90 protein-coding genes and 2 tRNA genes (2 of these 92 only partly in view) are annotated in these 115343 nt (G+C 50.5%); 48 read left to right on the plus strand and 44 right to left on the minus strand.

Annotation, left to right across the window (positions count from 1 at the left end; genetic code table 11):
* Both CRO74_RS14290 and CRO74_RS14295 read right to left on the minus strand, forming a co-directional pair.
* On the minus strand, positions 1-1116 hold the beginning of the coding sequence (locus tag CRO74_RS14290) for a SusC/RagA family TonB-linked outer membrane protein (protein WP_097126720.1). The gene continues 2055 nt to the left of window position 1, outside the view; the window shows 1116 of its 3171 coding nt (coding positions 1-1116); it begins with the start codon at positions 1114-1116; the stop codon falls past the left edge of the window.
* Between the two features lie 53 nt (positions 1117-1169).
* Entirely contained in the window at positions 1170-1772 is a 603-nt protein-coding gene (locus CRO74_RS14295) for a peptidylprolyl isomerase (protein ID WP_097126721.1), read from the minus strand.
* A gap of 671 nt (positions 1773-2443) precedes the next feature.
* On the opposite strand from CRO74_RS14295, the gene CRO74_RS14305 reads away from it, so the two are divergent.
* Genes CRO74_RS14305 through CRO74_RS14315 form a run of 3 tightly spaced genes read left to right on the plus strand, consistent with a single transcriptional unit; the run spans position 2444 to position 5588 of the window.
* Positions 2444-3958, plus strand: a complete 1515-nt coding sequence (locus CRO74_RS14305) for a glycoside hydrolase family 43 protein (protein ID WP_097126723.1) — start codon at positions 2444-2446, stop codon at positions 3956-3958.
* 6 nt (positions 3959-3964) lie between these two features.
* Positions 3965-4141: a Beta-galactosidase C-terminal domain gene (locus CRO74_RS14310; protein ID WP_097126724.1), complete on the plus strand. Its 177-nt coding sequence runs from the start codon at positions 3965-3967 to the stop codon at positions 4139-4141.
* Positions 4142-4166: 25 nt separating this feature from the next.
* Positions 4167-5588 (plus strand): DUF1593 domain-containing protein, encoded by a 1422-nt coding sequence (locus CRO74_RS14315; RefSeq protein WP_097126725.1) that lies wholly within the window; start codon positions 4167-4169, stop codon positions 5586-5588.
* A gap of 107 nt (positions 5589-5695) precedes the next feature.
* Here the strand turns inward: CRO74_RS14315 and CRO74_RS14320 are convergent, their stop codons facing one another.
* Positions 5696-6952, minus strand: coding sequence for a hypothetical protein (locus CRO74_RS14320; protein WP_097126726.1), 1257 nt, complete (start codon positions 6950-6952; stop codon positions 5696-5698).
* 250 nt (positions 6953-7202) lie between these two features.
* Here CRO74_RS14320 and CRO74_RS14325 point away from each other — a divergent pair, with 250 nt between their 5' ends.
* The 5 genes from CRO74_RS14325 (at position 7203) to CRO74_RS14345 (ending at position 12808) form a co-directional block, all read left to right on the plus strand.
* Positions 7203-8093: an alpha/beta hydrolase gene (locus CRO74_RS14325; RefSeq protein WP_097127104.1), complete on the plus strand. Its 891-nt coding sequence runs from the start codon at positions 7203-7205 to the stop codon at positions 8091-8093.
* Between the two features lie 70 nt (positions 8094-8163).
* Positions 8164-9789, plus strand: coding sequence for a carboxylesterase/lipase family protein (locus tag CRO74_RS14330; RefSeq protein WP_097126727.1), 1626 nt, complete (start codon positions 8164-8166; stop codon positions 9787-9789).
* A gap of 72 nt (positions 9790-9861) precedes the next feature.
* Positions 9862-11157, plus strand: coding sequence for a CitMHS family transporter (locus CRO74_RS14335; RefSeq protein WP_097126728.1), 1296 nt, complete (start codon positions 9862-9864; stop codon positions 11155-11157).
* Entirely contained in the window at positions 11154-12491 is a 1338-nt protein-coding gene (locus CRO74_RS14340; protein WP_097126729.1) for an acyclic terpene utilization AtuA family protein, read from the plus strand. The genes CRO74_RS14335 and CRO74_RS14340 overlap by 4 nt, the downstream gene beginning before the upstream one ends.
* Positions 12488-12808, plus strand: a complete 321-nt coding sequence (locus tag CRO74_RS14345; protein WP_097126730.1) for an AtuA-related protein — start codon at positions 12488-12490, stop codon at positions 12806-12808. The genes CRO74_RS14340 and CRO74_RS14345 overlap by 4 nt, the downstream gene beginning before the upstream one ends.
* A gap of 208 nt (positions 12809-13016) precedes the next feature.
* On the opposite strand, the gene CRO74_RS14350 is transcribed toward CRO74_RS14345, so the two are convergent.
* The 3 genes from CRO74_RS14350 to ubiE form a co-directional block, all read right to left on the minus strand.
* Positions 13017-13094, minus strand: a tRNA-Val gene (locus CRO74_RS14350).
* A 134-nt stretch (positions 13095-13228) separates the two neighbouring features.
* Entirely contained in the window at positions 13229-14038 is an 810-nt protein-coding gene (gene porT, locus CRO74_RS14355) for a type IX secretion/gliding motility protein PorT/SprT (protein ID WP_245877845.1), read from the minus strand.
* On the minus strand, positions 13984-14718 hold the full coding sequence (gene ubiE / locus CRO74_RS14360; RefSeq protein ID WP_097126732.1) for a bifunctional demethylmenaquinone methyltransferase/2-methoxy-6-polyprenyl-1,4-benzoquinol methylase UbiE: 735 nt from the start codon (positions 14716-14718) through the stop codon (positions 13984-13986). The genes porT and ubiE overlap by 55 nt, the downstream gene beginning before the upstream one ends.
* A 208-nt stretch (positions 14719-14926) precedes the next feature.
* On the opposite strand from ubiE, the gene CRO74_RS14365 reads away from it, so the two are divergent.
* Entirely contained in the window at positions 14927-16135 is a 1209-nt protein-coding gene (locus CRO74_RS14365; RefSeq protein ID WP_097126733.1) for a dipeptidase, read from the plus strand.
* A gap of 50 nt (positions 16136-16185) precedes the next feature.
* On the opposite strand, the gene CRO74_RS14370 is transcribed toward CRO74_RS14365, so the two are convergent.
* The gene (locus CRO74_RS14370; protein WP_097126734.1) at positions 16186-17247 is read right to left on the minus strand and encodes a glycosyltransferase; all 1062 of its coding nucleotides are present in this window, start codon (positions 17245-17247) and stop codon (positions 16186-16188) included.
* A gap of 520 nt (positions 17248-17767) precedes the next feature.
* On the opposite strand from CRO74_RS14370, the gene CRO74_RS14375 reads away from it, so the two are divergent.
* From CRO74_RS14375 to CRO74_RS14390, 4 genes are all read left to right on the plus strand, one after another.
* Positions 17768-18199, plus strand: coding sequence for an ABA4-like family protein (locus tag CRO74_RS14375; RefSeq protein WP_097126735.1), 432 nt, complete (start codon positions 17768-17770; stop codon positions 18197-18199).
* A gap of 23 nt (positions 18200-18222) precedes the next feature.
* Positions 18223-18999: a hypothetical protein gene (locus CRO74_RS14380; protein ID WP_097126736.1), complete on the plus strand. Its 777-nt coding sequence runs from the start codon at positions 18223-18225 to the stop codon at positions 18997-18999.
* 72 nt (positions 19000-19071) lie between these two features.
* Positions 19072-20379, plus strand: coding sequence for a Gfo/Idh/MocA family protein (locus CRO74_RS14385; protein ID WP_097126737.1), 1308 nt, complete (start codon positions 19072-19074; stop codon positions 20377-20379).
* A 169-nt stretch (positions 20380-20548) separates the two neighbouring features.
* Positions 20549-20848, plus strand: coding sequence for a hypothetical protein (locus CRO74_RS14390; RefSeq protein WP_097126738.1), 300 nt, complete (start codon positions 20549-20551; stop codon positions 20846-20848).
* A 128-nt stretch (positions 20849-20976) separates the two neighbouring features.
* Here the strand turns inward: CRO74_RS14390 and CRO74_RS14395 are convergent, their stop codons facing one another.
* Positions 20977-22020 carry a glycoside hydrolase family 53 protein gene (locus CRO74_RS14395; RefSeq protein ID WP_097126739.1) on the minus strand — a complete coding sequence of 348 codons (1044 nt, stop codon included), beginning with the start codon at positions 22018-22020 and terminating at the stop codon, positions 20977-20979.
* 67 nt (positions 22021-22087) lie between these two features.
* A complete protein-coding gene (locus CRO74_RS14400) occupies positions 22088-22747 on the minus strand; it encodes an NADPH-dependent FMN reductase (protein WP_218840217.1) in 660 nt (219 codons plus the stop codon).
* 206 nt (positions 22748-22953) lie between these two features.
* Between CRO74_RS14400 and CRO74_RS14405 the strand changes: the two genes are divergently transcribed.
* The 8 genes from CRO74_RS14405 (at position 22954) to CRO74_RS14440 (ending at position 37361) form a co-directional block, all read left to right on the plus strand.
* Complete coding sequence (locus tag CRO74_RS14405) at positions 22954-25947, plus strand: hybrid sensor histidine kinase/response regulator transcription factor (protein WP_179830197.1); 2994 nt, start codon at positions 22954-22956, stop codon at positions 25945-25947.
* A gap of 202 nt (positions 25948-26149) precedes the next feature.
* On the plus strand, positions 26150-26587 hold the full coding sequence (locus CRO74_RS14410; RefSeq protein ID WP_097126741.1) for a helix-turn-helix transcriptional regulator: 438 nt from the start codon (positions 26150-26152) through the stop codon (positions 26585-26587).
* A gap of 324 nt (positions 26588-26911) precedes the next feature.
* On the plus strand, positions 26912-27571 hold the full coding sequence (locus CRO74_RS31580) for a collagen-like triple helix repeat-containing protein (RefSeq protein ID WP_179830198.1): 660 nt from the start codon (positions 26912-26914) through the stop codon (positions 27569-27571).
* Positions 27572-28660: 1089 nt separating this feature from the next.
* Complete coding sequence (locus CRO74_RS14420) at positions 28661-29743, plus strand: peroxidase, FMP-type (protein ID WP_097126742.1); 1083 nt, start codon at positions 28661-28663, stop codon at positions 29741-29743.
* Positions 29744-30158: 415 nt separating this feature from the next.
* On the plus strand, positions 30159-32108 hold the full coding sequence (locus CRO74_RS14425; RefSeq protein ID WP_097126743.1) for a hypothetical protein: 1950 nt from the start codon (positions 30159-30161) through the stop codon (positions 32106-32108).
* A gap of 21 nt (positions 32109-32129) precedes the next feature.
* Complete coding sequence (locus tag CRO74_RS14430) at positions 32130-33185, plus strand: ferritin-like domain-containing protein (protein WP_097126744.1); 1056 nt, start codon at positions 32130-32132, stop codon at positions 33183-33185.
* 371 nt (positions 33186-33556) lie between these two features.
* Positions 33557-35539 carry an FAD-dependent oxidoreductase gene (locus CRO74_RS14435; RefSeq protein ID WP_097126745.1) on the plus strand — a complete coding sequence of 661 codons (1983 nt, stop codon included), beginning with the start codon at positions 33557-33559 and terminating at the stop codon, positions 35537-35539.
* A 22-nt stretch (positions 35540-35561) separates the two neighbouring features.
* Positions 35562-37361: an alpha-keto acid decarboxylase family protein gene (locus CRO74_RS14440; protein ID WP_097126746.1), complete on the plus strand. Its 1800-nt coding sequence runs from the start codon at positions 35562-35564 to the stop codon at positions 37359-37361.
* A gap of 47 nt (positions 37362-37408) precedes the next feature.
* Here the strand turns inward: CRO74_RS14440 and CRO74_RS14445 are convergent.
* Positions 37409-37482, minus strand: a tRNA-Ile gene (locus CRO74_RS14445).
* 125 nt (positions 37483-37607) lie between these two features.
* On the opposite strand from CRO74_RS14445, the gene CRO74_RS14450 reads away from it, so the two are divergent.
* The 5 genes from CRO74_RS14450 (at position 37608) to CRO74_RS14470 (ending at position 43113) form a co-directional block, all read left to right on the plus strand.
* On the plus strand, positions 37608-38870 hold the full coding sequence (locus CRO74_RS14450; RefSeq protein ID WP_097126747.1) for an HD domain-containing protein: 1263 nt from the start codon (positions 37608-37610) through the stop codon (positions 38868-38870).
* A 160-nt stretch (positions 38871-39030) separates the two neighbouring features.
* Positions 39031-40059 (plus strand): UDP-3-O-(3-hydroxymyristoyl)glucosamine N-acyltransferase, encoded by a 1029-nt coding sequence (gene lpxD, locus CRO74_RS14455; protein WP_097126748.1) that lies wholly within the window; start codon positions 39031-39033, stop codon positions 40057-40059.
* A gap of 111 nt (positions 40060-40170) precedes the next feature.
* Positions 40171-41565, plus strand: a complete 1395-nt coding sequence (locus CRO74_RS14460) for a bifunctional UDP-3-O-[3-hydroxymyristoyl] N-acetylglucosamine deacetylase/3-hydroxyacyl-ACP dehydratase (RefSeq protein WP_012930933.1) — start codon at positions 40171-40173, stop codon at positions 41563-41565.
* 50 nt (positions 41566-41615) lie between these two features.
* Complete coding sequence (gene lpxA, locus CRO74_RS14465; protein ID WP_097127106.1) at positions 41616-42413, plus strand: acyl-ACP--UDP-N-acetylglucosamine O-acyltransferase; 798 nt, start codon at positions 41616-41618, stop codon at positions 42411-42413.
* Positions 42414-42486: 73 nt separating this feature from the next.
* A complete protein-coding gene (locus CRO74_RS14470) occupies positions 42487-43113 on the plus strand; it encodes an ABC transporter ATP-binding protein (protein ID WP_097127107.1) in 627 nt (208 codons plus the stop codon).
* Positions 43114-43176: 63 nt separating this feature from the next.
* Here the strand turns inward: CRO74_RS14470 and CRO74_RS14475 are convergent, their stop codons facing one another.
* From CRO74_RS14475 to CRO74_RS14485, 3 genes are all read right to left on the minus strand, one after another.
* Entirely contained in the window at positions 43177-43863 is a 687-nt protein-coding gene (locus CRO74_RS14475; protein WP_097126749.1) for a thiopurine S-methyltransferase, read from the minus strand.
* 152 nt (positions 43864-44015) lie between these two features.
* Entirely contained in the window at positions 44016-46523 is a 2508-nt protein-coding gene (locus tag CRO74_RS14480) for an ABC transporter permease (RefSeq protein WP_097127108.1), read from the minus strand.
* An 81-nt stretch (positions 46524-46604) separates the two neighbouring features.
* Complete coding sequence (locus CRO74_RS14485) at positions 46605-47297, minus strand: ABC transporter ATP-binding protein (RefSeq protein WP_097126750.1); 693 nt, start codon at positions 47295-47297, stop codon at positions 46605-46607.
* A gap of 110 nt (positions 47298-47407) precedes the next feature.
* On the opposite strand from CRO74_RS14485, the gene CRO74_RS14490 reads away from it, so the two are divergent.
* Positions 47408-48121: an arylesterase gene (locus CRO74_RS14490; protein ID WP_097126751.1), complete on the plus strand. Its 714-nt coding sequence runs from the start codon at positions 47408-47410 to the stop codon at positions 48119-48121.
* A 104-nt stretch (positions 48122-48225) separates the two neighbouring features.
* Here CRO74_RS14490 and tamL read toward each other — a convergent pair whose 3' ends face one another.
* Both tamL and CRO74_RS14500 read right to left on the minus strand, forming a co-directional pair.
* A complete protein-coding gene (gene tamL / locus CRO74_RS14495; protein WP_097126752.1) occupies positions 48226-50652 on the minus strand; it encodes a translocation and assembly module lipoprotein TamL in 2427 nt (808 codons plus the stop codon).
* A 6-nt stretch (positions 50653-50658) separates the two neighbouring features.
* Complete coding sequence (locus tag CRO74_RS14500) at positions 50659-55737, minus strand: translocation/assembly module TamB domain-containing protein (RefSeq protein ID WP_097126753.1); 5079 nt, start codon at positions 55735-55737, stop codon at positions 50659-50661.
* 372 nt (positions 55738-56109) lie between these two features.
* Here CRO74_RS14500 and CRO74_RS14505 point away from each other — a divergent pair, with 372 nt between their 5' ends.
* Together CRO74_RS14505 and CRO74_RS14510 are read left to right on the plus strand one after the other, a co-directional pair.
* Complete coding sequence (locus CRO74_RS14505; protein ID WP_097127109.1) at positions 56110-56925, plus strand: TerC family protein; 816 nt, start codon at positions 56110-56112, stop codon at positions 56923-56925.
* A gap of 162 nt (positions 56926-57087) precedes the next feature.
* Complete coding sequence (locus CRO74_RS14510; protein ID WP_097126754.1) at positions 57088-58608, plus strand: NADH-quinone oxidoreductase subunit N; 1521 nt, start codon at positions 57088-57090, stop codon at positions 58606-58608.
* Positions 58609-58618: 10 nt separating this feature from the next.
* On the opposite strand, the gene CRO74_RS14515 is transcribed toward CRO74_RS14510, so the two are convergent.
* Positions 58619-62272 carry a M12 family metallo-peptidase gene (locus CRO74_RS14515; RefSeq protein WP_097126755.1) on the minus strand — a complete coding sequence of 1218 codons (3654 nt, stop codon included), beginning with the start codon at positions 62270-62272 and terminating at the stop codon, positions 58619-58621.
* 150 nt (positions 62273-62422) lie between these two features.
* On the opposite strand from CRO74_RS14515, the gene CRO74_RS14520 reads away from it, so the two are divergent.
* Positions 62423-63424 carry a bifunctional heptose 7-phosphate kinase/heptose 1-phosphate adenyltransferase gene (locus tag CRO74_RS14520; protein WP_097126756.1) on the plus strand — a complete coding sequence of 334 codons (1002 nt, stop codon included), beginning with the start codon at positions 62423-62425 and terminating at the stop codon, positions 63422-63424.
* A gap of 68 nt (positions 63425-63492) precedes the next feature.
* On the opposite strand, the gene hemE is transcribed toward CRO74_RS14520, so the two are convergent.
* Positions 63493-64527 carry a uroporphyrinogen decarboxylase gene (hemE, locus tag CRO74_RS14525; RefSeq protein WP_097126757.1) on the minus strand — a complete coding sequence of 345 codons (1035 nt, stop codon included), beginning with the start codon at positions 64525-64527 and terminating at the stop codon, positions 63493-63495.
* A gap of 129 nt (positions 64528-64656) precedes the next feature.
* Here hemE and CRO74_RS14530 point away from each other — a divergent pair, with 129 nt between their 5' ends.
* Complete coding sequence (locus CRO74_RS14530) at positions 64657-65760, plus strand: glycosyltransferase family 4 protein (RefSeq protein WP_097126758.1); 1104 nt, start codon at positions 64657-64659, stop codon at positions 65758-65760.
* 2 nt (positions 65761-65762) lie between these two features.
* On the opposite strand, the gene CRO74_RS14535 is transcribed toward CRO74_RS14530, so the two are convergent.
* From CRO74_RS14535 to CRO74_RS14570, 8 genes are read right to left on the minus strand one after another with little or no spacing between them, the layout of a single operon-like run.
* Positions 65763-66467 carry a hypothetical protein gene (locus CRO74_RS14535; protein WP_097126759.1) on the minus strand — a complete coding sequence of 235 codons (705 nt, stop codon included), beginning with the start codon at positions 66465-66467 and terminating at the stop codon, positions 65763-65765.
* A gap of 23 nt (positions 66468-66490) precedes the next feature.
* A complete protein-coding gene (locus CRO74_RS14540) occupies positions 66491-67198 on the minus strand; it encodes a hypothetical protein (protein ID WP_097126760.1) in 708 nt (235 codons plus the stop codon).
* Positions 67199-67208: 10 nt separating this feature from the next.
* Positions 67209-67910, minus strand: a complete 702-nt coding sequence (locus tag CRO74_RS14545; protein ID WP_097126761.1) for a hypothetical protein — start codon at positions 67908-67910, stop codon at positions 67209-67211.
* Entirely contained in the window at positions 67910-68605 is a 696-nt protein-coding gene (locus CRO74_RS14550; RefSeq protein ID WP_097126762.1) for a hypothetical protein, read from the minus strand. Before CRO74_RS14550 ends, CRO74_RS14545 begins: the two co-directional genes overlap by 1 nt.
* A 4-nt stretch (positions 68606-68609) precedes the next feature.
* Positions 68610-69281 (minus strand): hypothetical protein, encoded by a 672-nt coding sequence (locus tag CRO74_RS14555; protein WP_097126763.1) that lies wholly within the window; start codon positions 69279-69281, stop codon positions 68610-68612.
* A gap of 6 nt (positions 69282-69287) precedes the next feature.
* Entirely contained in the window at positions 69288-69953 is a 666-nt protein-coding gene (locus CRO74_RS14560; protein WP_097126764.1) for a hypothetical protein, read from the minus strand.
* Positions 69954-69959: 6 nt separating this feature from the next.
* Positions 69960-70631, minus strand: a complete 672-nt coding sequence (locus tag CRO74_RS14565; protein WP_097126765.1) for a hypothetical protein — start codon at positions 70629-70631, stop codon at positions 69960-69962.
* Between the two features lie 2 nt (positions 70632-70633).
* On the minus strand, positions 70634-70978 hold the full coding sequence (locus tag CRO74_RS14570) for a PadR family transcriptional regulator (RefSeq protein ID WP_097126766.1): 345 nt from the start codon (positions 70976-70978) through the stop codon (positions 70634-70636).
* A 175-nt stretch (positions 70979-71153) separates the two neighbouring features.
* Here CRO74_RS14570 and CRO74_RS14575 point away from each other — a divergent pair, with 175 nt between their 5' ends.
* Positions 71154-72986: an ABC transporter ATP-binding protein gene (locus CRO74_RS14575; RefSeq protein WP_097126767.1), complete on the plus strand. Its 1833-nt coding sequence runs from the start codon at positions 71154-71156 to the stop codon at positions 72984-72986.
* A 47-nt stretch (positions 72987-73033) separates the two neighbouring features.
* On the opposite strand, the gene CRO74_RS14580 is transcribed toward CRO74_RS14575, so the two are convergent.
* From CRO74_RS14580 to CRO74_RS14600, 5 genes are all read right to left on the minus strand, one after another.
* Positions 73034-73933 (minus strand): SAM hydrolase/SAM-dependent halogenase family protein, encoded by a 900-nt coding sequence (locus CRO74_RS14580; protein WP_245877846.1) that lies wholly within the window; start codon positions 73931-73933, stop codon positions 73034-73036.
* A gap of 53 nt (positions 73934-73986) precedes the next feature.
* Positions 73987-74763 carry a bacteriorhodopsin gene (locus CRO74_RS14585; protein WP_097126768.1) on the minus strand — a complete coding sequence of 259 codons (777 nt, stop codon included), beginning with the start codon at positions 74761-74763 and terminating at the stop codon, positions 73987-73989.
* A gap of 63 nt (positions 74764-74826) precedes the next feature.
* The gene (locus CRO74_RS14590; protein WP_097126769.1) at positions 74827-75483 is read right to left on the minus strand and encodes a DUF305 domain-containing protein; all 657 of its coding nucleotides are present in this window, start codon (positions 75481-75483) and stop codon (positions 74827-74829) included.
* 237 nt (positions 75484-75720) lie between these two features.
* Complete coding sequence (murA, locus tag CRO74_RS14595) at positions 75721-77028, minus strand: UDP-N-acetylglucosamine 1-carboxyvinyltransferase (RefSeq protein ID WP_097126770.1); 1308 nt, start codon at positions 77026-77028, stop codon at positions 75721-75723.
* 94 nt (positions 77029-77122) lie between these two features.
* Positions 77123-77938, minus strand: a complete 816-nt coding sequence (locus tag CRO74_RS14600; RefSeq protein ID WP_097127111.1) for a DUF4290 domain-containing protein — start codon at positions 77936-77938, stop codon at positions 77123-77125.
* A 210-nt stretch (positions 77939-78148) separates the two neighbouring features.
* Here CRO74_RS14600 and CRO74_RS14605 point away from each other — a divergent pair, with 210 nt between their 5' ends.
* Complete coding sequence (locus tag CRO74_RS14605) at positions 78149-79546, plus strand: MATE family efflux transporter (protein WP_097126771.1); 1398 nt, start codon at positions 78149-78151, stop codon at positions 79544-79546.
* A 4-nt stretch (positions 79547-79550) separates the two neighbouring features.
* Here CRO74_RS14605 and CRO74_RS14610 read toward each other — a convergent pair whose 3' ends face one another.
* The 3 genes from CRO74_RS14610 to CRO74_RS14620 all read right to left on the minus strand — a co-directional run bounded on the left by CRO74_RS14610 (position 79551) and on the right by CRO74_RS14620 (position 82881).
* A complete protein-coding gene (locus CRO74_RS14610; RefSeq protein WP_097126772.1) occupies positions 79551-79790 on the minus strand; it encodes a hypothetical protein in 240 nt (79 codons plus the stop codon).
* 91 nt (positions 79791-79881) lie between these two features.
* Complete coding sequence (locus tag CRO74_RS14615; protein ID WP_097126773.1) at positions 79882-82017, minus strand: carboxy terminal-processing peptidase; 2136 nt, start codon at positions 82015-82017, stop codon at positions 79882-79884.
* A gap of 99 nt (positions 82018-82116) precedes the next feature.
* Positions 82117-82881, minus strand: coding sequence for an FKBP-type peptidyl-prolyl cis-trans isomerase (locus tag CRO74_RS14620; RefSeq protein WP_245877847.1), 765 nt, complete (start codon positions 82879-82881; stop codon positions 82117-82119).
* Between the two features lie 373 nt (positions 82882-83254).
* Between CRO74_RS14620 and atpA the strand changes: the two genes are divergently transcribed.
* The 9 genes from atpA to CRO74_RS14665 all read left to right on the plus strand — a co-directional run bounded on the left by atpA (position 83255) and on the right by CRO74_RS14665 (position 97747).
* A complete protein-coding gene (gene atpA, locus CRO74_RS14625; protein WP_097127112.1) occupies positions 83255-84829 on the plus strand; it encodes a F0F1 ATP synthase subunit alpha in 1575 nt (524 codons plus the stop codon).
* A 96-nt stretch (positions 84830-84925) separates the two neighbouring features.
* Positions 84926-85816: an ATP synthase F1 subunit gamma gene (gene atpG / locus CRO74_RS14630; protein WP_097126775.1), complete on the plus strand. Its 891-nt coding sequence runs from the start codon at positions 84926-84928 to the stop codon at positions 85814-85816.
* A gap of 264 nt (positions 85817-86080) precedes the next feature.
* A complete protein-coding gene (locus CRO74_RS14635) occupies positions 86081-86650 on the plus strand; it encodes a DUF4136 domain-containing protein (protein WP_012930964.1) in 570 nt (189 codons plus the stop codon).
* Between the two features lie 344 nt (positions 86651-86994).
* A complete protein-coding gene (locus CRO74_RS14640; RefSeq protein WP_097126776.1) occupies positions 86995-87642 on the plus strand; it encodes a response regulator transcription factor in 648 nt (215 codons plus the stop codon).
* 27 nt (positions 87643-87669) lie between these two features.
* Complete coding sequence (locus tag CRO74_RS14645; protein WP_097126777.1) at positions 87670-89448, plus strand: ATP-binding protein; 1779 nt, start codon at positions 87670-87672, stop codon at positions 89446-89448.
* 85 nt (positions 89449-89533) lie between these two features.
* Positions 89534-92761 carry a SusC/RagA family TonB-linked outer membrane protein gene (locus CRO74_RS14650; RefSeq protein ID WP_097126778.1) on the plus strand — a complete coding sequence of 1076 codons (3228 nt, stop codon included), beginning with the start codon at positions 89534-89536 and terminating at the stop codon, positions 92759-92761.
* Between the two features lie 157 nt (positions 92762-92918).
* Positions 92919-94484: a RagB/SusD family nutrient uptake outer membrane protein gene (locus CRO74_RS14655; protein ID WP_097126779.1), complete on the plus strand. Its 1566-nt coding sequence runs from the start codon at positions 92919-92921 to the stop codon at positions 94482-94484.
* 296 nt (positions 94485-94780) lie between these two features.
* Positions 94781-95872 (plus strand): cell shape determination protein CcmA, encoded by a 1092-nt coding sequence (locus CRO74_RS14660; protein WP_097126780.1) that lies wholly within the window; start codon positions 94781-94783, stop codon positions 95870-95872.
* A gap of 123 nt (positions 95873-95995) precedes the next feature.
* A complete protein-coding gene (locus CRO74_RS14665) occupies positions 95996-97747 on the plus strand; it encodes a glycosyl hydrolase (RefSeq protein WP_097126781.1) in 1752 nt (583 codons plus the stop codon).
* A 275-nt stretch (positions 97748-98022) separates the two neighbouring features.
* Here the strand turns inward: CRO74_RS14665 and CRO74_RS14670 are convergent, their stop codons facing one another.
* Positions 98023-98391 (minus strand): hypothetical protein, encoded by a 369-nt coding sequence (locus tag CRO74_RS14670; protein ID WP_097126782.1) that lies wholly within the window; start codon positions 98389-98391, stop codon positions 98023-98025.
* Positions 98392-98404: 13 nt separating this feature from the next.
* On the opposite strand from CRO74_RS14670, the gene CRO74_RS14675 reads away from it, so the two are divergent.
* Positions 98405-99001 (plus strand): hypothetical protein, encoded by a 597-nt coding sequence (locus CRO74_RS14675; RefSeq protein WP_097126783.1) that lies wholly within the window; start codon positions 98405-98407, stop codon positions 98999-99001.
* Between the two features lie 213 nt (positions 99002-99214).
* Here CRO74_RS14675 and CRO74_RS14680 read toward each other — a convergent pair whose 3' ends face one another.
* The 5 genes from CRO74_RS14680 to CRO74_RS14700 all read right to left on the minus strand — a co-directional run bounded on the left by CRO74_RS14680 (position 99215) and on the right by CRO74_RS14700 (position 104740).
* Positions 99215-99682 carry a DinB family protein gene (locus CRO74_RS14680; protein WP_097126784.1) on the minus strand — a complete coding sequence of 156 codons (468 nt, stop codon included), beginning with the start codon at positions 99680-99682 and terminating at the stop codon, positions 99215-99217.
* A complete protein-coding gene (locus CRO74_RS14685) occupies positions 99682-102690 on the minus strand; it encodes a serine hydrolase domain-containing protein (RefSeq protein ID WP_097126785.1) in 3009 nt (1002 codons plus the stop codon). The genes CRO74_RS14680 and CRO74_RS14685 overlap by 1 nt, the downstream gene beginning before the upstream one ends.
* Positions 102691-102832: 142 nt before the next feature.
* Positions 102833-103513: a porin family protein gene (locus CRO74_RS14690; RefSeq protein WP_097126786.1), complete on the minus strand. Its 681-nt coding sequence runs from the start codon at positions 103511-103513 to the stop codon at positions 102833-102835.
* A gap of 156 nt (positions 103514-103669) precedes the next feature.
* Complete coding sequence (locus CRO74_RS14695; RefSeq protein ID WP_097126787.1) at positions 103670-104089, minus strand: hypothetical protein; 420 nt, start codon at positions 104087-104089, stop codon at positions 103670-103672.
* Between the two features lie 48 nt (positions 104090-104137).
* Positions 104138-104740, minus strand: a complete 603-nt coding sequence (locus CRO74_RS14700) for an RNA polymerase sigma factor (protein ID WP_097126788.1) — start codon at positions 104738-104740, stop codon at positions 104138-104140.
* A gap of 192 nt (positions 104741-104932) precedes the next feature.
* Between CRO74_RS14700 and CRO74_RS14705 the strand changes: the two genes are divergently transcribed.
* Positions 104933-105208: a hypothetical protein gene (locus CRO74_RS14705; RefSeq protein ID WP_097126789.1), complete on the plus strand. Its 276-nt coding sequence runs from the start codon at positions 104933-104935 to the stop codon at positions 105206-105208.
* Between the two features lie 45 nt (positions 105209-105253).
* Complete coding sequence (locus tag CRO74_RS14710; protein WP_097126790.1) at positions 105254-105586, plus strand: hypothetical protein; 333 nt, start codon at positions 105254-105256, stop codon at positions 105584-105586.
* A gap of 86 nt (positions 105587-105672) precedes the next feature.
* On the opposite strand, the gene CRO74_RS14715 is transcribed toward CRO74_RS14710, so the two are convergent.
* Positions 105673-106860 carry a DUF748 domain-containing protein gene (locus tag CRO74_RS14715; RefSeq protein WP_097126791.1) on the minus strand — a complete coding sequence of 396 codons (1188 nt, stop codon included), beginning with the start codon at positions 106858-106860 and terminating at the stop codon, positions 105673-105675.
* Positions 106861-106944: 84 nt separating this feature from the next.
* Positions 106945-107523, minus strand: a complete 579-nt coding sequence (locus tag CRO74_RS14720; protein ID WP_097126792.1) for a pentapeptide repeat-containing protein — start codon at positions 107521-107523, stop codon at positions 106945-106947.
* A gap of 453 nt (positions 107524-107976) precedes the next feature.
* Here CRO74_RS14720 and CRO74_RS14725 point away from each other — a divergent pair, with 453 nt between their 5' ends.
* Together CRO74_RS14725 and CRO74_RS14730 are read left to right on the plus strand one after the other, a co-directional pair.
* Positions 107977-111429, plus strand: coding sequence for a class I SAM-dependent DNA methyltransferase (locus CRO74_RS14725; protein ID WP_097127113.1), 3453 nt, complete (start codon positions 107977-107979; stop codon positions 111427-111429).
* Positions 111430-111976: 547 nt separating this feature from the next.
* Positions 111977-112660, plus strand: a complete 684-nt coding sequence (locus CRO74_RS14730) for an SGNH/GDSL hydrolase family protein (protein ID WP_097126793.1) — start codon at positions 111977-111979, stop codon at positions 112658-112660.
* A 165-nt stretch (positions 112661-112825) separates the two neighbouring features.
* Here the strand turns inward: CRO74_RS14730 and CRO74_RS14735 are convergent, their stop codons facing one another.
* Genes CRO74_RS14735 through CRO74_RS14745 form a run of 3 tightly spaced genes read right to left on the minus strand, consistent with a single transcriptional unit; the run spans position 112826 to position 114672 of the window.
* Entirely contained in the window at positions 112826-113173 is a 348-nt protein-coding gene (locus tag CRO74_RS14735) for a hypothetical protein (protein WP_097126794.1), read from the minus strand.
* 13 nt (positions 113174-113186) lie between these two features.
* The gene (locus tag CRO74_RS14740) at positions 113187-113981 is read right to left on the minus strand and encodes a PD-(D/E)XK nuclease-like domain-containing protein (RefSeq protein ID WP_097126795.1); all 795 of its coding nucleotides are present in this window, start codon (positions 113979-113981) and stop codon (positions 113187-113189) included.
* Between the two features lie 22 nt (positions 113982-114003).
* Positions 114004-114672 (minus strand): hypothetical protein, encoded by a 669-nt coding sequence (locus CRO74_RS14745; RefSeq protein ID WP_097126796.1) that lies wholly within the window; start codon positions 114670-114672, stop codon positions 114004-114006.
* Positions 114673-115016: 344 nt separating this feature from the next.
* On the opposite strand from CRO74_RS14745, the gene CRO74_RS14750 reads away from it, so the two are divergent.
* Positions 115017-115343: the 5' portion of a transcriptional regulator gene (locus CRO74_RS14750; protein WP_097126797.1), read on the plus strand. 48 nt of this gene lie beyond the right edge of the window; the window shows 327 of its 375 coding nt (coding positions 1-327); it begins with the start codon at positions 115017-115019; the stop codon falls past the right edge of the window.

Genomic DNA, 115343 nt, shown 5'->3' on the forward strand with positions numbered 1-115343 from the left:
AAACGTATTGCGTCCCAGTTTCGACCCCGGCACGGTACCCGTCTGATTCAGGTTGGTGAAGCCAATGCGGTAGTCGCCCTGGTCACTGGCTCCATCCATCGACAGGCTGTTGATCGCGGTCTGGCCCGTTACGAAGAAATTTTTCCAGTTGTCCGGGTAAGCCGTCAACCGCTGCACCGTTGCGCCCGTATAGTCGAGCACGGGCCCCGTGATGCTGCTTATTTCCGGTCCCCAGCCATTACCCAAACGGGGGTTGTATACGCCCCGCGTACCCGGTCCGTATTGGCTCTGCGTGTCCGGCACACGCAGCACATTGTCGGTACGGTACGAGGAGTTGACGGATATATTCATCTTTTTCGACCCGGCTTTTCCCCGTTTGGTGGTAATCACGATAACGCCGTTTCGGGCGCGGGAGCCGTACAGGGCCGAGGCTGCCGCCCCTTTCAGGACGTTCATCGACTCAATATCGTCGGGATTGAGGTCACCGGCGCGGTTGCCTACATCGACGCCCCCCGTTACAATATCGGTTTCGGAGCCGTTGAAGGAGGAGTTCGAGATCGGTACACCATCCACCACAAACAACGGTTCGCTGGAACTGGATAACGAGTTCGCTCCGCGAATCATGACCCGCGTGGAGCCACCTACTGACCCCGACTGCTGGGAGATGCGTACCCCGGCCACGCGGCCAGCCATGGAGTTCAACACGTTTGGGTCGCGGGCTTTGACCAATTCGGACCCGCCCACCGTCGATACGGCATAGCCCAGTTCTTTCTTCTCCCGAACGATGGCGTTGGCCGTAACGACAACCTCATCCAGATTGGTGAGATCAGCTACTAATTTCACATCGACCGTCGTCCGTCCGTCGAGGGGAATGTCAACGGTTTTGTAGCCAATGAACGAATAGACGAGTGTTTTGGCATTGGTAGGAACCGTAATCTGATACGTCCCATCGGCTTTGGTAACGGTGCCGGTGGTGGCTCCTTTGACCAATACGTTCACACCGGGGATTCCTTCATTTTCGGGCGATGTAACTTTACCCGATATAAGCTGCGTTTGGGCTTCCGAGCGGCATAGGGCGCCAATCAACAGCAAAAAAACCAGTACTAGTTTTTTCATAGATGTGCTTGGTTTGAGTAAATGTAAAAGGAGGTAAGTTGACGAGAAGCCACTTAGGGTACCCGTCGGACCGTACGGATAAGTACGGGCTTAAGAAGCAATTGCAGCGGGTTGGAGTAGGCATTGGTCGGGCCGGGCTGCCCGGTTTGGCCCGCCTGGATTTTACGCACCACATCCATACCTGAGATCACCTGTCCGAAGGCGGCAAAGCCCTGCCCGTCGGGGTTGCGTTTTCCGCCAAAATCCAGTTCGGGCTGCGGGTTAATGCAGATGAAAAATTCAGAAGCACCGCTATTGGGCGCACCGCGTGCCAGAGAGAGGGTGCCATCCAGGTGTTTCAGGCCCGTTTTGGCCGTTGTTTCCTGGGCAATGGGCGGCAACATGCGGGTCGTGTCATTTTGTAAACCGCCTTGAATAACCTCGATCTTGACGGGGCTCGTTGCTTGATTGTCCAACCGTACGACCCGGTAGAAGTGGGCGCTATCGTAGCGTTTATCATCTACATACCGTAAAAAATTCGCTACGGTAACCGGGGCCTTATCGGGGTATAAGCGGACAACGATAGGGCCTGCTTCGGTGTCTATCCGAATTTGCTGGGCACGAACAGCGAACCCCAGCCCGACGAGCAAAAGGGTGAACAGGAAGATGTTTTTCATACTGCATAGGGTAGTTGAGCGCAATCGCTGGTAACTAAGTAAAATGGATCTGAATCCCTTTGCTTGTACTTGCCAGACAGCAAATGCAATATGAGTATTTATACGAATATTAAAAGTCTTTAATCTCCCAATTGTCGCAAAATAATATTTATATTATGTTTATTATCAATATATTACAAATAAATAATTAAAACTATAGAGTAAACATATTTATTTAATTACATAAGTACTATAGAGCAAAATAAGCTGTACTGTCAAGGGGTGTTAGATCAGGAAAACTGCTCATAAGTTCACTGCTTCCGTCACTGTTGCAGACTTACTTGTTAATCGGTCATTTTTACCCTTTCTATCAAAATGGCCCCGCGAGTGAAGTCGTTAACGCAGAGTGTCCGGATTCGGCCGGTTTTACAGATGATCCTGTTACGGGTTATGCGTTTCAATTTCGATGGTAGTATTGCAGTAGGTATAGCCAGGCGGTCTGCTTCGTTAGATGAATCGTTATACTTCATGTCAATTACCGTAGTCAAATGCGTCCATTCCCTTCTGCAAGCGGTTGTACTAAATCGGCTGAAAGGCTGAAAACAGAAATCAACACGTCATCACACCACCTTATAAGAAGGCTAAAGCTCGTGCTGGCAACGCTGCACTGTCTTATCCTGGTGTCGCCTTGTATGGCCCAATCCACTCAGCCTGTACATCCGGCCACTACTTATCGCAATCCGGTGATTGCCGGTGATTTTGCCGATCCTTCGGTTATCCGGGTGGGGGATACCTATTACGCCGTGGGTACCTCGTCGGAGTGGGGACCTGCTTTTCCCATTTATTCTTCCCGGGATTTAATTAACTGGACGTACCTCGGGCCGGTTTTTACAAAGCTGCCCACATGGACAATGGGCAGTTTCTGGGCTCCCGAACTCTATCATCGGGACGGTACGTTTTACGTTTATTACACGGCTCGTCGCAAAACCGATAAACATTCTTTTATCGGCGTAGCAACTACTCAGGATTTACGGCAGGGATTCACGGATCATGGCCTCCTGCTGGAATGGACGTCCGAAGCCATTGACCCGTTTATTATTGCCGATAACAACAAACGGTATATTACCTGGAAAGCGTATGGGCTGGATAAAGGCAAATCCATTGAGATTTTAGGGGCGGAGTTAGCACCCGACGGACTACGGGTAACAGGGAAGGCGTTTACGCTGTTGAAAGCCGAACAAACGGATTGGGAGGCTGGCGGAACCGAAGGGCAGGCCCTGTTTAAGCGAGGACGCTATTATTACATGCTTTACTCGGGAAATACCTGCTGCGGGCCACAGTGCAATTATCAGGTCGGCATGGCACGGGCGGAGACGTTACAGGGTCCCTGGGAAAAGTTTGTCGGCAATCCGGTTCTGGTTGGCGATGACACCTGGAAATGCCCTGGCCACGGTACTGTCGTTACCACACCCGATAACCGTTATTTCTATTTACACCATGCCTACAATGGAGTCGACTTTACCTTTACCGGTCGGCAGGGCGTGCTTAGCGAACTGGTATGGAATGAGCAAACACAATGGCCCGCTTTTCGATACGGCTCATCGACCCCGGCTCAGGCAGAATCGCCCCTGGGAGATCGGCAGAAGCCGACAGCGGGTTTGTCGGCCAGTTTTGCGGATAACGCTGACCATCTGCCCTGGGTGTGGGACGTAAGTTTGCCCGCTCCTGTTTTTACCGTTCAGGATGGAAACTTACAGCTCATGAATACGACAGGCAACCTGGCAGGCAGCTTTCTGGGATTGGTCATTCAAAAAGGAACGTATACATTCTCGGTAGATATCCGCCCGCAAGTGAATCTGCTGCAAAGCATTTGTTTGTATGGCGACGCTAACAATGCGTTGGGATTGGGCGTTCGCGCGGACTCCCTCGAACTGTGGCAGGTAAAAGATGGGATACGCCAGGTAATTAAAAGACAGGTACGTACTAAAAATCTGCCCCACGCTACCCTTCAGCTCCGGAGTTATGCCGGGCGGTTTTATGAGTTCGGCTCGTTAACGGACGACGGCACGTTTCAGCGCCTGACAGAAGCACCCCTCGATGGGTCATTTCTCCCCCGCTGGGACCGGGCGCCCCGCCTTGGTATCAGCGTTTCGGGCCAGCAGAAAGGAATCAGCCTTATCCGCTCGGTATCGATGACGTATAACTAACACTGGTTGTACTCCAACGAGCAAGGGAAAACGGTTCGTTACCTGTTTAATTATTCTGCCAAACCCGGTAAAGTTACGTACCCGTTTGCGAACGGCCGGGAGCTGCTCCAGGGTGGAACGGTCACGAAGAACAGCGTGCTGGACATAGCCCCCTGGGGTGTAAAAATTATTGAAGAACAGTAAATAACCCACCGAAAGCATATACCCTATGAAAGCCATTTTTACGCTTCTTTTTTGTTTAGCCATAAGTGGGTTACCACAGATAGGTTTTGCCCAGGCGCCGTCTAAGCTCCGCGTGATGGTCTTAACCGACATCGAAGCGGACCCCGATGATGCCCAATCCATGGTTCGGTTTCTGACCTATGCCAATACCTGGGATGTGGAAGGGCTCATTGCAACCACCTCCATTCACCAGAAAACACGGGTAGCCCCCCAGAGCATCGATAAAATTTTGCGGGTCTACGCCAGCGTGCAACCCAATTTGCTTAAGCACGAAAAAGGCTATCTGACTTATACGCAACTGAAGCCAAAAGTGAAAGAAGGGCTGCCGGTATATGGCATGGCAGGTGTGGGACCCGGCAACGACTCGGAGGGCTCCGACTGGATTGTCCAGGCCCTTAGTAAGCCCGACAAGCGCCCCATCTGGTTTAGTATCTGGGGCGGTAGTAATGTACTGGCGCAGGCGCTCTGGAAAATTCAGCAGACCAAAAGCCGGGCCGAGGCCGAAACACTTTACCGGAAAGTACGGGTCTATACCATCTCCGATCAGGATGATAGCGGCCCCTGGATTCGTAAAACTTTTCCGACCATCTTTTACATCGTCACGCCCGGTTATAATTATGCCTACGCCACCTGGCTGGGGATGTCTTTTCCGTTTCCCGGTGTCAATAAGGATGTCGTTTCCAATTCCTGGCTGGCCACTCATATTCAGCAGGGGCACGGGCCGCTGGGTGCCGCCTATCCCGATGTGGCTTATGGTATGGAAGGCGATACCCCTGCCTTTTTGAATTTGATTGCCAATGGGCTAAGCCTTCCCGAACACCCTGATTACGGTGGATGGGGCGGCCGATACGAATTGTATCAACCCGAATTCCGCGACTCGAATACGGGCTTTTTCAAACGGGAGAACTGGCCGAAAGATAGCGTGGAAACGCGCCCTATCTGGACCAATGCCAATGACTCCGTTACCTCTCCGGTCGATAACAAGCGGTACGGTAGTAATCAGGCGACCATCTGGCGCTGGCGGGAAGCCTTCCAGAACGATTTTACAGCCCGTATGAACTGGTGTACCAAAGCGTATACGGAGGCCAACCACCCCCCAGTCCCTAAACTGGCTCATCCGGAGTCATTTACCGTTAAATCGGGCCAGCTTTTTCATCTGAATGCGGAAGGCACGTCTGACCCCGACGGCGATTCGATGAGTTACCGCTGGTTCCACTATAAGGAAGCCGGAACCTACCCCGGTGAGGTCAGTTTTAAACCGTATGCGACCAATCTATACGATTTGCCGGTGACAGCCCCGCCCGTGACGAAGTCCGAAACCATCCATTTTATTCTACAGGTTACGGACAAAGGCACACCGGCGTTAACCCGGTATAAACGGGTCATTGTTACGGTGCTGCCCAGGTAGCCAAAGCGGTTATAGCCTGCAACAGAAAAATCGGCTGACTGCTTTAGATTGATAATCGAATCAAACTAACCTGGTTACCAACGGCAACTAGCTGGAAATACGCTTATTTAAAGATGCTTCTTACTCAATGCGGGCGTCAGAATAACGCCCTCGCGTGGCTCCCGCAGGAGGATACTTTTCTCGTTGATCAGCGCTTTTAACGATTCATCGGCCAGGGTATCCAGCAAGCGGTATTTCAACTGGAACGTCTTGATCTGGTTATTCGACTGTATCCATTTCATGATTTTACAGTGGCAATTGGCGTTCTCCGGCGTGTTGGTAATCTCTTCCAGCGAACCGCCTTTACCCTGTTTGATAAACACATTCCGAATGCCGATCATGTCGTTACCATCGCCCATATCGAAGCTCCAGGTGGTGGCAATACTGGTCAGGTAGCTCTTACCCTTGTCCAGGCGTAACAGGGCATGAATAGGCGACTCTACGTTACCACTCTTGTTCTTCACCCGCGAATAGATGGACACCAGCGCCGGAGCTTCGAACTGCATATAGCCGATGTGGTCGATGTTGGCACCATGTCGGTTAAAAATGAAATACCCGTCCTTATAAGTGATCTCCACAAGGTTATTAGCCACCTGATGGAATCGGTTGGGGTCGCTGGCCCGTGCCTGGGGTGCTCCCGTATAGTACAGCCAGATACCCGACAGGCTGTCGATCTCGGCCTGGGTGGGCTGGTAGGGCAAAATGTTCAGGTCTTTACGAATTGTGGCCCATTCGTTTCGGTCGGCGATCCAGCGAGCAGTGACGGCTCCGAGCAATGCCAGACAAACCAGTATACCAACCAGCCAGACCCGCGTCTTCTTTCGAAAAGAAGCCCTTAGCTGGGTGCTTACCGCTTCTTTTTCCTGCTGACTGGCTTCCAACTGTTGCCGGAGGGCTTCCTGCTCATCTAACCTCAACGCCACGGCCGCATCGACACCTTCGATGAGTTGGGCATCCTGTGGTTGCTCGGCAAACCCCTTACGACCAACGCCATAGAGGTAAATGTAGCAGGCGTCGATGAGAAACGACCGGGGATTCGCCACCAGTTTATGGTAAGCATCTTTCACCTGAACGCCCGTTATGTCGTATTTCCGATGGGGATAGTCGACCTGTTTCGGATTGGGATCGGGCGGATACGGGTCGTGGCCTAGTTGCTGAGCTGTGTTTGGCAATTCATTACTGATCAAGCTGAGCAGCCGGGCTATGTCCTCGTAGTTTTTTGGGTTGGTATTCCGGACAATGCGCTGCCCCGTTGCGCGTTCGTACGTGTCAATGACTTTCTCAAGTAAGTACCCAATCTCTTCCTTACCTGTCTTTATTTTCATTAATAATTTAACTTTCAGTCGTTTATGAAAATTCCGTAGCCTTACTAAAATTTCCTAAAGATACAGCTTCATTTAATAAGCCTGATACGGTCATATCTATATCCCGATGAAGTGATTCTATAAAAACACTCACCTATATTTGGCAGACTCTTCTTTTTGTACAAAACAATATTGATAAAAGGCCATCGAGTAACCTAGTACTTAACAGCCCGGCGGTGACGGGGTATCAGTGTTAGAATCATCCATGAACATGCATATTTTGAAACAACCCAAAACTTCCCGCTGGCAATTACTATCCGTGTTCGGTTTGCTACTAACGCTTCCGCTCCACGCGGCCAAGGTAGATTCGCTAGATGTGCCCAGCACGGTGATGAACAGAAAAATGAAGGCGGTAGTCGTTTTGCCTGACGCCTACGCATCTGCCGGAAAAGCGAAAACAACATACCCGGTGCTCTACCTGCTCCACGGCGGCTTTGGGCACTTCAATGACTGGATCACTAAAACGCCCGACAAAACCCTCATCCAACGGCTCGCCGATCAGCACAATCTCATCATCGTGATGCCCGAAGGCGAAGTCTTCAGCTACTATCTGGACAGCCCCGTCATCAAAGACAGCCAGTTTGAGACCTACTTAACCAAAGAGGTTATCGACAAAATTGACAAGACCTACCGAACCATTCGCACCCCTAAAGGTCGGGTCATTACGGGCCTGTCGATGGGCGGCTATGGTGCGTTGTACCTGGCGACGCGTCACCCCGACCTCTACTGCGCGGCTGGCAGCATGAGCGGGGCGCTGAATCTGGACATGAACGCCTGGAAACTCCCACCCGATGCCACCGCGAGTATTAAAGCAGCGTTCGAAAAAATTCTGGGGCCGTTCAGCCAGTCGCCCGACGGCTGGGCTTCCTATTCCGTAGTGGGCATGGCCGATAAAATAAAAACCAACGGACTGAAACTGGTGATCGACTGCGGGGTGGATGATTTCCTGATCGAACCCAACCGGGAATTGCATCGCCGGTTGGTGTTCAACCAGACACCCCACGATTACAGCGAACGGCCCGGCGGACATACCTGGGATTTCTGGCAGAACGCGCTGCCCTATCAGGTGCTGTTTTTCAGTAAAGTTCTGAACGGCAACTAAGCCATAAACCATTCAACAATCTCTCCCAAATCCTGAATTTTTCGATATAGACATTAACCAGTTACCATCCATGAAAATCAAAACAACCCTTGCATCCCTGCTTGTGATCGTACTGCCGCTATTGGCTACCGGACAGGCTAAAACCGAAACGACCGACCCCATTGTAGCCGGTAAAGGAATTGCTACCGTACCCACCGGCTCCGGTTCGGTTCGGGGGTATATTCACAATGGCACCTTTACCTTCAAAGGTATTCCATACGCCAAAGCCGAACGCTTCATGGCCCCTACCAAACCCGATTCGTGGACGGGCGTTCGCTCGTCGATGACGTACGGGCCGGTTTGCCCAATGGACGTAACTACGTCTACCTACGATGAAATTGAGTTTCCGTTTCACCACAACTGGGGCTACACCAACGAGAACTGCCTGAGCCTGAACGTCTGGACGCCCGAGATCAACAGCAAAAAAGGCCGTCCCGTCATGGTCTGGCTGCATGGGGGTGGCTTTACGGCCGGTTCATCGGTTGAGCTTCCGTCGTATGATGGCGAAAACCTGACTAAAAAAGGCGACGTGGTGGTCGTGACGGTCAATCACCGCTTAAACGTGCTGGGTTATCTGGACTTATCGGCTTATGGCGATAAGTACAAAAACTCCGCCAACGCGGGCCTGATGGATTTAGTGGCTGCCTTGCAGTGGGTGCAGCAGAATATTGCTCAGTTCGGGGGTGATCCCGGCAACGTAACTATCTTCGGACAGTCGGGCGGGGGTGGCAAAGTGACCAGCCTGATGAATGCCCCATCGGCGAAAGGGCTGTTTCACAAAGCCATTGTGCAGAGTGGCAGCTACATCACCAGCTTCACCGAAACCGACCTGACCCGGAAAGTAGGTGCCGCCCTGCTCGCTGAACTGAAGCTAGAGCCGAATCAGATTGATTCCCTGCAAAAAATACCGTACGAGCGACTGAATGCGGCCAGCAAAAAAGCGATTCGCACCGTAGCCAACCAGCTGAAAGCCGACGGAAAATCAGCCGCTGGTCTGGGCTGGGGTCCTGTTCATGACGGAAGCTTTCTGCCGTACCAACCCATTGAACCAGCCGCAATAGCCCTGTCGAAAACGATTCCGCTGCTCGTTGGCTCGACCAAGAATGAGTTCACCGCCTTCGATCCGAGTACCCGTAACCTAACGATGGAAGGAGCAAAAGCCAACCTGCAGAAAAAGTACGGCGATAAAGCCGACGCCTATATGGCAGCCGTGAAGAAGGCCTACCCGGAAACGGCCAACCCATCCGATTACGCGACCATCGACGTCAACTTTCGCCCGCTGACTGTTCAGCAGGCCAATGCAAAAGCCATTCCGGGGGCGGCTCCGGTGTATATGTACCTGTTTACCTGGCAGTCGCCGGTGATGGATGGTATCTACAGATCCATGCACTGTATGGAAATCCCCTTCGTGTTCGACAATATCAGCCTATGCGAAGAAATGACGGGCGGTGGAAAAGCCGCTCATACACTGGCCGATAAAATGAGCCGGGCCTGGATTTCCTTCGCTAGAACGGGCAACCCGAACCATAAAGGTTTACCAACTTGGCCTGCCTACACGCCTGAAAATGGGGCGACCATGATACTCGACAATACGAATCAGGTGAAAAGCCACCCCGACAAAGACCTGTTGCAGATCGCTACGGGAAAGACGATGTAAACGAGTGTTAACAGGATTAACCGCCGACACGTCGGCGGTTAATCCTGTTAAAAAAGTAATCTTACCCACCTCATGCTTTCATTACTTGGCTTTGCCACCATTGCCATTTTTCTCGTTCTGATCATCACCAAGCGGCTGTCTGTCATTACAGCGCTGGTGCTGGTGCCAGTCATTATGGGGTTTCTCGCCGGATTTGGCCCAAAGGAGTTGGGGGAAATGATTTTTGTGGGCATTAAGCAGGTCGCTCCCACGGGTATTTTGCTCATGTTTGCGGTGCTGTATTTCGGAACCATGCTCGATGTCGGCCTGTTCGACCCAATCATTGCGGCCATTATCCGGTTTGTGAAAGGCGATCCCTTGAAGGTCATTCTGGGAACGGCCGTGTTGACGATGATCGTCCACCTCGACGGCGATGGAACGGCTACGTTCATGATCGTCATGTCGGCCTTTTTGCCGATCTATAAACAGTTGGGCATCAACCGGCTGATCCTGACGGGGATCGTCGCGCTGAGCGTGGGACCGATGCACCTGGTGCCCTGGTCCGGCACATCGGCGCGGGCCATCTCGACGCTCAAAACCGATGCCACGCAGCTATTTAACCCCAATATTCCGGCTATTGTAGCGGGTATTTGTTGGGTACTATTTGTAGCCTACTGGTTCGGGCTGAACGAGCGAAAACGACTGGGCATCAGCGACCTGAACTACATACATCAGGATAGCCTCACCGACGAGCAACGGCAGTTTCGTCGGCCGCGTCTGTTCTGGGTAAATGCCGCGCTCACCATTGGTCTGATTACGACCCTGATGAAAGGCTGGGTGCCCGCACCGGCCCTGTTCATATCAGCGGCTATCGTCGCGCTGTTGATCAACTATCCCCGCCTGCCCGATCAGCAGAAAGTGCTCCGCAGTCACGGAAACAACATTTTTATGGTGTCGAGTATGATCTTTGCCGCTGGCGTTTTTTCGGGTATTCTGACCGGTTCGAAGATGATTGACGCGATGGCTACGTCCGTCGTTTCGCTGATTCCGCAGCAACACGCGGCCTGGTTGCCCACGCTGACGGCCATCACCAGCATGCCCGCCAGTCTGCTCTTTACCCCCGATGCGTATTATTTTGGGGTTGTTCCCATCCTGAGCCAAACGGCCACGCAGTTCGGCATCGACCCGCTCGAAATTGGCCGGGCCGCTTTGCTGGGCCAGATGACAGTCGGTTTTCCGGTTAGTCCGCTCACGGCCTCGACCTTCCTGCTGGTGGGTCTGGCCGACGTGGATTTGGGCGATCATCAGAAATTCATTCTCAAATGGGCTTTCGGCACAACCGTCGTCATGACGTTGGCGGCCCTTTTAACCGGCTCGATTCATTTATGAAAACGTCCGTTCGGATTGGGTGCGGGGCTGGCTTCTCCGGCGATCGGCTCGAACCCGCCCTCGTGCTGACTCAGCAGGGCGCGTTAGATTACCTGGTGCTGGAATGCCTGGCCGAACGCACCATTGCACTGGCGCAGAAACGAAAACGGCAGGATGCCACCCTGGGCTACGACCCGCTGCTGGAACGGCGCATCGAAAGTCTGTTGCCGCACTTATTAGAAAAGAAGGTTCGCCTGATTACGAACATGGGCGCAGCTAATCCGCTGGCGGCTGCTCAAAAAATCATCGCTATCGCCCAACGTTTATCGCTCTCCGTAACGGTGGCGGCTGTCACCGGCGACGATGTGTTCAGCCTGCTTTCGGGCAGCGAAACGGCCCTGGAAACGGGCAAACCCCTGACTGATTCGGGGCTGCTGGTATCGGCCAATGCCTACATGGGCGTTGATGCCATTTTACCGGCGCTGGCCACGGATGCCAATATCATCATTACGGGCCGCGTGGCCGACCCGTCGCTGTTTGTAAGCCCACTGGTGCATGAGTTCGGCTGGTCGCTGGACGACCCTGATCTATTGGGACAAGGCACCGTCATTGGGCATTTGCTGGAATGCGCCGGTCAGCTGACGGGTGGGTACTTCGCCGATCCCGGTATGGATGTACCTGGTCGCAAAGACGTGCCCGACATGGCGCATCTGGGCCACCCCTTTGCCGATGTATCGGCGGATGGCACGGCCGTTTTTGGTAAAGTTTCCGGTACGGGCGGTATGCTGACGCTGGCGACCGCCAAAGAACAATTACTCTACGAAGTGATGGACCCCAGCTGCTACATTACTCCCGACGTAGTCGCTGATTTCACGCAGGTAAGGCTGATCCAAACAGGCCTCGATCAGGTCCGGGCGTCGGGTGGGCGTGGCCAGACCCGACCCAACACCCTGAAAGTCAGCGTGGGCTACGAAGCCGGTTTCACTGGCGAAGGCGAAATTTCGTATGCCGGTTCAAACGCACTGGGCCGGGCCAAACTGGCCGGGGCCATCCTTCAGGAACGGCTTCAGGACCGGTTTGCCGACCTCCGAGTCGATTACATCGGCAGTACGTCAGTACACCGAACCAACTTTGGTCAGTACCCGGACCCCTACGAAATCCGGCTTCGGGTGGCTGGGAGAGCCACTACGGCGCAACAGGCCGCGTTGGTGGGTGAAGAAGTCGAAGCCCTCTACACCAACGGCCCGGCCGGGGGCGGTGGTGCCCGTAAATACGTACATGAACTAGTGGGCATCGTCTCGACGCTCATCGACCGAAACCAACTAACGCCACAGCTAACCCTGTTTCAATCATGACCATCAAGCTGTACGACATTGCCCACAGCCGGGCAGGTGACAAAGGCAATACGCTGACCCTCTCGCTCATACCCTACAAAACCGAGGATTATCCGTTGCTGCGCGATCAGGTTACCTCCGAAGCCGTCAAACAACACCTGGCTAACATTGTCGCGGGCGACATTACCCGATATGAGTTGCCCAACCTGCCCGCCCTTCAGTTCGTTTGCCAGCAGGCACTGACCGGTGGCGTGACGACCTCACTCACAATGGACACGCATGGGAAGAGCCTGAGTTACGCCCTGCTGGAAATGTCGATAGAAAGCGAAACAGACTAAACGAAGTAAAAGATCACCATTTATAGGGTTGTTGCATTCCCAGATCTTCAATGTATCGAAAGCATTGGTATTGTTATAAAGATACACCACAACTTTTGAGATGCATCCCAAGTTTTGACGGGTCTCTAGACAAATTCAACTTGCTTGGAAAACGTGTTAAGAGCAAACGAAAAAAGCACTTACCATTTCTGATAAGTGCTTTTTTATGTGGTGGGAGTTGACGGGTTCGAACCGCCGACCCTCTGCTTGTAAGGCAGATGCTCTGAACCAGCTGAGCTAAACTCCCTTTTCTTTGTTTTTGCCCTTGCGATTGTCGTCGTTTGGGAGTGCAAATATACGTGGGTAAATTGCCTTTATGCAAGCCTGAGGCCAAAAAAAAGCGAAATAATTTTTAATTGCCTGATTGACAATGGCCTTTACCTACTCAAAATTCAGGTAGAGCGTTACCGAGTGCGTCGTCAGTTTATTGATGCCCACACCCGCTGCATTGTTGGTGGGCCGATAGAGGTTAACCAGCCCATGCGAGAAACGAATTTCGGGGGCAAACTTGAAATACTCGAAAAACTGCTCGAACCCAACGCCATATTCAACGGCAAAATCCATGGTGCCGGTACTAAGTCGGCTAGCTCCCTGTGTCTCCTTTCGGCGAACGTTACTCTCAACGCTGAACGTGCCCCCCGCCAACAGATACATGCGGCTGTTGTTACGCCGTTCAGACTTGTATTTGAGCAGGAGCGGGAAATCAATCCAGGTCGATTCCCGAATTTCGGTTTTCGATGTGCCTCCCGGATAGTCATACTGAATTTCCCGGCTAAACAAGGATACTGAGGGCGTAAGCCGCAGATCGAAACGGTCGTTTAAATAGGCGTTAACGACGAAACCAACCCGAAACGCGGGTTTGTTGGGTGAGTAAATACGGTAAGCCGAATCAGCCGTCAGAAATTGCGGGCTGTGTGTAACGCTAAACCGAGTAACCGGGGCAGCAAAGAAAAAACCGTAATGAATGGTCTTGTCGTCGTACCGTTCAAGGTGTTTTCGTATGTATTTGTAGCTTGTCTGGGCCTGTGCGCTGACCGAAACGAGACTAAACAATAACAAGACGAAGCCAGCCTGAACCGACAAACGGGCAGTCAGGTGCAGTAAGCCAGGATTGGTACGAACTGAGCCAGCCGAAACTAGGCCTTGTGGCCGATGTAAATTGACGCAACGCCGAAGGTGAGCGGTATCCATTTGGTGTTTTTGAATCCGGCCGCTTCGTAGATCCGTAGAAAGTCGGGTCCGTCGGGAAACGCCTGTACCGATTCGGGTAGGTAGGTGTAGGCCGACGAGTCTTTGCTTACTACGCGCCCGATGAGCGGCAGAATGGTACTGGAGTAAAAACCGTAAAGCTGTTTAAACGGAAACTGACGCGGATTCGAGAACTCCAGCACCACACACACACCACCAGGGCGGGTCACGCGGTGCATATCGGTCAGGCCTTTTTGCAGGTTCTCGAAGTTGCGCACACCAAATGCAACGATGACAGCATCGAAATCATTGTCTGGTAAGGGCAATCCTTCCGAATCGCCCGAGCGCATTTCGATAATCTGGTCGACGCCCCGCTTCTTCATCTTCTCACGACCTACCGATAGCATCCCTTCCGAAATGTCCATGCCAACGATTTTCTCAGGCTTTAGTGCCAGCGCTTCCAGTGCGAAATCGCCGGTGCCGGTAGCTATGTCGAGGATACGTTTGGGCGAGGAAGACGACGCTTTCCGGAGTTCGCGGATAGCCCGTTTACGCCACAGAATGTCGATACCACCACTCAGAACGTGATTCAGCAAGTCATATTTCGGCGAAATACTATCGAACATCTCGGCGACCTGCTCGCGTTTGGAGGTGTCTTTATCTTTATAGGGAACGACGGACATGTTTCAGTAAGTGAATGAGTGAATGATTCAATGAGTGAAGTACTGATTTATTCTCGTGATCATTCAATAACTCACTCATTCAATCATTCACTCACTGAATGGAACAAAGGTAGTGCCATAACAGCACGTTTCAGCCGAAAGTTTGATATTCAGACAGGCAATGTGTAGTTTCGAAAGAATGTCTTTTTCTGCTACAACCTGACTCATTATGTTCCCTACTGTTCTGTCAATACTGCTTGTACTCAACTCGTTTAGCACAACTCCTCCCGGGAATGACGACCCCATTGCCAAAAAAGCGCACAAGATTCACCAGCGTGTGTTCACGCTCGATACCCACGCCGATGCGCCGATCATGATGCAGAAGCCCGGTTTCGATGTGGGCGCGTCGCACGATACGAAACGGGATGGCTCGCAGATCGATTTTCCCCGGATGAAAAAAGGGAGCATGGATGCCATGTTTTTTGCCGTTTACACCTCGCAGGGACCCCGCACCGACGAAGGCCATGCCGAAGCCAAACGCAATGCCCTGAGCCAGTTCGAGCTGATTCATCAGGCCCTGAAAAAATACCCTAATCTGGCCGAACTGGCCACCACACCCGCCGATGCCTATCGGATAAAAAAAGCCGGAAAGCGGGCGGTGTTTATCGGGATGGAAAATGGCTACCCGGTTGGGAAAGACCTGTCGATGCTGAAAACCTACTACGACCTGGGATGCCGATACATGACTTTAACCCACTTCGCCAATAACCTCATCGGCGACTCGTCTACCGATCCAGACGGGCCTATTTACGGTGGTTTGAGCGACTTTGGCAAGCAGGTTGTGCCCGAAATGAACCGACTGGGCATCCTGATCGACGTGTCGCACGTGGCAGACAGCACCTTTTACGACGCCCTGGCCCTCTCGAAAGCACCCGTTATTGCGTCGCACTCCAACTGCCGCGCGCTGTGCGACTTTCCGCGCAACATGACCGACGACATGATTAAGGCCATTGCCGCCAAAGGGGGCGTGGTACAGGTCAATTTCGTGAGCGATTACCTGAAGAAACCCTCCGATGCCAACCGGGCGGCCAAAACCAAAATCCGGATGGCGCGGGTTGGCAAAGTCGTGACCCCGGAAATGGAAGCCCGAATGACCGCCATGAGCGATTCGGTGTCCAAAGTCTATGCCTCCGAGCGGGCCAGCCTGTCGGACATTGTCGACCACATCGACCACATCGTCAAACTCGTGGGCATCGACCACGTGGGCATCGGTTCGGATTTCGATGGGGGAGGGGGCGTTAATGGTCTCGAAGACGTCAGTGAAATCGAAAACCTGACCGTCGAGCTTGTTCGCCGGAATTACTCCGAAGCCGACATTGCTAAAATCTGGGGCGGCAATCTGTTACGGGTTCTGGGACAGGCGAAAGTAAGTAGGTAAGAGCCACTCCTAGTCTGGCCGTTGGTTTACCCAACGGCCGGACTAGTCATTTACTGAAACGATTGATCAAAGCGGCTGTTCAGTTTTAAAATAGCGTTCAATCGGGTTATGTAGAGTTTAAAAAGGAACTTGATCGGAAACTCTTCGTAATAGGCTTTTTTTAGCTTGACCGCATCGAACAAAAACCTGAAAATCCACATTCGCTGGAATTTTTTATTGTACAAGTTAAAGTCCTGATTTGCTCTGCTCTTGTACTCTAACCCATCCAACTGGTAAGCTTCCTGGGCGTGCGCCAGCAACATGCGTTTGATGTAGTCGAGAGACAACCGTCGGCCCTCGATATAATGGGTAAACGTCAATCGTTCATCGTACCATATTTTGTAGCCATGCAATAGAATATAATAGCACAACTCAATGTCTCCGCCTGAGGATAAGCTTGTTCCTTTCCGATCGGTGGTTATGAATTGATAGTGATCCATATTTTCCACGGCCTCTTTTCTGACAAAGCAGCCAGCGCCATATACCCAGCCCCGACGTCTTGATATATCACCTGATGCGGGAGCTTGCGGGCCAACCGCATAATACATGGCATACTTATCAAACCAGTCTGGTTTGGGCCCTCCAAATTCAGGAATACCCATACCGCCTAATCCACCGATTTCTTTGTCATTTTCAAGAATGGAAAAGCCGGTGCTTAAATAGTTGGGATTTAGCCAGTTATCATCATCGCAAAACAAATAGTAAGCATACCTGGCTTCTATAATTCCTTTCTGCCGGGCAAAGCTTGTGCCAGGGCGGCTTTCGTAAATAATTCTAAAGTCGATGTTTGAGGGACTATATTTTTCCCATTCTGCCTGGGCTACCTCCACGGTGTTATCGGTAGAAGCGTTGTTAACAAGGATGACTTCACAGCTAACGGAATCTGGTATCACCTGAGCCGCTAAATGCCTAAGTGTTTCAGGCAATCGCGATGAAGAATTGTAACAACAAATAATGACGCTAATCCCTTTCATAGAAGAAAACGTTTTCTGAAAATCGTTCGAAGTTGTAAAATAGGCTTGGCCAAAGCCCGTTGGCAGGTCCCCAGGCTGACATCTAAGGAAATTGGTCAAACACCTTGAAGTTTTCACGTATATCAGCCCTTAACCAAGCGTTGTGTAAATACGATGCATCGCCGTGCTGTGCATCCCTATCAGGCTACTAGTGCTGTTGTCCGATGGAAAAAATAGAGTCAATTTCCAATAACAAGCAAGTTCCGAAGACGGGTGAAGAATGACCAATCATCAGCTTGTAAGATGCAGGTTGTGAATATAGGCCAGACATGCCAACAGCTAAATTAGGGATATATAGGTAGGTCTTTATAGTTGTAGTAGCAAAAAAATAAAGAAACTTAGCAGATGGTCAGATAGTATTTTTACTTTTTTATTAACGTATACTAAATATATTTTTTATTAAATGTGTAGTAACTTTTTTGTTTATTACCCGGTAGAGGTAGCGAAGTAGACTACGTTTTCAGCTTAGTCGAAGTAACGAAATGGTCCGCTTTTAACCTTTATCAGGCCGTCAGGTGCGCATTCATGACTACGCTTCTAATTGAATAATCAGTAACTTGGTCATTAATAGCCATTGACTATGTCTCCCGAAGCCGTCTTTAGTCTTGCCAGTACACTTGTGTTGCCGCAGTGGTTGCTCATGATCTTTGCCCCGCGCTGGGTAATCACGAAATGGCTGATGAACTCGTACCTGATTCCGGTAGTGCTGGCGGTTATTTACCTCATCTACCTGTTCAGCGGAGGCCCTGTCGATTTCAATGCATTTGGTACGTTGGCGGGCGTAAAGGGTTTGTTTTCTAAGGGCGGTGATGGTGTTATGCTGGCTGGTTGGGTGCATTATTTGGCCTTTGATCTGGTGGCAGGAACCGTCGTTGTGCGGGATTCGCAGGAGAAAGCCATTCCGCACGGGCTCATTATAGTGCCTTTGTTTTTCTGTTTCATGCTGGGACCCACTGGCCTCCTGCTCTATTGGTTGATTCGCCTTGTTCGTACCCGGACACTAGTTGCCTAGTATCACCTTAAAACCGTAACAGAATGGTTACTTTCTTAACTTCATTACAGGGACGAAACGCGGTCCTGTATCAATTAGGGTGGTTATGTGTGGCCGCTATGCTTTTTTGTACAGTGTTGGCTCTGACCACACAAACCCAGGTGCTGGGAATCAATGCCTACATAAAACCCATAAAATTTTTAGCATCTACCGCGATTCTGGCCTGGACAATGGCCTGGTACCTGGCCGAACTGCCTCAAAGTGGTAGTATAAAGGCGTATGCCTGGATGTTTGTCGTCGTATTTGCCATTGAACTGGGCATTATTATCTGGCAGGCTAGTCGGGGTAAACTATCGCACTTCAATATTGCTACACCAATAGACGGTCTTCTGTTCAGCCTGATGGGCATAGCCATTACGGTATTTACCCTGTGGACAGCCTACATCGGCTTTTTGTTTTTTCGGCTCGACACAACGGCGATCAGTCCGGCTTATTTATGGGGTATCCGGCTGGGAATTTTACTGTTTGTTGTTTTTGCTTTTCAGGGATTCATGATGGCCGGTCGGCTAGCGCATACCGTTGGGGCACCGGATGGCGGACCCGGCCTGGCGGTTCTGAACTGGAGCACCCGGTACGGCGATCTACGGGTTGCGCACTTTTTGGGTATGCACGCGTTGCAGCTCATCCCGTTGTTTGCGTATTATGTGGCAACTAGCCCACGTCAGGTATTTCTCGTATCGGCAGTCTATTTTATTGTGGTTACTGCTTTATTAGTACAGGCCTTGGCGGGGAAACCGTTGTTGGCGGGTTTGGGCAATTGATTGATGGTAAAAAAACAAGGGTCTGGCCTTTGACAGGGTAGAGATGGATACTGACTAATCTTGCTTTACCCGATGAACCGAACTGATTTTCTGAAAACGTCTGCTCTTGCCGGAGCCTCGCTCATTACCGATCCCGTTGAGGTCAGGGCGTTTATTACCCGTAAGTCTGCCCAGAAATACCGTACCGCCGTTGTGGGGGCTGGCTGGTGGGGCGGCAATATTTTGCGTTGCGCCGTTCAGGCGGGCGAATCGAAGATTGTTGCCCTCTGCGATGTCGATACGCGCCAGCTCAAAAAGACCAGTGAAGAACTCACTAAGCTAACGTCCGACCAGCCGAAACTATACCGGGATTACCGTGAGATGCTGGCGGCCGAAAAACCGGAAATTGTTATCGTGGCCACCCCCGATCACTGGCATCCGCTCGTAGCCATTGCCGCCATGCAGGCGGGGGCGCACGTATATGTGGAAAAACCTATCAGCCATACGATCAACGAAGGAAAGGCAATGGTGAAAACGGCCCGGCAAACGGGGCGTATCTGCCAGGTGGGCATGCACCGGCGTGTGTCGCCCCATAACGTGTCGGGTATGGAATTTTTACGGTCGGGCAAGCTGGGGAAAATCGGTATGGCGCGGGCGTTTGTTCATTATGGCGGTGGGGCTGGCCAGCTCACCCCCGATGCCGAAGCACCAAAAGAAATGGACTGGAACATGTGGTGCGGGCCGGCACCACTCCGGGCCTTTAACCCCACCATGCACCCAAGGGGCTGGCGTAATTACCTGAACTATGCCAATGGCACACTTGGCGACTGGGGCATTCACTGGCTCGACCAGATTTTATGGGTTACCGAACAGAACCATCCGCGAAAGGTGTATTCAACGGGCGGGCGGGCCATTAAAAAAGACAGCACAGACGCGCCCGACCACCAGGTATCGACTTACGAATTTGACGACTTTACGGCTATTTGGGAACACCGCACCTTTGGCGCAAACAATGCAGAGAAAACACATCCGCAACAGGCCGTAGGCGTGTATTTCTACGGAACGGAAGGAACCTTCCACATGGGCTGGCTCGATGGCTGGACATTTTACCCGTCGGACTCCAAAAAGGCCGTTATTCATCAGGATGCTCAACTGGACAAACCCGACGACCAGAATATTGCGTTGCTATGGACAAATTTTCTGGATAGTATCAAAACCAAAAAACTACCCGTTTGCGATATTGAGATCGGTCAGCGTTCCACCAATATGGCTTTGCTGGGTATGTTATCGATGAAACTCGGCCGGAGTGTTGACTGGGATGGTAGTCAGATTCCCAACGACCCGGAAGCCAATAAACTTTTGAGCCGCGCCTACCGGGGCGAATGGCAATACCCAACCTAGTCGAACGCGCTACTTGCTCGATCATTCACAAAAACCTTCATTTCTAAACGGTATGAAGGTTTTTTTGTGGGTAATGAAATGACTTTTGGAAAATGAAGATTATATTTTTTGTTTATCTATTTTGCCTATATACATATAATTTGTATATTGAATGCAAAAAAAATATACTATGACCTTAGAAGATACACTCACCGCAACTGTAATTAATGTCAATTCTACTGTTGAGCCTTTTAGTGGCTATGTGGCTGTAAGCCATGTGTTGATGCAAACGGAGGGGTTCGCCGACTTTCTGTTTGATAATTTCCGTATGGTTCGGGATATAACAACGGATGGTGATAGCTCGCTCGGGCTGAATCGGTTTGTTATGCAGTCGATCCGATTTATTGATGGATACGGTCAGTACAAAATCAATGTTGAACGTTCCGTTTATGGCGATTTTACGGTGAAGAGCGTTAGCAAAGTCAAGTAACCGCTCACACAATTACTTAGTTTTCTTACTGTGTAAGCCCGGCAAAACCGGGCTTTTTTTATGAGTGCCACAACGATTAATCATCGGATAATTTATGTTCCTTATCTGTTAATGTGCCCTCGATCGCATTACCGATGATCTGGTATTTCTGTCAGAAACGCGTCGAGTGCCCGGGTAGGTCTGCCATCGTCACCCCAGGCGTTCAGGCGATAATTGCTCCAGCTTTTGGCTCCTTCCGGCTCCCAGTAAAAAACGCCCAGTCCTTTCGCATTCGGAACGGCCTTCACGACTTTCTGCACGGCAACCAGCATATCGTACGTTTTTTGCACAGCGGTATAGTCGTCACCAACTTCCGCCACCATCACTTCCTTGCCATACCGGCTCGCCATGTCGTTGAGGTTGGTCGCCAGATTGCCAATGGATGCTGTATAGTCGGTACCTATCCAGTATGGATAATATGACATACCAATGACATCGAACTGGGCTCCGTGGGCAGTCGCATTATCGAAGAATGTCTTGAATTTCGCGTTGTCATGTCCACTTTCAAGGTGGACAATGACTTTGGTGATTGAGCTAACGGCTTTCACGGCCTTATAACCACTGGTAATCAACTGGGCCAGTTGCGGATGATTCGACGTGCTGCCATCGGGCCATAGCATACCACCGCCTATCTCATTACCAATCTGCACCCACTCGGGGGTAATGCCGCCAGTTTTGAGTGCTTTCATGACGTCGACGGTATGGTCGTACACATCGGTTTTTAACTGACTGAAGCTGTGCTTGTTCCAGGCGGCTGGTTTGAGCTGATGGCCGGGGTCTGCCCAGGTATCGCTGTAATGAAAGTCGATCATGATCCGAAAACCAAGAGCTTTTGCCCGTTTGGCCATCAGCACAACCTCGTCGCGGCCACAGTGGCCGTTGACCTTGTCGGTGGATGGGTTGACGAATACCCGAAACCGAATCGAGTTGATGCCTTTCTCTTTCAGGATCTGAAAACAGTCCTGCGCAACACCCTTGTCGTTATAAAACACATAGCCTGTGGCTTCCATTTGCTGGAGCCAGCCCACATCGGCACCCCGTGCAAAAGCCTGGGCCCGTACCGAACCGCTGGTGAAAAGTAACGCCAGTAAGCTGATAGCAGACGAAGCGAGAAACTTAATCGACTTTTCCATAAAGTACCTGCGTTTGCGGGATGTGCCAGAAGGAGTAGGCAGCCTGTTAAGAGAGGAAACGAAAATGTTACTGATCCTCTTTGATGGCTTTCATGCCTTTGGTCCAGCGTACCAGTTGCTGGAGCATCTGGGTTGCTGCCTTCATCACTTGTTCGTTGGGGGTAAATTGGCCGTCCTCGTTGATAAACGCGTTGACAGTGGGAATATTGACGCCTTCTGCCAACGCAACATTCCGGAAGTTAATGAGGTCGCTTTTTAAGCTAATTACGGCTCTGACGCCCGCAAAAGCACCTGCCGAATAACTAACGACACCCGACGGTTTGTAGGCCCATTCGTGTACCAGATATTCGATGGCGTTCTTGAGGGAGGCCGGATAGCTGTAATCATATTCGGCGGTTACAAAAATGAAGGCATCAGCTTCCTCGATTTTTGCACTCCACTGTTTGGTATGTTCATGCTCATACTGCTTCATGATTGGGTGAACGGCTTCGTTCATGAGTGGCAGATTGATTTCGCCCAAGTCAAGTAGCTCGACTTCAAAATCGCCCTGTTTGCGGGCTTCTTCCACTATCCATTGCGCTACGAGTGGACCTTTCCGGCCTGGCCGGACAGTAGACGAGATGACTTTTAATTTATACATTTTGAATTGATCGTAACAGGTTGCGTTTACTTTTTTCCTTAAGATGTTACTGATTACGGTAATTTTCTGCCCGAATACCGTATTCATGAATTGATTTAGCGCGAAAACAGGCTGGTTAGTTCCGTTCCCATCGTTTACTGCGGCATTACGGCGCACCGCTCGCTCATCAGCTACGTGATCGTGCCTGAATATGGTTGTATTAGTAAATAAGTAGTCTTGTTTGGTATAGATAGTTGTTTCCCGAATTATATAGTCATAATTAGCACTTCTTCTATCCAGCTAAGTTAATGTTCTTGCCACACCTCCTTATTCACCAGAAGCAAACTGTCTGGACACGTTTGTTTTGTTGTTTGTTATTGATCGCTTCCCTACTGACGAATGCCTATGCACAGCACCCACCGGATACGATTTCGTTAAAGAATGTACCCGACGATGGGTTTCAACTCAAAGAGGGGTGGCGATTTCATCCCGGTGATCATCCAAAGGGAGCCAGTCCCGATCTGGATGACCGACACTGGACAACGATTGATCCAACCAAATCCATTCGGGAGTTGCCTCAACTACAACGGGCGGGTATTGGGTGGCTGCGACTGCACATCCGTACCGGCCCTGAGTTACCGCTCCTGATGATCAAGCTGTTTCAATCCGTTGCCTCGGAAATTTATCTGGATGGACGGTTGTTGTATCGTTTCGGCAAGGTTAGTGCTAACCCTGATAGCGTTCAGGCTTATGACCCCTCAGCCGCGTATAGTTTTCCCCTGACGGCCTCGTCCAGCCATTTGCTGGCCCTGCGGGTTGCCCGCCAGCCGAGTCAGTTTTACTACAACAAATACGTCCGCTGGGATGCGGCAGCGGTTCAGTTCTGGCTATTTCCAAGCCATGTTCTACCAGCCATCAAACCGGTCGATGTCGAGTCGATTTACCTGAATACATTCCGAGTCGGGATCGCTTTCATTCTCTTTATTCTGCATCTGAGCCTGTTTTTTGCGCATCACAGCCAACGGGCAAACGGCTATGCGGCCGGGATGTATTTGTTGCTGACTATTGCTTTTTTTTCCAGGTTTGTCACCTCTTTTACGCACACCATAGGTCTGCGGATTTTGGTTGACTATGGGTCGTATATTGATAGGTGGGTGCCGTGCCTGATGGTGTTGACGTTTTACGGGCTTTTTAATTTTCGCCGGGGCTGGCTGTTTTGGCTGGCCGTGGGAAGCGTTGGTCTCAGGCTTATTTCGCTACCCCCTGGTTTTGAGTGGTTGTCTGTTCCCATCAATTTTTTCCTGCCACTTGAACTGATCCGACTTTCGCTGGTGGCGGTCAGGCGCGGGTTGAGGGGTGCCCAGGTTGTAACCATCTGTGCGTTCTGCAATCTGGGAATGTGGATACTATCCTACATCTTATTTTCTGTGTATAAACCAGGGTATGGCCATGAATGGGTGTTCCATATTTTTTATCTGGCCAGTTTTCTGTGTTTCCCGCTTACGTTGTCCATTCTGCTGGCGCTGGAACATGGCTGGGTCAATGGGCAACTCGTAGACCGAATAGGAGAAATTGAAACGCTGTCGGCCAAAAGTCTGGCTCAACAAGCCGAACGGCAGCAACTATTGGCCCAACAAAATGAACAACTGGAGGCACAGGTTGCTGAGCGTACCCAGGAACTTCGTCACCAGGCTGACCAGCTTCGGGAGCTCGATCAGGTTAAGTCACGCTTTGTCAATAACCTGACCCACGAGTTTCGTACACCGCTCTCGCTCATTCTGTCGCCAGTGGCGAAATTACTGGATGAGAAACGGTACGATGGGTCGCTATTGACCCTGGTCTATCACAATGCGGACAAACTCCTGCGACTGATCAACCAACTCCTCGATCTGGCTAAACTGGAGGGCAACTTTATGCCCGTTTCCCTGATGCAGGGAGATGTGACCGAATTTGTTCACCAGATGGTGGCTGTATTTCAGCGTTCGGCTGAGCAGAAAGGCATTCGTCTACGGTCTACTATCGACTTTTCATCCCGACATGAGTACGCTTTCGACGCGGATAAATGGGAAAAGATCCTGACCAATTTGTTAGCCAACGCCATTAAGTTCACCTCCGAGGGTGGGCAAGTAACGCTGATGGGTAGGCCTGTTTGGCTGTCCGGCGAAGTGACCCATATCGCCTTTCAATTGGTGGATACCGGTATTGGCATTGCCCCGGAACAGCTACCGCACGTTTTCGACCGGTTCTATCAAGTGGATAACTCCAGCACCCGGGCCTACGAAGGAACGGGTATTGGGCTGGCGCTGGTCAACGAACTGGTTAGCTTGCTGGGGGGTACCATTCAGGTAGAGAGTACCGTTGGTGTAGGCACTACGTTCCACCTGAGGCTCCCGGTCGAATCGGTCACCACAACGACCGGTCAATCCCTAACCAACTGGTCGGCTTTTGAGCCGATGGCCGTCGAATCCCTCCCGTTACCCGTGGTCAGTTCATTCCGCAACCGATTGACGGAAGGTGAGGACTTACCCCGTATTCTGGTTGTGGAAGACAATGCCGAACTGCGGTCGTTTTTGGTGGGCGAACTGTCTGATTTCTATCAGGTGACGGAGGCCGAAGATGGACAGGCGGGCTGGGCTTTAACCCAGAGCGAACTGCCCGATATTGTCATCACAGACGTGATGATGCCCCGCATGGATGGCTATGCACTCACCCGGCTCATCAAAGCCAATACCGACACCAACCATATAGCGGTGGTGATGCTAACGGCTAAAACGGCCCAGCCGAGTCGTCTGGAGGGGCTACAGCAGGGAGCCGATGACTATTTGTCCAAGCCCTTTAGCGTGGCCGAGTTGCAACTACGGGTGGCCAACCTGATTACTCGCCAGCAGACGGTAGGGTCCTATTATCGGAAGCAGTTTTCGTTGGCCGTTGTGGAGTCCGTCATCCTAACGGAGTTCGTGCCCGAACCCATTCAGGACCCTTTTCTGGATCGGATTTACGAACTATTGGACCGGTATCTGGACGACTCCACGATTGGTGTGGACTGGCTGGCCGATCAACTGGCTATGAACCGAAAAACACTCTATCGAAAACTACAATGCCTGATTCAATTGTCCCCGACAGACCTGATTCGGCAGTATCGACTGCGGAAATCGACCGAGTTGCTACGGGCGGGCTACCCGGTGGCGGAAGTATCGGACCTGGTGGGCTTTAACACGCCGTCTCACTTCGCTTTGGTTTTTAAAGAGTTCTACCAGCAAACACCCACCGAATTCACTGCCAGTTGTCATAAGCTGGTAAAAAGCTGATTTTTTTATCCGAATGTCCCGAATTAAACAGTCGATGTCCCACGCTAGACAGGGTATTCATTCGTAGTAGCCGACATTTGAGCCACTAAGTAGCCATTGTCGACCCACCGTTTCCGCTTGTTGGGTTAAGAATGGCTTCGGTTATGGCCTAAGGTGGGCCGATGGTGGTTACCCCCGGTTGCTGCTATGATTTCCTAAACGAATGGCTCATTCCCCCAAAGTAGTTACCCCCAACCGGCAACCTTATGCCCTGCCGCCAGCCCCTCCCATTGAGGATGGCCTGACTCCGCCCGTAGCAACCGAAGTGGTGTTTCTGAGTCGGATGTACGCGCTGCTGGTGCAACATCAGGCAGACCCCTCGCTGCGTGTTAGCCGACTGGCCCATCAGTTGGGTATAGACCGGAAAACGCTGTACCGGAAAGTCCAGCGCCTGACCCACCTGACGCCTACTGAGCTGATTCGCCAATATAAACTTCGCCGAGCCGCCGACCTGCTGCGTTTGGGGTATACTATTGCCCAAACGGCCGTTTTAAGTGGGTTCAAAACACCCTCGCACTTTACGGCCGTCTTCAAAGAGTACTACCGCCAAACTCCCACCGAATTTATCACTAGCCAGGGCAAGCGGGTGGGTCATGAATAAAGTGAAAAAATAGATTGGCTACCGGGGTGACCTGTCCAGCGGGCTGGACTAAACGAGGGGAAGCCCGTTGGCCGGTACTGGTCAGGACAGACGTTAATGACAGGGCGACGACACCCGTTAAACGTTGGCTTACAGATGACCAGCAGCTTCGCTAGTCCCGTAAAAGGTGGCTTTGGGCTTGATTTAATCAACTTTTTCAGCCCAATGTCCCGAATTTGACAGCCAATGTCCCAAAACAAACAGTGTATTGGAGGGCATTGAGTGACCTTTGGCTCACCCACACAGGGTAACTTATTATACTAAAAAGTTAAACAAGTCTTCAGTATGAAGTTCACCGCTACGTTCACCAATTTTTTTGCTCCTCTCCTGATGGGGCTAACCATTATCGCTTTTCTGGCCAGTTGTAAAGGCGAAGTAGGTCCCAAAGGCGATCCGGGTGCTCCGGGCGTCGGAACAGCCGGACCTGCAGGGGCAACCGGCGCTACCGGAGCCACAGGTCCGGCAGGTGCCTCTGGGGTTGCTGGCGCTACCGGCGCAACGGGTCCTACCGGTGCTCAAGGTGTAGCTGGCGTGAGTGGAACGTCCAGTGTGACTCAGGTTACCTATGCCACTTCCTTTACACTAGCCAACGATATTTACAAGACTTATTATTTTGATTTGCCAAGCTACATTTCAAAAGCGGTCGTTGATAAAAGCATTGTACTGGTGTATATGCAGTTTTCTGAAAATCCGGACTATGTATACCAAATATCTGGACCTACTTTTTATGGTGATGAGTTTATCTATCTTACGTTCAGTAGTAACAATAGTAGTGGCATTGTTCAAAGTATTGCTATCAAACGTAGTAAAGGCACTTTCTTTAAGGCTGTTACTAAAGTAAGAGTATTAATTATCCCGGCAGCTAACCTAGTCAATGGGCGAAAAGCGGCCGTTGATCATAGTAATTACGAAGCAGTCAAGGAATATTATGATCTGAAAGAGTAGCTATTTTTCGAGGCTATTCCACTGCGCCCTCACTTCTAACTCAAACGTTTCCTGGCAGATCTGCTGTAGTTAACTGGGCACATAGTTAGTTTTTATCTGACTCTATGTCCAGTTAACTCTAGCAAATCAAAACGCTAATCAGCAGCTGGTAACCGCCCAACCAGCTAATTCACTAATGCGGACTCCTACGTATAAGTAGACCCGTTACAAAGTGACTGCCTTTAAGTGGATTCAAAACACCCTCACACTTTACGACCGTCTTCAATGAATACTACCGGCAAACACCCACCGAATTCATCATCAGACAGGGCAAATGCGTGGGTCAAAAAATAAGCTGGCCTTCCTGGTAACCTTTCCAGCCCGCTGGAATAAACAAGCGAAGGCTCGCTAGGAGGGGCGGTTAGGATCAACGTTGCTGAGTTGCTGATAGGGCAATGATACTTGTTAAACGGCAGCTTATGGATGACCAGCAGCGTCGTTAGTCCCGTAAAAGGTGGCTTTTGGCCTGATTTAATCAACTTTTCAGCCTAATGTCCCGAATATGATAGCAAATGTCCCAAAACAGAAAGTGTGCTTAATTATTAAATCCCACCTTTGAACCGTTTATAAGATACAAGCGGTACAGGTTTAATCTAGGAATATGTTGCCAAGTTTTTCTCTGTAATCTTATGAGATTATAGGATAATAGTAGGAACGACTTGACTGCGAGTTGTCTGGAAAAATGGAATTCGATATAAGAAATCTATTAACATAGTGAAGCCCCAAATAAAAGCCTTATAGCTATTAACTATTCTTGACAAATTTTTTAATGAAAGTACATAAAGTTTGGAACCAAAAAAAGTATAAACGATGCTAAATGTCCAGTAAGTGAAATAGAGGAGTTATGGTTCATGTAAGAGCATGATGTTTGCAGTAAATGGTAGCCTTAAGGTAATAAAAGAAGATACCTTTATTTGTTTATATATCGCGTTGATCCAATAATATTGGTTAGTCAGGTGCTTGCCGCCTTCATTGGATCATAATATGTGAATTGTAACTCCAAAATTAAGTAGTTAACCGTTAATTTTTTTAATTAATAAAAACAAAAAAATGACAGATATCAAAAGGTTTTCACCTGAAGTTTTGACTGAAAAAGCAGATTATGGAATCTTTGAAAAATTAGAAGGAACCTGGGTAAATCATAATCCAGATAACAATAAAACTGGATGGGGGCTTTTTACTATTTGCATGCCTTCGCCAGGTACTAATTCAGAAACTATTCCCGGAATATTTCATTTTCTAATTCAAAATTACACAGAAGAACTTACGTTTACTCTTGTTCCAGGTGCAGTCCGAAATCGTGGTGGTGCCAATGAGCAATTTTGTGGAGCAATAAAGTACAACCAAAGTATACAGGATCTGAAAGGAAATAGCCTTCATGAAGAAAATGGAATGTACCTTATGCTGAATGATATATACAACCATCCGGCAGATGAGAAATCAATAAAGACAGATATTGGTTTCACTCAGCTCGAATATGGAGATGGGGCAGTTGGGCCACATTATCAACCTCCCTATAGTATTTCACGAAGTGGAACAATACCACATGGTAATACAATTTTATTACTTGGTTCAGAGAAAAAAGGAAAGAGTTGTAAACCTAATTTTCCGAGTGGAATTGCCGCTTGGGATGTTAATCATCTTTCTATTTCCGCTAGTATGGGATTAGCAGACACAAAAAAGCATGGACCTATTGATCTTGATGAGGATGCACCAGAATGGGTAAAAGACACAAGTTTGCCAGAAAGAGATCCTAATGGTAATAGAACTTACACCCAGCGCATACTTGCTGATGACTTGTATCCTTATTCAGTTAGACCCGATCTGCGTTTACGAGATGCTATACAAGACCAAAATATTACAGGATATCATTTAATAGAAATGACATCAGGAGAGCAAGGAGGACCTGAGGGCGGAATTTTGAATATCCCGTTCCTAAAAAGATTTACCCCCACTACTGAAATGAATTTTAAAATGTGGATTGAAACAGTTTTGGAAGATGGTGTTGAATTTTTGCAGTTACAATATGAACAAATTCAATTTTTTGAATTTCATTTTGGATCGGATGGTGGTACTACTCGTTGGCCTCATATTCAAGTAAATACACTACGAAAGAAGAAAGAAGAAGTTTAACTTGAACTATGTATAATTCTACACTTAACTAACGTATTGTAAATGTATGGGATTAGAGGATCATGTTGTAGTGTTACCTTACAAAAAAGCCTCTAACCCTATGCTTCTAAAAGACAAAGCTTTGCGGCTTATCCTTAGTTGGCGATGACTTCTGCAACGCCCTCACCAGTTGGCAAGTTTAGCCCGTTATAATACCCATCTGCCGAATTAACCGACAGATAACTATTGGCTACTACAATCTTCTACCATTACTCTTTTCTATGGTGGTATTTACCGTCTGCTTAACCCCCTGATTGCGTTAATAACGCACCGTATGAAAGAGTTCCTGACAACACGGTCATAACGCCCCCGCTCTATATGTTAGACTAGAAAGAATAACTTTTTGTCTGAGTAACAAACACTAAAATTGTAACATATGTCCTACCTAAATTCACCTAGATTAACCTTCAACGGCGATTTTCAATCCGATGTGTCCACGGTAAACAACGACACAGCACACTATAACAATGAGACATTTAAGCCATCGTTTCAAATACCGTCTGACTCGAACGATCCAAATGGCTGGTGGAATCCGGAAGGGGGAGCTGTTTTTAACTTTTTAAACTGCAAAGTCAGTCAGTTGACATTCGAAGACGGAACAGTGAAGTCTGATCCTGGTTCGGATATGATACTAGGTCAGTTTGTGGGCGGTCCTGAGGGGAGGCCCACCGGTAAAATGGTTGACTTGGATCCTGACCAACAAGGGGTATCTGCTTTATGGTGTGTACAGCTAAGACTTTTCACCGCCAGTAACGAACTGCTATTTCAAGGCGACATAGCTACCACTGCTTTCCGGGATTTACAGTTTCGGCAAACCGACGGTGGAAAAACAAATGGCCAACCTTTGGGTGGAACCTGGACATCGGTTATGACTAATGTCCAATGGGGCGAAAAAGCGTTGGCGTCTTCTCCCTTTCTACAAAAACTAAAAGAGGTTACTCATGAAAACAAGCTCAGTATTAACTTAAATGCATTTGGCTATCATTACAACCATAGTCAGGATGGTCGTTTTTCACTTGGCCGGATTCTCGGTTCAATTGGCCCCTGGTTTAAAGGCGAGCCGGATACCTTTCTTCCGGGCCGTCGGCTATATGGACTTGTAGGCTTAAGAGGACCTGCCTATTTCAGAATAAGTAATTTTATCACTGAGCCTGAAACGAAACGGCTTACCGTAGATTTTGGCAGCAGTTTTCCAATTGCTGACGCTTTGGGATGTATTTCATTAACAACCCCGCTTTTGTTAGGTGTAGCGAAAATCCCTGTTAATCAAGGGCCAGCACAGGAAGCTACCTACATTACCCCGACAGATTTTCTGAAAATTGGTCCGGTCGAGTACAAAACCGGTAGTGCCGACTGGCTTAACCAAACGGGGGGTATTGTTTCGTTTTCAAACCTGCCCGATTTGACGTTCTCTTCGTTGACGCATAATCAGTTGTTATTGGTAAGCCCGTCGGCAAGTACCCCTGGCCAGTTGGCTATTATTGCCAGAGAGTCAGTGGAGGGGCTTTATGTGCGAGCGGATAACTTTGTCCAGCGCCTTGACACCGATGACGAAAGTACCATTGCGTTTTACGCTTATAGATGGGGTAAACCGTTCGCCAATAGTGCAATCAACGTAACGTTAGACTCTCCAACAGCCGATACCCCCCTCGGACCAAACAATCCAATCAGTATCGTCTACGGTAATAATTACCCCTCCGATGGGCTAAAATTTGCCTCCGGCATATTTACTGATCAGCAGGGCCTTGCCTGTTTAAAAATCCTGGGAAAGGCTATTCACAGTCCACGAAAATATATTGATGGGCAGGTTTATACGCTTCAGTATACGTTAGAGACATACCCTAACGACTACAACGACTTTGCCATGATGCGCGATATAATTGCTGTTCATCTTCGGGATCAGTTTGACGTACCAGAACCACCAACCTGGGAGGCAATTAAGTCAACGCTGATACAATACAGTAACCTATACCCAATTATGAGTAAGTATTTGGTTAACCTATCTGACCCGGTTGATCTGAAACTTAAGAAGGCAAGACTGCTCTTTGCCTTTAAGCAGCCTATTACTAATACGATGCATATGCCGGTCACGCGCGATCTGTCAAAGGCCAAACGGGAGGCCATTATCAAGTGGCTGGAATATGGAGAATTACCGGAAGCGAATGATCCTACAAATGAAAACCCGCCCGTCCCAATTAGTCAAAATCCTTTGGGAGCTGGAACCCCATTGACTGAAAGCCAACAAGATTACCGAAATGTAATTAAGGCCAAAAACGGCTCCATGCCGTCTTTCCCAGTAATTCAAAATCTATTCGAGAATTTGTAACAATCCAAACATGACTGCAAAATGATCCAAATAAAACCGGAAATAATTCACCAGATAAAAGAAGCTACATCGCTGGAACACTTGTTCGATAAGGTGCAAATGGCCATTGAATTAGAGCATGCTACCATACCCCCTTACCTAACAGCCATGTTTTCGCTTAAGCCTGGGGCTAATTTGGGACAGCGAAAAATAATCTACTCGGTAGTGGTTGAAGAAATGATGCACATGTCAATAGCTGCTAATATTCTTAATGCTTTAGGGGGAAGCCCGCAAATAAACAACCCACAGTTTATTCCTTCTTACCCAGGTCCACTACCCATGGGTATCGGGCAAGGATTGCAGGTAGGCTTAGAAGCCTATAGTACTAAAGTGGTAGAAGACGTATTCATGAAAATTGAAGAACCGGAGCATCCACTGGTATTCAAAGCTCTTTTTGAGTCCGAAGAACCCCAATATAGTACCATTGGGGAGTTTTATATGGCATTACAGAATCAGATTATTGCGTTGGCGCCTGATATACTTCCCGGAGACTCTACTAAGCAAGTAACCTCTCCTTCATTTTTTAAAAAGGAACTTCTTTTTCCAATAATCAAAAAAGAAGATGCCATAAACGCTATAAATGTTATCATTGAACAGGGAGAGGGAACAACAAAATCACCCTATGCTCAGGGGGAAGATGGTGAGTTTGCTCATTATTACCGGTTTGAAGAACTTTCTCGGGGAAAAACATTAGTAGCGGATTCAACAGCTACTAATGGTTTCTCCTTTTCAGGAGCTGACATAGCTTTTGATCATAACGGTGTCTATTCGCTGTATCCAAACACAAAAACAGCATCACTGCCTGAAGGTTCGGAAGTTAAAATACTGATGAATAATTTTAACACCATCTACTCATCTTTATTATTCGGTTTGCATGATACATTTAACGGCAAGCCTGAAAATCTGGGAAATACAATTGGTTTAATGTTTGATCTTAGGCTCACTGCCGAAAAATTATGTGCTACTCCTTTTCCAGGCAAACCAGGTTATAACGTAGGGCCCTCTTTTGAGTTTTTCAAACCTGGTATGCCAATTTAAAAAAAAGTAAAGTTTCAATATAAGCTCTATCTAGAAACGTGCCAATAGTTTATCTATAGAACTCTATTTTGGCAGGGTGAAGGATTGGTCTGATGCGTCTTTTCGAATTAAGTGGATTTGAAATTAGATCTATAAATAGAAGGACAAAGTTTCATTTAGCGTAAAAAATATCTGATTTAGCCGCTGGTGTCTGAATTATTTAAGCAATACTGATTAAAATAATTTTTTAAATCAGTATTGCTTAAAGAGCCTTCTTATACTGGGCTGAAGCGTTGGCTGATTTACTTGATATTTATTTTCCCAAGAAAATATTTCTTGGAAATAGTAGTTTCATTATTTAATAATTATTTACAAAATTTGATCTTTATATTATGCAACATTTTACATCTAAAGACATTGCTGTTAAAAAATCCATTCCAGAGAAAGTTGATACTCTGATTGTTGGTGCTGGCATGTCGGGACTATACAGTGCCTGGCAGATTAATAGGAATTTTCCTGAACATAAAGTTATTGTTTTTGAGAAATCATGGCGTACTGGAGGACGCCTTGACTCCGATCTTATTAAATTTAATTATAATGAAACCGTTCGGGAAGAAGAGGGAGGGATGCGCTTTACCTTTGACTTAATGGAAAATCTGATGGCTTTGCTACTGATTTTAGAATTAGATAGCGATATAGTTCCATTCCCAATGAAAACGAATGGAAATAACCGGCTATATTTCAGAGGAAAAAGCTTTAATAACACTATTTCTGCAGCAGATAACTTTGCTATTTGGAGCGAACTTTATAACCTTTCACCTGACGAGCAAAATGTAAATCCAAATTCAATAATTGATACAGTGTTTAACAGGATTCTGGCTACTAACCCTCAGTTTACCGATCGTCCCGCTCCCAATAATCGGACGCCTGAATTTTGGCAGGCATTTCGCTTAGAGTGTAAATGGAAAGGAGTTCCATTGGTAGACTGGACCCTCTGGAACCTGTTTACCGATATGGGTTATTCGAGGGAGTGCATTACGATGCTTTACGGTCTGTCGGGATTTAATGGTACGTTTTTATCAACGATGAATGCCGGCGAAGCTTACCAACTGCTTGAGGATTTTCCAGCCAACCCCGACTTTAAAACATTGAGAAATGGGTTTAGTACGCTACCCAACGCATTGGTTAAAGCTATCGGCAAGGATAAAATTTACTTGGATACTCAAGTCACCAGCATTGACGAACGTACACCTGATGGTTATTATACTGTTTCATATACCAGTAAGGATAAAGATGGGAATTTTAATAAACGTAAAATTTTCGCAAAAAAAATCATTTTGTGCATACCACGTCTTCCGTTAGAGCAATTGTTCACCAAGTCAAATGCTTTGAACATACTTCCGGATAGCATGGCAGAAAAACTTTGGAATAACCTACAAACCACTACCAATCAACCACTCCTGAAAATCAACCTTTATTTTGAAAAGGCTTGGTGGGCTACTAATTTAACTGGTCAGCCTTCTGTTGAGTATGGGCCGAACTTTTCTGACCTTCCAACTGGATCTGTTTATCCATTTTATGCTATCGACGAAGCCACTATTGCTGCATTGGAATATGAAAAGTATATGCAGACAGTAGGAAAGCCGATACCAAAAAAACTACAATCCAAACTAGATGCAATAAGATTAACAAAATTTGATCGGCCCGCAGCCTTGACGATTTATTGTGACTTCATGAATATCAATTTTTGGAAGGCGCTGCAGCGCAATGGACCATTATTCACTTCGACAAAGCAAGAAGATCTCAATAAGCAAACACCACAAGTTGTATTTCCTGCTTCGCAGGCAGTAGTGGATGCCGCTATTACCTTCTTCAAGCAGATATTTAATACCAATTTCGTACCACAGCCTATATTGACCAGCGCTCGTATTTGGGAAGGTTCTTCGCTCTATAATCTTCCGCCAAGTGAACAATTTGATTACGGAGTTCATCAATGGGGTATTCAGGCTAATGATAAAGAAGTGATAGAGTACCTTACGCAACCTCTTGAAAATATTTATACCTGTGGAGAGGCTTATTCGGACTACCAGGGGTGGGTTGAAGGAGCATTGCGTTCAGCTAATTTGGTGCTGGCAAAAGAAGGCTTTGAACTGGAGTCTATTGCAAAAGAATATAAAGACAAACACCACGTTTCTCCAATGCAGGCTGTTTCAGAAAGTTACTCCAAAAAATCAACTGAGATGATTCAGAAACATATTGATCCTGATTTTAAGCCCGAACGAAAAAAAATCCTTGTACAGGCACAGGGTAAAGTAACCGACCCGCTTCTCGGTATTAAACTTACTTATTTCGACAGCCCGGAAGGTCAGTTATAAGTAGCTAAACTCCACAAACAGCATGAGTGTTAAACCGAAGATTACGGTAGCCGAATACCTGAAACAACGCCTGGAACAAGTGGGGCTTGACCGTCTGTTTGGCGTGGCAGGTAATTACACGGCCCCATTTCTGAATACCGTTCTATCCGATAAAATATCACCTATCGTAATCTCCCATAATGCAAATGAAATGTGTGCGGGCTATGCGGCTGATGGGTATGCACGTCTTAAAGGAATGGCGGGGTTGTACGTTACTTACAGCGTTGGTGCTTACAGCCTATTGAACACAATAGCCGGTTCGTATACGGAGCAAGTGTCACTTATATTAATTAACGGCGCACCTACGAATAAAGAAGAAAGCGTAGAACGGAATGCCGGACTCATGTATGCCCATACAACCGGTGATGTGTTACCTAATATTGACATGTTTAGAGGAGTAACAGTTGCGGCCGAGCGTATAACGAATGCCGTACAAGCCTGTTACCAGATTGATTCGGTATTAACCGCAATGCTAACGTATAAACGGCCTGTATACATCGAGGTAACGGAAGACGTATGGAGGGCGCTGTGCAACCCGCCAAAGGGACTTTTGACTACAGGAGTTGGCGCAATTAAAAGTAGTAGTGAAACTGACGCAGCCGTACTGGCTACTATGAACGTATTGGCCTCTACTTCTCGATTGCTATTGTGGGCAGGTATTGAGATTCAGCGTTTTGGCTTGGAAGAATCCTTTCTACAACTGTTGGATACTGTTAACAAAGCTTATGGAATTAAAAATCACGAAGCAGTTCACTTTGTGACCTCACCCCTGAGCAAGTCGGTTATCAGTGAATTGAATCCACTCTTTGAAGGTTGCGTCACATTGACCCAAAAAGAAATTCAATCACTTGTAGGATCAGATGGTGTTATAATCGGGCTTGGTGCATGGACTACCGGTAAAAATACGGGCAATCAAAATATACGTAGTAACCATACCATTCTTGCTGCCCATAATGGTATTTGGGTAGGATCCCTATATTTCCCTTTAGTCAGCCTCGGTGATTATATGGAAAAGCTTCGGAAAGCTTTGTCTGCCGGTAAAAGAGAAAACAAGACACAGTTAAAGGGACTGCGTCTGAACAAGGAGAGTGTATTGCTTAAGAGAACTGAACACGCTACCGCTACACTGGATTATGATAGTTTTTTTTCTGTACTTCAAGACTGGATTACGGAAGAAATTACGCTGGTCGTTGACGCTGGTTTTTCATTGATAGGGGCACAAGGTTTAAAGGTCCCTGCTAAGGATGGTTTTGTAGCACAAGCCTCGTGGCTTTCCATCGGTTATTCAGTTGCCGCAGCGACAGGTGTAAAATGTGCACAGCCTGACCAGCGAGTGGTTGTCGTTGTTGGTGATGGTGCGTTTCAGGAAACCTGTCAGGCAATTTCTGATCACCATGCATACGGACAAAACAACGTGGTTTTTGTTCTGGCAAATGGCATTTATGGTATTGAACAGGAGATTGTCAATCCAAACGTTTTCAGGACGCCGCCTATTAATTATCCCGACCAGCAACTGGACGATGTCTATCCGTATAACGTTTTACCAGCCTGGCAGTATAGCAAGCTTCCTGAGGTATTTGGCGGTAAAGGCAGAAAGGCTTCAACTTTGGTTGAACTACAAAGTATACTCGAAGAGATTAGAAAAGATACTCACTCAAATTTTTTGATCGAAGTCATAATTCCTCAAACGTCAGTCCCTGCTGCTATCGGTCGAACGCTCAGTATGTCCGTTGGAGAAGACGAAATTCAGAACCCAAAATGGCCACCAGCGGGTGTTTATTAAAAACAAAAAAGTCGCTTAACATCTCTGCTAAGCGACTTTTTTGTTCGTGGGCCAGGCAGGGCTCGAACCTGCGACTTACTGATTATGAGTCAGGCACTCTAACCAACTGAGTTACAAGCCCGTTGCTGATCGATTGCTCTGAATCAGCATGCAAATTTACAAAATTTTTGACAGCAATACAGATTTAACCGGTTTTTCGCTCCAGAATCCTGCCAATCCTGCAATCCAGTCCGGTATCTTTGCTGAATGTCAGCGCCTAACAAGAAGAAAATTCTCAACGATCCCGTTTATGGGTTTATCACCATCCCGACCGAATTACTGTTCGATTTGGTTGAGCACCCTTACTTCCAGCGTCTTCGGCGTATCAAGCAGTTAGGCCTGTCCGAGTACGTTTATCCGGGTGCTTTGCATACCCGCTTTCACCACGCCCTGGGTGCTATGCACCTCATGGGGCAGGCCATGAGTACCCTGCAAAGTAAAGGGCATAGCATTAGTGGTGAGGAGTGTGAAGCCGCCCAGATTGCCATTCTGCTCCACGATGTTGGTCACGGCCCGTTTTCGCACGTGCTGGAATGTTGCCTGCTGGAAGATGTACCCCATGAGGAAATTTCGTTGCTGCTCATGCGCGAACTCAACCGCCAATTCAACGGGGCCCTCTCGCTGGCCATTCGGATGTTTGAAGGAACCTACGAGCGCCCGTTTTTTCACCAGTTGATATCCAGCCAGCTGGATATGGACCGGATGGATTACCTTAACCGCGACGGCTACTATACGGGCGTAGCCGAAGGGGCCATTGGGGCTGAGCGGATCATTAAAATGCTCGATCTGGTAAACGATCAACTGGTGGTGGAAGCCAAAGGGATTCTGAGCGTCGAGAACTTTCTCAACGCCCGTCGGCTGATGTACTGGCAGGTGTATCTGCATAAAACCTCGATTTGTGCCGAGTCCATGCTGATTCAGATTTTACGACGGGCACGTTTCCTGATTCAGCAGACGGGCCCCGGAGCCGTTTTTGCGCCGGAATCGTTTCGGCTGTTTCTACAGGACAGTATCTCACTAGCCGATTTTCGAACGAACCAGACCTATTTGAATGCCTTTACCCGGCTCGACGATTTCGATGTCTGGTTCTGCATCAAGCAATGGGCGCTGCATCCCGATTTTGTTTTGTCGACGCTTTGCCAGATGCTGCTCGACCGGAAGCTGTTCAAAATCATGTTATCGACAGAGCCCTTTGCCGGTGAGTTGCTGGTTGAGTTGGAGGACCAACTGCATGAACTGGGGTTGACCGACGAACAGTGCTCTTATTTTCTGGTCGAAGGGCAGGCGACCAATGCTGCTTACCTGCCCTCCGGCGACCGGATCAGTATTAAGCTCAAATCGGGTAAGGTGATCGACATTGCCGATGCCTCCGACTTGTCGAATATTCAGGTGCTCACCAATATCGTACGTCGCTATTATGTGTGCTGGGCAAAAGAATTGATGGTATTGAGTAAACCCGTGAGTCAGTAACCGGCTATACCAGGTAAACTGATCTGGCTAATGGAATGGAAACTTACCAACTTACGAACTATTTCCGGGCGATTTTATCCGCAAAGTGCAATTTGTTAGTTACCTTAGCGGTCCAATCGATCGCAGAAATTGAGTGCTTTGCGACGGTAGTCATATCTATATGAAGTTTACAGTCAAGCAGATTGCCACACTGCTGGGGGGCGAAGTAGCCGGAAGTGAAACACTGGCTATCACCGGATTAGCCAAAATTGAAGAAGGGAAGCCAGGCGATATATCGTTTCTGTCGAATCTCAAGTATGAACCGTTTCTGTATACCACTAAGGCATCGGCGGTGATTGTCGACCAGTCGTTTCAGCCTAAACAGCCGGTTTCGTCTACCTTGATTTTTGTAGAAAATTCCTACTCTGCCTTTGCTCAACTGCTGGAAGAATATTACAGACAATTAAGTTTTGCCCGCATTGGTGTAGAACAACCTTCCTATGTGGGCGAGGGTAGCCAGTTTGGCGAGCAGATTTACCGGGGTGCTTTTTCATACATCGGTAAAAATTGCCAGATCGGGCAAAACGTCAAAATCTATCCACACGCTTATGTGGGTAATAATGTTCGCATTGGCGATAATTCGATCATTCATCCGGGCGCTCGTGTGCTGGATAATTGTATCATTGGTAAGAACTGCGTCGTTCATCCTAATGCCGTCATCGGTAGTGAAGGGTTTGGCTTTGCGCCACAACCGGATGGTTCGTACAAAACAATACCCCAGCTTGGCAACGTTATTCTGGAAGACTGCGTAAATGTTGGTTCCGGGACAACGATCGACTGCGCCACGATGGGGTCAACCATCATTCGACAGGGCGTTAAGCTGGATAACCTGATTCAGATTGGGCACAATGTCGATATTGGCCGCAATACAGTGATTGCCGCCCAAACGGGTGTTGCCGGTTCGACAAAACTCGGCGAGAACTGCGTTATTGCCGGGCAGGTTGGATTTGCCGGTCACCTGACTATTGCCAACGGTACAAAAGTTGGCGCGCAGTCGGGAGTGGGTAAAAATGTAGAAGAAGAGGGTATTTCGCTCAATGGTTCCCATGCCTTTTTAATGCGTGATAACATGCGCTCGCAGGCAATCTTTCGAAAATTGCCCGCATTAGAGCAACGGGTAACAAAACTGGAAAAGAAAACCGAAAAATAGTTTACGATTTATCGTTTCTGGACTTGCGATAATGGTTGGCTGACGCCAGAACAGGCGCATCTGCTAACCATTTATCATAAACTCAGAACGATAATCTGAAGCTGAAAACGAATGAATACCAAACAACAGACGATTCAGAAATCCATATCGGTATCGGGCGTGGGCCTGCACACAGGGGTCTCTGCAACCATGACCTTTCTGCCTGCACCAACGAACCACGGTTATAAATTCCAACGCATCGACTTGCCGGGGCAACCTATTGTGGATGCCGACGTGGATAACGTGGTGGACCTGTCGCGGGGAACGACCATCGAGCAGAGTGGCGCGCGGATTCATACCGTTGAGCATACACTGGCAGCGCTGGTGGGTTTACAGCTGGATAACGTCCTGATTCAGTTGGATGGTCCCGAACCACCCATTATGGATGGGTCGTCCATTCAGTTTATCAATGCCCTGCGCGAAGCCGGGATTGAAGAGCAGAATGCCAGCCGTAACTATTTCGAAGTAAGTGAATACGTGCATTACCGCAATCCGGAGAAAGACATCGAACTGGCGGCCTTGCCGCTGGATGATTATCGGCTTACGGTGATGGTCGACTATAACTCGCGGGTCATCAGTAGCCAGCATGCGTACCTGAACGACATTAGTCAGTTCCCGGAGCAAATTGCCAACTGCCGCACCTTTGTTTTTCTGCACGAACTGGAAGCGTTGTACAAGCAGAACCTTATTAAAGGCGGTGACCTGACCAATGCCATTGTTATTGTGGATCGGGAAGTGAAAGATGGCGAGCTGGACTATCTGGCCGACCTGCTTAAGAAGCCGAAGGTAAGCGTCAACAAACAGGAGGGCATTCTGAACAACCTGGAACTGCACTACCCCAACGAGATGGCCCGCCATAAACTGCTCGATATGGTGGGAGACCTGGCCCTCATTGGCCGACCCATCAAGGCGCAGATTCTGGCCGCCCGGCCCGGCCATGCGGCCAACGTGGCGTTTGCCAAAAAAATCAAGAAACTGATTCAGAAGAACGCGGTTAACCAGGTGCCTAAATATGACCCTACGCAACCGCCGGTACTCGATATCAACCGGATTTCGCAGCTGCTGCCGCACCGCTACCCGTTTCAGATGATTGATAAAATCATTGCGCTGGACGAGAATAGCGTAGTGGGTATCAAAAACGTGACGATGAATGAGCCGTTCTTCCCGGGCCATTTCCCCGGAAATCCGGTTATGCCCGGCGTCATGCAACTCGAAGCTATGGCACAAACGGGTGGCATTCTCGTTCTTAGCACCGTTCCTGATCCGGAAAACTACTGGCCATTTCTGGTAGGTATTGAAAACTGCCGATTCCGGCGCAACGTTTTGCCCGGCGATACGGTAATCTTTAAGTGTGAGTTCACATCACCCATGAAGCGCGGTATTGTAAAAATGCAGGGCCGGGGCTACGTAGCCAATCAGTTGGTTTGTGAAGCGGACATGATTGCCAGCCTGGTTAAAAAGAAATGATGAATGATGAATCCGTTTTCATTCATCGTTCATCATTCATCGTAAAAAACATGATTCAACCATTAGCTTATATCCACCCCGAAGCGAAAATAGCGCAGAACGTGGTGATCGAGCCATTTGCTATTATCCATAAAGACGTTGAGATTGCCGAAGGAACATGGATTGGTTCCCACGCTGTCATCAACGAAGGGGCTCGCATTGGCCGGAATTGTAAGATTTATCCCGGAGCGGTCATATCTGCAACGCCCCAGGATTTAAAATTTAACAATGAGTATACCCGGACGTACATCGGGGATAATACGACCATTCGTGAGTACGCTACCATTAGCCGGGGAACGGAGGAGCATTGGAAGACGGAAATTGGATCGGATTGCCTGGTAATGGCCTACGCACACGTGGCGCACGACTGCCGGATCGGGAACCATTGTCTGATCATTAATAATGTGCAGATGGGCGGCCACGTCCATATGGGCAACTGGGCCATTATTGGCGGGTCCAGCTCGGTACATCAATGGGTAAAGATTGGCGCTCATGCCATGATTTCCGGTGGCTCGCTGGTGCGCAAAGACGTGCCACCGTTTACCAAAGCCGCCCGCGAACCGCTATCCTACACGGGTATCAACTCCATTGGTCTGCGTCGGCGCGGATTTGAAAACGATAAGATCAATCAAATCCAGGAAATCTACCGCTACATCTACATGCGCGGTCTGAACAATGCCGATGCCCTGACCCAAATTGAACTTGAACTGCCGCCATCAGACGAACGCGACGAGATTGTGAACTTCATCCGGTCGTCGGAACGCGGGATTATGAAAGGCCCGTCAACCACTAATGTTGAACGGGAATAAATAGGAAGATGGCACAAGGCCAGAGCCAACGTGGCCCGGCCTTGCGCCATCAGTGCCACTGGGCTGCCACATAATGCTGACAATCGCTACCGAGGGAATCGGTAAAAAATATCGGAAGGAGTGGATTTTTCGGCGGGTCGACCTAACGCTCCACGCCGGGGAAAGCTACACGTTTGTGGGGCCAAACGGCAGTGGCAAGTCGACGTTGCTCCAACTGCTGGCTGGCAATCTGCCCGCTACCGAAGGCACTCTCACGTATTCGCAGAATAATACGCTCATTGATCCCGATAACTGGTTTCGGCAGGTGAGCATTGCCGCTCCGTACGTCGAACTGGTGGAAGAACTAACGCTGGATGAACTGCTGACATTTCACCAGACGTTCAAGCCATTCAAAAATAAACTCACCCCCGAAGCCGTTGCCGAGCGGCTGTTATTGACGCAGGCCCGGCACAAAGAGATAAAGTACTTCTCGTCGGGGATGAAGCAGCGCGTTAAACTCGGGCTGGCTTTTTTCTCCAATTCACCCATCGTTATTCTCGACGAACCCACTTCCAACCTCGACCGGCAGGGGGCGGCCTGGTACCACGAGCAGGTTCGCCAACTCGACGCCAACCAGCTTCTGCTAATTGGCTCCAACCAACCCGACGAGTACGATTTCTGCCCCAATGTGCTGGATGTAATGCAGTGGAAGGTGCGGTAAATAGTAGTGCCGCCCGGTTTAAAAACCAGACGGCACCCCATCAATAGTCGAAAAGAAACGTTTTTAGAGGGCTTCGGCCATCTGCTCTTCCCCGATTCTGACCGGCGAATCATACAGTTTCCGCATCAGAAAGCCATGTTCGATCAGAAACGACAGATTGAACTTGCGCACCATGCCGTGGTTGGGCAGCACCGGGCTTTCGACGTGATCAATTACGTAGTTGGAAAAATACGACGAAACGTCGCGGGGCGAAATGCTGAAAGGGGGCGATGGCAGCGTTGGCGCGTACTCCACCGTATTCAGGAATGTCAGCGCACCTACCGGCGTCAACTCTTCGAGGGTTTGCAGATAACGCATCCGCATGGGCTCGGGTAGGGCTACCAAGGAAGCCCGGTCGTAAACGATGTCGATGGGACCAAGATCATTGGGTGTCAGCGTAAATAGATCACAACAGAAAATGGTAATGTTCCCTGAGACGAACCGATTCCCAACGCGCTTATACGTCAGTTGATTTTCGGAAAAGAACTGGAGAACTGCTTTCTCAACAATTTCGACCCCTACCACTCGGTTGGCGAAGTGGCTGAAGTAAATCATATCAACACTTTTGCCGCACAACGGAACGAAGACGGACTGGCCTTCGAGAGAGAATGGTGGGAGATGCTTGATCAGGTAAGGGTGGATGTCTTTGCGGTGAAAGCTAGTGTAAGGACCTTCTAATTCCCAGGAGTTCATCCAGAATGCTTTTTCCATGACGTAAAAGAGGAGAGGGGTTTGCGTAGTTTGGTGATACAAAGTTCTCTCCTCATTCGTCCGGGTTTTAGCGCGGATGTACGTGTTTTATAAATGCCGTATATTTCCGTGTATCAGTGAGATACGCGGGGGAAACTACGTAGAGACGGGCTTTACCCCTCCGCCCGCAATACGTCCAGCGGTGGCCTGACCAGTACTTCGCGACTGTTGAAAACGCCGATTACTACCGTCAGCGCCGTGACGGTGAAAGCAACAACGAGTAACGGAAGTATGCTGGGCTGGTAGGGAACTTCGAAGACGAACCGGGCCAGACTCCACGTGCTAACCAGCGAAAGTAAAATGCCTGAAAGTGCAGCCAGCAAGCCCAATAACCCGTATTCCAGCGCTGTAATCCGCAGAATCTGTCCACGGCTGGCACCGAGCGTCCGCAGCAGAACACTCTCGCGGAGCCGCTGGTATTTACTGATAACGACCGAACTGGCCAGTACCAGCAGACCCGTCAGTATACTGAACAGTGCCATGAATTGAATCACAAACGAAATTTGCCCCAGAATCTCGTCGACTGTTTTCAGGATCAGACCGAGGTCGATGGCCGAGACATTCGGGAAGTTACTGACCAGAGCACGTTGTAATACGGCCGAGGTCTGGTTGTCCGGTACGCGGGTCATCAGCACGTGAAACTGCGGTGCCTGCTCCAGCACACCCGACGGAAAGACGACCAGAAAATTGGTTTGTACCCGGTTCCACTCTACCTCACGGGTGCCGCCCACAATGGTTTGGATGGGCGCGCCCTGCACATTAAAGTTAAGCGTGTCGCCCAGCTTAAGGTGCATCCGGTCCAGAAAGCCACTCTCGATCGATACATAAATAGCCCCGTTTTTCTGGTAAGGCGCTTTCCCTGAAACTAGCTTCTCCGACGAGATGAGCGTGTCGCGATACGTGACTCGGTACTCGCGGGTGAACGCCCAACTGGGGGTCTTGGCGGTCGTGTCTTTGGCATTCTTACGGTCAGCGTTGGTGGTTCCGTTAATGTCGTTCAAGCGCATAGTCACCACCGGAACTTCCTGCAAAATGGGTAGTTTCTGTTTCGTTACCAGCGACCGGATACCCGCAATCTGCGTATTCTGAATATCGAACAGCACCATGTTCGGCTGTTTACCGCTGGCTGATAGCTCCACGCGGCCCAGTAATAGGCCCTGGGTGAGGTAAAGCGTAGCAATCAGGAACGCGCCTAACCCGATGGACGTGACAAGAATAAGCGTCTGGTTGTTAGGACGGTACAGGTTAGCTAAACTTTGCCGCCAGACGTAGCTCCATGATGCCGGGAAGAACTTACGTACCAGCCAGATGAGCCCAAGACCAAGCAGGGTCAAAATGCCGAAGGCAACCGCCAGACCTCCCGTAAAGCCAACCGCCAGCATGAAGTTTTTGGTTTGCAGATACGCAAAGCCGACAATGAACCCAAGCACCAGCAGGTAAACCAGCCACCGGAAGGGGTCACGGTTACTCAGATCGGCTTCGTACGAACTTCGGAGCGTTCGGAGGGGCGACACATTGCGAATGGCCAGCAGGGGAAGCAGTGAAAACAGTACCGAGATGAGTACTCCCGTACCAATGCCGCCGAGTATGGCCGAGCCTGACAGCGACGTTTCGACCGTTACCGGCAGGAAGTTGCTGAACACACGAGGGAGGACCAACTGCACAGCCGACCCGGCCAGCGCACCAATAACCGCGCCCAGCAGGCCCATAAGTGCTGTCTGGATAAGGTAGATAAGGAACGCCTGTCGACCGCTGGCACCGAGTGTCCGCAGAATAGCCACCGACGTTACCTTTTCTTTCACGTACAACTGCACCGCACTCGCCACGCCCACACAGCCCAGCAGTAACGCCACAAAGGCCACCAGACTCAGGTATTTGGTGAGGTCAGCGAAGGAGCGGCCGGTTTGTTTCTTACGTCCATCAACGGTATCGTAGCTAATGCCTTCTTTGTCCAATCGGGCCGAGATGGTTTTAACGTATTTTTCAACATCTGTGCCGGGTGCAAACTGGTAGTAATATTTGTATGCTACCCGACTGCCGCGTTGCAACAGGCCGGTACTGGCCAGAAACTGGTTGGGAATAAAAACGGTGGGTGCCACCGTGGCCGCAATAGCCGCCTGTCCGGGTGTTTTAGTGACCCGCCCGGCAATCAGGAATGATAAATTTCCAACCCGAACGGAGTCGCCGGGTTGAGCACCAAGCTGGACCAGCAGCCCATCATCCACCAGCGCCACCCGCTGGGTCGCCTGCCGAAACGCCTGAACGGCCGACGCAGGCTGCACCTCCCAGGTGCCGTAGTAGGGGAAATTTCCTTCCAGCCCTTTTACCTGCGCCAGTCGGACGCCCCCCGTTTTGGGTGTAGACACGAGCGAGGCAAACGAAACTTCGTAGGCCCGGTCGCGGCCGAGTGTCTTTGCCAGTTTTGCCGTTTTTGGGGAGGGTGGTCGGCTCCAGGAAAACGTCAGGTCGGCACCGAGCAATTCGCGGGCCTGGTCGTCGATACTGCGGGCGAGGTTATCGCCGAACGAGTTGATGGCTACTAAAGCGGCAATGCCCAGCACAATGGCCGACATAAACAAAAGTAACCGCTGTCGGCTCCGGCGGCTATCGCGCCAGGCCATTTTAAAAAGCCAGGAGGTGTTCATAATTTTCAATGGGTGAATGATAGAATGAGTGAATAGGCTGCGGCTTTACTTATTCTATCATTGAATCACTCTCTCATTCACTAATTCTTCTACGACCGTTCCGCCTTTAATTCGGATGACCCGTTGGGTGCGAGCGGCCAGTTCCATATCGTGCGTGACCAGAACGAGGGTTGTTCCGGCTTCGCGGTTGAGTTCAAAGAGCAGGTCGACAACCGTGGCGCTGGTATCGGCGTCGAGGTTGCCGGTTGGTTCATCGGCAAAAAGCAGTTTGGGCCGGTTGGCAAAGGCACGCGCCAGCGATACCCGCTGCTGCTCACCCCCGGAGAGTTGAGTAGGGTAGTGGTGCCCGCGCTTACCCAGACCCACGCGTTCCAGCAGAGCCTGAGCGGCTTTAGCGGCTCCTTTCTCACCACGAAGTTCGAGCGGTACCATCACATTTTCGAGAGCGGTGAGCGTAGGCAGCAACTGAAAATTCTGAAAGATAAAGCCAACGTACTGGTTGCGAATAGCCGCCCGCTGGTCTTCGTTGAGGGTATCCAGCCGAACATCATTCAGATAAACGCTACCCGACGAAGAGCGATCCAGGCCCGCGCACAAGCCCAGTAAGGTCGTTTTGCCGCTGCCCGATGGGCCAACGATGGAAAATGTATCGCCGGGTTCGAGGGTGAAGTTGACGCCGTGTAACACGGTTAGATCCTGACCCCCACTCGAATAAGTTTTCGTCAGATTTTCGACGCGAAGAATGCTCATGGAACAAAAAAGGGTTGTTGCGACTTTTTAAACGCAAAGACGCTAGGATAACGCAAAGAGCGCAAAGTAATCTTGGCGCTCTTTGCGTTTAATTAACTGATGTACTCTTTATGAAGTTCTGCGTGAATACTAAATCACTCCATTCTGTGATAAACGGGTTGCTGCTGGTCTTAACGGTCTGGGGTTGTGGCTCATCCGATACCAAAACGAACGACAGTGCCACGAATGCATCCGCGCAACAGGCTAAGGCAAAATCGGACGTTCCAGCTAAAAAACAAACCATACTGTTTTATGGCAATAGCCTGACGGCTGGTTATGGGGTAGAGCCGTCGCAGGCGTTTCCGGCTCTGATCGGCAAAAAGATCGACTCGCTGAGTCTGAATTACACTGTTGTCAATGCCGGATTAAGTGGCGAAACGACCGCCGGTGGCAAAAGCCGAATCGGTTGGGTACTGCGCCAGCCGGTAGCTGTCTTTGTACTTGAACTGGGCGGTAACGATGGACTGCGTGGCCTTCCGCTGGCCGATACCCGTAAGAATTTACAGGCCATCATGGATACCGTTCGGCTAAAGAGCCCGCAAGCTACGATCGTGCTGGCAGGTATGCAGATTCCGCCCAATATGGGCACGAGTTATGCCAAAGAATTTCGGGGGTTGTATAAAGAACTGGCCGACAGGAATAAGGCCGTGCTGATTCCGTTTTTGCTCGAAAACGTTGGCGGGATTCCTAAATTGAACCAGCCCGATGGTATTCACCCGACACCCGCCGGGCACAAGATCGTGGCAAACACGGTCTGGGGAATTATTCAGCCTATTTTGAAATGAGGGTTTACGTATCGCGGTTCTTCAGCCCGCGTAGCCGAAGGCTAAAATAAGACCCTAAATTTTTAGCCTTCGGCTACGCGGGCTGAAGAACCGCGCTACGTAAATCAAAACGGGTAGCCAACGCCGATGTTGAAGACCAGATTTTCCTTTCGCCAGGTTGGGCTACCAAAGGCCATCTTGTCAATGACCCATTCGCTGCCTTCCGTTTGGTAAGGTTTGCGAAGTGGGGCGGCCACATCGAGCCGCACCAGAAAGTAAGATAAGTCAAGCCGGATGCCGACACCCGCACCCACGGCGATCTGTTTATAAAATGTTTTTGAGAATTGAGCCCCCTCCCCAAAGACATCGGTGTTGGCATAAGTCCACACATTACCTGCATCGACGAAAACAGCTCCTTCAAGGTACTTGTTGAGTTTTGCCCGTATTTCTGTATTCGCTTCCAGTCGAATATCGCCACCGCCATCCTGAAATAGAGGCAGGTTCCGGATGGTATCGCGGGTGAACAGCCCTGGTCCGATTGCCCTTGGCCGGAAAGCCCGAATACTGTTACTACCACCCACAAAATATTGCTTTACGAAGGGTAGTTGAAAGCCTTTGGAGTTGCCATAAGTGATACCAAGACCAGCGAAAAGGCGGTTGGCCCAAGTTATTTTCGGGGTTAGCTTGCGATACAACCGACCGTCAATATCGAACCGAAGATATTGAGCGTAGGGAACACCAAAAATGCCGCTGCGGTCATCGTTTTCAAGCGGCTTTTTAAAGAAAAGACTTGCCAAGTTACCCGCTGCTTCGATATTAGCGGTTATTCGAAACGAGGTTGGCGAAAGCGAACGAACAGGCGAATTAAAGTTAAACGTATAGAGTGAACTGAGAATAAGCTGGTCGGAACGGAAAACGGTGTTTATATACTGCTGCTTGACAAGAGGGCTCACAAGGGTATCTTCAAGTATCTGGTAAACCCGGCTATTTAGCGAAGGTTGCGGTACATATACATAGTTAATGTTAAACGGCTGAAAGACGTGTTCAATCTGCTGGCTCTGACGCCAGGCATAGCCAAACGTTGTCTGCGCGGAATTGATCCGGTATAAGTCTCCCCGAATAATGGTTTGATAACCGACGGTAATGTTTGTTTTCGGTAAAGCCTGTCGCTGGTCGTACTTAAACCGATAGGGAGATACCAGGCGGGGGAAGCTCAGCGTAGCGTCGGCCCCAAACCGGTAATTGGTAATCCCTTCCCCCGCGGACGCTATTTGAAATTCAATCCCGGCGTTGAGATTGATGGTTAGTAATTCGGCCCGACGCAGCGCATTGCGGTTCCGCCAGCTCAACGTGAGCTGCGTACCGTTGAAGTTGTTGGAACGTGACGTACCATCCAGCTCGGCTCGTACAGATTTGGGCGGAGAAGGGGTCAGGTAATAATGAACGTCCAGCACGGCAGTGTCGCCCTGTTGATCGGGCTCGAACCGGTTTCGGACGAATTTAAACGCGCCTACATTGATGAACCGGGATAGGGTAAGGTCCTGCATACGGCTATTGTAGCGCTGGCCTGGCCGCACAGTGACAATATCCCGAAACAATTTATTGTCGAATCGGCGGGTAGAGTCGATCACCTGGAACTGCTCGTTCGTTTGGAAAGCCTGTCGCCGGTTGGTGTCATTTCGGGCCGTCGACAAATTATAATTTGAGTAAATAAATACGTCACGAATAAAATAGGGTACGCCAGCGGCTTCGGGCATTTCGGGCTTAATGGCAAAATAAAGTTTCGTTCGGTGCCGCGCCGTATCGTTGTCGGCAATGACGGCAATGTAATCGGGCAGGAAATAATAGAAACCGCGCTGCTTGATGAACTGGCTGATGCGCTCGCGTTCCAGCTTGATGTTCTCGAACAGATACGGGCTTCCTTTTTTGATGACCGTTCGGCGCGCCGAAGCTAGTAATGCTTTCCGGACGGGAGTCGAGTCGGTCAGGAAACCGGTGGAGTCGATAAAAAACCGCTCTTTCACGTTAACATCGTAAACGCCCCGTGCTTTGTAGCCATCTTCAACAATCTTACCCGTAGCATCGGATCCAAAATAGCCCTGGTTTTGCAGGGTTGCCTTAAAAACAGGAATGTTAGACGAAATAGCTTTGGCACTGGCCAGTACGGGCTCCTGTCCGAACTTCCGGCGAAACCAGGACCGAAAACCGTTCGGCTTTTTGGGCTCGCCAAATAAGTAATAGAAACCTACCTTATACGGATAGCCGAACAGCTGTTTATTGGGCCGGGGCCGTCCCTGTTCTTCCAACTGAGTTTTCAGACCAGCCTGCTCGGTCGAAGAAATGGTGGAGTCGGCATGGATATTTACATCTGTGCCCATGTATAACCGCTCATTGGCTGGTAAGTGTTTGGCAATGTTACAGCCACTAAGCAGCCAGATAGAAACCGGAATCAAAAGTACCGCCGATGGGCGACGCCAACCGGTTGTTGCCCGTTGCCCTGTTGAAGGGGAAAAGATGTGGAAGCTTGATTTTATGGTTGATAAGAATGTCATAACGAGTTAATTCAGCGATGCGCCGGGCGACGACTTTCGGAAAATTTCGGATAGTGTGTTGAAATCCATTGAAATAATGAACCCAACTCCCGTTTCAATAATGTAGCCATCCAGTACGGCCTGGTAGTCATTGCGACGGTACGCCCGTAGTACATAACGACCATCGCGGGTAATGTTGTAGTTAGCCGATATGTTGTCGAAGACCTGGTTCTGGCTGGGGACAGCCGCGTTGGCCGAGTTATCCAGCACAAAGTTTTTCCCTACCGAAACGGTTACCCGACCCGACAGAAAACTCTTCGAGAGGCCAACGTTCAAATCCGTTCGGCTGCCGTTGGTGGTGCCGCCCGTGTTGGCGCTGCCCGCCTGGGAGAGTAAGTTAAAGTCGACATCGAAGCCTTTCAAGACCCCCGATGCTAACCTGCCCAACTGATCTGAAATGAGTTTACTAACGCTGCTTCGGGCAATGTTCTCGGCCTGGGTGTTCAGGCCACCGTTATCTGATCCCGAGAAGAAGTCAGACGAGTTTTCGGGCAGGAAACGATTCAGGATCAACAGGGCAAATACTTGTTTGTTGATCTGGGCGGGGTCCTGGCGGAGCGTTCGAAGCTTTGTTTCAACGCTTGTAGCGAGGGAGTTGTCCGATCCTGCGCTGTTGTTTTCTATCTCCGGAGCCCGAATGTCGAAACTCAGTTTGGGAGCGGCCAGGTTGTCGCTGATGGTCAGGTCGACTTCAAATGGAAGCTTACGCTTGAGGGAAGCTGCATCGAGTGCGTTCGACTCACTGCCGATCAGATCTGAGGGAGGAGCCGATACTTTGTAGACGGCCGTCATGTTAATGTCGGCTTTGAGCGGATCGCCGGTGAAGTTGATATACCCGCCTTTCTGAAGTTCAAACTGTCGTTTCAGCACTTGGTAGGTGAGCGAGTATTCGCCTTCGGTCACTTCGTACCGGCCTAGCACAGTTACTTCGCCGGAGGCCGTAACACCCACGTTGAGCCGGGCGTTGCCCCGAGCGCGGAGGTAATCGCCGTTCAGTTCATCCACCACAATCGTTAGTTCCGATTTTTCGTCGGCTTCCAGATCGACCGAAATGGTAGAGTTGCTCAACTGCTCAAACGCCAGCCGCGGCCCCAGGGTATCCGGTTTCGGCTTGTATAAATACTTGACCAGCGCCAGCGAATCGCTGTGGTTAATGAAGGTTACAATCTCGTTGGCTTCGTTAGCACCGGCTGCATCATCGGGCAGCACCATAGCTATTTTACTGCCATCTTCCAGCCGGACGGTTCCATTGACAGACGCATTGGAGCCTGCTCCCTTAATCCGGAGATCGGTGGTTACGGCGGCCTGTCCATAGGCGTAATCGTTGTCTTTCCGGCTTGCGTTGAGCACCTGGAAATGGTCGGCCCGAACGCGCAGGTTGTACGCGGCATCCGGCAGGTTTTTGAGCACAACGGTACCGTCGGTCGTGAGTGTTCGGCCCTGTTCATCGCGCAGGTTGAAGTCGCTCAGTGTGATGGTCTGCCCCGAAAAAGCCAGTTTCTCGTTATCTATATTATAGGTTGCATTAAGTTGCTTGATGTTGAAGCCCACGGAATCGAAAGCGACACTACCGCTCATCTGCGGATTATCGACCGCCCCGGCAACGGTGAATTCACCCGTAAGCTGCCCCTTTGCCTGCCGCAGTTCGCCAAAGCTGAACGCTTCGATGGTGCGGGCATCCAGTCGATTCAGCTTAATGGCCAGATCGAGCGCTTGTTTGGCATTTTCGGGATTATAAAAGCCAGTAACGGTGGCATCGTTGTAAGGCCCCGCCAGAGCGGTATTTACGCCAATGCGTCCGTCGGCATCGTTGCGGAAGCGGGCCGTGAGGTTGCCAATGGGTTTGCTCATCACCTTCAGGCTATCGACGTAAACGGAGCCCGTAAAGGCCAGCTTACTATCCTGGCTCATGTAATCGCGCACGATCACTGTTCCATTGAGCTGTCCGCTGGCCAGCGTGGTATCCTGATTGGCCAGCCGGGCCAGATTGCCCAGTTCAATGGCGCGGGCGGTAACGCGGATGGGCGCATTGCTGTACTGCTCCGTACTACTGATTTCAAGCGACTGCTGTTCGGTTTCGATACGTAGCCGGTTAATTAATACGCCATTGCTGCCGTACTGGGCAAAGCCGGACGTATCTGTTTGCCAGCGTTGATAATTGGTCAGCAGTCCGTTAGGCGCAAACTGGAATCGATAGGTGGAGTCAATCACGGTGAGCGTTCCCGCAAGGCCGTGCAAATCCTGATTGATGGAGTCTTTATTGATAACCGAGAATCGGAAGCGATTATTGGCCGCAATCCCGTTGATATCCGTCTGCCGAATTGTAATACCCTCATAGAGTACGCCGTCGATACGCCCATCTACTTTCAGCTGATTGTTAGCCCCCCGTATGGCCAGTGTACTGCCCTGTAAGGTGGTCGTGTCGTACACGACAACACCGGTTCGCAGGGTGGCCGATAAAGTCGTATCTTGAGTGTTATCAAGATAGGCGTTGAATCGAACCGTATCCATGCGGGTTAGGGCCGGGACAAAGGCCTGAAACAATGGATTCTGGTAGGCTTTCATCGCCAGTGTAAAGGCATGAGGGGGCGGAATCCGCTTATATGTCAGCGAAGGCAGGGCAATGTATTGGCTGATCTCTCCGGCAATGATATCATACAACTGTGCATATTCGAACTGGCCGTTCAGTCGGAGTTGAGCACCCGGTAGCCGGGCTACTACGTTTTTGGTAGTACCATCGACGCCCAGTTTGGCGTAGAGCGAATCGACTGGGTAGCTTTTGCCGTTCAGACTAATAACCGCATCACTCGCCGAAACAGTACCAACGGGTTTCGCCGGGTCGGTGGAGGTCATATCGAGGTTGATCTTTCCTTTCAGCGACAGCGGGTCTTTATACAGTTTTAATTGTTGAAGATTCAGTTCGTTTATGACTGTCTGACCCGCTACGCTCGGAAAATCACCTTTCAAACTGGCCTTAATGTCGAGTGCTACGTTGGCGTTTGGATCTTTAAGAGCACCCACCAGGTTTAGATTACCATTGGCCAGCCGACCTTCAGCGTCGAGATTCTGGTAGCGGTATCCGTTCAGGTCGGCCGATTGTATGGCCAGATCGAAGCGGGTGGTCAGCGTATTTACGTCGATACCACGCCCGTCGACCGTAGCGCGTCCGGTGATTTTTCCAACTGTGCCCGTTTGTTTAAGCCACTTGCCTGCATCGAAATCGTTCAGGTTCAGCGTGCCTTTGTACGTCTGGTTTTTACCCGCTACGAACCCGGCAAGTCGGCCATCGAACCCGGCGGTACCCCAGGCGGTGTTCAATTTCGCATCCAGAACGAGGTCGTTGAGAGCGCCTTTGAGTTTACCCGTCAACTTGAAGGAGGGGGGCAGGGCAATGGACGAAGGGATTGTTCCTTTGGGCACCAGTTTGTTAATGTCGGCCAGATTCGTCGTAGCATCCTGAATGGCCATGTCGACCCCAATTCGGTCGGGGTCCGTTACGTTGGTTAACCGGCCACTGGCGCGAATCCGGGTTCCGGAAAGCATATCGAACTCCAGGCGGGGCAGGTTCAACGCGGCCAGTGTACCCGTTGCCTGAGCGTTGGCCCGGAAAACGCCCCCTTTATTCCCGGCAAAAGGCGGTGTATCGGCCAGGAAGGGTGCCAGTTGAAGCACATCCTCAACCGACAATCGGCTCTGGCGCAGGTTTACCCGAACGGCCACCCGCTTTGCAAAGCGTGGGTCTGCCAGTTGCCCGAGCGAGTCGTACCGAAGCACCAACTGATCCCGCAACAAACTCGTTGGCGTTTGCACGTAAAGTTTGGTAATCGTTGTGGTGGTGTCGGTGTATAAAATGTTGCCTTCGAGTTGCTGAAGAACGAAGCCACTGGTGGCCCGAAACTTCCCATTACGCAACTGGCCACTAATCTTCTGACCCCGTTTGCCCAGATCTTCGTAAACGAGGAATCGACCGTCGATACCCAGGTTCTGTAGATCGAGATGGCTGTAATCAAGTCCCGTTTTCTGACGTGGGGCGGTTTCATCGTCGTAGCGAATTCGGTTGTTGGCAAACCGGACGTTCGTTAACCGGGCCTGCCAGCCGGGCGTAACCGCCGAAGCCGCCGTGGGCTGAGACGTAGCGGCCGGTTTTTTGGTTGGCTTTGTCAGGGTAGCCGCCACATCGGCATTGGCCAGGTCGAGGGATTTGATGCCTATTTTTTCGCCATCAAGGTAAAAGTAATCCGATTCCATGGCCAGTCGCTCGGCGCTGCCTTTGGTTTTGAAATCGGCGGTTTCAACGCGAATGTCCCACTTAGCCCGGTTGATCTGCCACTTTCCCAGAGCCAGATCGAGGGTATCGCCGGGTTTGCTGGGCGCACTGGGTGGCGTTGGTAACCCCTGGTACAATCGGGTATACACGTCAAGTCCGTTTACGCTCACATCCGACAAATGGTATTTCGAGGTATTTACGTCCGTCGCGCTGAAGCCCGCCCGCAGGCTGTCCATATAAGCATTGACATCGGCCCCGGTAACGTCGTCTTTATACTTGATCCGTACATCTTTCAGGGCAATTCCCGTCAGGTTAATGGCCATCGGAGTCGACACTGTGTCGGATGGTTCGGGGGCGCTTCCCGTGTCGAACGCATCGAGAATGTACTGGAAATTAAAGGATGGCGGTCCGTCGTTACGGTCCGGTAGTGTTCGGTTGATATTCAGGCGAATATGTTCCAGCTCTACCTGATTGATGGCAACGCGGTTGTTGAGCAAGCCCCACATATCGAGGTCGATGCGCATGCGACCTCCGTTGAGGAGCGTATCGCCTTTGGGGGTTTTAAAGAAAACGTCTTCCAGTTCAATCCAGTCAGGAATGGAATAACGGATACGCCCAATGTGAAAGGGCGATTGAAGTTTTTGGGCAAGATAGGAGTTTACCTGCCGGGTCACCGTTTGCTGTCCCCAGGGTGTTGTAGCAATAATAACCACAAACCCTGCCAGTAACAGCACGATGGCCAGCAAACCAAGTAAAATACGAACAAACAGTTTCGACACAAGACGCTGAGTTTTGGCGGGTAACTAACCGGTTTAGGATCGAATCAGATTACTAATCGCTGCGATTATAACGAGTCAGGTGTAAATATGTTACCTACTGGTTTTAATGCAACCAAATGTCCATAAATATCTTTTATTTATGTAATTGTATAGTATCTGTCGGGAATTTGATCCCCTATACGAATACCGGTCTTCCGCATTTAGTATAACTATACGAAGCTAACCCTTGTTTTGTTGCTAATGTCCCATTTGGTGACAATTTTCCAACCGTCCAGCTTACCCGCCTTTTGTCCGTTCCAACGTTCTTTCTTGAACAAGTTGTTGCAGACCTGAATGACAGGGGGTAATTTTGGCTTTCACCTCTGTTCAAATATGAGCGATCTTTTTACTGCTGAGTCCATCATCAGCTTGCTTACTCTAACATTCCTTGAAATTGTTCTGGGTATCGACAACATCATCTTCATTTCGATTGCGGCTAACAAGCTCGCTCGAAATGATCAGCCGAAAGCGCGGAATATCGGCTTACTGCTGGCTATGGCTTTCCGGTTGGCGCTGTTAATGGGTATTTCGTTCGTTATATCGCTTAGCAAACCTTTCACGCATATTGATGCGGGCTGGTTCAAAGCGGCTCTGACCGGCCAAAGCCTGATTCTCTTTGCGGGGGGATTGTTCCTGCTCTACAAAGCCACCTCCGAAATTCACCATAAGCTGGAAGGGGGTGAAGAAGAAGAAATAGAAGGAGGAGCGGTTAAAGGGAAAGCGACGGTGTCCAGCGTTGTTACCCAGATAGCCATTACCAATATTGTCTTCTCCATTGACTCCATCCTGACGGCCATTGGCCTAACCCAAAACGTAACGATCATGATGATCGCTGTGATTTTATCGGTAGTTATCATGATGTTTTTTGCAGGACCCGTTGGTTCGTTCGTTAATGAGCACCCAACCATACAAATGCTGGGACTGGCTTTTCTGATCATGATCGGGTTTATGCTCGTGGCCGAGGGGGCTCACCTGTCCGAAGTGGTCTTCTTCGATCAGGAGGTAGGCGTTGTGCCAAAAGGGTATTTATACTTCGCCATTGCCTTCTCGCTGTTGGTCGAATTCCTGAATATTCGGTTACGCAAAACGAAGACGCCTGTAAAGCTGCGTGGCTACGAAGGTCGGCCCGATCGCGACGGAATGATTTAGGTTTTGGCGAAGAGAGTGGAGTAGTGGAGTTAGTGTAATGAGTGAAGTGGGTGTAGTAGGTGGAAAAGGATGTACCACTCCACCACTTCATTCACTCCACCACTCCACTCCATTTCACTTCACCAACTCCACCAACTCTCACCACTTTCACTACTAGTAGATTTGCCACTTACCGACCAATTAAACGACATTTTAAACAGCCTCGGCGGTTTCGGCCCGGAGATATGGCTGTCTGTAGCTTTTTGTTTTGTGTTAGTTGCCGAACTTATTCTGGTTCGATCACTAGCCTTACCAAAAGCCCGTTTATACCTGGCTGGACTAAGTGTTACTGTGCTGCTGGTGGCTGGCGGTTGGGCTGTGCTATTACCCACACGCGGGTTTCTGTTCATGCATCTGCTCTTTGTGGATCAACAGGCTATTTTTATTCAGGTCATCGTTGCCTTGAGTGCAGTGAGCGTCGTTCTCTACGAAGCCTTTACGTTGCCCATCAATCAGGCAATCGACCGGCCGAAACTGCCGCTGGAGTGGTACTCCCTGCTGATTGCGATGACGCTCGGATTGTTCCTCATGAGCCTCTCTGTCAACATGCTCAGTATCTACCTGAGCATCGAGTTGGTGTCCATCTGTTCCTATTTACTGACGGCCCTCACCGCCGACCGGAAAGCCTCCGAAGGCGGAATTAAATACTTGCTGTTTGGGGCGATCAGTTCGGCCGTCATGCTCTATGGTATGTCGTTGCTCTACGGCATGACCGGCACCCTTGACCTGACCGCTGAAGCCTTCGGAGCTGAGATGGCCCGGCAGGACGGGGCCGTTGTTGCCGTGGCGATGTTGTTGACACTGGCGGGCTTGTTGTTCAAACTGGCGGGTGTGCCGTTTCACGTCTGGACGCCCGATGCCTACGAAGCGGCCCCCGTGCCGGTAGCGGCTTTTTTCTCGGTAGCTCCCAAAGCGGCTGCTGTGCTGGTATTGCTACGGTTGGTAACCGCCCTGCCCCTGGAAGCGTCGGGCTTCGGTACGACTGTCCTTGTGCTGCAAACGCCACTAGCCGTATTGGCGCTGGCGGGTATTCTGATCGGTAACTTGTCGGCCCTGCGGCAAACGGATGCCAAGCGGCTTCTGGCGTATTCGACCATTGCCCACGCCGGTTTTCTGCTGGTGGGCGTGGTTGCGTTCAACGAAGCCGGTTTCAATGCCGTGCTATTTTATATTGGTACCTACCTGTTTATTTCGCTGTCGGCCTTCTTCCTCATCGATCTGCTGGCCCGAAGCAACGGAAGCCGACTCGCGATCAAAAATTTTGCTGGTCTGGGGGCTAAGCAACCGTTGCTGGCCGTTTCGCTGACGGTCGTCATGCTGGCCCTGACGGGGTTACCGCCAACGGTCGGTTTTACGGCAAAACTCCTGTCGTTTTCCGCCTTGTATGACGCTTATCAGCAGCGTGGCGATGCCTGGCTGCTGGCGTTGTTTGGACTGGGCTTACTCAATGCCCTGGTTTCGCTGGTCTATTACCTCAAAATCCCGTTCCTGCTGTTTTTCCGTACAGCACCTGATTCTTCGGAACAGAACAGTCCGGTCCGCTTGCCCAAAACAGCGGTCTGGGTGGCGGTTGGGCTGGTGGTACCCATCATCCTGTTATTTCTGAAACCTGACCTGCTGCTGCGTTTCCTGGCAAACGGATGAGTGAGTTTGCCTACTGTTTCACCAATCGCTTCTGACTTTCACTTTCTCCGGTTGCCGCCCGTAGTATGTACGTACCCGTTGGCAGGAGTCCGACATCCAGATCTGTTTTTGTTTGACCACGGGGCACCGTCTGGCGGAGTACAGTACGGCCGTTTGCATCGAGAAGTAGCAGTGTAACCGGCCCCGATCCACTCGCGCTAAAGGATACCGTGCAACTCCGTTCGACCGGATTTGGGGTGAGTTGCCAGTCGCCTAAACCCAGGGCCGGATCAACGGCCAGCAGAATATCGATGCGAACCGTTACGGCTGCAGCCGTAGCCGAGCAGCCGTTTGGTCCTGTAACCAGCACCGCGAAACTACCACTTTTATCAGCGGCATAACTCAAGCTTGTAGCGCCCGAAATGGCGGTTCCATCTCTGTACCACTGGTATGTATAGCCGGTTCCTGAATTAGCCAGCAGGCTCACCGTGGAGGGCGCGTAAACTAGGGTGCTGCTTTGGGGCGTAACGGTAGCGGTAACCCCCTCTTTTACGGTCAGTGATACCGGAGCAGAGGTTTTCTGACAACCGTTTAAACTTGCCGCTACCGCATAAGTACCTGATTGAGTAACGGCATAGTTCAGGGAGGTAGAGCCGTTAACTGGGGTGCCATCCATCAGCCATTGGAGGCTGGCCCCCGGGTCTGTAGTAGCTTGTAAGGCAAACGGGGTTCCGGCACAAAAAGCGGCACTGCCCGGTGAAACAGTCGCTTTAGGGGCCGCATTGACGGTAAAAACAGAACTTTCATCACCGTAAACAGTTATGCCCCCTTGGGTAGCTGCCAGCCTGACTTTGTACTGGCTACCGGGTAATTGCGATGGAGATAACCGAAGTGTGGCCTTACTGCTCGCCACCGTACTATTAATAACGGAAAACCGCAACCCCGTCGGGTCGGAGAGTTCTGTCCGGTAGGTAGTGCCGGGTTTGGGGGTGAAGTTGGCTGTAAAGGCTACCGGTATGGTATCGCCGGGGCAATAAAGAGCTTTTGCTAAGGATGACGTTAGTGTACGGGGCTCGTATACGCTCAGCCCGTGGTTCTTGTTCAGAAGCCAGATTCGGTTGTCCGGCCCCACGCGCAGTACCGTGTTGTAATCACTGGGTGCTATGACCGGTTGACTCGACCAGACTTTGCCATCATTTCGATAGAGTGACGTGGAAGTAGAGACGACCAGGTTGTTGTCGGCACTAATGCCCAGTTGCAGGAAGTTCTGAAAATCAGCTCCTGTAATGGTTTTTGACGAGATAGATTCGATAGATTTAGTCGCTGTAGCCAGCTTAACTATACCATTATAGCCACCAGCGTAAATTGTTTTTCCCATTTGGTCGATTAGTATGGAAGCCATGTTCTCGATAGGCAGGTTGCTGAATGCCTCCCAGCGACTGCCATCGAAATGACCTATTCCTGCTTTGCCATAATACCCAATCCAGAGATGATTGCTGGCATCAACTACACCGCCGTAAATTGACCCACTTGCCACCAGATCGGGTGCTTCATAGGTTGTCCAGCGCGTACCATCGTACCGGTACACGGTGTTATAGGTGATCAGGAATAGCAGGTTATTATCCCCGGCCGCGAGGGTTCCGAAGGGGTAAGTAACGCCTGGAGGGTTTGGAATCTGAATCCAGCCGGTTCCATTCTGGGCATAAATGCCATAGTTAGCTAATACATACCCCCGGTTTTGCCGGTTAAATGTGAGTGCAGTCGCCCCCGTTGGCAGAACGGGATTCGTGGCGTTTACAGATACCCAGTTAGTGCCTTCCGTACTTCGATACAATCCTCCTCCGGTGGTCATCCAGGCGGCACCGGTTGTGTCGAAGGCCAGTTGATTTAAACTCGTTGCCGGCAGGTTTGTATTGGCCGGATTTGCAAAGTTCCAGCGCCTGCCATCGCCCCCTGTCCGAAACGAGTTTGACTGCCAGTCCGACTCGGCACCGGCTGCATTAACCTTAACGCGGTAATAATAGGTGGTGTTGGGTTGTAACGAATCTGCAGTGATGACCAGGCCATTTCGTAGCGTAGCATCGCCAAGCTGGTTATAAATCAGTGACTTGTCGAATACCAACGTGGAAAAATCAGCTGACCGCGCCAACTGAATACGGGAGGTGGCTGCTTCGTTTGAATAATCGTACCAGGAAATTGGCACGCTTAATTGATGCAGAACGGCCGACGAACCTGTTGGCGTGGGCCAAAGACCAGCTATTTCTGGCTTCCTCCGGTAGGTACGAAGGGGCGACCAATCGCTTTCCTTACCATCTTTTGTGACTTTTACGCGCCAGTAAATCCAGCAACTGTTTTGGCAATTTCCAAAATTATTGTCGCTCGATAAGTTAAAGGAGGTAACCGAGGCCGACACTGTTTTACTCAGGTAAGGAGAGGCCATATCGGGACTATAATGGGCCTGTACATGGTAGCTCGTTGCACCTTCTACGGGATACCAGCTTACCAAGTTGTTTGCCACATTCTGCGCGCCTGTTTCCGGTTGTTGTAGCGCCGGTGGCCGTAGCGTTGAGCTGTTGGTAATAATTATCTGACCGGAAACCGACCAACTGCTTTCGCCGATGCTGTTCCGGGCTTTTACACGCCAAAAGTAGGATACCCCCGGTATAAGATTCTCTGCCTGAAGCATCGGGTAAATGACGATGGCATCGAGTGCCATACCTGTGCTGAAATCGGCTGATGAAGCAAGCTGTATTCTGTATTGTTCCGCAAATTTGGCTGGGGTCCATTCGAGGTAGGGGTCTGGCCGGGTGGCAGAGCTAACTGTAACGCCCGTTGGTACATCGGGGAGTTGACTGACAGCTTTGCCGGCCAGGGCTATCTCGGCGTTCCGGCGCATAAGTTCGATACAGAGCGGATGAAAACTGGTCTCCTGCTTGCCACCCGTTACGGTGTGGCAGTAACTCATAACGGTGCCAATGCGGGCCATTTGTGGGCCGGTATAGCAACTGCCTTCCGCTTTTCCACAGAAATCGATCGGGCCACCGGGCCAGCTGCAGCTATGGGTATGGGGTGATCCCATCATATGGCCAATCTCGTGGGTAATTGTCGGAATACGGTCGGTAGCGCCGGGTAAGTTATACCCAATAACGGCGGCCTCCGAAAAGCCATTAGACGCTAAATACGCAATACCCGAAGCGACTGGATCGGTCTTGGCAGAATAGCCAATGAGAAAATCGCGCGGTATTGATTTTTGGTTTTGTCGCCACCACTGGGCCATATCGGCCAGGTGAATGCCAATGTCGTTTTTACGGGTATATGGGTCCGGAGAGTCCCAGATTTTGATGTACGTGACAACTAATTTGATGTTCAGATCGCGCTCGAAAACTGCCGAGGACTCCGCAATGGTTTGGTAGACGTACCGCTTGATTTCGGCCGCATCACCCCCGAACGCCCGATAAAGATCATTGTCTACGTCAATGGCTATACGACACTCCAAACGCTGAGTGGCCTGTCGTTGCCCTTGCTTCGATGACCGCCCCAGTGTCTGCATCATTTGTATAATAGCCGGGCTGAGCTGAGTGTCATCCGTTTTGCAACCAAAACGAGGGTCCGGTGCCTGCGCTAGCAAACAGCCGGAAAGTAATAACAGGCATAATGCCGTAATTGCCGTAAAGGGCTGTTGCATACAAATCTATTTGGTGTGGAAATGGAGAGATGAACGAAATGTAACCTATTCATACGGACATTCCTAAAGTGTAAGCCGGTTGATTGATCAAATGGTAGCAAATCAATAGTTTTCGTTTCTTTGTGTCCTGAAACAAGCTGTGTGGTGAGTATGAGTCCGGTTGGTGTCTTAGATATGTCTATTGATGAACTGTTCGATCAGTTCGATAAACTCCGCGTGTTGATTGTTGGCGATGTGATGCTTGATTCCTACGTGTGGGGGCGCGTTGAGCGGATTTCGCCCGAAGCACCGGTTCCCGTCGTAACCGTCGATCGGCGCGAACTGCGTCTGGGTGGAGCCGGGAATGTGTTGCTGAACGTGCAGGCATTGGGGGCCGAAGCTATCATTTGCTCCATTATCGGTACCGATGCACCGGGCGATCAGCTCGAACAGGAGCTCTGCAACCGGGGCCTCAACTGCGACGGCCTCATTCGCAGCACAGACCGGATCACGACCATTAAAGAACGCATCATTGCTGGTTCACAACAGGTGGTTCGGGTGGATACGGAAACTGATAAATACATTACCGCCGACGAGCGGGCGCAACTGATTGACAAAGCGAAAGAGCTGATCCCAACCTGCCATGTCGTTATTTTTGAAGATTACGATAAAGGCGTTCTGAGCAAAGAAGCCATCGCCGAAATCACAAATTTTGCCAACGATAAGGGGGTGCCAACGGTTGTTGACCCCAAGAAACGGAACTTTCTCTCGTACCAGAACACGACCTTATTCAAGCCAAATCTGAAAGAACTGCGGGAAGGCCTGAAAGTAGATTTTGATATTGATAAGCCGGAGGAGTTCCGGGCGGTCGTCAACCAGTTGAAAGAAACCCTGAATTTGAAAGGTGCTCTTATTACCCTCTCGGAGCGGGGCGCTTATATTGATTACAAAGGGGAACGGCTGAAATTACCGGCTCATATCCGGAAAATTGCCGATGTATCCGGCGCGGGCGACACCGTTATTAGTATAGCCGCCTGTTGTGTGGCGTTGAAACAACCACCCCACATTATAGCCGGTTTGTCGAATCTGGGCGGAGGCCTGGTTTGCGAATCGGTGGGCGTAGTGCCTATTGATAAGGGACAATTGAAGCAGGAAGCGAAGGAAAGTTTGTAAGGAAACGTACCTCTGGACTTTAGTCCGGATAGCTACACATTCTATCCGGACTACAGTCTAGGGTACGTTTACATTTCTTTCACAGCATCAACAAAGCACCGGGCTTTGTCGGGGTCCGTATCGGGATAGATGCCGTGGCCGAGGTTGGCAATGTAATGCTGGTGACCGAAGTCGCTGAACATCTGTTTCACCTCCGCCCGAATCTGGGCAAAATCGGCGTACAAGACACAGGGGTCGAGGTTTCCCTGCAAAACGCGGTCGGGGATTAACGCCCGCGATTCTTTGGGGTCCATATTCCAGTCCAGTCCGACCACATCGCAGCTCAGCTGACCAATTTCGTGCCGGGCGAAGAATGCCCCTTTGGCAAAAACGGTTACGGGTACGTCGCGGTCCGGCGTTCCGGCAATCACATCGCAAATTTGCTTGATATAGGGCAACGAAAAGGTCCGGTATTGCTCCGGCGAGAGAATACCCGCCCACGAGTCGAAGATCTGAACCAGATCGACCCCTGCCCGAATCTGCGCCTGTAAATACGCGATGGTGCTGTCCGTTATTTGCTGAAGCAGGGCGTGAGCAAAGTTGGGGTCGGTATAGAGCAGTTTCTTGGCTACCGAGAAGGTCTTTGACCCTTTGCCTTCGGTCATATAGCAGAAAATAGTGAACGGCGCTCCGGCAAAACCAATGAGCGGCACCCGGTTGTTCAGCTCTTTCTTGGTCAGTTTAATGGCATCCAGCACGTAACCCAGATCGCTTTCGGCATCGGCCACGCGCAAACGGCTCAGGTCGGCCTGATTGCGTACCGTCGACGGGAAAACTGGGCCCCGACTTTCGATCATTTCGTAGGGGAGCCCCATCGCTTCGGGCACGACCAGAATATCGGAGAAGATAATGGCCGCATCGACATCGAAAGCATCGACCGGCTGTATGGTGACTTCGGCGGCTAGTTCGGGGGTTTTGGCCAGGGTGATAAAACTCCCGGCTCGCTCCCGAACCGCTCTGTATTGAGGAAGCACACGCCCGGCCTGACGCATCATCCAGACCGGCACCCGCTCGGTCAGTTCACCCCGCGCGGTGCGGAGTAACAAGTCATTTTGTAAAGTCATGGTGCAAAGATAGTCCTGAACCGGGATTCATCGGATTGGAATGATCACTCTGATTACTTTTAAGGAAAGAGCTTTTATTTAGGCTGTATGTTCTAATATTTCCCAATTTTGCCAAAATTAGGAAATCGTATGCCTTCTCTCTTTATCGACGCCGAACGCCTGCGCGACCTCAATAGTGGTCTGGGGCAGGTTTGCTTACACCTGGGCCACGAACTGGTTCGTCAACGCCCCGAGGGTCGCGACGGCGAACCGTGGAAACTGACCTTTCTGGTGCCAAAAGGGAAATCGGGTGTTTTTGGCAACTCGGTATCGTACATCGAAGCGTCGTGGCAACGAAAGCTTCTAATTCCCGGTCAGTATGATGTCTGGCATTGTCTGCATCAGGATTCGGTCTATCTGCCCAATCCGCTGATCAATAAGTCGGCGAAGTTGATGCTGACGATTTATGATCTTAATTTTCTGGAACGAGCCGATTATTCAGCCGCTAAAAAGGAGCGTAAACTGGCCCGGTTGCAGCGAAAGATCAACAAGGCATCGTTGCTGACGGCCGGTTCGGCGTTTACGGCTTCGGTGGTTCGGAAGCACCTGACCATTCCCGAAACCACGCCGTTCGATGTGGTATATACCGGTGTGGCCGTCGATCCGAAAAACACACCGGCCGAGTTACCCGCCGATTCGCCCCTGCACGACTTCACCCAATCTGCTTTTCTCCTGTTTGTAGGGGTCATTCACCCGAAAAAGAACGTGCATACGCTGCTGCCGCTGCTCGAAGCATTTCCTGACTATCGGCTGGTACTGGCTGGTCCCGACCGTCACCCCTACGCGCAGCACATCCGCGAGCAGGCCGAGAAACTGGGTGTGGCCGACCGGTTATTATTGGCCGGGTCGGTTGATGAATCGACGAAATTATGGCTCTACGCCCATTGTGAAGCATTTCTGTTTCCCTCGTTGACCGAAGGGTTTGGCTTGCCCGTTGCCGAAGCCATGACGTTTGGTAAGCCGGTATTCATTTCCAACCTGACGAGCTTACCCGAAGTAGGCGGCAAGGAAGCCTATTATTTTGAAGACTTCGAGCCGGAGAACATGGCCAAAGTACTGCACGACGGGCTGCATGATTTCGGTCAGAATTCCCTGCGCGAGGAACGTCTCCGCCGACGGGCCGCCGGTTTCAGCTGGCCAAGTGTGGCAGCAGAGTACTGGAAGTTGTATGAGGGGTTGTTGGGTAATAAATAATACTATCGGTTTGGGTGAATTTCATACAGTGACTCATACATGATATTGCCGGTTCGCATATACAAGCCAATTGCCACCAAATATAGGAAAATCAACAAAGGTTGAGTTGGGTATGGAATGAGAGGTAATATCCCCAAAAAGCCCGTTACACCTATTCCATAAATAACAGGCAGCAACACAGAATGGCGTGTTATCAGATATAATGCTTCGGTAGGGACATTGTGAATTCCATATCTGAAAACAGTTTTCAGATATGGCCAGACCAGGCCCATAATTAAAACGAAGAAACCCATTATAGTGCCCGTTGCAAAACCAGCGTAGAAGTCGCTATCTAATTCCACTCCATTTGCTGAATCAGGGGCGTAGCCGACAAAGGATAAAAGAATTAAAACAGCACACACTGGCACCGTCTGTCGCCACAACAACGGTTTTTGAAACTGGGTACGCACTGCCTGATACCAACGCTCGTCATAGTGCCGGAAGGTGACCCGGTTGTACTGCCGCTCCATTTTCTGCAATCCCTTACGCCCGCCAAAGGCCTCTTGTGTCGCTGTTAATGCGGTTGCGAAGGTCATGCCCTGCGCCATTCGGTCGAGCAGGGCCGTGGTGAAATGATCCGTGAGTTCCTGGATTAGCTCCTCGTTGGTGAGCAGGTTGGTCTCGCGGAGGTGGTAGTCGAGGGTGGATTGCTGGGCGGACGTAAGCATCAGGTTTGGGCGGAGAAGATGTGTTAGACGTTAGCAAATCCTTGAGTTGATTGCATCTTGTAAAGTTCAATGTAAGTAAGGGTGTACAGAATAGCCACGAAGGCTAGAGCTGCTGACAGGCCCGCGTGCCATTCAAACAGGTATGGTCGATTTGGATACCAGCGAGTACCATCTAAAAATAAGCTGGCAGCCAGCGCGGGCAGTTGGATAACGATTAGGTATAAGTAATTACCATATCTCGCCTGTCGGTACACAACTTCCCGGCGGAGCGAGGTCAGTGTCTGTTGTTTCCTTATCCGTTCTCGCCAAAACAACCGTAATTCGCTGGGGATAAACAATAAATAAGGTACTAAAACGAGGACTACAAACGCCAGCGGTAACGCTCCCGGCGGCACAGCCTTCGCAATAAAATAAGTCAACACACCGATTAGCAGGGTCGTAACCAGCGTAGGCCAGCCGAAATAACGGCGTACGATGGCCCAGTGCTGCACCTGCATTTGCTTCAGCAATAGTTTCTTGTACCGCTCCTGAATGTGAGAAATGCCCTGTCCGCTTCCCAAGCTGATCCACGCTTTTCGGCTGGCCTCTTCAAACGAATAACCTTCGTCTATCCCACGCTCGGTCAGGCTGGCGTAATGGTCCAGTAACTCGTCCAGCACCTCTTTGTAAGAAATAGCCGCGTCTTCAAGCAGGTCCTGACGCAGAATGGTGAGTTGGGCAGAGTTGAGCATGGCTAATTAGTTAAGCAGACTTAGGAAGACGGCTGTAAAGTGACTTTCGTAAAACTTGTTTTAGTGATAATACAATAGCCGCGTAATAAACGAGGCACAGCGTTTCCAACAAGGTTCGCAACGATAGGATTACCGACGCCGGAAGGCTTAAACCGTACGTTGCTAAACCGTATTTATTGAAAAGCAGCAGGGACACACTAAGCAGGTAGACCGCGATAAAAACTGGCGAACTCGGTTGCATAACGGCCTGGCTGACCTCATGTCGATTCTGATAAAAAAAGAAAATACTTTTGGCAATACTCACGAGAACAGAGGCCGTAACAAACAGAAAGCCAACAGCTAATCCGGTTTTTACCATATCCTCCGCACCGAAATACGTGTTGACTATATACAACCCAACGAACAGACCGACGGTAATCGGCCGTTTCGATCCATCCATAAAGGAACGAATCAACTGCCATTCCAACTGTGCATGTTTTCGGTAACTCTGCACCTGATAGTCCTCTTCCATTTTCAGCAACCCTTTCCGTCCGCCAAAGCCGGTATGGATTTCCCGCAGAGCTACGTCAAAAGCCGTACCGCTTGCCAGCCGGTCGCTGATCCCATTGATGTAATGGTCGGTGAGTTCGGTAATGAGGTCTTCGTTGAGCAACCAGTTTTCCTTACGCAGATGCTGGTCGATGGCAGTGAGTTGGGCGGGGGTTAAACGCATTAGGATAGACGAGTAAGCGGTTTGTCAATTGATTTAGCGTAACGGATAAGCATATTCAGTTGAGCATAGACCAGGAAAAGGGTAAGGCAGGAAAGAACGAAAAAAATAGTCTGTTCGCCAGCGGTTAAAGGCGTTTGTTTCGGGGTTATCCAGCCGAAATAAACCAGCAGGCTTGGGTAAACAGAGATCGAAAGAGTAGCGAAAGACCTGGAAAACAACGTTCCTCCCTCCAGCGACCAGGCCACTGGGCGCTTATGCCGCATGTACTGTCCAAGGTGTTTCCCCAGCAGGATGACGACGATCAGGAAAGGGACAACGGAGATAACCAGAATTGTATACGTGATCGTCAGCATAGTGGGAGCCAGCCTCACCAGTGTGTAAATCAACCAGACCAATATGGCTGTTACCGGAAAATTGGGCCATCTAATCAACTGCCGTGCGTACTGTATGAGGCTCTGGTTGTACTGCTTATTGGTGGCTTGAGCCTGTTTGCTTTGTATGTATGTTAGTCCCTGTCGGCAACCGAATTGTCTGCCTACGTCGACCAGTGCTTCATCGAACGATGCCTGATTAGCCATTTGAGCCTCAATGGCATTGGCAAAGTGGTCAACAAGTTCATCATGAACTTCTTCATAAATAATGCCGGACTTTTTCAGGTATTGACTGATGGTGGTGAGTTGGGTAGGAGTGAGCATAGTGTCAGATAGCTAAAGTATTAAACCGTTTGGGCTGAATCAGAACGAAATCCAGGATTACTGTCCAGATGAACAGGTAGACAAACGTTATGATGATCTGATAGGGGGGCGAGTAACTGGAAATTGCTTTAATGGTAAAGTTTCCCCAGAAAAAGTTAGGGATGTTGACTAGGTTGATCGCCAGGATATACCGGTAGAAAACACCCCTAAAATCGCTCATCGACTGTTTACGTCCAGCCACGTACAAATAGCCGTTATGCATAAAAAGAGCAGCGATAGGTACGGTAGACAGGCAAACGACAATGATATGAAACCAGCCCATCCAGTCACCGATTAGCCCTGTTGTCGTAGCCCAATAAGCTAATCCGATTAGTAGTATGGTTAAACTCAGTCGGGGTGGGCGAACATAACTTCCTATCAATTGCCTTAACTCTCTGGCTATACGCGACGACTGATGCTTGGCCTTCTCTTCTTCCATCGCCAATAATCCTTTGCGCCCGCCGAAATTTCGCTGGATTTCCCGCATGGCTACGTCGAAGGGCATGCCCTGCGCCAGCCGCTCACTGATCCCATTGATATAGTGGTCGGTGAGTTCGATAATAAGCTCTTCGTTGAGTAACCAGTTTTCCTTACGCAGATGCTGGTCGATGGCAGTGAGTTGGGCGGGGGTGAGCATGGCAGGTTAAGCGAGTTTCAGGCTGAAATTTTCTTTGAAAAGCTGGATAAAACTGACTGCATAGAGCAAGACAACCATACATAACACAAGGCCAATTGTTGAGTGTACTTGAAATAGCCAAATTTTGCTCTTCTCTTCGAATAACGAATCAAGGCCGTTTATGCCAAACACATAAAACAAATTAAAAATGAAGCTTCCTGATTCCCGTAGATAAGTCCAGACGATTTTTCGTTTATCCGTTTGTTGGTCTAGGTGCTTCCGATGCCCATAGAATAACACCGCTAATGGAGACAGACCACAAACGAAGAAAACAGTAAACATGCCGTTCGCGCTAATAAATGGGGCCGTAAAGTACATCAATGTACCAAGCAGTGCGGTTGTCACGAAGGCAGGCCAGCGGAAATAACTTTTCAAAATTTCGAAGTGCCGCACTCGTACCTGTTTCATGATACTTTTTTCGTAATCCGTCTGAATTTGCTGTAGTCCTTCGCCACTGCCCAACTCGGCCCAGGCCCACTTGCTGGCATCGTCGAACGACATGTTGAGCGCCATCTTTCGCTCGGTCAGGCTGGCGTAATGATCTAGCAGCTCGGTCATGACTTCGTCGTATTCAATGTTCGCCAGGCCGGATAAATCCAGGCGGAGAAGGTCAAGTTGGGTGGGAGTAAGCATAGCGGCTTAAACGAATTTGTGTTTATACTGGTGCTGAAATAGTTGGATGAAACTCGCGGTGTAAAGTAACACCAACAGGCAAATGAGCACAGAAACGGTGGGGTAGGTCTGCAAAAATGTTCGTGTTGACTCAGGAGCGTTTTCCAGAAAGCCATTGGGTAAGCTCATTCCTAGCTGAATAAAGGTAACGGCTAGTCCGCCTTTATGGAACATATACTCCCAGACGAGCTTGCCCGTGTCAGTTTGCTGGTGAAAGCCATAATAAAACCCGCGAAGTATAAACAGGTACGGTATCAGGCTGATAAAAAACGTGTACAGGATTAACTCTTTCACCGGGATCAGCGGTACGACTACGTAGGCTAATAACCCAACAAGTACTGTTGTAAGCAGGGTGGGCCACCGGAAATAACTCTTTAAAATAGTAATATGCTGCGTTTTAATCTGCTGCTTAATGGCCTTGACAAACGATGCCTGAATGTTCTGAACGCCTTTTTCTGCTCCCAGGTCAGCCCAGGCCTGTTTGCTGGCTTCCTCAAACGCCAGCCCATTTGCCATTTTTTGCTCGGTCAAACTGGCGTAATGGTCGAGCAATTCATCGACAACATCATCGTATTTTATGTCGCCCAGTCCAATTAAATCGAAGCGCAGGTATTTCAGTTGAAAAGGTGTCAGGGCCATTGTTAAAGACTCGGTTTAAGTTTCAGAACCAGGTTCAGGTTTTCCAGAAAAGCGGCCAGTTCAGCAATGCGCCCAGCGGCTTCGGTATGACCGGTTTTGGTGAGCGAGTAGTATTTGCGGGCGCGGCCGTCAACAATCTGGGTTTCGGTGGTGAGCAGACCATCGGCTTCGAGTTTGTGCAGAGCCGGGTAAAGGGCTCCCTCGGTAATGGTCATTTCACCCGCCGTCAGGTCTTTTACCTTCTGCGTAATTTCGTAGCCGTACATCTTCTCGCGGTCTTCCAGCAACCGCAAAATCATGACCGACAGGCTACCTTTTAGTAAAGAGGAATTCGAGGATGTGTTCATGATTCAAACGTACAAAAGAATTTTATATACCTCCAAGTCTTAGGTATTAAATCTGAACTGGGATTTATGTGATTTTTTTGACAGACCATGATTTTAACAGGTTTTTTTCGCTGAAAAAATCAGGGGAATCAAAAAAATCATATAAATCCAGGTTCGGATTAACTTTGCACCATCAATGAAAACATACCTTCGATTACTCTCGTTTGCCAAACCGCTGGGCCGATTTCTGACACCGTTCGTGTTTACATCGTTGCTGTCCAGTGTTTTTGGCGTGTTAAATTTTACACTGCTCATTCCGCTGCTCAGTATCCTGTTCGATAAAGTGGACGCACAGGAAATGAAAGCGTTTTTGAATCAGCCCGCGCCAACTCTCACCACCAGTCCAACTGGGTTCTTTAGATACTATTTCGCTCAGGTATTTCAGGATTACGGCAAAGTGGGGGCGTTACAATTCGTCTGTTTCGTAATCATCCTGTCTGTACTGCTCAATAATCTGTTCAAGTACCTGTCTGTGCGGCAACTGGAGTCGTTCAAGGCCAGGATGGTCGCGAAACTTCGGGAAGCAGTTTTTGCCAAAACTCTGCAACTTCACCTCGGTTTCTTCTCGAACGAGCGAAAAGGGAACCTCATTTCCCGCACTACGACCGATGTACAGGAAGTGGAGAACTCCATTGCCAATACGCTTTCGGCGGCTTTCAAAGAAGTGTTTCTGCTGATTGGTTATGTTATTGCCCTGCTCACTATTTCGGTCAAGCTGACGCTGTTTGCCATTGTTGTCATCCCGATTTCAGGGGTTTTTATTGCTACGCTGGTTCGCCGGATGAAGCGCGATGCGCAGGAGGGACAACAGCGATTGAGCGGGCTGGTGAGCTTGCTGGACGAGACCTTTGGCGGGATGCGCGTGGTGAAAGGGTTCGTGGCGGAAGGGTTCATTCTGGACAAGTTCCGGCGCGAAAATCAAGGTTATCGCGACGCTATTCGCTCGCTGGCCAACCGACGTGAACTGGCATCGCCGTTTTCAGAAGTGGTCGGCGTGGCTGCCGTAGCCAGTATTTTGTTTTACGGCGGGTCGCTGATCCTGAGCGGACAGTCGGACCTGACGGCATCTGAATTTATAACCTACATCGCTATTTTCTCGCAGGTGACGCGCCCGGCCAAAGATATTTCCAATGCCTTCAGCGGCTCGCAGCGGGGGCTGGCTTCGGGGGAGCGGGTGCTGGAACTGATCGATACGGTTCCTACGATTCAGGACAAACCTGATGCGATGGTGCTGGACGGTTTTCGGGATAAAATCTCGGTGCAGCATGTCTCCTTCGCCTACAACGTCGAAACCCCCGTTTTGCGAGATATAACGTTCGATCTGCAAAAAGGTAAAACCATTGCGTTGGTGGGTTCGTCGGGAGGTGGCAAATCGACCATCGCCGATCTGATTCCCCGCTTTTACGACCCCACCGCCGGTCAGATTTTGATTGACGGCGTCGATATGCGCGATTGTAGTATGGCTTCCCTGCGTGCACAGATGGGCATCGTGACGCAGGAGAGTATTCTGTTCAACGACACGATTTTTAACAACATCGCCTTTGGCAGTGCGGCCACCGAAGCGCAGGTCATGGAAGCCGCCCGCATTGCCAACGCCCACGACTTTATTATCGCCCAGACCGACGGCTACCAGACCATCATTGGCGACCGGGGCGGCAAGCTATCGGGTGGTCAGCGGCAGCGCATCAGCATTGCCCGCGCCATCCTGAAAAACCCGCCAATCCTCATTCTGGACGAAGCTACCTCTGCCCTCGATACCGAGTCGGAAAAACTAGTGCAGGAAGCCCTGACGCGCCTGATGGCCAATCGTACCACGCTCGTGATTGCCCACCGGCTTAGCACCATTCAGCACGCCGACGAGATTCTGGTCGTCAACCAGGGACGCATCGTTGAACGCGGTCGCCACGACGAACTGCTGACGCTGGACGAAGGTTTTTACCGGAAATTGAGCACCATGCAGAGTGTTTAACTGTAGTACCGACCGGGCGGTCCGACGCATCGGCGGTCGGTACTACATTATTTACTCACCACAATCCTCCAGTCCGGGCCGCTGAATACTTTATACTTCTCCGAAAAATTACCCTGGTTAACGGCTATGGAAAAGTTGAGCAGGCTATTCATATAGGCTACATCGTCGCCCAGGGGAGCTTCGCCAAAGGTATTCACCATACGAACAGTCTTGACGTACAGGCTCGTGTCGCCGTGGAAAATCTGCACCCGCACAGAGGCACCGGGTTTCACACCCAACTGGTCGATCAGGGTGCGGGGGATATTGCTCCAAACGTTGCCGTACTGAACATCGAGCACGGGGATGTTTCCTTTCACAACACCATTGCTATACTCAGCTCTCTGGTAGTCCAGCTTAACGATCTGGGCGGGCAGTTTCGGGCCTACCTGCTGAAAGGTGATGGTGCGTGCAGCCAGTCGGGCAGCGGTATACGCATACACATCGCGGCCATGGAAGGTGTACGATGCTCCTGAATTTCTCAGGCGATTAATGGCTTCATCAATTTGCCGGATTTCCGCAATGCCGAGGTGCTCAGCCAGCAGGGTTAGGGTGCCGTTGTCAGGTGTGACAATGTAGTGGCCGGATTTGGTAAGCATGACGACCGACTTCCGCTCGGTGCCTACGCCGGGGTCGCAAACCGAGACGAAAACGGTGCCTTTGGGGTAATAAGGCACGGTTTGGTATAGCCGATAGGCCGCTTCCCAGATGTTGTAGGCAGGAATTTCGTGAGTGAGATCTTCCAGCTTAAGCGTTGGCGACACACCCAGGGCAACGCCTTTCATGGCCGAAACGGCTCCATCTTTCAGACCAAAGTCGGATTGAAAAACAACAATGCCCTTCTGAGCTTTTGTCGGTGAGGCCAATACTAATACCAACATAACAGCCAGACTGTATAGACGTTGCATCATAAACATACGTAGGTGGGTGGTGTACAACGCTCAATGTACGCAGAATGTCGTCGTTACTCAATAGTGCGTTTGTACGTATAGTAAACGGCCAGACCCATACCTGCTTTACTGACGACATCGGCGACCGTATAGAGAATGTGAATACTGTTGAAGTCGATCGGGGTGAGGGTGAGAAAATAACCCAGTGGGTAAGCCAGGGCAAACGCGCCCAGTGAAATCGTTACAAGCCGGGCGACAGGCTGGGGATTGGCCTGCTTCAAAAAGGGCAATAGCGTTCGTGCTACGGCGGCATAGCCGAGGAGAGAAACAAACCCCCAGATCAGTTTGGGGCCAACTAAAATCTCGTTGTCGAAACCAAGCTGCTGATGACCGATGTAGCCGGTCAGAATCATGAAAAAGCTGGCTCCCGCCAGTGTGATGAGCAGCCGGGTTTGCTTTATGGAGGTGTCTGTTCGTAACAAAACTACCTGAATCAGCAGCAGTGGAACCGTGACGGCCCAATCCATAAACCGGTATTGACCAATGGCGTTGTACGATTCCCGGATGAGAACCTGTCGGTCGTCGGGGCTGGTAACCGTGGCCAGTTCGGCCAGCATAGTATGGTAGTGGCTCTGAATCTGGTAGTAAGAGAAGCCCGCAATGGCCGCAGTAACCGCCGTAAGGATCAGCGCAGGTTGAATAGGCTGGGTTGCTGTGGCCGGGCGTATGGCCAGAGACGCAATAAATGTACCCAGAAAAATATACGTAGCCACCACTAAGAAGAAGTACGTGACTAACGGGAAAATGCCAACGACACCCGCCGTTGGAACAAACGAATCGGCTATTTCCATGAATGTACTAACGTTAGTAGCGTCAAAACTAACGTTAGTACATTCATGGTGCAACGATTGGCGTTATTTAGGTGTGGGTGCCATCGTTTTCATCTGTTGCATTTGCTGCGTTGACTGATCGATCAACTGCTGAGCATAGGCCTTCAGGGTGTTGTTCTTCCCGTATTGCAGGTAAGTCCTGGCTAAATCGATGGCATCCTGGCGCTGGTCAATCAAAAGGGTTGAGAAATTACTATCCAGGTTACTGGTCAGCTTATCGCTGGACCCCGTCTGCTGTAGCTTTAGGTTAATTGCTTCTACATTCCGGTTTTGCTGTTGTGTAAACGCCTGATTTGGCCGCGTTGGCTTTATACCGGACAGGGTATTGTTCAGTTGCGAAAGCTCTGATTCACTGGCGGTCAGCAACGTTTGCGCCATTTTTTTCAATGACGAGTCTTTCCCATTCTGAATCTCCTGCTTTAATAAATCCTGTGCCCCCTGTGCATGAATCTTGGCCTGAAAAGCATAGTCAAAGTCGGGGTCGCCGGTTGCCTGTAACTTTTTTAGTTTTGTAACCATCTGCTGAAGCGGTTGCAACAGCATTGTTTTGGCTGGGTCGCTGGCCGTGGAGGCACTGGCGGTAGCAGCCCCTGTTGTGGCCTGGGCGCAGGCAACCAGCGAACCGCCGGACAGGAGGGCTGCCAGTGACCAAACGGCTAGATTGAATTGGAACGTTTTCATTAGGCGTACTTATTTTTTGCTGTTAAACTAAACCTATTCTGTACTAAAGACAAGAATCCATGAAGAAGGTTTAACGGGCGGGGTTTAGTTATCAACGATTTGTGGAATACCGGCTTCTCAAAACCGATGGTAATTAATTCGAATTGCACGTTAACACTCAACTATAGTCTGGCTGCTTTAACACATAAAAGCCCGACCTGCAAAAAGAAGGCCGGGCTTAGAAGCAAAGACTTTTAGTTACAACCGGATAATCTCGGCACCAATGGCGTTTAGTCGGGTATCGATGTGCTGATAGCCCCGGTCAATCTGCTCGATGTTATCAATGATACTCGTTCCCTGGGCCGACATTGCCGCAATTAGCAGGGCAACCCCCGCCCGGATATCCGGCGACGACATCCGGATGCCTTTCAGGGGAATCTGGCGATTCAGGCCAACAACCGTAGCGCGGTGCGGGTCGCACAGGATGATCTGAGCACCCATGTCGATGAGTTTATCCACGAAAAACAGTCGACTTTCGAACATTTTCTGGTGGATCAGCAACGTTCCCTGCGCCTGTACGGCAGTTACGAGAACAATGCTCAACAAGTCGGGGGTGAAGCCGGGCCAGGGGGCATCGGAAACGGTCATCATACCGCCATCCAGAAAGCTCTCGATCTGGTAACGTTCCTGAGCCGGAATGAAAATATCGTCGCCCCGGAATTCCATCTGAATCCCTAACCGCTTAAACTGGTCGGGGATAATGCCCAACTCCGGAATCCGGCAGTTTTTGATCGTAATCTCCGACTGTGTCATGGCGGCCAGCCCGATAAACGAACCGATCTCGATCATATCGGGCAGCATGGTGTGCTCCGTGCCGTGCAGTTCCGATACCCCCTCAATGGTGAGCAGGTTGGAACCAACACCCGTAATTTTAGCCCCCATGGAGTTGAGCATCTTGCTCAACTGCTGTAGGTAAGGTTCGCAGGCGGCATTGTAGATCTGGGTAGTACCCTCGGCCATAACAGCGGCCATAAGTACGTTGGCGGTGCCCGTTACCGAGGCTTCGTCGAGCAGCATATAGGTGCCGCGCAGGTTACTGGCATCTACCTGATAATAGCCGCCATCGTTAGCATCGTAGTTGAACTGGGCACCCAATTTCTCGAATCCTAAAAAGTGCGTATCTAACCGACGACGACCAATTTTGTCGCCACCCGGCCGGGGAATACGCCCTTTTTTGAAGCGGGCCAGCATGGGGCCAAGTAACATGACCGATCCCCGCAAGGCAGCCGCTTTACGCTTGTAGGTGTCGGTTTCGAGGTAATCGAGGTTGACGTCACTGGCCTGAAACCGGTACGAACTTTCGCCGGTTTTAGTCACCCAAACGCCCAGATCGCCCAGCAGGTCGATGAGTTGATTCACATCCCGAATGCCCGGAATGTTGTGAATCGTGATGGGCTCCTTGGTCAGCAATACGGCGCACAGAATTTGTAGAGCTTCGTTCTTTGCTCCCTGCGGATTCAGTTCGCCTTTAAGTTTGCGTCCGCCTGTAATTTGAAAAGATGCCATTTAGGAAATGATGAATGATGAATTATAAATGATGCCTGAGCGACATAAACCGACTGATCGGTTCCCGTCGCTGCGTATCGCTTATAACTAAGATTTACCGTCTGCGCCGGTCATTGTTTCTGTTTTGGTCGTTGCGATTACGGCTGCCAAAGTTCCGTGGATTCTGTCCGCCATCGACGTTGCGGTCATTGCGGTTGTTAGGCCGTCCCTGCGGGTTATCGTTCCGGTTGCGGTTATTGACATTACGCGGGTTTTGCCCATTCTCGTTATTCCCGTTGCGGTCATTGCGGTTGTTGGGTCGTCCCTGCGGACCGTTGTTGCGGTCGTTTCGGAAGTTATTTCCGCCACTACCGCCAATGCGTTGCGGCTGGTCGCCGGTACGTTCGCGGGGGGTCGATTCAACCAATCCCTGCTCCCGAATGAGTTTAATATCGTCGGAAAGTTTACCGTTCGAGAGCTCGATCAGGCTTTGGTAAATCGTTTCGTCTTCAACGGATTCTTTATTCCAGGCCTGGTAAAAGGTCCGCATCAGGCGCGTCAGGTAGGAAACAAACGCCCGCCGTTCTTCGGGTTCTTCCAGGGCAACCGCTTTGGCGATTAGCAAATCGACATTCCGGCCAAAATGTCTGAATTTCAGATTATGGGTGTTGTAAGGAACCCGCTGGGGTTTTTTGCCAAGTGCTTCTTCCGATGGGGGTGGGTAGGGGCTATCCACATCCAGCGTAAAATTAGACATGATATACAGGTCGTCCCACAATTTGTTGTAGTAGTCCTGACCATCCTTCATGTTGGGATGGATTTGTCGCATCAACTCAATCAGGATATGTGCATACCGAGTTCGGGTTGAGCGATCGTCAATGTTGACCATGTTGTCAACGAGCTTTTGGATACTACTGCCGTATTCTTTCAAGGGCTTGCCCGATAGGTGATAAAGTAACAAAAGTACGAAGGAATGGGCCAAGGGACAAGGGGTAATGAGCGTAGGGGCATAGGGTGTCGGGCAGAGAGCATAGGGGTGAGGGCCTAGGGCAAAGAGCAAGGGCTGCGGAGAATGGGACATCAGGAAATGCTATCTTTGTGCCCCAGTCTCCTTACCCCTCTGCCCAACGCCCTTTGCCCCATGCCTGCTGCCCATCGCCCTCTGCTTACCTACCGCGCCGAATTTGCCGATACTCTTCGCCTGAGCATACCAATCATTATTGCTCAGTTAGGCGTGGTTCTGATGGGTGTGACAGATAACCTGTTTGTGGGACGATTACTGGGAGCGGTGCCGTTGGGCGCTGCCGGTCTGGCTAATTCACTGTCTTTCCTGATGTCGAGTATTGGGGTAGGGGGTATGTCGGTTGTGGCGGCTTTGGTCTCTAAAGCCAGTAACCAGAACGATCCGGCGGGGGTAAATCGTTTGTTTCGGGCCGGGCTGCGAGTGGCTGGTCTGTTGAGTATTTTGCTGGGTGGTTTGTCCGTACTACTGGCTTTCAACTTTAATCTGTTCGGACAAACCCCGGAGGTGACACGGCTATCGCGCGACTTTATGCTGATTTTAAGTGCGTCACTTTTACCGCTGCTGATTTTTGTAGCCGCCCGTCAGCTATGCGACGGGCTTCGGTATCCTCGGGTGGCGATGGCCATAACCTTATCGGCATTGGGGATAAATGCTCTCTTCAACTACGTTTTTATAAAAGGTGTTGGCCCATTTCCGGAACTGGGACTGATGGGTTCGGCCCTGGCAACCTTACTATCCCGGATGTTCATGGCGGGCGCGATGCTGCTTTATATTTACCGAACGGCGCACTTTCGGGCCTATCTGAAAAAGGAATTTAAGTCACTGCCCTCGAAAGAAGAAGCCTGGGTCATTCTGCGATTGGGTATTCCGGGTGGCCTGACGTTCTTCTTCGAGGTGGCTACTTTTTCGCTGGCGGTTGTAATTGTTGGCTGGCTGGGGGAGGCTCAACTGGCCGCCCATCAGATTGCCATCAATATGGCATCGGTAACGTACATGATGGCAACCGGGATCTCGTCGGCGGCTGCTATTCGGGTTAGTGCGGCCGTGGGGCGGGGAAGCCGGGAGGATGTCTGGCGGGCCGGGGTGTCAGCTTTTCTGTTGTCGGTGAGTTTTATGAGCGTTACAGCCCTGATCTTCCTGACCGCCAACGACTGGCTCGTTACGCTTTACCTCCGCGACAATCCGGTCGTTATGAGTATTGCGGCTTCGCTGGTAATTATGGCGGGCTTCTTTCAGCTTTCTGATGGTATACAGGTTGTGGCATTGGGTGGTCTGCGGGGACTTTCGGATGTGAACATGCCTACGCTGATAACATTATTCTCCTATTGGGTGGTTGCCCTGCCGTTGAGTTACGTCTTGGCTTTTCCAATGGGTATGGATGCCGTTGGGGTCTGGATTGGTTTATTGGCGGGCCTTTCCATTGCCGCCGTTCTGCTGACCTGGCGCTTTTTCCGACGGGTCAAGCGTGCCGATCTGTTCGCCGGAGCCAATTTTTCAAATGCCCCGATCGTCTGATACCCTAGCGCATTCTATCCAGCATTTCATCGCGCGTTGGGCGCTCGGTGGCCAGATCATAGCCAATACCATCGCGGTCCAGATGGTCCATAAAGGCTGTATAGGCATCTTTTTCAACCGAAAAAACATACCAGTTTTCATAAGGCTCATTGAACAACTCAACTTCTGTAAGCGAAGCCCGTTTTTGCAGTGCCTGATACTGCGCCCGGTCGAGGGTGTTTTGTTTAACAAGGAAATACCACATACAGTGATCCAGGAATTGGTTATTGGTAAACGCAAAAAACGCGCAACGGTTCGCTGCGCGTTTTTTTATCAACTTATGGATTGATTCAAGCTTATTTATTTACCGCCAGATGAGCGGTTGTAATATAATCCGCCAGCACTAACCCTGCTTCATTCAAATACAGGTCTTTTTTCTTCTTAGAAGCCGCTGGCGTCGCGGTAGCAACAGTTTCAGGCTCATCCGCTGAGGATGCCGATAGCTGCGATACTTTATTGGCTGCTGCGCGCTTGCGTTCCGCTTCTTCACGCTCTTTCCGGCGCTTCGTTTCCTGTAACGAGACAACCGTATTTTCTTTCGCTTTCTTAAAGTCGGCTAGTTCCTGCGCCAGTTGCTTCAGTTCAGTATCTGACTTAAGGCGCTGATCAAACCGATCACGAAGTCGGCTTAGGATTTTGTCATCAAGGCCACGCGATTGCTCATAGCGGGTCGAGTTGATCTGATCCCAGGGGAGGGCGCTTGGCTGTGAGCTTTCACCATACTCTTCCGCCGAAAAAGCCGATGGCAGCTGGATATCGGGTGTCACACCTTTGTGTTGTGTGCTACTGCCATTGATACGGTAAAATTTCTGAATTGTCATTTTTACCTGACCAATTTTTTCCGGCTCTTTAGGTAACCACTCACTCAGGTCAACCATCGTTTGTACCGTGCCTTTGCCATAGGTCTGGCCACCCACAATAATGCCCCGCTTGTAGTCCTGAATAGCGGCTGCGAAAATTTCCGAAGCCGATGCACTAAACCGGTTTACCAGAACGGCCAGTGGACCATCGTAGTAAACTGTTCCACCGTCTTTGTCCGAGTATACTTCGGTTTCGCCCGACGACTCTTTCACCTGAACAACCGGTCCTTTAGGAATAAACAAACCTGTTAGGTCAATAGATTCGGTTAATGATCCACCGCCATTGTCGCGAAGGTCAATGACAATACCCGCCACTTTCTCAGCTTTGAGTGAATCGATCAACCGTTTTACATCACTTGTGGTGCTGCTGAATCCTTCTTCACGTTTGCGTGCGCCTTCGAAGTCACGGTAAAAAATAGGGATGTTGATAACGCCGATCTTAAACGGTTTGCCATTTTGAGTCACTTCGATGACCTCTTTCTTAGCTCGTTGTTCTTCCAGTTTTATTTTCTCCCGAACCAGCCGGATTTCTTTCGGTGGAGCACCTGCCAGCGAATTTGGCGAGATGACCTGTAGACGAACAATGGTTCCTTTGGGGCCTTTGATAAGCTTCACAACTTCATCGACCTGCCAGTTCATGGTATTTACCATCGCACCGTTATCACCCTGAGCAACACCGGCTATCTTATCATCCTTGTTGAGCAGCTTGCTCTTAAAGGCCGGGCCACCAGGTAGCACATCCATGATGCGGATATAGTCGCCGTCTTCGCGCAGAATGGCACCGATGCCTTCCAGCGACTGGCTCATGTCCTGATTGAACCGATCCGCCGAGCTAGGCGACAGATAGTTGGTGTGCGGGTCGAGTGCTTCGGCAAATGAGTTCATGTACATCTGGAACACGTCCGCGCTTTTGACCCGGTTAATGGCTTTGTCGAGGTTGGTGTACCGCTGGGTCATCAGGGCGACTACGGCGCTGTCTTTCCGGTTGCCAAGCTTCAGTTCAAGCGCCTGATTTTTCAGGATCTTTGTCCATAGCTCGTTCTGCTCTTCCACCGTTTTGGGCCAGGCTGCTTTTTCCCGGTTGGTGTTGAAGCTTTCGTCGGTGGTAAAGGTAAACGGCTTTTTGATCTGGGCTTTAACGAAATCACTACGTTCCTGATACCGCTTCCGGTAGAGGTTGAACAAGTCGTAAGCTGCCGTCAGGTCGCCATTAATGAGCGCATCATCAATCTGATACCGGTATTTCTCAAAGGAGGCTACATCCGATGCCAGAAAATACGTTTTATTACCATCCAGTTCTTTCAGGTAGTTATCCCAAACGACCGATGAGAGGGAATCGTTGAGCCTCACCTTGCGGTAATGATACGTTGTGAGCAACTTGGCTACCAGCGTTTCGACTTTTTCCTGCGAGATGGATGGCTTCAGCTCCTCAACGGGTCCAGCGTTTTTATCTCCATTCACAACGCCTTTAGAAACGGTTTGCCCGTGTGTTTTAGGGGCACCGTTTGAAGGCGAATCCGGCTGAAAACTCAGCATCAGCACGGGCACTAGGGTCACCAGATACTTTTTCATCTATATTACCCAGATTAATTGAGAATGAAAGAATGAGTCAATGAATGAATAATTAAGACTAACCTGGCCTATTCACTCATTCACTCATTCTTAATTCACTCATTGTTTAACTATATCAAGCAACTCTACGTCGAAGACTAATGTTGAGCCGGGTTTGATATCGGCACCCGCACCACGATCTCCGTAAGCTAAATCAGACGGGATGTAGAGTTTCCACTTCGAGCCAACTGGCATCAATTGAAGCGCTTCCGTCCAGCCTTTTATTACTTCCGTCACACCAAACTCGGCAGGTTGACCGCGTTCCACCGAACTGTCAAATACCTTGCCATCCAATAGGCGGCCGGTGTAATGTACCTTAACGCGATCAGTCGCAGCTGGTTTGGCACCAGTGCCTTCTTTTTCAACCGAATACTGCAAACCACTGGCGGTAGTAACTACTCCCGCCTTTGCTTTGTTCTCAGTTAAAAAGGCAGCGCCAATCTTTTTGTTTTCGGCTGATGCTTTCATGCCTTCTGCGTTACGAACAGCCATTTGCTTCTGTTGAAATTCGTTCAGACACTGGCCCATCTGTTCCAGCGTAAGCTGGGTTTTCTGACCTTTCATCGCATCACTCAAGCCCTGAGCCAGCATACTGGTATTCAGGTCTGTCATGCCTTGCTGTTTAAAGTTTTGGGCCATTGCCATCCCAATGCTGTAGCTGACAGAATCTTTATTGGAGGCTAGAGAAGTGGCTGCAGTTGCCGTTGCAGGCCTGGCGGCCGAAACGGGCTTTTTAACAGTTGGCTTTTTGACCTGGGCTGTCGCGGAACCGGCGACAAAAACGGCTGACGTAATACCTGCCAGCATCCATTGGTTAAACTTCATGCGAAAACGAAACGGGGTGTATGTAAACAAAACTTGATACTATTGAAACGTGAAAGAATAGGATAAAAGTTTAAGTACGGGTCTCTTTGATAAAAAATAGTAAGGCACTTATCTGTTAATAAATCTTAATTCTATGTAAGGCCAGACAGATAAATGTAGTTGAAAAGTTGGCGTATGTCAATTTTCGCGGGGTAAAGTACTGTTATTTTGGATGAACGGTTTCCAAGGCCCCGTTACTGGCCGAAAGTGGCCGAACGATTTAGCGGAAAAGTCTAACATTCAGCCGTTGTTTCTTTGTTTCATCGCAGTTTTATTAAATTTTAATCGTACCTTTGCGGCCGAAAAATCAACATTAAATTCTCATTATACACATATGGAATCCGTAAGACCCGACGAGATATCAGCCATCCTGCGCCAGCAACTGGCCGGTACGCAAACCGAGGCTGAACTCGAAGAAGTCGGTACGGTGCTGCAAATCGGCGACGGCGTAGCGCGTATCTACGGCCTCTCGAAAGTGCAGGCCGGCGAATTGCTGTCGTTCGACAATGGGCTTCAGGCCATGGCCCTGAACCTTGAAGAAGACAACGTTGGAGCTGTATTGCTCGGCGACTACTCAGAAATCAAAGAAGGGGACACCGTTAAACGGACCGACCAGATTGCCTATGTAAATGTAGGTGATGGTATCCTGGGCCGTGTGGTAAATACCCTCGGTTTGCCTATTGACGGTTTGGGCCCTATCCAGGGTGAACTGTACCAAATGCCGCTGGAGCGTAAAGCACCGGGCGTAATCTTCCGTCAGCCGGTAACGGAACCACTGCAAACGGGTATTAAGGCTATCGACGCCATGATCCCCATTGGCCGGGGCCAGCGGGAATTGATCATCGGTGACCGTCAGACGGGTAAGACCGCCGTGGCTATCGATACCATCATCAACCAGAAAGAATTCTACGACAAAGGTCAGCCTGTGTTCTGTATCTACGTTGCCTGCGGTCAGAAAGCTTCTACCGTAAAGCAGGTTGAGCAGACGCTGCGTAAAGCCGGTGCCATGGACTACACCGTAGTCGTAGCCGCCAACGCATCCGACCCATCGCCGATGCAGTTCTTTGCGCCGTTTACGGGTGCCGCCATTGGCGAGTTCTTCCGCGATACGGGTCGTCCGGCACTGGTCGTTTATGACGATCTGTCGAAACAGGCCGTTGCTTACCGCGAAGTGTCTCTGCTGCTGCGTCGCCCACCAGGACGCGAAGCGTATCCGGGAGACGTGTTCTACCTGCACAGCCGTTTGTTAGAGCGGGCCGCTAAAATCAACCAGAACGACGACATCGCTAAAACGATGAACGACCTGCCACCAAGTCTGAAGGACCGGGTGAAAGGTGGTGGTTCGCTAACGGCGCTTCCAATCATTGAAACCCAGGCGGGTGACGTATCTGCTTACATCCCGACGAACGTAATTTCGATTACGGATGGTCAGATCTTCCTGGAGTCGAACCTGTTCAACTCGGGTATCCGTCCGGCCATTAACGTAGGTATTTCGGTATCGCGGGTGGGTGGTAACGCCCAGATCAAGTCGATGAAGAAAGTAGCCGGTACGCTGAAACTCGATCAGGCCCAGTTCCGCGAACTGGAAGCCTTCGCCAAGTTCGGCTCTGACCTTGATGCGTCGACTAAGCTGACCATCGAACGGGGTCGCCGGAACCAGGAGATGCTGAAACAGCCTCAGTACTCGCCGGTACCGGTTGAGCAGCAGGTGGCCATTATTTACGCATCGACGAATGGTTTGCTGGACAAAGTGCCGGTTAACAGAGTTCGGGAGTTTGAAAGCGAGTTTGGTATGGTTCTGAGTGCCCAGCACCCGAACGTTCTGAACGACCTTCGCGCCGGTAAGCTGACCGACGAAGCAGTAGCAACCCTGAAGCGTGTAGCGGCTGATCTGTCTGCAAATTATTAGTTTTGAGGAGTTAGTAGCCAGGAGTGAGAATTGAGGAGCCATACGGTACCCACATTCTCTCTCCTCGCTCCCCGCTCCTAACTACTTAAAAAGAAAATGGCCTCACTAAAAGAAGTACGCGCCCGGATTTCGTCGATCAACTCGACCCAACAGATAACCAAAGCCATGAAGATGGTGGCGGCTGCCAAGTTGCGCCGGGCACAGGATAACATTACCCAACTGCGGCCTTACGCTCAGAAATTGAGCCAGATGCTCGGAACCGTTTCGGCTGGGGCAGAAACCGCGTCGGAGAACCCCTACAAGCAGACACGGGCCATTGGCCGCGTTCTGTTGATCGTGGTTACCTCAGACCGGGGTCTGTGCGGTGCGTTCAACACAAACGTGGTGAAAGCAGCACTAACGCTGATCGATGAAAAGTATTCGGCTCAGGCTCGTTCGGGCAACGTTGAGATTATGGCCATCGGTAAAAAGGGTGGTGAAGCATTTCAGCGTCGGGGCTTTAAAGTCAACACATCGCACGTCGATGCGTTCGGCTCCCTAAGCTTTGCTACCGTACGTACCGCGGCTGAAGAAGCGATGGAAGGCTTTGCCAACGGTCGCTACGATATTGTTGAGGTAATCTACAATGAGTTCAAAAATGCCGCTATGCAGATCGTTCGGACGGAGCAGATGCTGCCTATCGTTTCGGCGGAGAAGCCGGGTACGGGAGTTGCAGCCGCTTCGGTCAACTACATTTTCGAACCATCGGAGGTAGAGATCATTACCGAACTGATCCCAAAAACGATTAAGATTCAGTTGTATAAAGCCGTTCTGGATTCGAACGCATCGGAGCACGGTGCCCGGATGACAGCCATGGATAAAGCAACAGAAAACGCTGGTGAACTGCTGAAAGAACTGCGTCTGGTTTACAACCGGACACGTCAGGCGGCCATCACGACCGAGATTCTCGAAATCGTGGGTGGTGCCGAAGCACTGGCCAGCGCCTAAAATTACGCTGATATACACGAGTATAAGGAAAGCCATTACCCAACCGGGTAGTGGCTTTTTCTTGTTGTATTAAGCGACTGTTAAAAAACCTTAACGCTTGTTAACTGTATTGGCAATCAGTAAGTTGTCTTGCTGGTTTTCCTGTAAGTGCAAGTAGCGCGCCTGAACGAATACGGCTTCTTTTTAGTTATTTAGTTGTGATATACGAACGACTATTTTTTAGCGTTTATCTATCGGTTCGATACCAACTAACGATTCAACAAAATGAAACTTACCCACATAATCACCAGTTTGTTTGTCGCCGGTACGCTGGCGTCCTGCGCTCCGGCCATTACGGTCAAATACGATTACGATCCTAAAGTGAATGTTCGGCAGTTTGCCACCTATCGCATCGAAGCAGACCGCCAGCGGAATGCAGACCCCATTGTAGGCAGCAACCTCAACCAGCGCCGTATTGCTGATGCCCTCGACCAATCGCTCAAGGCACGCGGCTATAAGCCCGTAACGCAGGGTGAAGCAGATTTAGTTGTCCGGTTCTTTATGGACTCTAAAGACAAGCAGCAGATCCAGTCTAATAACATGTATTCGCCCTATTCGTGGTGGTACGGTGGTATGGGCAATAACGTATACTCCCGTCAGTATGAAGAAAATCGGGTAGTTGTCAACGTATCAGATGCCCGTACCAATGATATCATCTGGCAGGGTTGGGCTACTGGCCAGCTCAATACCCGGAACAAGGAGCGTGATCGTGATCAGGCTTTCCGCGAAACGGTAACCAGTATCATGAAAAACTTCCCTGAAAGTGCCGGACAGGATTATGGTGCCGCTCGGTAACCCATAAATAACAGCGCAGTAAGCCTGCCAACCCAACGGTTGGCAGGCTTTTTTTTGACTAAATTTTACGGTCAATAGCAGTGTATGTCTATAGGGTTTTCCCTAAATTTATAGCCTGTTGGGTTTTCACTATTCTCTATATCGTGTACTTAGTCCTACTTTTGCTAAACAAAATTCTATTTGCCTGTTTCGTACAAGTTAATAGCAGACGGGTTAAATTTTACGGGCTCGTTTTTGTAAGCTGGCAAGAAAAATATAGGTAATAAGAGGGGCTGATTTGGTGCGGAGTGACAGCTTATCTGCTTCTGTAGCTTATTTTTAATGTATACGAACAAACCTATTACATGATACGGGTGCTGATTGCGGATGACCACAATGTCTTTGTCGAGGGGATCGCATCGCTCATCTCGGGATCATCAGATATTAAGGTAACCGAGCGTTGTTACACGGTTCAGTCGGCCGTGGAGCGGTTGAGCGAAGAGGCTGTGGATGTGGTGCTGCTGGATATTTCATTCCCGCAGATTGAAGACGGGCTTAATCTGTGCGACCACATTACGCGCAATTATCCAAAAACAAAAGTCGTGGCCTTGACCATGCACGACGACGCCAGCCTCATTAAGCGGGTGGTGAAAAAAGGAGCGAAGGGCTATTTATTGAAGAATACAACCAAGACCGAATTATTGCAGGCCATTCAGACGGTTCATCACGAAAAGCAGTATTTCAACGAGACCATCACGCACATTCTGCTAAATGACGGGCCAAAAACCAGAAAATCGGCCGCAGGGGTAGGCGTAAAACCCAACCTGACACCCCGCGAAACAGAAGTGCTGACGTTGATGTCGCAGGGGTTGACAACCCAGCAAATGGCTACGCAGCTGTTTGTGAGTGCCAAAGCCGTTGAGTTTCATCGGAGTAGTCTACTCATGAAATTTGGGGTGCCCAACACGGCGTTGCTGATCAAGACGGCTATGGAAATGCAATACATTGATTAAGCCACAACGGTTGTACACGGTAAATAGATGTCGTTCAATTCCGGAATTTTCCTGCTTCGTAACAAATGGATACTGGTTGTGCTGCTCCTAGGAGTAAGTGGCTGGTATCGGCAGGGATGGGCTTTGTCGGCGTCTTCGTCAATCGATAGCCTGAAAAGGCAGATCAGTGTGTTGACAAAAGACCGGAAGTATGGCGATGTGGCAAGAACATACGAGAACCTGGGGTGGCAGTATCACCAGCAGTACGGCTACAACAAGTACACCATGGACGCCTTTTTCAACAGCCTGAAATATTACAGTCTGCTGGGTGATTCATTAGGGTATTACAACGAGCATATTGTGATTGGCGATTACTACACGCACGACGAGTTCATGCAGCCCTATGCCGAGAAGTACCTGAAAAAAGCGCGTCAGTATTTTAATCGGACGCATAACATTCCGAAGGTGATCGAATGCCAACTGGGGCTGGCCGACATCGACCAGAAGAAGGAACCGATACCCGCCGGATTACTCACGCAACTGCGGGAGACTGAACGGATGAGTGAACAGCATAAACAGGCCTACTCGCAGGCCTATGCGCTAAACTTGTTGGCCAGTACCTATTCCCGGCTCAAACAACCCGATTCGGCGCAGTATTTCGCCAGTCGGAGTTTGGTCATAGCGCAGCGGCTTAAGGTAAAGTGGCTGATTGCGCTCAACCATTTCTACCTGGGTATCGTCAACCAGTTCAGAAACAAGTCGAAAGACGCCATCGTCGAATACCAGAAGAGTTATCAACTGGCTGAAAATGAAAATAACGTGACCATGCTGCGGGAGTTGTCCAAACACATGGCCGATAGTTATTCCCGAATGGGCGACCAAAAACATGCGTACGCGGCTTCGTTGAAGGCACTGGATTTTACAACCCAGTTTTATACCTCTGAACAGACCAAAAGTATTCGGTTGCAGGAGTTGGATAGTCAAATTAAAACACTGGCTGTTGAGAAACAGCTGGTTGAAGAACAAAGCCGCAGCCAGCACGTGCTGAACTCAATGTTAGCGATTGGATTATTGATTAGTGTGCTGGGTGTGGGAGCGCTGGTGTTTCTGCGTCGGCAGCAAAAGTTGATTGCGCATCAGGAAACCGTAATCGCTCAGCAGCAGATTCGGCAACTGGAGCTTAAGTCGCTGCGAGCCATGATCGAAGGGCAGGAGGGCGAACGGAGCCGTATTGCCCGCGACCTGCATGACGGCCTCGGTATTCAGCTTTCGCGAATCAAACTGTTTGTCGAAGCGCACCAGGAACAGTTACCCTTGTCCGTAAAAGAACCGTTAAACCAGTTTTTAGATGAAGCCTGTACCGAAACCCGGCTAATCTCCAATAATTTACGTCCTTATGCCCTTTCTACATTCGGGCTCATTCCGGCGCTGGAAGATCTGGTGCAAAAGTTGAACCTGGTCAATCAGACGAAACTGGTGCTGGAGCATTACGGAGAGGTTCCGGCCTTGGACGATGAATCGTCGGTCATGCTCTACCGGGTGGTGCAGGAGTTACTGAACAATGCCCTCAAACATGCCAATGCGAATACCATTACGGTTCAGCTGATGGCTAGTGACGAAACAACCCTGATTAGTGTCGATGACGACGGGAAAGGGGGTGATTTTGAAAACATGCCAGCCAGAGGCAACGGTATTGCCAATATTAAATCACGAATTGCCTACCTCGGTGGGCAGGTCATGTGGCAGAGCGAAGACGGAAAAGGAACGTCCGTTATGATTTCGCTGCCCGTAAAGAAAGAATCACCTATAACCGCTTCAATCGCGTAACGCTTAGGGAAGGCCACCCTGTCTGGTACGTTGAAACAACAATTGCCTACTTGCTCTATATTATTGCTTTTCAATTAATTATCCTATGATTAAACATATGCTTTCAGGCGCGTTCGTCCTGAGTAGCTGGCTTACTGTCCACGCTCAGGATCGAACCGCACCCAGATTAGCCCAGTTGGACAATCCGGCTGTTCTGGCCACCATTAAAGGTGCGAAAACACGCATCGACATCCAGTCGGATGTAAAAGCCCTTATTAAAGGGACGGTATCCGACGAAAAAGGGAATACATTGCCCGGCGCGACAGTGTCGGTGAAAGGTACACAGTTGGGAACGACGACGGATGTGAACGGTGCCTTCACCCTAAATATGCCCGCCGGTTCCAAAGTACTCGTGATCTCGTTTATCGGGATGAAAACGCAGGAGGTTGAAGTAGGGAGCCGTACAACGCTCAACATTACCCTCCAATCCGGCGATCAGTCGCTGGACGAAGTGGTCGTTATCGGTTACGGTACCGCCAAACGGTCGGACGTTACCTCGTCCATTACGACCGTAAAAGCGGCCGATCTGAAAGATATTCCGGCCGCCGGTATCGACCAGCTTTTGCAGGGTAAAGCCGCCGGGGTGACGGTAACTAGCAATGGCGGCCAGCCTGGTGGTGGCGTATCGGTGAAAGTGCGCGGGGTTACGTCCATCAATAGCAACGACCCGCTGTTCGTGATCGACGGCGTACCGTTTGTGGGTGGTAACACCTCGAACAGCACGGGTTATGCCGGTCTGGGCGGTGGCGATGGCCAAACCGGAAACAGCGTAATGGCTATGCTGAACCCTAACGATATTGAGTCGATCGACGTGCTGAAAGATGCGTCGGCGCAGGCTATCTACGGGTCGCAGGCGGCTAACGGCGTCATTATGGTCACCACCAAGAAAGGGAAGCAGGGCGAAGGCAAGATCAACTACGAAATGTATACGGGCGTTTCGGAAGTGGCCCGTCGGCTGAACCTGATGAAGCTGCCCGATTTTGCCCGGTACCAGAACGAGGTGCTGCCGATCATTGGAAACCCGGTGGCCGATGAGTTCAAAAATCCGGATCTGCTCGGACCCGGTACCGACTGGCAGGAAGCCATGTTCCAGCAGGGTAAGATCAACAACCACCAGCTGAGCTTTTCGGGTGGACGGGATAAAACGACCTACTACCTGTCGCTGAACTACTTCGACAACAAAGGGATTCTGCTGGGTTCGGACTTCAAGCGGTATTCGTCGCGCTTCAGTCTCGATACACAGCTGAAAACCTGGGTTAAAGTAGGCTTGAGTGCCAACGTGTCGCGCAGTATTCAGAACGTATCCCTGGCCGATGCTGCCGAAGGAACCATTTGGTGGGGTGCTTCGACCAGCCCGCTGGTTCCGGTGAAAAACCTTGACGGTTCGTGGGGTGGCGGTCAGACCGTTGGTGGCGTAATCTACAATAACGCCAACCTGGTCGGTAACAGCCAGTTTCGGGGCAACACCAAAACATCGAACAACGTGTTTGGTAGCCTGTATGCAGAATTTCAGTTGCTGAAAGGCCTCTCACTGCGTAACGAACTGTCGTATTCGCTGGGGCAGGACAACAACATTGCGTTCCAGAAAGCGGGTAACGTGGGTGGTACGTCGTTCCGCAGCAAACTGATCGATTCGCGGTCCGACAGCTACTACTACTCAATCACCAACTACCTGAACTACAACCTGTATTTTAAGAAACACGGTATTCAGGCCACGCTGGGGCATCAGGCACAGAACTCGTATTACCAGTCGATTTCAGGTACGAAAGTGGATTTGCAGGCCAACATCTTCGACCTAAACACCGGCAGCGCCGACCAGACAACCTGGGGTTTGAGCGGTGGTAAAGGCCAGTGGGCTATGGAGTCGTACTTTGCTCGTGCCAACTACACCTATGATGATCGCTACTCGGTTTCGGCTAGTTTCCGGGCGGATGGTTCGTCTAACTTCGGTCCCAACAACCGTTGGGGTTACTTCCCCGGTGTATCGGCGGGCTGGACAATCTCGAACGAGAAGTTCATGAAAGGCGACATCTCGAAAGTGCTGACTTATGCCAAAGCGCGTATCGGCTACGGTATAGTAGGTAACCAGAACTTCCCGAATGGGGCACCGAACCCGGCTTATGTGGGTGCGGTTCAGTTCTTCTCCGGTCCGGTAGGCTTTGGCTCGTCGAACATGATCAACGGGATTCCCAACCCGAACCTGAAATGGGAAACGGTGAAAACGGCCAACGCCGGTGTTGACCTGGGCTTCTTCAACGGCCGCGTCGACGCCACCATCGACGTCTACAAAAAAGTAACGTCCGACATGATCATCTTCCTGACCGGCCCGAACCTGATTGGGGTAGGCGATCAGTGGGACGATCTGAAAGCACCGCTGGGTAACGCCGGTCAGATGACCAACACCGGTATCGACATCGGCCTGACCACGACCAACATCAAGAAAGGTAACTTCAGCTGGAAGAGCAACGTCGTGTTTACGCAGTTTACGAACCGCTACGACCGAGCCGCCAGTGCTGCTTCGGCGCTTGACGGTAAAGTGTACTACAATAACTACCTGATCACGCACACCACGCCGGGCACGCCTGTTGGCTCGTTCTGGGGGCTGGTAACGGATGGATTGTTCCGCACCCAGGCTGACCTGGACGCCAGTCTGCCGCAGTTCGGCTATAAAGTGAATCAGACGGAAACCTGGCTCGGCGACATCCGCTACAAAGACATCAATGGTGATAAGAAGATCGACGCGCAGGACCTGACCTTCATTGGTAGCCCGCTGCCGAAGTTCACCTGGGGCTTCACGAACTCGCTGAACTACGGCGATTTCGACTTCTCGCTGTTCTTTCAGGGGAGCCAGGGCGGTAAAGCCTATAACTTCCTGCGCTGGCAGTTGGAAGGGTTGAACAACGCCTACACCAACCAACTGAACACGGTAACGGACCGGTACACCGAATCGAACCCGAACGGAAGTCTGCCTCGCTTTACGAACACCAACAAAAACAACACGGCCATGTCGGACCGGTATGTGGAGGATGCGTCGTACGCCCGGATTCAGAACATCACGCTGGGTTACCGGTTGCCAAGAACGCTGCTGAGCAAAGTGAAGATCACCAATCTGCGGGTATACGGCTCGATCCAGAACCTGAAGACCTTCACCAATTACTCGGGTTACGACCCTGAAATCGGAGCGTTCAACAACAGCATCAAACTCATGAACGTGGACACCGGCCACTACCCGAACCCACGGACATTCACCGTAGGCGCTAATCTGCAATTCTAATACTCAATGATTGAATGAGAGAATGATTGAATGGAGAGGTGAGCTTGTGCACCGCTGCTCAGACAGAGTTGGAAGGTTTACATAATTTCTTTTTGTTGAAAGTTTAGCCTTACTCATTCAATCATTCACTCACTCAATCATTCAAAATTAAATAGACATGAAAATCAAGCCACTATATGCCCTTGTTCTGACGGCGATGTTGTCTTCCTGTTCCAAAGACTTCATTGAACGGCCATCCCTGTCGGGCACTACAACGGGTAACTATTACAACAACGCCGACGAAGTTCGGGCGGCAACCAGTACGCTTTACAGCGGTCTACCCTGGCGCAACTACGAAAGCCGGGCGCAGGATGCCATCGGCGATGTAATGTCGGGCAACATGTTTACGTATACTGACGTCGAGTACCTGAACTTCACCGTGTCGTCGGCTTCCGAGCGGATCGGTGCGTCGTGGGGTGCTTTCTACAAGATCATCGGCTACTCGAACGTGATGATCAAAACCTTCGAAGAGAAGAAAGCTGCCGGTGGTGGAGCCGCTTACCTGGACCCCGCCATTGCCGAATGCCACTTCATTCGCGGGATGCTGTATTTCTACATTGCCCGTACGTGGGGAGCCGCTCCGATCATCACCGATCCAGGCGCAACGGCCCTGTCGGGTAACTTCAACATTCCACGATACATCCAGAAAGATGTGCTGCGGTTTGCGCTCGAAGAACTGCAACTGGCCGAGACAGGTTTGCCGGAATCGGACGTGCCGGGTCGGGTAACAAAGTATGCCGCGAAGGGGATGATGGCGAAACTGTATCTCTACAACAAAGACTATGCGAACGCCAAAGCGAAGGCCGAAGAGGTGATTAACTCGGGCAAGTACAGTCTGGTGGCCGATTACAGCGGCATGTTCACTAAAATGAGCATGAATAACAACGCTGAAAGCATTTTCTCCATCCAGCACCAGTTGGCGCAGGACCCTTGGGGAACGGGCAACATCAAAAACCCGGATCGGGGAGCGGGTGCGCTGCGGACGTCCGAAGCCGATGCCTGGGAAATGTATGTTCCCTCGCTGGACCTGTTGAAAGAGTATGAATTTGGCGATCTGCGCCGGAGATGGTCGGTAATGGAACACGGCTGGACCAATCCGAACTGGAAACCCCAGCGCGTAAATGCTCCTAAATACAATGCATTTATGGCCAACGGGTTCAAATATGATACCCTGCAACCGGCGGAAGATGGCGGAAGTCAGGGGCCAACGCGTTCCAATATTGTCAAGTATTTTGCCGGACCGGGTAAAAGCTTTGGTGGAGACCCAGTTTTAGGCCAGAACTCCGGCAACAACGTAGTGCTGCTGCGCTACGCCGACATCCTGCTGATCTATGCCGAAGCCGTGCTGGCGGGTGGTACGTCGACCAGCGATGCCAAAGCCCTCGATGCGCTGAACAAAGTACGGAGCCGCGCGGGTCTGTCGCCGAAGACGGCCTTTACGCAGGATGATATTCTGCACGAACGTCGGGTGGAATTTGCCTTCGAAGGCGACTACTGGTACGACATTCAGCGCCAGGGCTATGCTAAAGCGAAAGCCATCGTCGAGAAACAAAACCGGGGTACGGTAACGGGTGCTACCTACATCACCAACTTCACCGAAGATAAGATGTACCTCCCAATCCCATCGGGTGAGATTGTGCAGGATCCTGAGCTTGGCAAAGAACCCGTTCCGTATTACAAATAAAAAGTGCTGGCGGATCAGTCGCGTTAGCGACGACATGTTTGTAGAAATGGGTGTCAAGGCTTTATTCGTTCGTGCCGTCAGGTACGAAACATAGTTAGGTTCCGTACCTGACGGCACGAACGAACATCGTGATTTTTCAACTAGCTACAAACATCTGGTCGCTAAGCGACTAATCCGCAACCTGATTATAATGAACCAACTGGTTCTCTATATCCTGTTTATGTTTAGTTGACCTACACAATGTTGTGTGTCATCCAACCAAAACGGTACATCGTTAACCGCAAATTATACTCCAAATGAAACTCAATATATTCAGTCGTTTATCGGGCTTGTTACTCCTGGCGGGGTTGACCAGCTTCGTGATGACCTCCTGCGAAAAAGATACGGACGGAAGTCCACAAGTTGCCCCCGGAAACCCGGTTGCAAAAGCGTTTGCGCCTGATTCTGCAGCGGGTGGTTCTACGGTCACCCTGACCGGCTCCGGCCTGGGCGACATCCGGACGATTGTCTTCGAGAAGCAGAACATACCCGCTGGTTTTCAGCCAACGCTGAATACCGACAACGCCATTATTTTCCGGATTCCTACGGAGGCTTTGGGCGGTAGGCAGAAAGTAACCTTCACCAACAGCGCCGGCCGATCGGTTTCTGTCGATTTCAAAGTACTGGCCTACGCAACAGTGTCGGATGTGTCGAATTACGATTTCACCAAAGGCGGAGAGATCACGCTGACAGGTAACAATCTGGACGATGTATCGTCCGTCGCCTTTGCCGATTCGGTGAAAGGGATTTCGGATGCCGCTACCATCGTGTCGAAATCGCAGAAGCAACTGGTCGTTAAAATGCCAGCCTCTACGTTAACGCGTGGCACATTGACGATTATTAACGGCACGGGCCGCACGCGCACCAAACAGGAGTTCGTAAACATGGACATGGCCTATAAAGTCTTTACGGATGCGTACGGAACAGGCTTTCAGGATGCTTCCTGGGGCGATGCGAGTGTTGTGTCGACGAAAGAGTTCGTAACCGGAAGCTCATCTATTGCCAAAACTTTCCAGAAAGGTAACTGGCATTTGATTGGTTTTGCAAACTGGTCCGCTTCCGTTCCCTACTCGGCTGACTACACCTACGTAACCGGCTGGATCAAAGGCGCATCGGCCGATTATTCTCTCTATCTGACGACGGACGCCAGTAAAGGCGGATTCGGTGGGTTTGACGATAAGAACAAGATCAACGTGAAAGCGGGTGTCTGGAATTACTTCAAACTCAAGATTTCCGACATCGATTTCTGGGCACCCGGCAAAACGCTAAGCCAGGTCGGCTTCCGGATTCAGGGTCCCGACAAGCAGGACGAAACGTTCTACTTCGACGATATTCTGCTGGTTAAGTAATTTTTACGTACCGTGGGCTTTAGCCCGCATAGCTGTGAGTTGCTTTACAGCCTGCTTCAGCAGCTATGCGAGCTAAAGCCCACGGTACGTTCTATATGACTATTCCTGTTCCCTTTCCTTTTCATGATTTCTGATTTACTCAATACGTTAAACCGGGCGATTCCTCGTCCAAAGGGAGAAATCCCTTTTTTTTTGCCCATATGGCTGGCCTTTGGGCTTTTTGCAGGCGCTTTAGCGGCTCCCGGCCCGATAAAGGTCGAGGCTGAGTTGGGAGAGCTGGCCGGCGTTCAGGTGGCGTCAACCAATCCGGGCTTTTCCGGAACCGGCTACGTAACGGGGCTGGATAATGAAACCGATAAGCTAACACTGACGGTCAATGCCCCCGCCGGATTGTATGAACTGACCATTGGCTATGCGGCTCCCTACGGCGATAAAGGGATCGACTTTCAGGTAAACACGGAGCGAGGGAGCGCCATGCTCAAACAAACGTTCACCGGATTTACTACCGCCGGATTAGGTAAGTTCCTGCTGAATGAAGGGCTGAACACCATTACCATCTACCGAGGCTGGGGCTATTACGATATTGATTACATTCTGCTTACCCCAACCGCCGTGTCCTTACCGACCAAACCACCCAAAACCCTTGTCGATGCCCAGGCTACGCCGTCAACCAAAGGTTTGTTCACTTATCTGGTCGACCAGTATGGGAGTAAAGTGATTTCGGGTCAGCAGGACGATGTGGAGTATATTCTGGAAAAAACGGGAAAAGAACCAGCCATCGGTTCCTTCGATCTGATCGACTATTCGCCCAGTCGAGTGCAGTTCGGAACAACACCCCAGCGCAGCAGCGAAGACATAATCAAGTGGGCCAGGAAAGGCGAAGGGCGGGGCATTATCAGTCTGATGTGGCACTGGAACGCACCAACCGACCTCATTAATCAGGCTCCCGACAAACTCTGGTGGCGCGGCTTCTATACCGACGCGACAACCTTCGACATTGCCGCTGTGCTGGCCGATAAACAGAGTGAACGCTACCAGCTTATCCTGCGCGATATTGACGCCATCGCATTAGAGTTGAAGAAATTCCAGGCGGCCGATGTGCCTGTCCTCTGGCGACCGCTGCACGAAGCCTCCGGCGGCTGGTTCTGGTGGGGTGCCAAAGGAGCGGGACCGTTAAAAGAACTCTGGCGTATTCTGTACGATCGGCTTACCAACCACCACCAGTTGCATAACCTGATCTGGGTATATACCGCCACCGATACGTTCAAAACCGACTGGTACCCCGGCGATCAATACGTGGATATTGTCGGGATGGACATTTACACCAACTCAACGGCTAACATGAGCGGAAACTGGGCCAGTGCTCAGGCGCAGCTTAACGGGAAGAAACTGGTGACCTTGTCGGAAACGGGCAACCTGCCGAGTCCGGATAAAATTCGTGGCTTTGGCACGTGGTGGTCGTGGTTTGCGGTCTGGACGGGGACGGATTACATCAAGAAACAACCCGTCGATCTGCTCAAAGCCGTCTTCACTGATACCGACGTGATCACGCGCGATGAACTGCCCGATTGGCGGCCACCCCTTACGCTGGGCGTTCAGGATGGTGGCCAAGCTAACACAACGCTCTGGCTGGTAACCTTACTGGGCAACCCTGCCACCGGCGACAAGGCCGACGTACGCGTGCGGGGAGCTACAGGAAGCCGGCTGAAATTTGTAGTGACAGACGCTAAAGGAAATCAGTTACTGACGAAAGAGATTGAGCACGCGGCCGATGTTGAAACCCACTCATTACCTTTAGGGAAAGGGGCGGGCGTTTACTTCATTCGCGTCAGCACCCAGACCGAGAGCCAAACGCTGAAAGTCGTCAGGCCATGAAGTGTCCCTGTATTCTTGAGAGAAAGTCCGCTATGGCGTAGTAAAAACAAGGTAGGTTAACACCCGGAAAGTAGGCCAATATAAGACCAGGATGCACGCGCTGTAAATCAAAAAATTAACCACAGAGCCGCCGAGCGCACAGGGATTAATGGGGAAAAAGTATCTCCATCAATCTCTGTTTGCTCGGCGGCTCTGTGATTAAACGTTTGGCTATAGAAAGCGAACAGCAGTATCTAGTCAACGTTAAGCCGATACTTTTTCCAAACCCTGAGTAATTAAACTCGTGAGCGCTTCAAAGAACGTAGCCGAATGATGAATTGAATGACAGTTCCCCACAAGATCGCATTCAGAAGAAAGCAGAAGAAAACACTACTTACTGATTCAGGCCAGGGTAAACCAGCTAATGGAAAAATAGTATACCAAACAATTCTCTGCCAAATTGGTGGCTCGCCGACCAGCGTAGCAAACAGAAAAAAAAGAGGTAAAAGAGCCGTAGTTAATCCTACAAAAATGGCGGCATTTACGCCCACGGCTACCAACTGCGATTTCCCGGTATGGCTGAGCATGTGTTTTTTTTGTTGAAAACGTCCTTTCTTGTGAAGAATTACCGTCTGATCCTTAGAAATATTTATGAGTTCAGTCAACGTTTTTGTTAGGATGGCAGCACTCCTGCTATGGCTGTGGGTAGGTAGTAATGACCTTACTGCTCAACCTCTTAAAGTCAGAGAAGACATTAATCCAATCAACGACTCGTTGTGTTGGGTAGTCGGGACAACGGATTTTTTTGAATTTATCATTAATAAAGATGCGCCAGGAGAGAACTGGGTTATGATGTCAGTACTCACCCCCAACCGGTTAGCGTCAGCCGTTGGTGATAGTGCCTGGATAATACTCGATGATGGATACGTGATCAACTTATGCAGTAGTAAGAATACCAGAGCTAAACGTGATGTTTATAAAGTACTTTATGTCGAAATAGACTACCAGTATATGCGGTTTCTGGCCGCGATAAAGAGTGAAGATATACGAAGGATGGCGGCTGTTAACGTTAAAAAAATGATGTTTAACCTGAATCCCACGATTAACCCAAATCTTGGGGCCGTCCGCGATCTTAAAAAACACCCGCTTATTCCCAAAACGTCAACGTTCATCAATACAGGCAACCATATAGAAGTCCGAATAAATAAAATCTATCCAAAGCAGCGAAAAAGAATCCTGGCTACGGCAGTTTATACTGGTAAGTATATAAAGTAATTGGTAAGGCTTTGTTGCCTATATCCGTTAATCCACTTATTCAGCTATAAGCTAGTGCTTTACCAAAATAGAAGTTAGAATAAACGTTGGCGGCTTTGTCTGGGCCAAGCTCTGGCTTGGCCTTAGCTTTCAGTTAGCCAACGGCCAAGCCAGAGCTTGGCCCAGACAAAGCCGATCCAAAGGTTTAAGAATTAAATTGGAAGAGCACTAGACCTACTTCACCGCTTGCTTCTCGCGTGCCCAGACGATAAAGTCGGTGACGGGGGCTTCTTTCAGCATGGGTCGGATAAGCTGCACTACCTGCCCCCGGTGGTAAGCCGCGTGGTGACTCATGTGCGTCAGAATATTCAGCAGCGACGTCTTGAAAGGCGTTTCCTGCGAGTTGACGTACTCAACCATCCCACCTACCTCCGTTTCGTTGAGAGCCGACACGTAGCCGACGATCTGGCGATGCTGGCGCTCGGCGGTTTCGATCATCCAGCTTACCGGAATGTCTTCCCAGATGGCGACAAAGGCGTATTCATGGATTATCCGGCCGAACCACACATGCTGCGCGGACAGAATGTGACCCATCACAGCCACCGCCCGCGACGGTGGGTTTCGGAGGGTGTCGAGCGCTTCGATAACCCGCTGGTTGGCCCAAAGTTCGTAATGCAGTAACTGAATCAGATGCTCTTTCATCACAGTCCACGTTTGGTTGCCTGATATAAAGCCTCAACAATATTGGTGCGGGTATTTAGATTGCCAAGTTTAGGGTTATTTCTCGTAGGATAAACACGGTTGCACAAAAATATGTATGTTAAATTATAGGCTGGGTCGGGTTCAACCCACACAAACGTGCCGGTATAGCCCGAGTGCCCGTAACTGTCTTTCGTAGCTGACTTAGGCGCATTGCCCGAATACGTGAACGACGGTTTGTCGAAGCCAAGTCCGCGCCGGTTGCCCAGCTCCGGGAACTGGTACCGGGTAAACTCGGCAATGGTTTTTTCGGAAATAAACCGCTGCCCGCCGTAACTGCCTTTCTGCCGGTACATTTCGTAGACCTTCATCAAATCATTGGCATTGCCAAACAGCCCCGCGTGGCCCGATAATCCACCTAACATGGCCGCGCCCTCGTCATGCACGCGCCCCCAGATAAGCGTTTTGCGGAACAGGGAATCATATTCGGTAGGCACAATGCGGGTGAGCGGGTAAAACCGGCGGGGTAAAAAAGTAAGCGTACTCGCGCCCAGGGGCTTGTAAAAAGTCTCTTTGAGGTAATCTTCAAAGTTCTCCCCGGTCAGTCGCTTCACGATCTGGGGATACAGAATAAACGACAGGTCGGAGTAGACGTATTCTTTTTTGGCGTTTAGCTGGGAGTCTCTGATCTGCTCAAAAATCGTTTTCGGGTAGTTTTTGAATTCAAACAGGCTGTCGGTCACTTCGATCGGGTAACGGGCCGACCGTTCGTTTTTAAAGGTTTTGGGCTTCCACGTGCCGTCGGGGTTCTTGGTGTCCATCCAGAACGGTATCCAGGCTCTCAGCCGGGCCTGGTGGGTCAGTACGTCGCGCCAGAGCAGATTGGCTTTGTTCGATTTCTTGAAACCGGGCAGATAATCGGCCATTTTACCGTTCAGGTTAAATTTGCCGTCGTCCACCAGGTGCATGAGGGCGGGGGTAGACGTGCTCACCTTCGTGACCGACGCCATGTCATACAGGTCATCGAGTTGTACCGGAAGGGGTTCGGCACCCAGCGAGGCATCGTAGGTATGCTTGCCGTAGGCTTTTCGGAAAATCACCTTGCCATCTTTCGCCATCTGGACTACACAACCCGGAAAAGCGCCCTGGCTGATACCCACGTTTACCAGCGAATCGACCTGATGGTTCAGAAACGTACTGCTGATACCCACCTCTTCCGGAATGGTATATTTCAGTCGGCCGATGGGCTGAACGTTGAGGCCATCACCCAGCCGGAATCGCTGGTTGACCGTAACGGGTAATTTCCCTGAGGCCCCAATGGCCCCAAAAATCAACTGGGCCGATAACTCTTCGGTATAGTTCGTGAGTTGGTAGGGCATCACAATGGCCCGTGCCTGTTCGATGTTGCGGCTCGGCTGGGCGGTATCCATCGGGAAGGTCAGTTTATCCAGCGCGTACACATTGCCGAATACCGTAACCACTGCTTTGCCGGTAGCCACCAGTTCGCCAACGATACCCGCCGTTTTGGTTTGCAGGCCGTATTTAACGGCGGGGCGAATATTATTGAGGTGAACATCGACCAGAATGAGGTTGTAGTTGCTGAGCGAATCGCGGATTTGCGCCCATGTCGAATCGGCCGTTTTCGAGCTTACGTTGAAATGGTCGATTTTGGTGTAGTTAGCCGCCATTTGCTGGAAGGCCGTGATCTTGTCGCTCTCAACGGCTACCGACGCAATCCGGAGCGTATCCAGGCCCTGTAACGGAAGCACATTCCGATCGTTCTTCAACACCGTCAGGCTGCGTTCGGTGAGTTTGCGGTTGAGCAATTCGTCCTGCACCGGGTTCAGGTCGGCGACGAGATTCTCCATCACGATGGGTTTGTAGGTATCCAGTCCAGCCCACGCTTTTGCCTGGAGCACTTTCAGGCAGCGGGCGTCGATGGAGGCCTGCGTGATGCGTCCGTCAATGATGGCCTGTTTGACTTGGGCCAGTGCCGCCGGAACATCTTCCGTAAATTCGAGCACATCCATCCCCGCTTCCAGACCAAGTTCATCGGCTTTGCCCGATGGGTAGTACTTGGTCACGGCTTTCATGTTCATGGCATCGGAAAAGACCAGCCCTTTGAAGCCTAGTTCATTCTTGAGCAGGTTCGTGACAATGGCGGGCGAGAGCGTCGACGGGCGATTTCGGGTGGTATCGAGCGAAGGGATGTTGAGGTGCGCGATCATTACACCCGAAGCCCCCGCCCGGATCAACTCCCGGAATGGATAGAGTTCGAGCGAATCGAGCTGAGCCCGGCTTTTCGCAATGAGGGGTAAGTCGTAGTGTGAATCGGTGCCGGTGTCGCCGTGGCCGGGGAAATGTTTGATGCTGGTTAACAACTGGTTATCCTGCATGCCGCGCATGTAGGCGAGGGCTTTGCGGGCAACGGCGTATTTGTCTTCGCCAAAGGAGCGGAAGTTAATGACGGGGTTGTTCGGGTTATTGTTGACATCGACCGAGGGGGCGAAGTTAACGTGCATCCCCAGTCGGCGGGCCTGTTTGGCGAGGTTGGCACCCATCTGGTAAATGAGCGAGTCGGAAGCGGCCCCCTGCATGGCACCGAGGGTCATCTGGTAGGGGTAGCGAACGGTGCTGTCAAGACGCATGGCAATGCCCCATTCGGCATCCATCGCAATAAGCAGCGGAACGGGCGAACTGGCCTGTAACCGATTGGTGAACTGTGCCTGCCGAACGGGTCCGCCCTGAAACATGACGACCCCGCCGAGTTTGTTGGTCTGAACAAGCCGTATAAGCGAATCTTCGTAGGCTGGTTTCCGGTTCGAGTACCCCGCTACCATAATCAGCTGGGCAATCCGGTCTTCGGGGGCCATGTTCGTGAACACCGAATCGGCCCAGCAAGCCTGGCGGGCATTGAGTTTAAGAAAGGAGGGTGAGGTTGTTTGCGCGAAGGTCGTTACGGACAGAAGAACGCTAACTACACTAAAAAAAGCAGACCTACAGAAGGGCATGAGCAAGGGAATTGGGTCGTGATAGGCCAAAAATACAAAAAAGTGTCCTCGCTATTTCATTAAAAGAATAGCGAGGACACTATAGGCAAAGGCGTAAGAAGTTGTTTGCGTTAGCGATTGACGCGAACAGCTTCTAAATCAACTACCGGCGGTAGCGGCTGCGGTATTCGGGACCAACGCCAAAGCCGTAGCCGAGGGTTAGCGTAATGGTTGAGTTATTGATGTTCTGGCCGTCACTGAGGGTGATATCGCTCAGGCCATATCGGTAACGGGCATCGATCAGGAACCGCTGACGATCGCCCAATCCCTTAAAGTTAAGCTGAAAACCGGCAGCCAGTCCTAAATCCATAGACCGATAATCAGCACTGTTGTCGATGTCATTCTGATTGATGCCATTTGTTATTCGATCATTCCGTTTTGCGTTCAGCTTGAACCCCAGCGAGGGGCCAAAGAATATGTTGGGCCGGAAGTTACCGTTCAGCGTCAGGAAATAGCGTAAGGCAATGGGGATTTCCAGATAGTTGATCCGCTGGCCGTAGGAGTTTACCTGACTGCTGTTAGGCTGCTTGTAGTTGGCTCCCATCTGAGAGTAAAGTACATCGCCCGAAATACCAAAATGGTTGAGCGAACTATACATTAAAAAGGCACCGGCAGTTACACCCGGCTTCAGCGTATAGTCTCTGGCATCCATGCCAAATGTGGATAAATTTAAGCCAACGCGTGGCCCCGCACTGAATCGCTGTTGGGCGAAAGTGGCTGATAGACAGCCAGTAATCAAGATAAACGATAGGGTAATAGCACGTAGTGAATTTGCGCGAAACATAGACTGAACAATAAGTTGTTATGTCCCGTTAACGCGCTGGTTTTGTAAATGTTTTAGCCAATTGACGCAATGGCCGGTTTTTTACGCACTTTTTGCGCTCAATTCGACCGAAAAATAGATAAGTGGATTGATTGATCAGGAGGCATGTATACTGCCTCAGCCGGGCCACAGGTCTGAATGTACTCTCACTGGCGGCTGGACCCAAATGCTGGTTACCGAATGCGTTGGTTTTACTTTGGGTTTTTGTGAGTGCTTCGGTGCAAAGAAAATAAAGTAGATAGCCATGGCAAGCATGAACAGAATGGCGGCTGTGGTCGTGGCAATCCAGAGCGGCCAGAGTCGTTTCCGGTTTGCCGTTGCGTGAATGCGTTCATGAAGTGCATCCCGGAGGTCGGCCAGTTGCTCGGCAGTGGGCTGGGCGCTGGTTGTACTTTGCTGCATGGCTTCCAGCCCCGCCAGTGCATCGGCATAGAACGGGTTTTCGAGCAGCAGGCGCTCCACGCGGTAGCGCGCCGGGCCAGTCAACTGCCCGGACTGGTAGGCACGTAACTCATCAAACGTTAATTGGTCAATCATGGCTGTAGCGTGGGTCAGAACCCATGCTGTTAATGGTGGGTTATCCCCTTACTTCTGCATACAAATTTTCAACTTCCGACGCCCATTTTGCAAATAACTTTTTACCTGTTTTAGGTCGTAGCCGGTCAGCTCAGCTACATCGGTATAGGTTTTCCGTTCCAGATAAAACAACCTCAGGCACGTTTGCTGTTCAAGAGGTAAGGTTTCCAGACAGGTTTCCATCAGGGTCAGGTCTTCTTCCAGCTCCGCCCGATCGTCGTCATCGGCCGAAAGCTGCATAACCGGCTCATCGTCCAGGTCAATTCCGTTGCCATTTACCAGGGCCGCTTTGGGGTGAGCCTGTTTTTTGCGCAGCTGCATCAGGCAATAATTACGCGCTACACTATGAAGCCAGGGACCAAACTGCTGCACCTCGTGTTTGCGAAGGTCGGTTACGAGTTGTTCAAACAGGTTCATGACGGCATCCTTGGCTTCGTCCTCATCGCGCAGGTAGTTGAAGCAAACGGCATACACCAGATCCATGTATTGCTCATAGAGTTCACCCAGCACCGCCAGATCGCCGGTAGCCCGATAAGTAGCAATGTAATCGGCCGGGTCGTTGCGGGAACGCTCCGGACCGGGTCGGGACTTACGAAACAGTTTGAGAAACATACTTTGCTGGACTGCTTATCCGGTAGATGCAGAAACCGGCGAAATTCCATAATCGATCAGTAACTCCTTTACAAACAACGTCATGTAAGGCCAATAATGATGGTAAACGGGCTCGCTTACTCAATAACCCCTTCTTACCATAACCTATTACCGGCTCAGGTCGTTACAAGGTCATACAAACTCAACGAAATTATGAAACGGTTCTTGTTTGGCTTACTGGCTATGGCGCTGAGTGCAGGAGCCTTTGCGCAAAGTAATCAGTCGCCTGTTATGCAGCAGTCGACCTCCACGACCGATACGCGGCAGGCGAATCCGGCGCAGCCAAAGGTGAAAATGAACCAACGGCAGCGGTCGAAGATGGAAGCCGGTATGGACACAACCTTACCGAAAAACCGGAAACAACGGCGCTTACCACCCGATTCGCTGCGACGGGGAGGGGCTACAAAAGTAGACAGCGTGCGACGGTAGTTGTTTGTATTGTATAATTCAACGACAAAAACTCAACAAAACGTTATGATGAAACTAGTGATAGGGGTCATGCTGTTGGCCACGACGGCAATGGCTCAGACAGCACCCAAAGGATCAACAGCCGGATCGGGTTCAACGAAGTCGACAACGGCGAATGCGACCAAACCAAAAGCCATGTCGGCCGCATCCCCACGGTCCAATAAACCCATTCCTCCGCCATCGCAGAAGGATAATCTGGAAAGCAAGAACAGTGCACTTCCTTCCTACAAAAAGGAAAAGGACGCGGGTGTACAGAAGACCCGAAACCGATACGAACCGCGCCGAACCGACTCCGGTGCCCGTAAGGATACGCTGATCCGCCGTCGGAAGACTCAGTAGTGTAGTAGTGTAGTGCCGACCGTCCCGGTCGGATGTGATAGATAACTTAACTGTTTTCACACCCGACCGGGACGGTCGGTATTACACTACTTTTTCTCGCGTTCGGCCTTTCGTTTGGCTCGTTTCGCTTTGCGCTCGGCTTTTCGCTCAGCGCGTTTCTCTTTACGTTCGGCCTTTCGCTCCGCCCGTTTCTCTTTGAAGTCCTCTTTTACACTTTTGAGCGCGTCGCTCAGGGTGATGTTGTTGTCGAATTCTCCTTTAAAAGCCTCGATGTAGGCGTTGCGCAGCACTCCGAAAATAGTTGGCCAGACGAACGTTTCGATGTTATCGACCGTGCCGCTGAGCGGAACCCGGGTGGCTACCTGGTCTTTTTTCTGGTTTTTGAGGATGGCGGTGCCGCCCTGGGCCAGCAGTTCCGTAAAGAAACGCCCTACCGAACGACCTTCGTGCTCATTGAGCTTGAAGATCTGCATGCCTTTGGTGAGGGGCTTGAGGTAGCCGTTCAGCTTGCCATCGAGCATGGCCATTTCACTGTACACACTCACGGTTCCCCGCTCGAAGTCAAGATTGGCGTACTCTTTCGCCAGCGGGTTGAGTTTTACCAGTTGAAGGTCGCTGAACCGGAGGTTATAGTCGAAATCAGGCATCTCTTTCAGCAGATTCATGTTTGCCGAAAAATTCATGGTGCCGCCGTAACCCGGCACATCGCCCGACGCCACAACCGGCGAGGGGAGTTTTTTACCCTCATCCTCCACGTTCCGGATGTTCCGGATTTCGCCCTGTAGCTTCTGAATGGACAGATCGGCGCGGGGCTGCGTAACCAGGCTGGTTAGGTCGACCCGGCCATTGATCACGGCGAACCGGTTGATGCTGATGGGCAGCAGCTTTTTTAAGTAAGCGGTCCAGTCTACGTCGGCCCCGGTCTGGCTGCTGGCCTCGCTTTCGCTGAAGGCAAAGTTCACTTCGGGTTCGTAGCACTCGACTTCACTCACGAGTTTCCCCTTGAAAAGCGACTTCCACTCGACCGACAGATCGGTTTTGGGAATGTAGATAAACGGCTCCTTTATCTTCCCGTTGATTTTTCGAATGCGCAGGCCGTCAATCTGGTAAGCGCCCCGAATGAGCTGAATATCAATATCTTCGACATGGCCGGTATAGCTGCCCATGTCGGCTAAAGTCTTGTTAACGTACCGCAGCACAAAGTAGGGCAGCAACAAACGGGCAATGATCAGCAGAACGACAAGCGCAATGAGAATTTTAGTGGCTCGTTTCAAAACGTTGAGTGGTTGGTTTAACGTTTTGATAAACTCAATTATAGACCTATAAGGTTTTCAAAACCTTATAGGTCTGGTGAACACTTATCTACCGTTCGGGGAGAACTTGCGCCCGTCGAGGGTGGTGTACTTGAAATCGGCGTAGTCCCGGAAGGTCGAGCCGCTAAAATCAGCTTCATCGCGGAATTTGCTGTATTTGAACAGCGCCCCATCCCGGAAGGTGTTGTTGGTAAAAATAGCCCGCTGGCTAAACAGCGAGTATTTGAAAGCCGCATCGTTTTCAAACTGGCAGCCGTCGAAGGTAACGGCTTCGGCGAAATCGGCGTTGTAAACGATGTTGCTCACCTTGATAATCCGCCGGTCCTGGTCTTCTGTCCGGTAGGCCAGTACTTTGCCCGTAAACGTGCAGTTTTTAAACGAAAGAGGCACTTCCACGACGCTCAGAAACTGTTCGGAGTCGCCTTTCCAAAAACCTTCCCGTACTTCTTTTCGATTGGCCAAATTGGTCAGGTCGAGGTCGCCGTTGATGGTGACGTTCTGATACGAGACGCTTTGTTTGCGGTTGATTTGGGCGATAATGTCTTTCGCGTCGATGGTTTTTTGTGCCAGCGCGGGAGCCAGAGCCGTAAAGGCAACTAAAAGTGAGAGGAGAATAGCTTTCATGATTTTTCTGAAGTTTCAGGTGATTTTCAGGAAAGATGCAGGCTGGCAGAGAAAGGTTGCATTTTAAGTCAATAAGTCAAGGGGTCAAGGGGTCAAGGGGTCAATAAGTCAGGGGGTTAAGGAGTGGCTATCGCGAAAGCAACACGTGTGCGACGGCCACTTGCTGACTTACTTATGTGATGTCGGGTTCTTAAACCCGACATGGGAAGGTTTCTCAAAACCTTCTTGCCCCAATGACACGAGGTTTTAAGAATCGCAACCGGTACGCCGGGGCGGGCGAACCGTCCTCGCTTGTCGGGTTTAAGAACCCGACATCACGGAACAGACTTAAGTGAAGCCACTCCCTGACCCCTTGACTCCCTGACTTCTTGACCCCTTGACTTATTGACTTAGGCGAAGCCGCTTCCCCACTGAATTCCTCTATATTTGGCTATCCATCTACACTTGTTAAACGTGACGTATTCTGAGTTTATCACGCGCTGGGAAATCTCCGGCGGGGCCGAACGTGCCAACTACGTTTTATTTCTTCAAGACCTTTGTGACTTGCTCGGCGTTGCCCGGCCCGACCCCACCACCCACGATCCCGCGCAGGATGCCTACGTAACCGAACGGGCCGTCACCTTTCAGGACGGAGCCAAAACCAGCACCGGCCGGATTGACCTCTACAAACGCGGCTGCTTTGTGCTCGAAACCAAGCAGGGCACCGAAAGCCCCGATCAGCAAAAGACCTTTGAACGCGCCGAATTGGGCCTGCCGCCCGAAAAACGACGTAAAGGCCACGCCATTCGCAGAACCGCCAAGTGGGAGCAGATGATGCAGTCGGCCCGGCAGCAGGCCCTCAGCTACGTCCGGGCGCTGCCCGCCGGGGAGCCCCGCCCGCTGTTCGTTGTCGTTGTCGATGTGGGGTACTGCATCGACCTGTACAGCAACTTCGCGGGGGTTGGCGACTCGTTCGTTCCCTTTCCCGATCAAACGCACTACCGCATACTTTTGCCCCGGCTCGCCGAGGAGTCAACGCGCTCGCTGCTCGCGCAACTCTTCACGAACCCCCGCGAACTGGACCCCACCCGCCGAACGGCCCGCGTGACGCGCGAACTGGCGGGTTACCTGGCGGGGGTGTCGAGCCAGCTCGAACGGGCGGGTCACGCCCCCGATCTGGTGGCGCAGTTTCTGATGCGGGCGCTCTTTACGATGTTTGCCGAGGATGTGGGCCTGATTCCCAAAGAGTCGTTTACGGGGATGCTCCGGCAGTACGCGGCTCCCGATCTGCTGGAGTACCTGCCCGACGCGCTGCACAACCTGTGGGAGAAAATGGATACGGGTGGCTTTTCGTCGGAGCTGAAAACCCGGCTCAAACGCTTCAACGGCAAACTCTTTCACGACGCCCGCGCCCTGCCGCTCACGGCCGATCAAAGGACGCTTTTGCTCAAAGCCGCCGAAGCCGACTGGCGCGACGTGGAACCGGCCATTTTCGGCACCCTGCTCGAACGCGCCCTCGATCCGCGCGAACGCCACAGCCTGGGGGCGCATTATACACCCCGGCGCTACGTTGAACGGCTCGTTATGCCAACGGTGATTGAGCCGCTTCGCCGGGAGTGGACCAACGCCCAGGCCGCAGCCGCGCTGCTCCTCGATGCCGGAAACGCCAAAGATGCGCGCGCCGAGCTGATGAAGTTCCTGACCCGGCTCACGAGTATCAAAATTCTCGATCCTGCCTGCGGCTCGGGTAACTTCCTCTACGTAACGCTCGAACATTTGAAGCGACTGGAGGGCGAAGTACTGGCGGCTATCAACTCCTACGGCCAAACGGGTATTCTCAATCTCGGTGGCGGGACAACGGTTAGCCCGCGTCAGTTGCTGGGTCTGGAACTGAATCCCCGCGCGGCAGCCATTGCCGACGTTGTGTTGAAAATCGGCTACCTGCAATGGCACTTGCGCACCAACGGCGATAGCGAACTACGCGAACCGCTATTGGACGAGTACCAGAATATCCATCAGCAGGACGCGGTGTTGCAGCATGGCCCGCCCGTTCCACGTCTGGATGCCAGCGGCCAGCCCGTTACGCGCTGGGATGGGATAACCACCAAACTACACCCGGCAACCGGCCAACCCGTACCCGATGAAACCGCCCGCACAACGGTTTATGACTATCCCAATCCGCAACCCGCCGAATGGCCACAAGCTGATTTCATTGTGGGTAATCCGCCGTTCGTGGGAGATAAAAGAATGCGTGATTTATTAGGCGATGGATATGTTGAAGCATTACGGAAGGCATATAAAGGAAAAATACCTGAATCAGCGGACTTAGTAATGTACTGGTGGTACAATGCTGGAATTATGTTGCAGAGCGTACGTACTGAAAGGTTTGGATTTATTACAACCAATTCAATCTCGATGACATTTAATAGACGGGTCATTCAGGGATTTATTGAAAACGAAATTACGCCTGTTTCTATAACGTTTTGTATTCCTAACCATGCTTGGGTAGACTCAGGAAGTGGGGCATCAGTTAGAATCGCCATGACCTCTGTGGAAAAAGGAAATATTGCTGGTTTGTTATTTTTGGTAAAGTCTGAACAGTATCAAGATGAAGAAGAAGGTTGTGAAATACAAGTTGAACAGGTTGAAGGGAAAATAAACGCAAATCTAACGGTTGGTGCCGACCTAGATTCAGCTAAATCCTTACGATCAAACAGGGGATTGTCGAATGTTGGTGTAGGGCTATATGGTGCTGGTTTTCTTGCTAAATATGAAGAGTTAGAATCTCTTGGCTTCAGTAAGAGAAATGGACTTCGTGAACGAATTCGGCCCTATATGAATGGGAAAGACCTTGTTCAAAAAAGTCGAGGCTTGTTTGCTATTGATATGTATGGACTAAGCCCAGATGAGATAATAAACCTTTATCCAGAAGTATATCACCGTATTTATAACTTGGTTAAGCCTGAACGAGATCAGAATAACAGAACATCAAGGCGAGAAAAATGGTGGATTTTTGGGGAGCCAAATCCGACACTTCGTTCGATGTTAAGAGGGTTAAAACGCTATATTGTGACTACTCAAACTGCGCGTCACAGAATATTTTCTTTTGTGAACGTCGATCTGATACCAGATGCAAAAATAGTAGCAATCGCTTTTGAGGATGCTTATGAATTAGGCATTCTATCAAGTCATGTCCATGAAACGTGGGCCATTGCCAATGGTGGTCGACTTGGGGTCGGTGATGATCCGGTTTATGCAAACTCCCGCTGTTTCGACCCTTTCCCTTTCCCCGACGCGACCCCGGCACAACAGGCCCGTATTCGTGAACTGGCGGAGCAATTGGACGCCCACCGCAAACGGCAACAGGCTGCACACGCTGCCCTGACGCTTACCGATCTGTACAACGTAGTCGAGAAATTGAAAACCGGTGAAGCCCTGACGCCCAAAGAGCAGGCCATCAATCAAATGGGACTGGCGTCGGTCGTGCTGAGTTTGCATCAGCAAATCGACGCGGCCGTTGCCGATGCCTACGGCTGGCCGCACGACTTGCCCGAGAGCGAAATCCTCAACCGCCTGGTTCGGCTCAATCACGAGCGGGCCGCCGAAGAAGCCGCCGGGCATATTCGTTACCTGCGTCCCGAGTACCAGGCACCCGGTCAGCAGCAGATGGGCATTGATCTCGGCGTTACCACAGCGAAGGAAACGCAGCGCGTCGAGTCGGGCGGGCCGCAGGAGTGGCCCAAAGAACTGGCCGGGCAAATGCAGGCCATTCGAACGTTTGTTCAGCAGGCGGGTTTGCCCGTGAGCGTCGCGCAGGTAGCGGCTCAGTTCAAAGGGGCGGGTGTGGTCAAAGTACAGCCGTTGCTCGATACGCTCACGACGCTGTCGCTGCTGCGTCTAACGCCGGAGAATACCTACGCATCGTAGGGTCTGGTGCTTTACCAAAATAGAAGTTAGAATAAACGTTGGCGGCTTTGTCCGGGCCAAGCTCTGGCTTGGCCGTTGGCTAGTTGAAGACTATGGCCAAGCCAGAGCTTGGCCCGGACAAAGCCGATCCCCCGTTGGGCATAGTCACAGACTATGCCCAACGGGGTTAAATGTGGTGTGAGCTCCTTAACCCCAGGATGCATACACTTACTTTTTCTTACAGAAAAGCCCTGTCAGGGGCGGCCTGTCAATAGAAAAGAGAGGGTGAGTTCCCTATAAAGCGCCGTAGGTGCGTCCTGATCAGGTCTTTTAAGGGCGCACCTACGGCGCTTTAAACAAGTCCGAATCTCGACTAACTATTAACAGGCTGCCCGGTCCTTGCGTCGGGATGACAAAAATTGAGCCTCGGCTATTTATAATCCCAAATTCACGTTAAACTTAATGCTGATTTAACGATTTTTGGTAATTTCAAACCAGTACAATAGTCGCTTTTGAGTATACAATTTGATATTTTTGCGATTAATCCGTACACCTAAGTTTGATACTAATGAAAAGCCAATTATTGCTGTTACTCCTTCTCGCTTTTTTGTCAAGTTGCAAACCTGACACGATAGATACCAAGGTAGATGGTAACGGAAAGCCCCTTACGGAAACAATCGTCATAATTGGTTCGTCAACGGCAGAAGGCTGGGGAGCTTCGGATTACAAGTATTCATGGGCGGGAACGCTTAGTCAGCAGTTACCAAATAGTCGCGTCGTTAACCTGGCCAGAGGAGGATACACCAGTTACCACCTTCTGCCAACAAACGCCAGTCGTCCGGCTAACCGGCCTGTTTCAGACACCTTACGCAACATCAATGCTGCTCTTAAGGAAAAGCCCAAAACGTTGATTCTTAGTATATCGTCAAATGATCTTGTTATTGGCTGTAGCGTTGATGAGATCATTGCCAATTTCAATATCATCAGGAGCAGAGCGTTGGCTGCCGGTGTAAATCGCGTGATTGTTACGACGCCTTTACCGCGTACCTTCAGTGCCGACGTTACGGCCAAATTACTGCTTCAACGAGATGCGGTTCTGACAAACTATGGCTTACTCTCTATCAATATTTTCGACCCGTTAGCGGGTCCGGATAACTTAATGAAGCCGGAACTACTAAGTGCCGACGGCATACACCCCAACGATAAGGGGCATGCGGTAATCTTTAAGCTAATTTCAGCTTTTATGCTTTAAGGAATCTAGGAATCTTATCTCGGTTGGGCACAGACTATGCCCAACCACCAAACGCCCCGCCTGGGCTATTTATAATCCCAAATTCACATTAAAATACTAAGTGGCTGTCGCACGAGTTGCTCTCGCGACAGCCACTTACTGGTTTAACGTTTATCACTTAAAACCTTACTCAATCCACATTACTTTATCGTACGCCAGTTCGTAGTCCATTTCTTCGAGCGGGGTAAGCCCGGCGAAGTGGCCGGTTTCGTCGGTTTGGACGGCGTTCCACAGGCCCGATGCATCACGCAGGAGGAGCCGATAGCCGTAGAGGGGGTGCAGGGTGTCGCCATCCGTCCGGTGGTCCCAGCCCGTTTGCAGTTCGATGGCAAAGGCAATGCGGTCCATCACTTCGCTCATCTGCCCCGCCAGACTATCTGCCCCGTCCAGTTCTTCAATCCACAATACCAGTCCATCGGTACCCCAGTCGAAGTGGAGTTCGGCAGGGGTGAGGGTTATAATGGAAGCGTTCATAACGGTTGTTGATTTAGGCACTCATACTCCAGGCCGACGCCATTGTCTGCTCGGGAGCCTGCTCGTCCCGCCATTTGCGGAGCCAGAAGCGGTATTTCTTCCGGCCGTAATCGATAAAGCCCGGAATCGACGTGGCATCAACGGCAAACAGGCGATAAGGACTTTGTTTCATGATGCCAACGAACACAAAGCGAAACTGCTTCGTCGTGCTCCATTCGCGACTGTCGGCATGACGTAGGCTGTCCAGGTAAAAAGCCGCCTGCCGGTCGTAGTCGTAGGTGTAGCAGGATTCCAGAAACTGCGCCTGTGTGCGGGCCGAGGTTGTTTTCAAGTCGATAACAAGCGCATTCCGGCGTTTAGGACTCGTGTACACCATGTCCAGCCGCGCTTTGCAGGCCACGCCCGTTGTTGGCTCGGTCGACAGCACAATCCGTTCCCGCTCCGACAGCCGCAGGTACCGCCGACAAAACGCGTCCTGCCGAATGGTGTGCATCAGGGCGTGTAACTGCTTCTCCTGAGCGGGGGCCAGCGCGTTCAGTTCCGGACGGCCCGCCGGGTCAACCAGATCGGGCAGCAGTTGCGCCAGTACGGTGCCCACCGTTTCGGGTTCGAGCAGGTGCTGGTGAAAAGCCCGGCCAAATGCCTTGGTCTTTTCGGGAATAAACCGGGCCGAGGGTACCGACCAATACCCCAGGTGTTCTTCCTTGAGCCGGGTCAAGTCCGAATTTGATATCCTGGGCAGTGATCGGTACTCATCGCCCGGCGTAAAGAGCGGCTGTTGTGCCGTTGTCAGCAATTGAGAAATCATAGGAGAACAGGGGGAAGTGAAGTTATCCGGCAGCCAGTAAAACGGGCTCATCGACCGGGTTGGCAAAGGGGTTGTAGTAGTTCATGGCCGTTTTGATGTTGGCAATGTCCGTCAGGGTTTCCTGCCGGAAAATTTTAACCGCACCGGCGGACCGCTCCTGCGCAAACTCTTTCAACTCCTTTGTTTTTTCGACATCGCCCATTTTATAGGTAAAGTTGGCGATGTAATACACCCCTTTCGGCTGAATTTTGTTGTTCTCTTTTTTCTCGGCTACGGCCGTGATCACCACATCGGCCAGCGTCAGATCGTCGTAGTAAAGCGGTTCGATGAGCCGGAAAATATTGTCGACCGAGTAGCCGTGAAAGAGCACCGCTGACACACAATTTTTCTCGTCGATGAAGAAAATTTCTGCCCAGTTTTTGGTGCCCATATTCAGGATATTATCCGTAAAAATCCGCCAGGCAATTGGCTGAAAGGTGAGCGTTCGGCCAAGCTTTTCATTCCCGTTAATATTGAAGACACCTTCCTTGGCGTCGAACCGATATTGGCGGGGGTGGCCCTCCAGGTATTTATATCGCCGGGCGACCCCGTTATTCACGACCTCGCCAGTCAATTCCTGACTGTTTTGATTCGGTTTAAGTGAGCTACCGCTTTGAATTGTCTCGATTTGGCTTTTGTTTTGTGTGTTCATTAGTATTTGTTGTTTACTGTTCAAGCAGGGGGCCCATTTTGAGGTCCCTTTTGCCTTTTTAAGGGGTCGTGTTTACTGACTTAAAGTTACACAAAACTGTGTAAAAAACAAGCCCGTTCTATAAGTAATTACGGGCCTCACAGGCCCGCCATTCAGGTCAGTGAAGTTGCACTCACTTATCGTGTAAAAGTTCCCTAAAGGGCCTCTCTTGCGTATTTTTCAGCTTGTTTCCTCGCCTTTGTGGGAACTTTGGCAAAATGTATATCCGTTCCCATTCCAGTCGGGCAACTGGTACGCCAGCCCGGGCACCCGGCCATCCGTTTTTACATAAAAAAGTGTAAGTTATGACCATTCACCTCCGGCTTCAGCAATTAATTGATTCGCTTGGCATCAGCGTTCTTGAATTCGCCAGACAACTCGGCGAACACCGGGGCGAAAAAGTTTATCATATTTTACACGGTCGGTTAAAACCCCGTTACGATACGCTCGAAAAGATTCTGGTGGCCTATCCGCAGGTGAACGGCGACTGGCTGTTGCGGGGCGAAGGGCTGATGTTTAAAGTCCTGAGTTCACCCTCGGCGGCTATCACCACCGAAGAGCGATTGCGCAACATGGAGTTCCTGCTTTTTCAGCTAAACGAACGTCTGTCGCTGCTGCAACAAACCAACGAT

Source organism: Spirosoma fluviale (genome assembly GCF_900230225.1).
In the GTDB taxonomy this organism is placed as follows: Bacteria; Bacteroidota; Bacteroidia; order Cytophagales; family Spirosomataceae; genus Spirosoma; species Spirosoma fluviale.

Bases quoted from the DNA above. Each gene is read 5' to 3' on its own strand.
- CRO74_RS14295 (WP_097126721.1), bottom strand. From the start codon at position 1,772: ATGAAAAACATCTTCCTGTTCACCCTTTTGCTCGTCGGGCTGGGGTTC.
- CRO74_RS14305 (WP_097126723.1), top strand. From the start codon at position 2,444: ATGGCCCAATCCACTCAGCCTGTACATCCGGCCACTACTTATCGCAAT.
- CRO74_RS14315 (WP_097126725.1), top strand. From the start codon at position 4,167: ATGAAAGCCATTTTTACGCTTCTTTTTTGTTTAGCCATAAGTGGGTTA.
- CRO74_RS14320 (WP_097126726.1), bottom strand. From the start codon at position 6,952: ATGAAAATAAAGACAGGTAAGGAAGAGATTGGGTACTTACTTGAGAAA.
- CRO74_RS14325 (WP_097127104.1), top strand. From the start codon at position 7,203: ATGCATATTTTGAAACAACCCAAAACTTCCCGCTGGCAATTACTATCC.
- CRO74_RS14330 (WP_097126727.1), top strand. From the start codon at position 8,164: ATGAAAATCAAAACAACCCTTGCATCCCTGCTTGTGATCGTACTGCCG.
- CRO74_RS14335 (WP_097126728.1), top strand. From the start codon at position 9,862: ATGCTTTCATTACTTGGCTTTGCCACCATTGCCATTTTTCTCGTTCTG.
- CRO74_RS14340 (WP_097126729.1), top strand. From the start codon at position 11,154: ATGAAAACGTCCGTTCGGATTGGGTGCGGGGCTGGCTTCTCCGGCGAT.
- CRO74_RS14345 (WP_097126730.1), top strand. From the start codon at position 12,488: ATGACCATCAAGCTGTACGACATTGCCCACAGCCGGGCAGGTGACAAA.
- porT (WP_245877845.1), bottom strand. From the start codon at position 14,038: ATGGATACCGCTCACCTTCGGCGTTGCGTCAATTTACATCGGCCACAA.
- ubiE (WP_097126732.1), bottom strand. From the start codon at position 14,718: ATGTCCGTCGTTCCCTATAAAGATAAAGACACCTCCAAACGCGAGCAG.
- CRO74_RS14365 (WP_097126733.1), top strand. From the start codon at position 14,927: ATGTTCCCTACTGTTCTGTCAATACTGCTTGTACTCAACTCGTTTAGC.
- CRO74_RS14375 (WP_097126735.1), top strand. From the start codon at position 17,768: ATGTCTCCCGAAGCCGTCTTTAGTCTTGCCAGTACACTTGTGTTGCCG.
- CRO74_RS14380 (WP_097126736.1), top strand. From the start codon at position 18,223: ATGGTTACTTTCTTAACTTCATTACAGGGACGAAACGCGGTCCTGTAT.
- CRO74_RS14385 (WP_097126737.1), top strand. From the start codon at position 19,072: ATGAACCGAACTGATTTTCTGAAAACGTCTGCTCTTGCCGGAGCCTCG.
- CRO74_RS14390 (WP_097126738.1), top strand. From the start codon at position 20,549: ATGACCTTAGAAGATACACTCACCGCAACTGTAATTAATGTCAATTCT.
- CRO74_RS14395 (WP_097126739.1), bottom strand. From the start codon at position 22,020: ATGGAAAAGTCGATTAAGTTTCTCGCTTCGTCTGCTATCAGCTTACTG.
- CRO74_RS14400 (WP_218840217.1), bottom strand. From the start codon at position 22,747: ATGAATACGGTATTCGGGCAGAAAATTACCGTAATCAGTAACATCTTA.
- CRO74_RS14410 (WP_097126741.1), top strand. From the start codon at position 26,150: ATGGCTCATTCCCCCAAAGTAGTTACCCCCAACCGGCAACCTTATGCC.
- CRO74_RS31580 (WP_179830198.1), top strand. From the start codon at position 26,912: ATGAAGTTCACCGCTACGTTCACCAATTTTTTTGCTCCTCTCCTGATG.
- CRO74_RS14420 (WP_097126742.1), top strand. From the start codon at position 28,661: ATGACAGATATCAAAAGGTTTTCACCTGAAGTTTTGACTGAAAAAGCA.
- CRO74_RS14425 (WP_097126743.1), top strand. From the start codon at position 30,159: ATGTCCTACCTAAATTCACCTAGATTAACCTTCAACGGCGATTTTCAA.
- CRO74_RS14430 (WP_097126744.1), top strand. From the start codon at position 32,130: ATGATCCAAATAAAACCGGAAATAATTCACCAGATAAAAGAAGCTACA.
- CRO74_RS14435 (WP_097126745.1), top strand. From the start codon at position 33,557: ATGCAACATTTTACATCTAAAGACATTGCTGTTAAAAAATCCATTCCA.
- CRO74_RS14440 (WP_097126746.1), top strand. From the start codon at position 35,562: ATGAGTGTTAAACCGAAGATTACGGTAGCCGAATACCTGAAACAACGC.
- CRO74_RS14450 (WP_097126747.1), top strand. From the start codon at position 37,608: ATGTCAGCGCCTAACAAGAAGAAAATTCTCAACGATCCCGTTTATGGG.
- lpxD (WP_097126748.1), top strand. From the start codon at position 39,031: ATGAAGTTTACAGTCAAGCAGATTGCCACACTGCTGGGGGGCGAAGTA.
- CRO74_RS14460 (WP_012930933.1), top strand. From the start codon at position 40,171: ATGAATACCAAACAACAGACGATTCAGAAATCCATATCGGTATCGGGC.
- lpxA (WP_097127106.1), top strand. From the start codon at position 41,616: ATGATTCAACCATTAGCTTATATCCACCCCGAAGCGAAAATAGCGCAG.
- CRO74_RS14470 (WP_097127107.1), top strand. From the start codon at position 42,487: ATGCTGACAATCGCTACCGAGGGAATCGGTAAAAAATATCGGAAGGAG.
- CRO74_RS14475 (WP_097126749.1), bottom strand. From the start codon at position 43,863: ATGGAAAAAGCATTCTGGATGAACTCCTGGGAATTAGAAGGTCCTTAC.
- CRO74_RS14480 (WP_097127108.1), bottom strand. From the start codon at position 46,523: ATGGCCTGGCGCGATAGCCGCCGGAGCCGACAGCGGTTACTTTTGTTT.
- CRO74_RS14485 (WP_097126750.1), bottom strand. From the start codon at position 47,297: ATGAGCATTCTTCGCGTCGAAAATCTGACGAAAACTTATTCGAGTGGG.
- CRO74_RS14490 (WP_097126751.1), top strand. From the start codon at position 47,408: ATGAAGTTCTGCGTGAATACTAAATCACTCCATTCTGTGATAAACGGG.
- tamL (WP_097126752.1), bottom strand. From the start codon at position 50,652: ATGACATTCTTATCAACCATAAAATCAAGCTTCCACATCTTTTCCCCT.
- CRO74_RS14505 (WP_097127109.1), top strand. From the start codon at position 56,110: ATGAGCGATCTTTTTACTGCTGAGTCCATCATCAGCTTGCTTACTCTA.
- CRO74_RS14515 (WP_097126755.1), bottom strand. From the start codon at position 62,272: ATGCAACAGCCCTTTACGGCAATTACGGCATTATGCCTGTTATTACTT.
- CRO74_RS14520 (WP_097126756.1), top strand. From the start codon at position 62,423: ATGAGTCCGGTTGGTGTCTTAGATATGTCTATTGATGAACTGTTCGAT.
- hemE (WP_097126757.1), bottom strand. From the start codon at position 64,527: ATGACTTTACAAAATGACTTGTTACTCCGCACCGCGCGGGGTGAACTG.
- CRO74_RS14530 (WP_097126758.1), top strand. From the start codon at position 64,657: ATGCCTTCTCTCTTTATCGACGCCGAACGCCTGCGCGACCTCAATAGT.
- CRO74_RS14535 (WP_097126759.1), bottom strand. From the start codon at position 66,467: ATGCTTACGTCCGCCCAGCAATCCACCCTCGACTACCACCTCCGCGAG.
- CRO74_RS14540 (WP_097126760.1), bottom strand. From the start codon at position 67,198: ATGCTCAACTCTGCCCAACTCACCATTCTGCGTCAGGACCTGCTTGAA.
- CRO74_RS14545 (WP_097126761.1), bottom strand. From the start codon at position 67,910: ATGCGTTTAACCCCCGCCCAACTCACTGCCATCGACCAGCATCTGCGT.
- CRO74_RS14550 (WP_097126762.1), bottom strand. From the start codon at position 68,605: ATGCTCACTCCTACCCAACTCACCACCATCAGTCAATACCTGAAAAAG.
- CRO74_RS14555 (WP_097126763.1), bottom strand. From the start codon at position 69,281: ATGCTCACCCCCGCCCAACTCACTGCCATCGACCAGCATCTGCGTAAG.
- CRO74_RS14560 (WP_097126764.1), bottom strand. From the start codon at position 69,953: ATGCTTACTCCCACCCAACTTGACCTTCTCCGCCTGGATTTATCCGGC.
- CRO74_RS14565 (WP_097126765.1), bottom strand. From the start codon at position 70,631: ATGGCCCTGACACCTTTTCAACTGAAATACCTGCGCTTCGATTTAATT.
- CRO74_RS14570 (WP_097126766.1), bottom strand. From the start codon at position 70,978: ATGAACACATCCTCGAATTCCTCTTTACTAAAAGGTAGCCTGTCGGTC.
- CRO74_RS14575 (WP_097126767.1), top strand. From the start codon at position 71,154: ATGAAAACATACCTTCGATTACTCTCGTTTGCCAAACCGCTGGGCCGA.
- CRO74_RS14580 (WP_245877846.1), bottom strand. From the start codon at position 73,933: ATGATGCAACGTCTATACAGTCTGGCTGTTATGTTGGTATTAGTATTG.
- CRO74_RS14585 (WP_097126768.1), bottom strand. From the start codon at position 74,763: ATGGAAATAGCCGATTCGTTTGTTCCAACGGCGGGTGTCGTTGGCATT.
- CRO74_RS14590 (WP_097126769.1), bottom strand. From the start codon at position 75,483: ATGAAAACGTTCCAATTCAATCTAGCCGTTTGGTCACTGGCAGCCCTC.
- murA (WP_097126770.1), bottom strand. From the start codon at position 77,028: ATGGCATCTTTTCAAATTACAGGCGGACGCAAACTTAAAGGCGAACTG.
- CRO74_RS14605 (WP_097126771.1), top strand. From the start codon at position 78,149: ATGCCTGCTGCCCATCGCCCTCTGCTTACCTACCGCGCCGAATTTGCC.
- CRO74_RS14610 (WP_097126772.1), bottom strand. From the start codon at position 79,790: ATGTGGTATTTCCTTGTTAAACAAAACACCCTCGACCGGGCGCAGTAT.
- CRO74_RS14615 (WP_097126773.1), bottom strand. From the start codon at position 82,017: ATGAAAAAGTATCTGGTGACCCTAGTGCCCGTGCTGATGCTGAGTTTT.
- CRO74_RS14620 (WP_245877847.1), bottom strand. From the start codon at position 82,881: ATGAAGTTTAACCAATGGATGCTGGCAGGTATTACGTCAGCCGTTTTT.
- atpA (WP_097127112.1), top strand. From the start codon at position 83,255: ATGGAATCCGTAAGACCCGACGAGATATCAGCCATCCTGCGCCAGCAA.
- atpG (WP_097126775.1), top strand. From the start codon at position 84,926: ATGGCCTCACTAAAAGAAGTACGCGCCCGGATTTCGTCGATCAACTCG.
- CRO74_RS14635 (WP_012930964.1), top strand. From the start codon at position 86,081: ATGAAACTTACCCACATAATCACCAGTTTGTTTGTCGCCGGTACGCTG.
- CRO74_RS14640 (WP_097126776.1), top strand. From the start codon at position 86,995: ATGATACGGGTGCTGATTGCGGATGACCACAATGTCTTTGTCGAGGGG.
- CRO74_RS14645 (WP_097126777.1), top strand. From the start codon at position 87,670: ATGTCGTTCAATTCCGGAATTTTCCTGCTTCGTAACAAATGGATACTG.
- CRO74_RS14650 (WP_097126778.1), top strand. From the start codon at position 89,534: ATGATTAAACATATGCTTTCAGGCGCGTTCGTCCTGAGTAGCTGGCTT.
- CRO74_RS14655 (WP_097126779.1), top strand. From the start codon at position 92,919: ATGAAAATCAAGCCACTATATGCCCTTGTTCTGACGGCGATGTTGTCT.
- CRO74_RS14660 (WP_097126780.1), top strand. From the start codon at position 94,781: ATGAAACTCAATATATTCAGTCGTTTATCGGGCTTGTTACTCCTGGCG.
- CRO74_RS14665 (WP_097126781.1), top strand. From the start codon at position 95,996: ATGATTTCTGATTTACTCAATACGTTAAACCGGGCGATTCCTCGTCCA.
- CRO74_RS14675 (WP_097126783.1), top strand. From the start codon at position 98,405: ATGGCAGCACTCCTGCTATGGCTGTGGGTAGGTAGTAATGACCTTACT.
- CRO74_RS14680 (WP_097126784.1), bottom strand. From the start codon at position 99,682: ATGAAAGAGCATCTGATTCAGTTACTGCATTACGAACTTTGGGCCAAC.
- CRO74_RS14685 (WP_097126785.1), bottom strand. From the start codon at position 102,690: ATGCCCTTCTGTAGGTCTGCTTTTTTTAGTGTAGTTAGCGTTCTTCTG.
- CRO74_RS14690 (WP_097126786.1), bottom strand. From the start codon at position 103,513: ATGTTTCGCGCAAATTCACTACGTGCTATTACCCTATCGTTTATCTTG.
- CRO74_RS14695 (WP_097126787.1), bottom strand. From the start codon at position 104,089: ATGATTGACCAATTAACGTTTGATGAGTTACGTGCCTACCAGTCCGGG.
- CRO74_RS14700 (WP_097126788.1), bottom strand. From the start codon at position 104,740: ATGTTTCTCAAACTGTTTCGTAAGTCCCGACCCGGTCCGGAGCGTTCC.
- CRO74_RS14705 (WP_097126789.1), top strand. From the start codon at position 104,933: ATGAAACGGTTCTTGTTTGGCTTACTGGCTATGGCGCTGAGTGCAGGA.
- CRO74_RS14710 (WP_097126790.1), top strand. From the start codon at position 105,254: ATGATGAAACTAGTGATAGGGGTCATGCTGTTGGCCACGACGGCAATG.
- CRO74_RS14720 (WP_097126792.1), bottom strand. From the start codon at position 107,523: ATGAAAGCTATTCTCCTCTCACTTTTAGTTGCCTTTACGGCTCTGGCT.
- CRO74_RS14730 (WP_097126793.1), top strand. From the start codon at position 111,977: ATGAAAAGCCAATTATTGCTGTTACTCCTTCTCGCTTTTTTGTCAAGT.
- CRO74_RS14735 (WP_097126794.1), bottom strand. From the start codon at position 113,173: ATGAACGCTTCCATTATAACCCTCACCCCTGCCGAACTCCACTTCGAC.
- CRO74_RS14740 (WP_097126795.1), bottom strand. From the start codon at position 113,981: ATGATTTCTCAATTGCTGACAACGGCACAACAGCCGCTCTTTACGCCG.
- CRO74_RS14745 (WP_097126796.1), bottom strand. From the start codon at position 114,672: ATGAACACACAAAACAAAAGCCAAATCGAGACAATTCAAAGCGGTAGC.